This window comes from Candidatus Nitrospira allomarina (assembly GCF_032050975.1).
GTDB classification, from domain to species: domain Bacteria; phylum Nitrospirota; class Nitrospiria; order Nitrospirales; family UBA8639; genus Nitrospira_E; species Nitrospira_E allomarina.
This window is the reverse complement of the sequence record NZ_CP116967.1, coordinates 634387-749729: the sequence shown is the minus strand read 5'-3', so window position 1 is coordinate 749729 and position 115343 is coordinate 634387. Positions and strand designations below refer to the sequence as shown.

The following is a 115343-nucleotide window of genomic DNA, read 5'->3' as shown; positions in this document are numbered from 1 at the left end:
AGGGCTTGGGTGGTATTAAGGGTATCTAATTCTTTCTCAGGCTCGGATTTAAAATTATTGGCTGAATAGTTATACCAGGTATGGGGCTTCCACTCTTTGTTTTTAATTTCCTCAAGAACGTCTTGGCAAATATGTTGAGGAATCACGTTGGTCACAAAAATATAATCCGATACCTTATCCATTGCCCATCTCCTTAAAATTCAAATTACTGACGCCGCCGGCGAAAGTTTGAAATAGCAAGCAGTATTTCCAATCTCTCTTGCCCAATGAACCGTATACGATTGTAATCCCCAAGTGGACTGTGTGGCCAGTCCTCAGATTCCCATGCTTATATATGTGGTCCTTCCGGCCTTGCTAGACGTGCCTTTTTGAACATCCAGCTTCCCTCAGGGGTTCGTACAATTTTTGATCCAGACAAGCTCTCAGAAGAATTTTGAGTTTCTCAACGCCCGCTAGGATACGGCAACGTTTCACCCATCTGAGGCACTTTGTGAGCCTTCACGGTAGGAACTCCAAGCTTGGAAGGCTCTGCTGCATCACAGCCTAAGGAAGTGGGATCTCTTCCGGAGTAGAAGTGATAGGACTGAACAATGTTTAGGTGGTGTGAGGTATTTCAATGTTCTGTCATGAACCATCCGGCGATAGAAAGGCGTTTATGGTTTCCGGCAAGAACGTCCACCCGGCAGACCCGATGTTGGCGAGGCACGACGAAAATGACCAGAGATCCCGGCAATGGAGGGATGCAATGTGTCACCTGTAATGACGTATTCTTTTTAGAGTTCGTGGGAGGACCATACAAGATAAGTTCCCCTCCCCAGTCCGGATGCCACTCCTCGTGGAAATAGGTGACCAAGGCGAGACGCCGAGTTGGCGGTCGACGGCCCTCGGCATAGGAATAGAGGTCGTCGGTATCGTCATGGGTGGGGAGACAGTCACCCGCGCCATACGAATAATAGTTAAAATTAACATGCCGCTTTTTGATGTTTGGGAAGGATTCAACATAGGCGGCAATGCAGGACATTCCGACCCGTTGGATGAAGTGAGTAGCATCAGAAGGGCCAATGTCTGATTTCTGCCAATTTCCGCAATTGGGAAAGGCTTGAGCCACTGGTGGCATATCGGCCAGGGCAATCCATTTTGATTGTGCCATGGCTTCCCGAACAACCTTCCGTTCTTCCTGACTCCAAAAATCTTCCAGGATCAACACCGGATCTTCGGAAAACGAAAATTGGTCAGAATGAAATTGAGAAAATTTGACTTTCATGCTTCAAGGGCAATCAAAAATAAGGATTGTATGCAGAGAACTTGGAGACTTCTTTTAGCAATTTTCTCATAGGGTATCAAATGAGAAATGAGAGGCATGTTCGGCATAAGAACCCCTTTAAAGTTTCTTTGGGCGAAGAGATTGTGCCCCCGTCTCATTGTTGATAGACACGTCCTCTCCTTTCCTGAAAAAACCTATGAAGTACAGGGAGCATGAAAAATATTTCCTTAGGAGAGCATCTTCTAAATGCGTTGTTCTACAAGCATCACAAGGGATACGCCCCTTATCCATTTAGATAACTGAATTGGGAATTTGCTCACTCCTCATGGGTAACGGGCAGAGCGCTAAGAAAATTTTGCTTTTAATTTCAAGGTGTTACTCCAAATAATTTACTGATTGCTATGCAGGAAAAGCTTGGCAATACTTTTGCTTATATAGGAAGTTGGGCGGAGCAGGGACTAATTGATTGATAACCTCTTTATCAGCTAGCAATTCATGAACCTGGGAACAATAGACGAGGTCGCAGGCCAAGGAGCGCTCCCCAACACCTATGTGGCTATTCCATGGGCGTATCATATGAAAAAACCAATTCTATTAATTGAAGACGACCGGCCTTACAGGCAGGCCATGCGTCTGTATTTGGAGAGTCACGGCTTTACAGCTAAGGAAGCCGAGGATGGTCGGGAGGCCCTGGTCTTGTTGGATGGAGGCCTTGATGTGGATATCATCATATCAGATTATCATATGCCCGTTATCAATGGGCTCGATTTTCTCAAAGCCTTGTCCTACCGGGTGAAGGGACAGGATGTGCGAGTCATACTCGTGAGTGGTAATATGACAAAGGAAATTGAAAAGGAAGCAAAGCAAGCAGGGGCTTTTGCTCTTCTGTCAAAACCGTTCGATTTTCAGGAGCTTCTGACGTTGGTGTCCCGGGCAGGCAAACAATAGGCTTCTCAAGCCCTTTTTTGAGGAAATAAATGCTTGACCGTGAAATCCGACAACACCCACGAAAAATATGCAAAGTTGTGTCGGGAGGAACGGTATCGAGATCCTGGTGAGGTGGATATGTGAAAGCGACAATTTTACTCTTAGACGATGACCCCGGATTATGTTCAGCATTGCGAGATCGGTTGGTGATGGAGGGCTATGATGTTCGGACTGCCTCCGATGGCCGACTGGGATTAAGGCTCTATCATGAGAGTCCCGTTGATCTGGTCATAACGGATGTGCTCATGCCCGAAATGGATGGTCTGGAAGTGATACGTGTACTTGCTGGGACGCCTTCTCCTCCATTAATGATTGCCATGTCGGGAGGTGAGAGCCGTGATTTGGGATTTTTGGTGGAGGCGGCTGAGTTTGGTGCAACCCGCACACTCTCTAAACCCTTTCTCCCGAATGATCTGCTGAGCCTTGTGAAAGAACTGCTGAGTACCCTGCCCCATTCATCGACATGAATATTTTGTTCAACTCCGCCGGGCGAGATGTGCAAAGATCCCGTGAATCCGCAAAAGATGATCTGACGTACGGTGGGAAGGAGACCAGAGCCAGGAATGGCCTCTTCCTGAGATAAACAGGGCAATGAGTCTAGTGTGCGATTGCTGAATTTGTGTAACTGGTGAGGTAGGTAATCGCAGTCCTATCGCGGGATTTTTCCCAGGATGGCTCTGTGGAATCCTGCGGACAGAAGGGCTTTCCGCATGATTGACACCCCTCGTCCATTGCAATGTTGATGAGATGAAGTAAAAAAGGCCCCTGTAAACTTTTATTTCTAGGATGCCGAAAAGGAAAAGTGACGGCTATAGAGCTGACGACCAAGTTTTGTGGAAAGGACTGATTTCAGTCACCCTATACCATGAGGACCTCGTAAGGTGGAGTCAGAGACGAGAACCAGGGTAATCGGCAGAATTATGACGACCAGGGTTGTGACCGTTGAGATGGATGATTCACTTGAGGTGGTCAAGGATATTTTCAAGAAAGTCCCATTTCATCATCTACTCGTCGTGGACAATGACAGACTAGTGGGCATTATTTCCGACCGGGATATGTTGAAAGCCGTCAGTCCGTTTGTCGGAACGATGTCGGAAACCACCCGTGATCGGGCGACCCTCAATAAACGTGTCCATCAAATTATGTCGCATCATCCGGTGACGGTTCGTTCATCCTGCTCTTTGCAGGAAGCGGCCGAACTGATGTTAGCCCGAGGGGTCTCTTGCCTCCCCATCACGACTGTTGGTGGTGAGGTTCTGGGGATTGTCACGTGGAAAGATGTGTTGAGAGCAATTCTGGATTCCCTTGGTTTCATTGGTGATTCATAAGTATCTTCGCGCCGGTTCCGTTCGGTGTCGGGGATGCTTCTTGTTCCTCATTTCACCGGGTTCTTTAGCCTCAGGATTCCCTTCGGTATACTGACTCTGGAATTTCCCACATCATGCATGTCGGTGACGAGGCAGGCGAGCCTGGTGAATTACAGGTATGCTATGCCTAGAGTCTACAGAAAGGGAGGACAGGGATGGTCGATAAAAGCTTTATTCTTGAACTTGGTAAACTTTTGATCGGTGCCGCATGGGCTGACGGGAAGCTGTCGTCCACCGAAGTGAACGGGTTAAAAGAACTCTTGTTTCAATTGCCGGAGATTTCCGGAGAGGAATGGATGGAATTAGAGCTGTATATGGTTTCGCCGGTGAGCGAGGAAGAACGGCAACGTCTTTTACATCGTGTGCTAGGACGTATGGGATCAGCAGAGGATAAAGCCCTGGCTGTAACGACGATTGGAAAGCTTCTGACCTCAGAAACCTCAGGTGGAGATCAACAGACAGAAGTGGTCCAACAACTTAAAGCCGATCTTGAGGAGGGGAGTAGCGGATTTTTAGAACATCTTCGACGACCATTTCGGCAAATACTGAATCTGCGGGGGCAGCGTTATACCGACGAGCATGATCGTGAAAGTCGATTGGAAGATTTCATTAAAAACACCATTTATTTCCAGGTCACTATGGAATTACGAGATCGGGGCATCACCTTTGATCTCCCTGATGCCGAGATTCGCAAGCTGTGCCTTGCGGCAGGATTGATGGCACGAGTAGCCGGCGTTGATCATGTGGTGGATTCAGTAGAAACCACGGCCATGAGTGCCGTACTTAAACGTCACTGGGCATTAACAGACGAACAGGCACAACTGGTGGCGGAAATCAGTCATCACCGGATTTTTCGAGGGTTGGATAGCGTACGATTGGTGAAACGTTTTAAGGAATTAACGACGAGGACTGAGCGGAAAGAATTTCTCCATTGTTTATTTGAAGTGGCCAATGCGGCCGATCAGACCTCGTTTGAGGAAATTGAGGAAATTCGAATTATTGCGAAAGGCATGGATCTTAGTCACCAGGATTTTCTAGATGCCAAGTTGGCTATTCCACGAGAAGATCGCAAGGGCCTCTAGAAATTATTTTCTGTACTTCATCATTCCCGGTTGTTTTCGGGAATCCTTCTTGTGTATTCACAACCATAATGTCCAATCAATAATTGGTGGTGCCGGATTTCGCCCCGGCAGGCGACCTACTTTTGTTTTGGCAAAAGTAGGGAAAACCATTGACGCCCCGTCCGGCCACATTGGAGTGGTCTGACGCAGAATTGAAGAGCGGACCAACTCGCTCCGCTCAAACAAGGCCCGCCAACCTAAAGAGCGTCCGACCCGAAGGCCGAACGGAAGGCGTCACGGAGGGAGATACTGGATGCCGTTTAAGGGGTTCGAAAAATTATTCTTTTAAAAAATCTAAGTGAAATTTTGGGTTTCATAAATTAATTCAAACTTGGTTTCATGAATTTTTGCATGACGAATTTTAATGTGCGCAAAATCATTTCCTTTCATCAAATCCATGATGCCTCATCAGTTTGCATGAGACCCGTCTGAACATTTTGCCTAACACTGCCTTCCCATTTCTCCAGAAATTCCTCCTTGGTTATCCCAAATTGGCGATGTGCAAAAATGTAATATTCCTCAATAGTTGAATCTTGCTTAAGATAATATTCCCATTCTTTCTCTTCAGGTTTTCTGAAATATGCAGAGTTTTCGAAGGGATCATTTAGTTCGCTTGGATTGGATACTTTAAATAAAAGGTTTCGGAGTGTTTCGACAGGGTAAACATTGGAAAAATATCTGCATACAATCATTGCCATGGCCTTTAAAAAATTTACTAGATTTGTCGTTAAACCCAATTCAAAATATTCACATTATAGAGGGATAAAATAAAGGTAGCTTAGACCCAATAGAAATACCTGCGGATATTGTTCTGAAGGGAAGTCATCTTGAGTAAGGATGGCCAAATTTTGATGATATAGTGCAGGGTAAGCTTTATATTATGATTGGCCATCTTCTGCGGTTCTGGTTTGCCTCCTGCTCTGCAAGCCAAGGACTTTTGTCGTTCTTGCTAAACAAGCCGACGCATTAGTGTCATATATCCTTATATGACTCACTCTTCCAAAAGTTCGACGCCTTCAGTCAGGTCTTAGGGACGGACGCTCTTGCTCATCTTGCGGGCCTTGTTTGAGCGGAGCGAGTTGGTCCGCTCTCCCTCTGGCGTCCGTCCCATCTGATGTGGCCTGACTGGGCGTCAATGGTTTTGTCTACTTTTCCCGAAAGAAAAGTAGATCGTCTGCCGGGGCGAAACCCGGCAAACATCAAATGAGAAAAGTTGATCAAGCTATTTCATGATCCCTAGAGTGGGCATTCCTTTGGGGTAGTTACGGGAACGAAAAGGATGGTAGACGAAGAGAAGCTTTATGTCTTGTTAGCAGATTCCCACCGATCAATCACCGCCGCGCCGACTGCGTCGCCCCAGACGTTGACGGTGGTCCTGCAACGATCTAAAAACCAATCCACCACCAAGATTAGGGAAATACCTTCAATTGGCAGGTCCACGGCTTTGAGCACAATGACCATTGTGACGAGCCCAGCCTCCGGAATACCTGCAGCGCCTATTGCAGAGAGGGTGGCGGTGAGCAAGACCACAATGGTTTCGCCTAACCCCATTTCAATCCCATAGGTTTGGGCAATAAACATCGCCGCCACGGCTTCATAGAGCGCGGTTCCATTCATATTGATGGTGGCTCCTAAGGGGACCACGAAACTCACGACCCGTCGAGAAACCTTTGCTTCTTCAATCAGGCCTTCCATCGTGAGGGGGAGGGTGGCCGAACTGGAGCTGGTTGAGAAGGCGGTCATCAGTGGGGTACTCATGGCTTTGGCATAAGCTGGGACGGAACGTTGACCGATAAATCGTAAAGATAAAGGAAGCATGACTAAGCCATGAATGGCTAAGGCAAGGAGCACGGTACCTACATAGGTTCCTAAGCTCACCAACTGGGGCAAAAATCCTGTGAACCCCCCGGCTTCGCCTAACCGTCCGGCTAACAAGGCGCCAATGCCTACCGGGGCGACCCACATGAGTAGGTGGACGATGGCCATCATAGCCTCGTTGATGCCTTCAAAGACTCGAATGACCAACGTGCCTCTTTCGCCTATGGTGGTGAGGACTCCACCAAAGACCAAGGCAAAGACGATCAACGGCAAGATTTGTGTTTCGGCCATGGCCGCAAATAAATTTTTGGGGACTAAACTCGTAAGGATGGATTTAAACAAATCACCTAGGGTGGTGGGTTTGTCTTCCATTCGTTCTGACAGGTTTGTGGTCTGTAACGCTGGTGTATCAGGGCTGGCTTGTTCGTTCGGGGTTCCAGGGTGAATGACGATGACCAAGATCAAGCCGACCAACACAGCCAGTCCAGTCGTCGTCATGAAAAATAGGATGGTGCGAAGGCCGATAGATCCGAGTTGCCGCACGTCCCCCAAACTGGCAATGCCGACAATCATTGAGCTCATAACCAAGGGGACGACGAGCGCGAACAAGGCTTGTAAAAACAGGTCACCGATAAATGCGAGGCTCAATCCGATGGATGGTGCAAGCCCACCCAGGAGAATGCCGACGACAATGCCCGAAAGCATGGCAATGAGCAGATGATGCGGGCTGGAGGCTTTCATGTGGTTGGATGCTGTTTCCCCATCAAGAATAGGAACGGGCTATCCAATGGTCGATGAAAAGCCTAGAGGAAGTCTAGGATGAATAGGTGTCCATGGGTGGACAGGTACAGACCAAATTCCGATCTCCATAGACATTATCGATCCTGGAGACGGATGGCCAAAATTTATGCTGCCGTAACCAGGGAGCTGGAAATGCCGCAGTTTCACGGGAATAGGGATGCGGCCATTCAGATTGCGTGAGGATCTCAATGGTATGAGGCGCATGTTTTAAAGGATTATTGTCGCGAGGGAGGCGACCTGCTTCAATTTCGGCAATTTCCTGGCGGATCAGAATGAGCGCATCGCAATATCGGTCTAATTCCGCCTTGGATTCACTTTCGGTTGGCTCGATCATCATGGTGCCGGGGACGGGCCATGAAATCGTGGGAGCATGGAATCCGAAATCCATGAGCCGTTTGGCCACATCTTCCACTTCGATGTCCGCTGATTTTTTGAAAGGACGAAGATCTAAAATAAATTCGTGGGCCGCCATACCGTTTTTACCCGCAAAGAGCATCGAATAATGTTTATCTAATTTGTTGGCCATATAGTTGGCATTGAGGATGGCCACTTGAGAGGCTTTTGTGAGTCCCTCTCCGCCCATGAGCTTAATGAAGACCCAAGAGATAGGAAGAATATTCGGGCTGCCATACGGGGCAGCGGCGATGGGCCCGATACCTTTTGGTCCTCCTACCTGTACCAAGGGATGACCTGGTAGAAAGGGGGCCAAGTGAGAGGCGACGGCAATGGGGCCCATCCCTGGGCCCCCGCCACCGTGGGGGATACAAAAGGTTTTGTGCAGGTTGAGATGGCACACATCGGCCCCGAATGCACCTGGATGCACCAAGCCAACCATGGCATTCATATTGGCGCCATCCAAATAGACTTGGCCTCCATGTGTGTGCACGATTTCACAGACCTTGCGAATGCCTTCTTCGAATACGCCATGGGTAGATGGGTATGTCACCATTAAACAGGAGAGGGTGTCATGGTATTGTGCTGACTTGGCTTCTAAATCCTGAATGTCGATGTTTCCATGGTTATCACAGGCGACAGGAACGACCTTCAATCCGGCGATGACCGCACTCGCCGGGTTGGTCCCGTGCGCGGATACCGGAATAAGACAGATATTCCGTCTTTTCTGCCCTTGCTCCTCTTGGTAGGCCCGAATAACCATCAATCCGGTATATTCTCCTTGAGAGCCGGCGTTGGGTTGAAGTGAAACAGCCTCAAATCCGGTGATTTCGGCGAGCCATGCCTCCAATTGCCGAAACAACAACTGATATCCTTGCGCCTGCTCACTGGGGGCAAAGGGGTGAATCCGACTGAATTCCGGCCATGTCACGGGAACCATCTCCGCCGTCGCATTGAGCTTCATGGTGCATGATCCCAAGGGAATCATGGAATGGACGAGGGAGAGGTCCTTCGATTGGAGCCGATACATATACCTGAGCAATTCGTGCTCGGAATGATAGTCGTGAAAAACAGGATGTGTGAGGAAAGGAGAATGTCGCTGAAAGGTGTTTGGGATGGAGGAACCGAGTTGTTCCGCCAGATCGTGTAAGGAGAAGGGAAGTGATGTATTGTCGGTGAAAAGGGTCAAGAGCTGACTCACGTCTGTGATGGTGGTCGCTTCGTCCAACGCGATGCCAAAGGACCCGTCTGGATATTGTCGAAGATTGATGAAACTCTGCTGACTATTCTTAATGATTTGGGCCGGGCTCAGGTGCGGGCACCGAACCCGGAGGGTATCAAAGAAGGCAGTGGAGTCGAGTTGACATCCCAAGCGACGAAGTCCCTCGGCTGTGAGCGCCGTAAGGTGATGAACTTTGGTGGCGATGTTTTTTAATCCTTCCGGGCCATGGTAGACCGCATACATGCCGGCCATATTTGCCAGCAGCACCTGTGCGGTACAAATGTTACTCGTGGCTCGATCGCGCCGGATATGTTGCTCTCGGGTTTGGAGGGCCAGGCGGTATGCCGTTTGGCCGTGAGCGTCTTTGGATACTCCCACCATCCTGCCTGGAATGTGTCGTTTGAAGGCCTCTTTTGTGGCCAGAAATGCCGCGTGGGGACCGCCATAGCCCAGCGGGACCCCAAATCGTTGCGATGACCCCACCGCAATATCCGCTCCCCATTCTCCGGGTGGCACTAAGAGGGTTAGGGCGAGGAGATCCGTACTGACCACGACGAGTGCCCCCGCTTCATGTGCCTTCCGGACCAGGGCTTCATAGGAGCGGAGCGTGCCGTCAGTGGACGGATAGGAGAGGAGAATGCCGAAGAAGGTCTCATCGTTTGAAAAATGTAATGTATCCGGATTCCCTATGGTAATTGAGATATTCAATGGCTTGGCCCGAGTCTGTAGGACGCCAATGATTTGCGGGTGACAATCCTCCGCGACGAAAAAGGTACGTCCCTGCAGGGTGCTGAGTGCCTGACACATGCTCATGGCTTCCGCCGCTGCCGTGGCTTCGTCTAGCAGTGAGGCATTAGCCAGGGGAAGCGCAGTCAGATCGGCGACCATGGTTTGAAAATTGAGTAACGCCTCTAATCGTCCCTGGGCAATTTCCGCTTGATAGGGCGTATATTGGGTATACCAGGCGGGATTTTCCAGAATGTTCCGTCCAATCACCGGTGGGGTCAGACAATCGTAATAACCCATGCCGAGAAATGATCGATAGACTTGATTGCGTGCGCTGAGGTGGCGGAGTTCAGCAAGCACCGCTTCTTCCGATTGTGCCGGGGGCAAATCCAAGGATCGGGCGAGGCGAATTTCCTGCGGAACCGTGGCTTGCATAAGGGCATTGAGTGAAGAGAGCCCCAGCGCTCCTAACATTTCTTGAATTTGGCTCTCATTGCTTCCAATATGCCGGTGGGCGAACGTGGTCATGCCTGGCTACACCTCATGTGATGTGATGGTTATCCCTCAAGCAGATGGGAAATTCGTTGCGATAACCGTATTGAGGAAATGATGATTTCTAGTTTTAGACCAATGATGAAAAACTTCGAGAGGTATTCCGAAATAAAACATAATTGACAAATGCATCTCGTATGAATGGAGAAAAGAGATGAGTCAACATTTTCGAAGATTATCATGTTTATTATGAATCCGCAAAATTTCAATGCCAACAATGTTATTGATGTGATTTATTACCAGGTGTTAAAAAGTGAACGCCTCCGGATTAAGGGACGCTCAGAGGGGAGGCCGAACATCCCCTGCTTGTCCGGAGGAGTCTTCCGGGAATGAGCGTGATCGAATGTGTTGCAGATATTGACGAATATACGGTAAAGAAAAAGTGGAGGGTTCATAAGATTTATATCTTGAAAAGAGGAATGTGATGATTGTTCTCTCAAATATACACAAACTCTATGATGGGACGTCGGCCACAGCCAGGTCTATTCACGAACGAGTTGATGTGTGGATAGATGATGGAACCATCCAGGCCGTTACTCCTCATAACCCCGCTCGTCCTCAGGGATCTGATGTTCATCGGATCGACTGCGCAACCTATACCGTCACCCCAGGACTTATCGACTGTCATGGGCATGTGACACTTTGGGGAGTGGGAAATGCTGAACTGGACCGAATGAATTCACCGGAGGCCCCGTTTTGGGCTGAACGTATCTTATATCGCACCTTAGTTCAGGGAGGCGTGACGACCCTGCGGGATGTGGGTGGAGCCACCTCTGTTCTGAAACGACTGGTGGATCAGGGGGTGGTGTTAGGTCCACGTCTCAAGTTGGCCATATGCATGCTCTCCACTACCGGAGGGCATGCGGATTTTCGAGGGCCGGATCGGTGCTGCGGGGAGCTTTCCCGTTTGTGGCCTGCTGGCCCCGGTCGTCCTTCTAGTATCGTCGATGGGCCGTGGGAATGCCGAAAGCGGGTAAGAGAGATTGCGGCCTGCGGGGGCGATCTTGTGAAAATTTGTGCCAGCCCGGGTGTAGTGTCTCCTACCGACCATCTGGAGCATCGGGATTTTACTCTTGAAGAAATGGAAGCGATCTGTGACGAAGCGGCTGGGCGGGGGATGTATGTGGCCGCCCATGCCCATAGTCGAAATGGCATCAAGTTGGCCATTCAGGCTGGAGTTAAGGATATCCAACACATTTCATTTATGAATGAGGACCTGGCCGAATTGGCCTATGCGAAGGGGTGTGTGGTGACTCCGACTGCATGGGTGGGGCAAAAATTGGCTCAGTCAGAGGGGTTCAATGCCTTCATTCGCGCCAAAGTTCAACAGGTGGCAGAGAGCCATGCTCAGGCAGTCAAAACTGCGCAAGCTAGCGGGCTCAAACTGTTGGCTGGCACTGATCCGGTATTACCCGATATGCATGGCCGGAATTACATGGAGTTGGTGGCATTGATCGCAGAGGGCATACCGCCTCTGGCAGCATGGTTCGGAGCGACGGGGTTGGCGGCAGATCAACTTGGACAAACCGATACAGGAACACTATTGGAGGGCAAACGCGCCGATATCCTGGTCTGCAGGGAAGATGTGGTTGAGGACCCGTCGCGATTTGAAAACGGAGCCCTTTTGGAGGTGTTGAAAGATGGCTGGGCCTATCGCAATGGACTTCCGGGGATGAGGCAACGGACCTTTCCGCATTGCGTGGACTTGGCCCTCGGATCAAGCTCTTCGTGAGCCTCTTCTTCAGAGCAGGATTGAAATACAATGTGTCTTATGCCAATGATTGGGTATCAGTCTTGGGTGTAGGCGCTATATCATCCCCAGTTTCAGCGACTTCTTCCAAATCCACAATGAGTTCGCCCTTCGGTGAATAAAATCCCTGCCCATCGATTTGCACAATGCCATTGCAGTTTTCTTGAAAAAATTCCAGGATCCATCCGTTAAAATCATACCCCTCATCAGTCATATCTTTTTTCACCATTTGCGTGGTGGCAATGAAGCGGGCTTTTGAAATACATTCTCGGGCAATCTCGGCTTCGACATCATCAAACACAGATATGCGGTTGAAAAATGAGGTTTTTTCTCCCTCAAACACGTCCTGATAGGTACCCCGGTCACGCAAGCAAAATAAACGGATGGGCTTTCTCTCCCGGCTATACCCAAGGGATACATGGACCCAGTCCCAATCTTCCAGGGCGGCCGGATCCATTTTGGGAATTAGTGGAACCTGATTTTTGGATTTGAGAAAGTCCAGAAGCAGCTTCAAAGGGGGGCTATCCTCCCGCGTGCAAAACACTCTGGAATATATCAGTTCTTCTTGTTCTGAGGATTCTGATTGTTTGGGGAATGGGATAACAGGTAATTCTTTTGCCATATCGATGCCTCGTGTGTGTTGTGCCAATTGCACGAATGACTAAAGTAAGTAAAATGTGTATTTTAGCTACTTTACCGTGACAAAAGCCGAGGCAGCAAGACAGAAAAGTCATTGGGAAACTTATGACAAAAGAATATTCGCCGCACTGGGCTTGTTTTTTGTTGACAGTTTTTGAGGCATTCGGTAGACTCTGCCGCCGTTGTGACAGAAGGGAGAGGTGTTCCCGCGTTAAACCCTTCTTCCAAAATGACAGACAAGGCAACCCTTCCTTGGACTTTTAGAATCAACAAATGGTGTCTCTCACTAAAACAATTCAAATGAGGAGGAAATGTGTATGGGAAAGGCCATGACAAAATCGCAGATTGCCGATCACCTGGCTAAAAAAGCGGATGTTACCAAGAAGATTGCCACGCAAATTCTTGATGATTTTGCCGCGTTGGCTTACAAGGAAGCCAAAAATGCGTTTGTGGTACCTGGAATTGGCAAGTTGGTCCTTGCACACCGAAAAGCCAGAATGGGCAGAAATCCCCAAACTGGAGCTGCGATTAAAATCCCAGCCAAACGTGTCGTGAAGTTCCGCGTAGCCAAGGCGGCTAAAGATGCGATCTTGGGGGTTAAAAAATAACTGTACCCTTCTCAAGGCATTATCCTGTCGGCTTTCCCCTCTCTAAGCCGGTTGGTTTGAATGAATGAAAAGGCTGGGCCCTGCCTTTTTATTTTGAGTGTCTTTCAACAGCCGAGTCCAGATGTCTGGACTCGGCTGTTGTGTTTTTAGGCTGAGTGGGCTCTGGACAGAACAACGTAGATGGGACGCTTTTCAGACTAAAAGTCGCAACAGCCCTTTGATCCGCTGAGGTTTCTCTGATCCTTTTCAGAGAAAAGGTGTAATCTTGCTAAGGCGCTTACGTGTCATAGGTTTTCATGCAGGTACAAGGCTAGAGAGTCGGTCAGGAAATATGTTTTACCGGCTCTTGTTTGAGAACTGAACAATTGTTACAGGATTTTTATTGTTATCATGGCCAGCTCTGCTTCTCGTCTCGGCGAAATTTTCCTTCATCGTGGCGATCTGTCAAAAGCGCGTGAGTGCTATGAACAGGCTACCGCAGAGGCAAGACAGCTGGGATTACCCAAGGCCTTGTCAGATGCTTTGGGCAATCTGGGAAATGTCAGCGCCTTGTTAGGACAGTATGAACAAGCCGAGGCCTGTTATCGAGAAGTCCTGGAAATTCAACGAACCTTGCAAGAAGGGCAGGCCATCGGGGAAACCCTTGTGAATTTAGGAAGTCTCAAAGCCGACAGGGGTGAACCGGAAACGGCTCACGCGTTCTATTTGGAAGCTATAGATTATTTGGCCCCGTTAGGCCATGACCGGGCTTTGGGGATTTTATACAGCAATCTGGCCCTGCAAGAATTAAAGTTACATCGGTCCGAACCTGCCATTCAAGCCTTTCACACGGCTTTAGACTATCACCGCAAAGTCGGAAATGAAGACGGCCTGGCTACCACCTATGGGCAACTTGGAAAAACATTTTTTCATCTGGGCAATCTTACACGGGCCGAGGCCTGTCTCAATAATGCGACTGAACATTTCATCAAACTGGGACATGGTACGGGAGAGGCAGGAGCCTTGCGTCTACTGGCTGACGTCTATATCGAGCGAAATGATCATATCTCGGCGCTTCGCTGTTTGGAGCGTGTCGTGCAAATCGATCGAACCTATCGGCTCCCACAATTTGAGGATGATCGCCAACGATTAGCCTGGTTGCGTAGGCCCTAAGCGGACTTACAAAAAAAGGTCTTCATGTTGTGGGAAAGTGTATCCCGGAGCTGAACGTGGGCCGCCATAAGCGTGTGATTCAAAGACATGCTACGATTCTGATAACCCGATCTATTTTTAACTTTTTCCATTCAACAATATAGGATCGCAGATTGCCGATTTTGGCCGTCACCTCATCATGTTCCCGTTCAGGAATTTTAGATTTCTTGAGTGTCGCAGCCAAATGGTTAACCACAATGTCGAACTTTGTGTCGGTGATCCCCCAAACCCTCATGGGTCAGCTCTAGTGGTCGATTAATCTTCTAGCAGGGACCCCCTGTATTGAAGCCCAAGAGGTTTTTATTTTTTTGGCGCAATTTATCCCGGGTGTCAGTTCCCATTCCCACAAAAAACCGACCCACGACCGGGTCGTCCCAACCTTTGTTAAAAAGACATCCACGACGACAGAGTTGGCATCATAGCCTCCCAGACGGTCATTTAGGGATTTTGAGGGAGGAAACGCAAAAACCGAAGAGAATACTGGTAAAGAGATGTTGAATTTCAATCTCCCCCTCGTGATCATATCGAATGGGGACCTTCGCCTGCCTACCCTCAACGGATTTTCCAGATTCTTTACATAATCGTAGCACGGTATATTCTGCCGGATGTGTTCCTGCGCAATAGGTTGTGTTCTGACACCGCCCATAGAGCCTGAACAGGTTGGTGTGATAAATTGACCTCTTGCTCGTGGCCGGCATTGGGCCACGTTCACACAAAAAGGGCTCTCATTTGATTAGGAGCTAGGGCGTAAGAATGGAAAACAATCGAGAGTACATAACATCGAAACGCACATCTTCCGGTCAGGGAGTGAGTGTGAGCATCACCCCGGATACCTCAATGCACATGCTGTCGCAGCATGAAGTTGAGAAGCTCAGGGAGACCAGTGAGGGCGGCCTTCATGAAATTTTCAGGAGCAGTGCCTTAGCGGTTCTGACGAGTGGCAATGATACGGACGACACGAAAGCCTTTTTCGCCCGGTATGCAGATTTCGACGTTGCCTTGGAGCAACGGGATCGCGGAGTGAAACTTGAACTCATCAACGCTCCGGCCAGTGCGTTTGTGGACGGGAAGATAATTCAAGGTATTAAAGAACATCTCTTTTCGGTGCTACGTGACATCATCTATGTCCATAACGAAATACACCACAATAAAAAATTTGATTTAACGACATCCAATGGAATCACCAACGCCATTTTCCATATCTTACGAAACGCCGAGATCATTCATTCTGTTGATGATCCGCATTTAGTGGTGTGCTGGGGAGGCCATTCGATCAGCGAGGTCGAATATCGGTACACGAAAGAAGTGGGGCATCAACTCGGCTTGCGTTCCATGGATATTTGCACGGGCTGTGGGCCAGGGGCGATGAAGGGTCCGATGAAAGGGGCCACGATTGCTCACGCGAAACAACGTATTAAAAACGGGCGGTATTTGGGCATCACGGAACCAGGCATCATTACGGCTGAAGCTCCGAATCCCATTGTGAATGAACTGGTTATCATGCCGGATATTGAAAAACGCCTTGAAGCATTTGTTCGTGTCGGACATGGGTTTATCGTATTTCCCGGCGGGGCGGGGACCCTGGAAGAGATTCTTTACCTGCTCGGCGTCCTGTTGCACCCAAATAATAATGAGGTGCCCTTTCCGCTTATCTTTACGGGCCCCAAAGGCAGTGCCAGCTATTTTGGAACGATTGATACCTTTATCAAGCAAACGCTCGGCCCTCAAGCCGCGCAACGATATCAAATCATCATTGACGATCCTCAACGTGGGGCCTATGAAATGACAACAGGCATACAACGTGTACGGGAATTTCGAAAGCGGACCCATGACGCTTTCTATTTCAACTGGCATCTAACCATTGACCATGAATTTCAGAAGCCATTTGAGCCCACACATGAGTCGATGGCGCAATTGGATCTCCATGTCGACCAACCCATCCATATGTTGGCCGCCAATCTGCGTCGGGCATTTTCAGGAATTGTCGCCGGTCATGTGAAGTCCCAAGTGCTCAATGCCATTGAAAAAAATGGGCCATTCACCATACACGGGGATTCAACAATTATGAAGCTCATGGATGAACTCCTGCAATCCTTCGTTAATCAGCACCGCATGAAAATTGATCAACAGAATTTCAAGCCGTGTTATGAAATTATCGCCTAGTCGACGTGTGGCATGCTTCCTGTTTCTTCCACTTATCCCCCTCATCATGCCAGATATTTCCCCAAAGCTTGCAGTCGTGATTTTCTTGAGTAAAGAAATAATGGGTAATCAAATGGCCTGCCCTTCCCATACTTTCTGCGATGGCTCTATTGATCAAATAAACTGAGCATAGGTGCCGAGAGATTTGAGACGAAATACCTATGTTTCGAGACCATCTGGGCCCTTTATTAAGAAATGGTTATAGAGCATATGGTTCAATCCATCTCATATCATCTGAAATTCTGCCTAGCGTCATTGATCGAGCATGGTCCCTCCTTTCTCGTATTCCCTTTGTGAATAGGACGAAAATTCTTTCTCAACCAATGGAATTCACGCGAAGCGATCTCTGTACGAAAGCAAAAAGACCAAGTCAATGGATAAGATATGGATTCTTAATTCGGACAATCTCAAGGACTGTTCAAGTTTTCCTAATTTACTTTCGCTTGAAACTGTAGGGATTTCATGTGCATTCGTAGGCTCTTCCCTACGCTACATGCGAAAAACACAGGATCACCCCAAAAGAGGCCCTAGAGGAGGATTTTGCGCCCCTGCCTTAAGTTATGCCTTTCAAAAGGGTACTTCCGCACTTCGGCCGCTGATTTTGGCCTGGCTTTTGCCTTATGTACAAAAGAATGGGATGAAAATTAAGTTTATGAAGGTTATGAGGTTATGAATGGGTTTCACGTTTCTCTGACTCAATCCACTGTTCTAAAAGAAGAAATGATTGTTGGGAGACCCCCTACTTGAGTTTGCGGCGTAACTGTTTTGAAAAGATAAAAAGACGTATTTGATCTCAGCTTGCTGGGGAATAATTATTCAAACTAACAAAGGAGAGCTGGTATGAATTCCATGGCAACGAGTTTACAGAAATTGAGTGTGCTGCTAGTGATTCCAAGTCTATGTGGCTTGGGACTTTTTTCTGTGGTACAGGCGCAAAATGTTAATTCCCAACCACAGAAAGTTGAATCCCAACTGATTGGTCCGAACCTTGAACCCTTTGCTGAAGCCTACAAGGAAATTTCCGAGATCCATACGACGTACAAGGAGCGTATCATCCAGGCAGGTGACCCAACCAAAAGTGAAGCTCTTCAAGAAGAGGCTAATCGGAAGATGAGTCAGGCCGTGACGGATCATGGATTGACCATCAAGGACTACAATACAATTTTTCAATCAATTCAAAATGACCCGGCCCTCAAGGAAGAATTCATGACGGTACTGAATCGCACGCAGTAAAAAATGTCATAATACCCGCTCTACTCGATTTTTTTTAATAAAGAATAACGTCTCAAACGACAAAAACCCGGTTTCTCAGAGTGGGAGAGGCAAAAGGGAACGGAGGGAGCAAGTACCAGCAATGTATCAGATTCTTGGACAAACAGCGGCCTTGATTATGTTGCTTGTCAGCATTGGATGTTCGGACTCATCCACTGACCCTGCTTCCCAAGAGCCTAAGGTGGATCAGTCGGGATTTACCGCAAGCCTATCCGGATCTGTGAGTGGTGAAGTGTCGGGGGCAGGTGTGGTGACCTACCTGCCCCCCAAGGAAGGGGACCCCGTGACTGGAGTGCGTCCCGGTTACTTTCTGGTTGCGAATCTCAATTCAGCTAGGAATGACAAAAGAGAGTTTCTCATTATTTTTCGAGTCCCTGGTGAGGCACAACCTGGCGATCATAATTTGGTGGCACCCGATCCTTTGAGGGTGGGTGAAAATTTTGAGGTGCAGGTTGAAATGGTAGAAGAAGGAAGATCCATTTCATACCAATCCAATACCGAAGGGACCATTACTCTAGAGGATTTCGCTCCTAACAGTGCTGGTTCCGGTAATAGTAATATTACCGGAACTTTTCAATTTGTGACGGAAAACAGCGAAGGGGGACAGATCTCAGCCACGGGCACGTTTGATTTGCCTTTGGGGAGGAGAGTCGTATTTCAGGATTCAGCCTATTCCGGAAAAGATGTACCGAAGGGCTGATCGCCATTCCGATTAGCCACTCAACCCTTCGTGACCGACCCCATTCCTTGTCCTCTTGATGAATGATATATCCGCGTTGTGCTGGAATCTTTGATCCGGGATTCCTACCCGTTTCATTTCTAGCAGGGTGTTGAAAGTTAGCCGGCTGCGCTCCCTGTCTTCGCCGGAGCGGCTACGCCAAAGCCGGTCGGCCCTGTGTCGTGCTCACGTATTCCTTTGTACCCTCCGCCCCCCAAAACGCCTGCGGTTTTGTTGGATGGATCTATTTGGAAGTCCTGCCGTGGGTGCCTAAAGTTCCTAAAGTGTGAGTCAATATAGACCTTTTTCATGTTTTTGAATTTCAGCAGGCTGCTAGCTTTTAATTGATAATATTGGCACAGTTCAAATAAAAGATTCCCGCCACAAGCAGCAGGGAAAAGAAGTGATTCAAAATTTTCTATTTCCCATTAGAATCCAGCAATCGCGATTTCTGTGGTCCAAATTCAAAGAGCGTTCCTTCTCCTTGGTAAAGGATGCACTGTAGGGTTCGACTTCCTCTTCATCAACGCCTTTTGCAGGCAAATTGTAAACGTCACTGTTTGGAATTACTTTGTGGCAATGGACCTGATTCCAGTTACATTGGAATATAAGTTCAATCCATAACAAGCTCAGCCCATGCCAAAGATTATTCCTAGTCCAAAACTAGAGGTAGTGTTACCTCCAAATTTGAACCATAAATATTTCGCCGAGGCCAGCCACCATCCATTCCGGTTTAGGTCCCAAAGCTTTCAATTGGTGAATGCCTGGTGGTTGGCGGAAGCCGCCTTACTGGCGTATGCCGAAAATGAATTTGCAATTCCTCAATACACTAAGGCCGGCTTGATCGTGGAAGGCCATCAGCCTTTTAGCAATGGTGGAAGTACGCAATGCTATGTGGCCCATACTCAGGATGTTGTGATTGTGGCCTTTCGCGGCACGCAGGTGCTGAAGCCGGTAGGAGGTCAGCTCCCTGGTGAGATCTGGCGTCAGGTAGTCAAGGATTTGTGGACGGACGGAAAATTTCGGTTGATCGTATCTGGTCAAGGTGGGTCTGTGCATGAGGGCTTTAAAAAGGCCTTGGACGAAGTGTGGGAACCCCTCAATGCGTATTTAAATGGATTGAAAGAGGAAGAGCCAAATCGAACTTTTTGGTTTACCGGCCATAGTCTTGGCGCGGCTCTGGCGACATTAGCTGCCGACCGCTATGGAGATGTGCAAGGGCTCTACACCTTTGGGTCTCCGCTGGTCGGGGATGAGAGTTTTGCGAGGGATTTCTATGTCAGTGGGTATCGATTTGTGAACAATAATGATGTGGTTGCTCGAATACCACCCTGGGGTCCCAATGCGTTGAACCTGATGAAGTGGGGTCGTTATGAACATGTCGGTCTCCTTAAATACAACGATGAAACCGGTAAACTTTTCGACAATCCCTCCATGTTGGATAGAGTACAGCGTGGTGTGGGAGGCCAGGTTCAGCTTCTTCGTGAGATGATGAATCAATGGTCCAATGCCGAGTTTAGTGATATACCCATTGATTGCTTCAATGATCACGCTCCCCTGTATTATGCCCTTCGTATATGGAATTGTTATGAGCAGGAACTCCAAGGTGTCTAGGAGTAAATTTCCCCCAGGTTTCCTGAATGGGCCAGTCACTCCTGTTGTATATGTATACCTCTCGTTTCGTTAAAAAATGAAATATATGCCTCTCTCTTCACGACGACAAAACGGCTATCCAAGCCAAGGGTAGCTGAGGGGAAATCCGTTCATTTGGCCAGGAACAGCCTGACCGTTTGGGAATTCCGCGAAAAATAAGGGTGGAAGCCGATGGGAAATCCGGATTTGAACACTGTATTTCCGGCGTGTTTCCACACTGTCTTTTTGTACCAAGAAGGGATGGCTTTTTCGTAGAACCCTGAAAATGTTAAAGAAAAAGGCTTTCTCGCCTCAATTGCTCAGAGCCACGTCCATATTTCAGTCAAAATTTTCCGTTCCCTTCTACTGAAATTGGCTATCTTCTTCCCTTCTCTTGTGCTAGTTTGAATGAACTTAACGCCTAGGGCTTGGCGATGAGCAATCAAATTACCAAAGCCCGTAACCGGTGTTGTTTTGCCCGAGAGATTACTCGAAAAGTGTCTGTCCACTGTCGCATGAATGCAGCGTCCGCGGCCTACTCCTTCTCCAGGTTTTACCCTTTCTCGAGCCTAAGACAATATCATTTTTCAAAAGGAGGACCCCCATGGGTTCAAAATTGTATGTAGGTGGTTTGCCGTATTCCGCGACTCAAGCAGAATTAACCGACTTGTTTTCGGCACATGGCACCGTCGAGTCAGCCAATGTTATTAGCGATAAATTCACCGGCCAATCGCGCGGGTTCGGATTTGTCGAAATGTCTTCGGGAGAGGAAGCGCAAGCGGCGATTTCAGCCCTGAACTCTACCGAGTTTGGTGGCCGCACATTGACGGTCAACGAAGCTAAACCCCAAGCTCCACGCACGGGTGGTGGAGGGTATGGTGGCGGCGGTGGAGATTTTGGCGGCGATAAACGTCGCAGCCGGTTCTAACCAGAACACCAATACGTTTCAGAAAAGGGAGAGATCAATACGATCTCTCCCTTTTTTTGTCAAAATTCAGCAGTTGGAATGTTTGGTCTAATCCAAATGTGCCACATTGGCGCTGTGGAGCGTGGATCGTCTAGAAAAAGGATAGTATGATGCCCGACATTTAGGCCCTGTGTTTTATAGGATAGGGCTTGGCGGAGCACCCAAATAGAATATTGGTTCCGGTCTTACAGGGCACAATGGTTCGATGCTCAACGCTAAATATTGGATTGAGTGCATGGAATTAAATTGAATGAAGAGCTGATACCTGGCAATGTGAGATCAAGGCTAGTACTAATCCAGCAATGACCAAGCAAAATTGGTTGCATGTATGAACAATGCCCCATCGCCACCGTCTGTCAACCTAAAGGTCATGACCTCCCTTCCACCAAAAATGCCCCAGGTGTCTGTCCTCCCGTATGCCCTTGCGATCTTTCTCAGTGCCTTTCTGCTGTTTCAAGTAGAGCCCATCATCGCCCGGTATATTCTTCCCTGGTTTGGAGGCACCCCGGCGGTCTGGACGACGTGCATGCTCTTCTTTCAGGTCTGTCTTTTGGTCGGGTATGCCTATGCCCATCTTCTCGCAAGCCACCTCTCCCCTCGGTATCAGGCGCTGGTTCATCTGGGTTTGGTGGTGTGTTCTCTGGTTTTTCTTCCTATCACCCCAGGGGACGGATGGAAGCCGGATGGCACACAAAATCCGATGCTGGCGATTCTTATCCTTCTCATGGTGACCATTGGGGTGCCGTTTCTCCTCATCTCGGCTTCTGGCCCTCTCCTGCAACATTGGTTTAATCGAGTCCATCCCACTGTGTCACCGTATCGGCTTTTCGCCCTATCGAATCTTGGCTCACTCTTGGGATTGGTCTCCTATCCTTTTTTTATCGAGCCGCAACTGGGGTTGCGTACGCAGACCCTCTTCTGGTCGGGCGGGTACGCCCTATATGCGGTCATGTGTGCGTGGGGTGCCAGGCCGCTGTTTCGATTAGTCACGAAGAGCGGATTCTCAGAAAATCCTGAGTATGGACCAGACAAGAAGCCGGGGCAGCCTGAGAGTCTTCTGACACTTGCCCTCGCAGCTTGCGGATCAGTGGTTCTCCTCGCAGGCACGAATCAGATTTGCCGGGATATTGCGGTCATCCCTTTTCTTTGGGTCCTTCCGCTGGGTCTCTACCTTATCTCCTTCATTCTGTGTTTCGATCACCCGAGATGGTACGACCGACGGATCTGGGTACCCGGATTGCTGGTATTGCTCTCCGCGGTTGTTTACCTGCTGCATCAGGAATATGCGGAGACGGAGATCAATATCTACCTCCAGATTTTCATCTATTCGGGGGTCCTATTTGCCTGCTGCATGGTGTGCCATGGCGAACTGGTTCGCTTGAAGCCTCCCGCCAGGTTTCTCACATCTTTCTATCTCATGGTCGCGTTGGGGGGAGCGTTGGGTGGAGTGTTTGTCAACCTGGTCGCACCCGTTCTTTTTCAAGGATACTGGGAATTTCATTTTGGGCTGGTGGCCACAATGATGCTCCTGGGAATATGCCTGTTTCGGACAAGAAATCCACGCAGACCGCCACTCATGTTCTGGTCAGAAAGGGTTGTGTTTGTTGGGGCAATTGCCACTCTTGCAGGTTTTCTGGCACTGCATATTCACGACCAGCAAGCGAGTACTATTCTGACATCGCGTAGTTTTTATGGTGTCCTGCGAATAAAGGAGACGGACAAAGAGACAAAGTCCGCCAGCCGTTTCCTCTATCACGGTCGCATCAACCATGGCCGGCAATTTCTGAATCCCCCCCGGCACTCATACCCGACCGCCTATTATGGGCCGTTCAGTGGAATCAGCTTGGCTATCAGCCGTCATCCTCAACAACTGAGGTTCAACACGCTCGAGGACAGGAAACGGCAAGGGGGCTTGCGGGTTGGGAACATCGGATTGGGGGTTGGCACCACCGCCGTGTATGCCCGGGCCGGCGATACGTATCGATTTTATGAAATCAATCCTGAGGTGGATCGAATGGCCAGGGAGTACTTCACGTTTCTCAAAGATGCTAAGGGATCCCTGCAGGTGGTCCTTGGAGATGGACGAATTTCCCTCGAGCGGGAATTGGATAACGGGCATCGACAGCAGTTCGATATTTTAGCGGTGGATGCCTTCAGTGGGGACGGCATTCCGGTGCACCTGCTGACGAGGGAGGCCTTTGCTCTCTACTGGGAGCATTTACAACCCGACGGGATCCTCGCCCTCCATGTCTCGAATCGTCACTTTGACTTCAGCCCCGTGGTCCGGGCCCTGGCTCGAGAGTTTGGCAAACAGGCGCTCTGGATCAAGGACGTGGCTGACCCTAAAAAAGGGAATAGCTATAGTGATTGGATTCTGGTCACGAACAACCAGGCGTTTTTAAAAGACCCCTTCGTCAACTTCCGGATTGCACCCTGGCGATCACTCGAAGAAATCCTCTGGACAGACGACTACAGCAATCTTTTTCAAGTGGTGGCGCCCTGACCTTTCCTCTGGCGTGATTTTCCTTGTGCAGCATGATTGCGGGTGATTGACCATGTCTCGGAGCATGGTTCATCCCTATACTTCAAAAGAGTCCGGTCCCAGGCTGGTCTATGCTTCTCCGTGCAACCTGTGACCTCACGGACAAGCTGAACTATCACAATATTTTGGAGATGAAGAACCCCGGGAGCGCCCTCTCGACGATTTACGGCGTTTTGAGAGCTTTATTAACCATCCCGACAAAATCTGAAAAGTTGTACGGTTTGTTGAGTACGGCCAGAGCTCCCGCGTCATTCGCCTGTTGGTACATCTCGTCGGTGATGTTTCCCGAATACAGAATGAAAGGGATGGAGCGGAAATGAGGGTTGGCTTTCACCTGGAGGAGTAAGGCCATGCCGGTCATGACCGGCATCTGGTTATCGGAAACGATGAGATCTATGCTCGGCTCTTGCTCCAACTTAGCCAGGGCAACGGCTCCGTGTCCGGCTTCCTCGCAGGCATATCCATGGTGCTCAAGAAAATGCTTCATGGCTTTCCGGGCCATCTCATGATCATCAACAAGGAGAATGCGTTTCATGATGGACGACCTGTTCCAGAAAGGTTAAGACCTTTCAATCCTTAATGAAGCAAAGACCGAATCCCTTCTATCAGAGCGAGCTTTACCGGAACGGGTTTACTGTATTCTCTTTTTTTAATAATTTCAAAGGCGGTGTAAAGTAAAAGGAATATGGCAATTTTGCCCTAGGGGGACTTTCCACGAAGGAGAAAGCTGTTCTAAGCTGGCCCTCAAAGCATGTTGAAATTATGGTGACTTTAGCCCAACCTTTTAACGTCTGTTTTAAAAGATGAGGGAGACATCTCGGTTTACTTATTCTCACTTTTTCTTTTGGAGAAGATATTGATTATCAAGCTGGAAAAAAAGAGTATTCATTCCTTTTCTTGGTTGAACGCAGTTGAGGAGATTTTTGTTTTCGAAGGATTTGTTTGCCAAAAATGCATTGCATGATCTCAACCCCAACATAAGGGTTAAACTCACAACTGTATGGGAATGCGGCCTCATGATGTTCGGTGAACCATGTCTGTTCGAGGCTGGATTCACGGGGATCAGCAAAGCCGGGTCTAAGTCTCGTTCGTTCCGGTGACAATACGTCCGGTGTTGAGGTTGGCTTCCTCCCATGAATGCTGGTGTCATGGATTCTGTATTGCTGGCCCGGAGTCTTGCTCAATCCCTTGTAGTCGAGCCAACGCATCATATGCGCGGTCACCTGCTAAGCAGCCCCACGCAATTGGAATCGTATCCAAGAAATCCTTTCCTTTCCGCCATTGTTCGCGACCGGTAATGAGTGAGGCATATCTGCACCCCATGGCCCGAGCGAGTCGACTGTAGGAATCCTTGTGGGACAGATGTCGTACGCCGACTTTCGCGTAACTAAGGTCAAATGTCCCAACAGAATCGACCTATTGCCACTCATCAATTTTCTTCTCAGGGTCCAACCGGAGGTTTGCACCACCGCGACGCGATGACATTCGGGACTGTAACGCGCAGGATATGATTTTGAGGATATGATTATATTCCGGCAACTTCCTGAAAAGAGTTTCGTAAAGGGGCCAAACGAACCTAAGTCGTCATATTGTCCTCTTTTTACCGTGTCTCCCTGAAATCGGGCATCGATCCCACCTTCCATCCAGCCGCCGTTGGCTTTAAAACATTAGGTTCATAGCCTATACTATCGCGTCGTTGACTGGTGTAAGGGGACACACATGCCCAGAGGGCTTTGGACGGGGTGCAAACCCAAGGCATAGGAGTCGGGCTGAAGCTCTGACCGGGTGATCGCTATTTTCCTATGACATACGCCGCGCAGGAATCACAATATAATTTTCTTCATATCAAGGGAGATGTTCTCGGCGGTTTGACCGCTGGAGTGGTGACCTTACCCTTGGCACTGGCCTTTGGCCTTCAATCAGGACTGGGAGCGGTTTCCGGGCTGTATTGTGCAATCCTGCTGGGAGCCATTGCCATTCTTTTTGGCGGCACGCGCACGCTCATCAGTACTCCAACCGGCCCCATGACGGTGGTGGCCGCGTTGACTGTTTCTCAAGCCATCAGTTTCGCCGGGAGCTTGGAATTGGCCCTGGGGACGATCATTGGAATATTCATCTTAGCGGGTGTGGTGCAAATCGTTTTCGGACTCATAAAAATTGGCGGAAATATCAAATATATTCCCTATCCGGTGCTTTCCGGGTTTATGACCGGCATTGGCATTATTCTGATCTTATTTGAAGTGTTTCCGTTAATGGGCTTGTCGGCTCCCTCCACCATCTATGGAGTGTTCACCGGGGGGGCGCAGGCTTTTCGTGACATGAATATACACGCGCTGGCGCTGGGGGGGGTGACCCTGGTGATTCTGTATGCGGCCCCTAAGGTCAGTACCACAATTCCGGCTGCACTAATGGCCTTGTTGTTTGGAACCTTCCTCGCACTGGCGACCGGTTTGTCTGTTCCTCTAATTGGGGAGGTGTCCCAGGGCTTGCCTTCCTTACAACTTGAACGTTTATTAAATGTGGACGTATCTCGACCGTCCTTTATCATCACCGCCGCATTGACCCTTGGAGCCTTGGGATGCATTGACACCCTCTTGACTGCAGTCATTGTCGACAAAATTACCGAAACCAAGCATCAGAGTAATCGGGAATTAATTGGTCAGGGTATGGGCAATGTGGCATCGGCACTCTTTGGTGGATTACCCGGTGCGGGAACGACCATGTCGTCGATTGTCAATGTGAAGGCTGGAGGTCGTACACGGCTCGCCGGGGTTGTTTCCAGTCTTTTTCTGCTGGCTGTGTTGTTAGGCTTGGGTACCTATGTTCAATACGTGCCCATTCCCGTTCTGGCGGCCATACTCATAACTGTCGGTTTGGACATTATCGACTATAAGGGCCTCAAGGAAGTGGTGAAAGTGGACCGGGCTGAAAGCGCCATCCTCTTCATCGTGTTGTTCCTGACTGTATTTGTCGATTTGATCACAGCCGTCGGAGCAGGGATGACCCTCTCAGTCTTTGTGTTCATGAAAAAAATGGGGGACATCGGAGAAGAAAAAATTGTCCTGTTTCCCCTTCGGTCGCTAAAAATCCGAAAACCCTGCGACCTGAGGGAAGAATTCGTTTTACCACAGGATTATTTAGATACCGTGTATATCAAAACATTTACCGGTCCGGTTTTCTTCGGCTTTTCTCATTTTTTAATCGATAATATTAAACAGTTACCCGCAGTCAAAATTCTTATTTTTGAGATGAATCGTGTGCCGTATCTCGACCAATCAGCCGCTCATGCTCTGGAATTAGTTTTTGAATACATGCAAAAGCGGGGTATTCGAGTCCTGTTGGCCAACGTGAATCCACAGCCTCTGGAGATGCTCCGCGCGGTGAATCTGACGCCAAGACTCATTCCGGAACATCATATTTTTGGTGATATTTTCGATTGCGTGCGATGCCTGGAGGAAGAGTTTGTGTCGGGCGAATCTCCCCTGAAGCCACGAGTGCTTGAACTCTAGGACGTCGATTGCCAAAAACGGTGCCGGAAAAAATGATAACGCTCACGAACCTCAATCACACTTCGGCACTAATGCAGGAATCTTATGATTAAACCCCTTTCAGCCATTCCCGTTTTTTCGATCACGACTATTGGCTATGTGGTCCTAATGGGCAGTGTTGCCCTGGTCATCTCCGTGGTTGATGGCATGTTCCCGTTGGGCGTGTCCATTAGTGAAGCCTATGCTGTTTTGGTGTTATTGGGTTTCACGGCGAAAGATAAGCGGTTGATCTATGGCGGGGCCATTGCCGGGACGATTCTCACATTAGAAGGGGCGTTTATTTCCGACCCCGGCGTGCCGTTATGGATGGGAGAAATCAATCGGGCACTTTCCATTTTTATCATATGGCTGGTCGCCGTGTTTGCCTTGGGACAACTCCGATTTATCGAAGAGCAGAAAGAATCGGAAAAAATGAAAATGGCATATAATCTGTTGAAGCAGGAAACAACCTTTCTGAAACTGAATCAGGAAATTGCCGTGTTATCCAATACCAATGATCCGGTGGAGGATGCGTTAAAACAGGCGATGAAAGTGATCTGCGACTATACGGGGTGGCCGGTCGCCCATCTCTATATTCGTGACGGCGATAATGATCTGTTGAGTCCCGGAAAAATTTGGATTCTGAGGGACTGGAGTAAGTTCGATACGTTTCGACAGGTGACGGAATCAACGAAGTTCGTTCCCGGAGAAGGGCTGCCTGGTCGAGTGTTGGCCAGTGGAAAGGCAGCTTGGATCAAAAATGTGACCAAGGATCCCAATTTCCCTCGCGCCCGTCTTGCCAAGGAAATAGGCGTAAAGGCCGGCTTTGCCTTTCCTATTTTAATTGGACCGAAAGTGGTGGCGGTGATGGAGTTTTTCTCTGAAGAAGCGATGGAGCCGGATGGCAAGCTCCTGGACGTGATGGAAATCATCGGCTATCTGCTGGGTCGCATCTTTGAACGAGATCACGCCGGTCTCAAACGGGGCGAATATGAGGACCACTTGAGACGCCTTTACGGCCGAATCAAAGCGGTGCGGGAACTAGAAGACGTGCCGGGTGGTCACAAGAGAACCGCCGAAGGCATTCATGACGAATTACGATAAATAGATAGCCTGAGCAGTCGGAAAGTGTTCCGTTTGTGCTGCCCTTCAAACGCAAGAAGCTGTCTAGTCCGTTCAGCCAGGAAGTCTCTATAACAGTTGCCTTGATGACATCACGGCCTCGCGAATATCAATCTCCCCAACCACGAAATAAGTGAATCCCCCATGACAAGGTGTTGATTCTCTATACATCAGGACGTCGGATGTCTGTGGAAAACGGGGTCATTATTTTCATTGACAATTTATGTCCGTACTTTAGAATGGCGCATTGAAAAATTACCACATGGGTAATGAGCAATAGCCATTAACCTGAAACAGGGGTTCCATCTGTTTTCAATAGGGGGTATGTATGCCTGATAAACCGGTTCGTGCCATTGATCCCCTCGGTATCATTGCTCTTGCTGACGTCCTCGTAAATCATGGTCCCCTATACTGTTCATGTGAAGGCAAGCCGGGACCCGGCTGTTCCTGTCAGGACAAGCCTCCTGGCTGTTCATGCGAAGATAAGCCGGGGCCTGGCTGTTCCTGTCAATTGAAGCCGGTTAAAACAGATATTCTTGAGGTGGTGTCCAATCCAATTTTTCGTGAAGTTGTGGCAGGAATGGATATCAAAAAACTCAAGAGCATAGAAGATTTCCTGTCTATTGTGGACGAAATCCGTACAAAAATGAATTCGTCCAGGCTTCCGACTCGCTCCACGGACAAGAAAAAATCCTAATGTCTAAAAGGAGAGTCTCCTATGCCAACAACCTTACTTATGCCGCAGAAACGTAGCAACAGTCGCAGTCATCCTTCAGAGAACTTCATTGAAGAGCGAATAGAAGGAGCAGGAGATATCTTTCTTGTTTCATTTCTCAACGGATACTTGTTTTACAGTCCCCTTTCAAATTTCAGCATGATTCTGGACGAATTTGGCGCTTCGACCGTCAGAAAATATTTTCGTCATGAGACGCTCCTACCAAATGAGCAATCTCTGATCGATGGCCTCGTCAAACGCAACGTGTTCAAGATTCCCGAGACGCCACAGCGGTCCCTGGTCAAGCCCAGCACACGATGGGCCCCAACCAGCGCGACCTTCTCCAACACTCAGAAGTGCACCTTGCGGTGCACGTATTGTTATGCGGAAGGTGGGAGGCTGGAAGATCTAGATATACCCTTGCCCATAGCGAAAGGGGCAATTGATTTAATTGTTCAGAATGCACACGTGCAAAATGTGGATCCGTCCATCAGGTTTTTAGGAGAAGGGGAAGCCACGGCTAGTTGGGGTATATTTCGGGAAATTATTGAATACTACAAAGAACAGTGCAGGGTCCATCATTTCAAGCCCTCCGTATCGTTGAGCACGAATGGTGTGTTTGCCCAATCCCGGCTGGATTACATTGCAGTGAACTGCACTCATCTGACCTTTTCCTTGGACGGTGTGCGAGAAGTGCATGATGAGCATCGGGTCCTGCCGAATGGCGGGGGTTCGTTCGATCGAATTATTGCCATCATGAAGGGGCTTGAGATGCGTGGGAGGACCTACGATATCCGATCGACGGTGACAGTCGCAGGGAGTTCGACATTGTCGGAATTTGTTGCGTTTGTCGGGGAGAACCTCCAATGCAAAAGTCTCCACTTCGAACCGGTGTTCGATGCCACAAAAGTGACAAACCTGAAGGACCAGATTGGACATCTTGATGGGCAGATATTCGTTGAGAACTTCCGCACCGCAAGACAAGTGGCTGCCGGATTTGGTATTCAACTGCACTATTCAGCGGCTTCTCTGAAGCACCGGGAGACTTTTTGTGGTGCCAGTGATGCGAGCAACTTCCTGGTCACCTCGCGTGGAATTGTGACTTCATGTAACGAAGTTCTTCAACCTACGGATCCTCGATCCAGGTTGTTCCAATATGGAGCGTGGAATCAGAAGGATGGTGAATTCGTTCTGGATCATGAAGCGATTGATCGTTTAGGGAAACTTAATGTTCATGACATGCCGAAGTGCCAGGGGTGTATCGCAAAATATAATTGTGCAGGAGACTGCTATGCCAAGAGTGCCTCCTCGACCGGCGACCCGGCTTCGGCAGGATACACGGAACGGTGTCATATAACCCGGGAATTGCTCAAAGATAACCTGCTCCTTGCGCTCATTTTTAAAATGGCTGGTGTTAATGCGGGTGGGTCAGTCCAACATGCTTGTCCCATGTAATTTTTAAAACGCGGATATTATGTTCCAGAGGTGTTATTTGGGGACAGACAGGCCTAACCGGAATGCGGCAGGATAAAGTAATAGTATACAGCAAATTCTGATTCCCCCCGTTACAATACCCTGCCGTGATCAGAGATTGGAGTTTCAGCTGCAGAATGGCCAGAATTGATACCAGTGTCGACACCTGAACCGATGTTCGCATTGGCGTAACTGAGCGCCGTATTGCCTGGCTTGGCGATCCACACGATTCGCGATGCGCACGACCTTCGGTTTACGCTCGTAGCTCCCACGCCGATAGCCGCCGCGACCTTCATGGTAAGCCAAATAGAGGCGCTTGGGGTCCCATTTGGATATGCCAAGCTCTCTGCTGGTTTTGTGGTTGTACCAGCCGATGAAGTCCAGGGCGTCCTCCATGGATGAACGGCTATTGAAGAACCCACCGGCCTCATCCTCATACTCCTCCCATGTTTCATCTTTAGCTTGGGCATAGCCTTCCGCCGACGATTGGGGTCCGAGTGGAATGAACAAGAACCAATCCCATGGGGGCGTCGCGTCGTGGCGAAACGCCGACTCCTGTTTGACGAAAGCCATGAGAATGTGGGGTGGGGTGCCCCATTTTTCCTGGGAATCTTTGGCCGCATCGTACCATTCGGGGTATTGGTCGAAAATTGTGCACAGATTCTCCTGATGTCTGGGGGGCATTGATGCGCATCCCGCTAACAGTACGATGGCCATCGCCAAAAATTTTATGCACTGGATAGAATATCTTTCAGTAACTGTTCTGTTCAAAACCATCAGCCATCCATCCATGTTTCTTTATTTCACGGGATCTTTTTCCTCTTTGGCGAGGCTGATTGCACCCAGATTCCAGTAAGCAAGGCCGATTCCAAGATACAGAATTAACATCATGGATTCCATCCAAGAGTACCGCCGGGTACGGACGACATTGCGAAATACCTGCAGCCGTTCCTTATTACTTAACGGTTCTTGCTCCACAATAAGTCTATGGCTTCTTCTGCTACGCCCATAAATAAAAAATTTTTGGTACAGATTCCTTGGAGTTTCAATTTCCAAATGCCGGACTCGAATCTGTGGGCAATACCGGACGACCTCACAAGAATACTTATTGACAGATTGTCGAACAAAAACCGTGTCGCTTCCCCTGGCTCGCTCTACGAAGGGACCCAGGTCGTCAAACAAGTGTTTTTTTACGGCCATATTGTTCGTATGCCCGTAATAGAGTTCTTTTTTTCTGCTATTGAACACGTAATGATGCTTTTCATCCTCGTAAGCTGCAAACATCGATAGCACATGAGAGTCCCCGCCATATTCTCTCTGACCGAGAACAATGCTGAGGTTTGGTTGCTCCATTGCCATCATGATTTGGTGCAGCCAATCGTGAGCGGGGACACAATCCGCATCGATAAAGGCCAGGACTTCGCCCTTCGCTTCCTGTAGCCCTCGATTCCTGGCCGCATACGCGCCTTGTTTCGGTTCTGTCAGCAACCGAATGCCGGGATATTGTCTCGCCGTTTCCGCAGAGGAATCCGTAGAGTTATTATCGATCAGGATCAGTTCGTAGGCCTCTCGTGGTAAGCTTTGCTGAAGTAATCCTTCGACACATCTCTGGATATACCGTTCCGAATTATAAAAGGGTACGATGACGGAAACCTGGATCATAATTGGACCATGCGCGACAGTCTTTGCACGGGACATGACCCTGTCGCTACTCGCATTCTCCCTCCTGTTGCCCGCATTTGTGAGGCTGGTTCATATGACGAAGCATCAAGGTTACCGTCGTCTGTATGTCATGGTGTTTTTCGACCAAGGCGCGAGCCTGTTGGACCAGGCGATTTCGAAGAGCCGGGTCTTCCCCAAGCCGCATAATTGCTGCAGCCAATGCATGTGGATCATTGGAACCCACCAATAAACCTGTTTCTCCATCCCGCACGAGCTCTGGTATTCCTCCAATGGGGCAACTGATCACGGGGCGCCCGACGGCCATGGCCTCCATAAAAACAGTCGGGATCCCATCCATATTCCCTGTGCCATCTTTGCGGCATGGCATGACAACAAGATGACTCTTCGTCATTTGCTCCAACACTTCGTCCTGTGTGATGGGACCTCCAAGCGAAACCTTGTCAAGTAAGTCCAATTCGGAAATTTGCTGCTCCAACACTGGTTGTAACGGGCCATTGCCATATAAGCGCAAATAGAATCTGAAGTTATTCTCACACAGAATCTTGCAGGCATCCAGGAGCGTATCCAAGCCTTTCTTTTCAACATAACTGGCCACGCATAACAGCTGAAGAACTCCATGGTGAGGAGGAGCAGGTCTCCGCGTAAACAATGTCAACGGGATACCCACATGAACAAGGTGTATGTGGGAACAATCAGGTGCCATCCGGCGGAGGAGGCGAATCCCATCTTCGCTAATGGCAAACACCTGGGTTGCATGGCGAATCTTCCATCTGAGGGTGTCGTTACGCAGTTTAAGTGAGGTACAGTAAATATCGTAGGCATGGGCGGTGAATGAGAAAGGAATCTCACTGACACGTCCCGCAATACCGGCGCAGGTGGCTGACCGGGTGGCAAACGGTGCATGGATCCGATCTACGTTCATCTTTTTCAGGCGCCAGGCCGTGGCCAGCGCTTTGGGCGTCCATATAATATTACTGATATGCGCATAAGGATTTAGCCCTGCAGCCCAATGAAGGGCAGCAAGAGTTTTCAAGACGCGCCAGGGACGCCTCAGGAGCATTAGAAGGGCTAAGCCTGCGACTTGGAGGTCAAACGGAGGGTCAGGCAGGACGGCTTCGGGTTTCACATGCTCAGCTCTTCCATAATGAGTAAGAGAGGGCCCGCCTGAATAAAGAGGCGCCAGAATTATTTGATGGCCTGCACGCTGAATCTCTACCATTTCATTGATCGTAAAGGTCGTGACCCATGAGCAGGAATCAATAACATATGCCATTCGCATCGCAACCCTACCTGACTTTCTTTGGCTAATAGAGAAATCCGTTTAAGCTGCCATTACGAGAGACTACCACCGTCTTCCTGGTATCCCAATACTTCACGGTCCATTCCCAACGCAGCCTTCTGCCATTAGCGAGGTGTGGTTTGATATTCCACTTTTTTTCAATTAAGGTCTGTAGGTTAGCTCGGTCATACGAGCCGGATCTGAACCATCGTATTGAAAAATTCGTGACAACTTCAAACCTCTTCTCGTTGCATGGTGTAGAAATACCGCGGTTGGATTTCTGAGGAGTATTCAGTTGGAAAAACCCCAAAAAGTTGTGTTGCTGGGTATTGATGCGGGATCGAGAGATTTATTCAAACGATGGGCGCAGGATGGAACTCTGCCGACCATGCAAGCCCTGTTCGCAAAAAGTATGGTGGGAGCCACCATGAGCACTCCAGGGCTTTTTGTCGGTTCGACGTGGCCCACATGGTATACCGGCGTCAACCCGGGTAAGCACGGGATTCATTCCCTACATCAGCTTCAGTCGGGAACGTATGAGCTGCATCCAACGTATGCAGGAGAAAGTGTTAAACGTGAACCCTTTTGGAACCATCTAAGCCGGGCAGGGCGAAGGGTCGCCATCCTTGATATTCCTCTGACTGCCCCTGTCGCACAATCTCAACGGGATTCAATTGGTTGAATATGGCGCACACGATGCGCATTCCGGTTTTATGACATGGCCACCCTCGCTGGCTGCTGAGGTGGAACAACGCTTTGGTTCACCGTGCTCTCATCCTATCCAGGGAGACTGTGATGCAAAACGGGATGCGGCGGGGGTCGCGGCCTTTCGTGATACTCTTATAAACGGGGTCGACAGAAAGACTGCGGTCACGAAACATTTTCTGCAACAAAATAATTGGGATTTGTTTGCCCAGGTTTTCACCGAAAGTCACTGTATCGGTCATCAGTGCTGGCATGTACACGATCCCACCCATCAATGGCATGATGCAGATCTTGCCAGGAACGTTGGGGATCCGATCAAGGATGTCTATAAAGCCATCGACACGGCCATTGGAGAAATTCTCAAGGATATTGACGAAGAAACCACGGTGATCGTTTTTGTCAGCCATGGAATGGGGCAAACGAACATCCCATATGGCTTCTTGGAAAAATTCCTGCTTCAGTTAAAGGTGGCTGTGCCGCCAAAAATCCCGGCGAACAATGTCACAGGCCCTCTTCTTCAACGAAGATCACTCGCCTTCCTGTACCGAATGTGGCAGAAGATTCCGTCGGACGTTCAGAAATTCCTTGCGCCCATAATATATCCTCTTTCTCATAAACTGTCCTCAGACTCTGGCCCACTGGTGGATCGAGCGGGGAGTAAGTGCTTTTCTATTCATGACACGCCTTCCCATGCCGGGATCAGAGTGAATCTGGTTGGCCGGGAACCAGAAGGCAAGGTCCAGCCGGGGCTGGAATTTCAACAATTTTGTATGGAGCTCGAAAAGGATTTGTTAGGGATCATCAACGTCAAGACAGGAAAGCCGGTGATCCAGCGAATTGTTCGTACAGCCGATTATTATTCCGGTGAGAACCTTGCTCATCTGCCCGATCTCCTGGTGGAATGGTATGAAGAAGATCCTATTCCAGCCGTCTTTTCAGAAAAATTCGGGAAAATCTCGACAAATTTCTGGCATCCTCGTACAGGGCATCATCGAGCGGGCGGCATGTTCCTGGCCTTCGGACCATCAATTCAACCGGGAACTGTAGATCGGACGGTGTCGCTTATGGATTATGCCCCCACGATTGCACAGTTGCTTAATGTCTCCCTTCCTGATGTTGATGGCCGGCCGATTGATGAACTTCTTATGCCCCTTCACGCTCCCCAAGCATCTTCCCGCCGAGATACTTGAATACAACGCCATAAAGCCAAGGAATGTTCTTTCATCTCGCAGTCTCCTCTTGTTTCGGACCTTCTTGAGTTAGCCATGGGTCCGTCTGTCGGAGTGGCTCGATTAGGTGGTTAAAAGGTAGATTTTTCCTCTTCTGTGCTTGCGGTGGCTATGTAGAATAGTCAAGAATTTCATGACACAGGAATTGATAGAAGGGACTTTGTGCTTCCTCATTCTGTCCTGATTGATGAAAAGACCATTGAGACGCGGGTTGGCGAATTAGCCAAACTGATCGCAACCGATTTGCCGACCCGAAAGCCCATCCTGCTTGGATTGTTGACAGGAAGCTTTGTCTTCCTGGCTGATCTCGTGCGACACCTTTCACACCATGGCATCGAGTCACAAGTCGAATTTTTAAAAGTTTCACACTATGGTGGCACCAGTGAGGCCAGCGGGTCAGTCAGCTTTCTGAGGGAGGAACTCCCTCATATCACAGATGAAGTGGTAGTGGTCGTCGATGATATTTTCGATTCAGGGTTCTCGTTGCACGCGGTGCATGAACATCTGAAACAACAGCAGCCGGCCTGGGTCCGTTTCTGTACCCTCTTGGATAAGCCAAGCCGTCATCAGGTGGGTCTCAGGGTAGATTACGTCGGATTTGAGATCCCGGATGTGTGGGTAATCGGGTATGGCTTGGACCTAGGGGGTGAGGGTCGGGCTTTACCTTACTTAGCGGCAGTTGAGCGGGAAGGCCGGGAAGACCCCAAATAGGGTGTTGAAAAGGATCATACGAAAATTACGGTTCGAGCCCTTTTCCGGTCCTCTCCTTGTCATCCTGAGAGAAACGAAGGATCTGAGCCCAGCCTAACCACGGCATGTCTCAGGCAAATGCTTGTGTCTGCCCTGAACGGAATCGAGCGGCTCAGCATGACCATTTTGTTGAGGGTGTCTCCCACCTAATTTTTGGTCATCATCAGACGTTCAATGGACCTCCATCAGGATTCATCTTCTCAGAATGATGAGCGCTGTAGGACGGAGACCCTATATTCTGTATGATCTCAAAACTGCCAATGCTACAGGTTTGCGGCATGGTCCTGAATTTCACCAATGAGCTTTTCCTTTTCTGTGTCTGACAGGAAGCTAGCCTTCACGCCATTTTTTGCCAATTGAAGGATATCGGTTGGCTGGAGATTGAGCGCCCGCTGAGCGGCAAGATAATTATCGGTAATGTACCCTCCAAAGTAGGCAGGGTCATCGGAATGGATCGACACGCATAAACCTCGTTGGAGAAGCACCTTTAAGTTATGATGACCCAGTGAGGGGAACACTTTGAGTTTCACATTCGAGAGAGGGCAAACCGTGAGAGGAATTTGAGTGTGAACCAGATGATGAACGAGGGATTCATCCTCAATACAACGAATGCCGTGGTCGATGCGGACGACTTTGAGTAGCTCGAGGGCCTGCCAAATATATTCCGGAGGACCTTCTTCTCCGGCGTGAGCCACGGTCAGCAATCCTTCAGTCCGTGCGCGATCGAAGACGTCCTGAAAAAGCTCCGGAGGACGCCCCTTCTCGGAAGAATCCAGCCCCACAGCCGATACCCAGTCTCGATAATCCAGGATCTTTTCCATCGTCTGTCTGGCAGAATCGGGAGGGAGATCGCGAAGGAAACAGGGAATCAGTTTGGAGGAGACTTGCAACTCGGTGCGAGCTTGCTCAAGGGCGGTGTGAATACCTGAAATGACGTTGTGAAGGTCTACCCCCCGATTCATATGCGCCTGGGGGTCAAAAAAGATTTCCACGTGGCGGACATGTTCCTTCACCACGCGTCTGAGGTAGGCCCAGGTCAGATCAAAAAAATCACGTTCCTGTCGTAAGACCTGCGAGCCTTCATAGTAAATATTTAAGAAGGACTGCAGATCTTGAAAGTTGTAAGCCCGCTTCAGCTCCTCACTTGTCGCAAAGGGAAGAGAGAGGCTGTTACGCCTCGCGAGATCGAACATCAAATCCGGTTCGAGGGTCCCTTCGATATGAAGGTGAAGTTCGACTTTGGGAAGATCAAGAATCCATTGTTCGAGTTCGTTCTGGTTCATGGATTAACCTGAAATTGGGGTTTGTCCATTCTGAAAAAATGATATTCCCAAATTACCACACAACATGGGAATTCATACGGTCGCTTGAGATGGGTGGTTTAAAAAGGCCCCGGATCGGTCGGTATCTCTTATGGATTTTTCCCTTCACTATTGGGCCGTTGTTCAATGTCTCCCTTCCTGATTTTAATGGCCAAAAGATTATGGAATTTCTTATGCCCGATCCTTCTCCATCCGCATTTTTTCGCAGAGACACCTAAATTACAGGTCTTTGAGGGGTGTCTCCTGGCCATGAGATCAGGAATTTATTAAAAAAGGGGTTGAAGATGTGGCACGACTGAATGGGTTTTTGACCCTCATTCCGAGTGTTCGACTAAACCTCCCCGGTCATTGTCCCTTCCCTTGAGTGGGAGGAGCTATCTGACTGTTGTACCCGGAGCCGGGTTGGTAATGGATTTCTCCGCGGTCTAATGCTCCCTGGTAGCCCCCGGAATACTGCCATTCCTCCAGAACGGGTTCCCCATATTCCGTCACGTAGGGAGCTTGAGCTTTCCGTTGAATGTAGGTCGGCCCTCCGTAATCATAGTCAAAGGTACTATAGCCATTATACTGGGGGTTGGGAACGTATTCGTACCCTGGCTGTGGCGGATTATAGCCGGGAGGGGAATAGCCCTGTTTGGGAACCACGGGGGATTGTTGCGTTGCGGGAGAGGCCGCGTCTTCCGCTTGTCCACTGCCCCAAAAGAGCATCGAGGCACAGGCCATTATGAGAGAAACTACCTTCGGCAAGGAAAAAGAATGCAGAAATCTTTTCACCATCATGATGTTCCTTAATCCATAAGGTTAATAAATGGTTCCTCCGAAACAAATTGAACATGCGGCCTGCTAAAAAAAATCGCATACTGAAAGAGGTGAAGTCAACGACAGGGAAAGACGGGATGCTGGATGTTGTCCCCGTCATTTCCGCATCATGTCTTATAGATCTGTGGGATTCACAATGTGCTGCCCATCCATACAATAGTTGGAGCCAAGTCTGTTATTGACGAATACCTCAGCTTCGCGGGAAATCGCTTTAGCCTATGCTGATGAGAATGCGATTGGGGCCGTCAGTCAGGAGGGGGTACACGTCGGGGCGTGGGATCCGGACCCCACCAGGGCGATAGGGATTGTGATCGCGTGTAAATCCCATTTCGGTTCCATTGATGGTGACGGATTGGACCGAAGCCGGGGCATCACCGGCAATGGTGTAGATCACAGTGATGGGTTTTTCATTCATGGCAAAGGTAAATTGTAATCCATCCAGTTGTTTGGGCAGGATGGGATCGATGATGACATCGTCATACGACAGTCTCAGGCCCAAAAAATTGCTGACGATTTGATTGATCAGGATACCGGGCCCGCTGGAGTAGATGCGCCAACCGCCTTTCACCCGCACCTGACCCGCCCGTAGTGCATCCCATAGCTGTTCGGCCTCATACCGATCCCGCACATCCGCATCAGAGCTACTGAAGTAGGTATTGCTTTGCCGTGTCACCGCATTGGATACCTGATCCTGAATGGTGATTGGTAGAATCTGCAAGATCGCGTCATAGGCGTTCCGGGCTTGGCCGATTTTGCACATGGCTTCGATATAGCGGATGTGGGCGTGGACATATTGCAACCCGATCTCACGTCCGAAATGGGCCGACTCTTCGGCCCGACGGAATAACACTCGTACCCCGCCTTGATACGATACGGGTTTGTTCATGAGGCGGACACCGTCCGGAAAGCGTAAATGGGACTCGATGAGCCGCAGGTGATTCTGCACTTGCTCAGGGGCAAATAACTCGCCGATCATGCTGCGGGTCATCGGCAGCAGCCGGTAGTGAATCTTTGTGCGCGTATCGCTCGGATGAATGATGGGTTCGACCCGCCCATCCGGGTGCCGATAGCCAAATCCGCTCACGACCTTATCCGGTATCAGATGCTGGTGAAAATCCGCTTTGATGCGCCGGGCTAACTGCAGCAGCCGTTGTTCGTCGGTATAGAGCCCGGCCTTGCTAAAGGCGATGGCCAATTGTTGGAACACTTGATAGGTTAAGGCGACCGTCCAGGTGCTGACCATATGCTCGCGCATGGCGGATTGAGCAGGTTGAAGGGTATCGTCCCAATCCCCGGCTCCATAGGCCGATAACGCCGTACCCGGAATAAAGCGGGATTCGATAGCGTCAATCGTGCGCTGAACATGGCGTAGCAGAGTTGATTGGGTTGGGGTACGGCCGAAGTTTGGCAGCTCAGTATAGGGAAGCTCGATGTCCAGGATGCTGAAATCATTGCTGGCTTCGAGGTACATCGCCAGGGCTTTTAACGGCCAAATGATGATGTCACCATGGCTCTCCGGGTGCTGGATATTGGCGAACCGGTCAAACATAAACCATTGCGGCCAATCAGCCGTCTTCTCATATTGCTGGGCAAAGACCGTTAACAAGATCTGTTTCGCTTCAGGATGGTGTTGGGTGGCCAACAGGAGTTCGAGCGGGCCCTGGCAGACATCGCGGACACCCCATGCGGCACCGGAAAATTGTTCGAGACCATGGGGGATCGTGAGGTGCACCATGGCATTGTGGACGTACCAGTAAAAGATATCATTGAGTTTGTCACACAGCGGATTCGTCTTGGGGAGTGAGAGGTAAAATTGTCTTCCGAGTGATTGCCAAAATGACCAGCCGGCCTGTTGGTCCTGTTGCAAATGAGCTGGCTGCGCTTGATATTTCTGGCATAATGTCTTTGCCTGCTCGGCGTCGATAATTGAACCCGTGATCACTAAAGAAAACGTCTCTACCGGTTTGGTACGAAATGTCAGATAGGGGAGTCCACGGGACTGGTGATCGGTAAATAATTCGTCATCTGTTCCGATGTGCTCGACCTTGGCCGGTTCTGACGTGGTGATGTAGAAAACTGTATCCGGATAGCGTTGGGTCATCTCCGTAGTGGCATGTGGTCTCAAGGTCGCCGTTGCGGTTTGGACATCAATATCGATATGGCCTTGATGGTCCAGCTCATGGTTGCCTAAAACCAGATTGCCGAGGATGACAAAAGTCTCGGCCTGATCGGACTCGATACTCACAAACGCGGCGGCGTCTTCTGAGCTGACCCAGGCATTGACCACAATCCATCCTTGATCGGTCTTGTACCGCCATCGGCAGGAGTGCAGGCCGATCTCATAACACGACGGCATCCCGAGAAGATGATATGTGGCGCCTCGCTTGATCAAAATGCGCAGGCCGCTCGTTTTGAAGATGTTGAAGGGAGTTCTCGTAATGGAGAACAGTTTGTTGAACGACGTGTTGCCAATGGTGAGATGGGAGTGAAAGACGCCGGCCATATGCGTGGTGGAACTCAGTCCATCGTCCTGCGGCATTCGGGCGCTCCCGCTACGTAAGATATGGCCGTGGGGGCGTTCGACGAGGAGCTCTTTGGCTTGTAACACCACATGGGTGGCATCTGCATAGAAAAACGACAACAACCTTCCGTTCTGGACTTCCTCATGGCGTCTTCGGTCCGGGTAGAGGTTTTGGACCTCGTCGTCGGTTACATCCTGTCCGGTCAGCATCGTCAGGTTGTGCAAGATGGTGTCGGCGGCCGGTTGCGGGGTGAACACGCGATTGGGTGATTGAGCTTGCAATCGTTCGATACGAGTTATCGTGGACTGAATACGGTCGGCGTCAGCGGCCTGGGTGGGCTCCGGATGGTGCGGGACATATTCGGCATAAAACGTGACCGATCGGGACTCACCGGGAGCAATCCGGAGGATATCGGATTGCAGACCGCAAAATGCCATTTCATATTGCTGTTTGACACTCACGAGGCAATCCTGGGTCAGTCCAACCGGGATATTGGTGTGTTTATGCGACAAACCAAAAAAGGCCAGACCATCTGTCACGAGGCCTCTGGCATGGGTGGTACATCCCTGCATCAACCAGGGATGCTGATCTCCGCAGGCCTGATTCTGGCGTGAACAGACGACAGGTCCGTAGAGGTTGTGAGTCAGAACATGATGATCAATGTAGTGGCTGCAATACGCTTCATTGTTCCGGACCGCCCCTTCGTGGGCCAGGCCGATATCCTGGGTATAAATCACATCGCAGAGACGATCCGTTGAGGCGGTGTTACGAATATCGATAGTCCAAAGCCACATCGTGGCCTCCGGGTGGAGCGTCAATGAACAGGTATACGCCAGATCCTGCCAGTGCCCTTGCCATCTAGCTTGGTTGGGAGCATGCGCGAATGAGCTGGGTGATGAGGGTCCGATCAGCGGGAGGAACGTGATTGAATCAGCTGTGCGGAGACGTAAATAGATATTGTTCAATGATCCTTCAAGCGGGTTGCCCAGTATTTGATTAATCATCACCTCATCACACATCACACGGAATAACCCGCCATTCGGAAAAAATTCAAAGACAAGGCCGCTTGAGTTGGCTAACTCAATTGTTTCAAGCTCATACCGTGATCGAAATGTCGACATAGTGTCTCCCGATGGTTCTGTCGCAAAAAGTTGAGTACCGCATAACAACATAATCAACACGGACTGACAAACTCGCAGCACCAGTTTGTCAGTCCGTTATCGTTGGCGCTAGGCTATATAGCCTAACTTATTTAGGGAGTTCCTTCCCATCCAAGGAGGAAAGTCACTATATGATTTCAATGCCCAAGATACTCAGAGTGCGAACCCCTTTACAGCGAAGATTTATTTGGTTTCCGACTCTCGGAACAATGCTCCTGATTGGTGGGGCATGTCTGGCAACGGCATTGCTCGTGATGATGGCCGGCTTCGGTCAAACGGTTTATGCCGCAGGCGAAGGTCAGCCGAAGTTTCAGCGCATTTCAACGCAGTACATCGCAGCCTTGGGTGATCCGGATGCAACCTCCGGGAACGGTGCGGAGTCGTGGGGTCTCTGGCCGCTGGATCCAGGTCCTCGGGGAGTGCGGTTGAGCAGCTTGAAGCAGTTGGAGGAGGCGGGTGGCGTCGCCCCGGCACGCTGGAAATTCGATCCCACAGACTGGTGGCTGGAGGAACACGGTCTCATCATGGAACAGCCGACATTTCCAATCCCTCCCGGCAAATACCTGGTCACGGGTGACCGCGAGGTCACGACCGTGCTGACCATTCACCCCCCTGATAAGAATGGAAATAGCCGCTGGAAGCTTGATGACCAGGCGACGCTCTATGACGTGACGCACCTGAGGTGCCGCTCCGCGCGCTATACACCGACGACCGGTGAGGGTTCGTGTTCTCCGGCAAACGTGCAGAAGACGGCGTTTCCGGTCACTCCAGGCGGGACGATGCCTCCAGTCGTGGGCTGCAAGAAGCAAGACTATGCGGTTCTCATCGTGATCGCTCTAGCCGTGGAAGACGAAGGTCGGTGACGCCGGCAAGATTATTCGTTGCGTAGAGCGAGGGGTCGCCCAACAAATGTATGCGGGAAATTAAGCCATTCATTACGCTTGCGTATGCACGCTTGTGCGTTGCGTGACGTGGCACTCCAAACCCAAAGCGTCAGGAGTTGTAGGTCGTGGGAGCTAGTTTACCTTGCCTACTCTTACCTACTTGGAAGGATGTTAAACCACAGAAACTGTAGGTTTCCTTCCCTATCCCCTCCCTTCTGCTTGCACACCCGCGTGTAAAAAAACTACCCGATTTATGAACGCCATTTTCACTCGATCCTAGTCTCTGTAAATTAAGCACTTTAGGCTGAATTTTTTAAGAGGAGTTTGGGGAAAGGGTATTAAAACGTTTTTTTTATTAATAGTATGTCACGCTCGGATTAAGAAACGGAGGTGGTTTTTGGTAATTGATGAAAAGTAAGGTGGGTCGTGTAAGTACTGAAATTTGGCACCTCTGAATTAAGGATTGAAATTAAAAAACATGCTTTGAGGCTTTTTATGGATTATTCTACAATTTGTCAAAAATAAGAATTGATCTTAAATCAAATAACGGGAAGAATTGTATTCTCGATGAATTCCTTGTACTCACGAACACATTTAATCTTGCCCATAATTTCTTCTAATTTATTTTTGGGCTTTTTAAGTGCTCCCCACTCTTGATCAAGGGTAAAGTTAGGGGGAACTGCTCTATTGTTAAAAAGGCAATCAAATCTTTGAATGTGTCTTCTTAATTTCCGCACCTTTACATTCTTATAATCATCTCCCCAAAAGTACCATGCTATCTTCATTCCAGCCAAATAGCCACAAATTGCTATTTCTTTTCTTTTTAATGCATCTGCCGATACGAAAACCATAGAAACCCAAGTCCCATTACCTTTTAGCCAAATTCCGTATTTGGCAATATGGCCCGCCAATTCTGAGCCCAACCATTTCTCTGAGAGTACATATTCGTGGCTGACCCACTTAATTTCAATCTTTTTTTTTCTGCAATTTTTCCCAGAACCGACACAAAGAAAATCCCAATCTGAAGATTCTCGTTCTACTCCAGCGGCACGAGATCCGTACAGAATAATCTCTTCAGATACTTCACTGAGATCGGCCCAGGAAAAATCAGCTTTCTCTAGGGCTTCAATGGCTCGGTGTTTTAATCCAACGATTGTTTCTGAAGCAGGCATGGCATCTGTTCTCGAAGGACGGTGACCATTTGCACTTTAGTATCTTCAACTGCCTCAATGTAATCAGGGCTATAATCTGATTCATACTCAATGTCAGAAAATATGTCATCGAGGCTGCCAATATCTCCGGCAACATCTTTGAGGTGAGAGTTCTTTAATTTTCCAGAAAGGGTCTCTAGTACTTCAGAAAGGGAAGGGGGATTTTCCTCGTCACTATTAAAAAGAATGTCATGAAATTTAGATAATTGTGATGCTAAGGCGTCCATGTAATTTTGAAACTCGTAAAGGCCTTTAACACTATCAACTCCTAATTCCTCAATTTCCGCAATAATTTCCTCTATATACTTTTGGTGAGAACCCTTCTTAGACATTTTTCCTGTATCCTATTGGGCAAATTGCAAATCTTCTGGATGCATTTTCTCTTTTTCTTTTAGTATATCTTTATCATTTGGCTGAGGCGACTGTTTTTGGGAATTCAAAGGATTTGCGGTTGCATTTGAATTGGTAAAGCTATTTTCTTTTTTGGGTGGTGATACCTGATGGATAGTAGCCGACAGTGGTTTGATTACCGGTGTTTTAACAACCGTATTAGGTTGAGGTTGTGATAGGAAAAGCTTCAAAAGGAGAACTAATATTATTAAAAAATACATGCCTATAAAAAAATTCGGATAGGCATAAAGGGCGAGTTTATCAAACCATCCTCCATGTTTTACTTCTGAGTGCCTTTCTCTTATTGATCGTGCAATTCTAGGAGATTCGTTAGGTTTTCTGGAAATTTGTCTTTCCAGTCTGAAAACTCGCTTGGAAAAAGCTTCTTGCCAAATGTCCTGATTTTTCTCTAAAAGTTGAAAAATGAAAACTAACAATAGGGGAAGAATTAAAAAAAATGGAGTCATGTTCCCAATAAATCCGCCTGTCACCACCGCAGATATTACAGTAATAGTCCATCCCCTTACTTTGAATCGAAAGTCACCAATTTTGTCGAGCTTGTCTTGAAGGATTTTATACTCTTCCCACTCTTTATTGATTTGGTTCATATAAGTCCTATCCCATAAATTCGCATGGGCCATTTTGTTTAAGGATAGAAAGAAACGGTCGTAATATTGAAAATTCTGCCTGGTAAAAGTTTGAAATTTTTGTAAAAACTACCTTTCCTTGGAGATATTATCAAGTTCGAATTTTTTGCGGACCTTAAAACTTAAATCAGTCCATGGTCTTCCACTGGTTTTATGGACAACTAGTTAAGCCGCGATAGCCAGGCTGATACAATCGATTGGTATCAGATAGCCTGGAGCCGACTGGGCTATTCCCCATTCGGTTGGCACATCTAAAAAGCGCCATACGAGGCGAGGAGGCGTGAGATCGAGGAACGCAGAAATTCTACTCAAATACTTGGGCGAACTTTTGTGGTCTAACTCCCATTTCTAGGATGGTCGGGAATGGGTCACCAAACAGTCTCTGCGCCAGATGACGTAAGCCGTAAAGGCCAAGACTGAGATGAAGAACACGGTGCGAATGCGTCCGAATCCAAAGCATACGAAGTTGCTGGTGGCATTGAGAATGCCAAAGCCGGCATAGGCCAGGAAGACAAATAAGGCCCAACGACGAAGTGTGAGAAAGCCATACCCGATGGCGATATGCAGCACTGGTGATTGCACTTTGAACAAGAGACCTAAGATGCCGGTAGGTTTGGTGCAAAAGACGGACAGGTGGTATTCAGGGTTTGCCAAAATAATGTACAGGTCCATGAGGGCTGTCCACAGAAATAATCCGCCAAGAAATCGGATGTCGTGACCACGTTTCCAGGCAAGGCGTAACGTGGCCAGTTGGCCTTGTGGAGCTGGGAGATAGGCTTGGTAGGCTTGCAGGCACCACCACGGCAAGATTATTAACATGCCAAAGAACAAACCTGCTCCCGGCCCCCCGACGGCTCCGAGCCCCCAGGTGGCGACGCCGAGCAGCCCTCCCACTATTAGCACCCAGGCCATCTGAATGGGATACCTTCGGACCAGTAGCCCAAGTCCTGGAAGGATAGCCGAGAGAATCCCGCCAAGTGGAGACGTGCTCGAATGTTCGGATGCAGGCAAACTTAATTCAGATTCCATGGGAAGGACAAGAATAAATGGCTTAGATTCTGAGGGCAAGCTGGGCAAAAGGGATTGAGAGGGTGCCATCGAAAAAAAATCTGGCCTGCTGGAATTGAGATTTCAACGCCTTATTCGCCGGAACTTTTACTCGATTAGCAGGCTTGTGGTGGAAGGCAAGAGCGCCGTGCTGATCTGTCCTTCTCTCTGATCAAGGTCGGTGAAGCCGGTGATGACCATGACCGGCAGACGAGAAAGGAAGTAGGTTAGGCTGCTGAGGACGTTGCTATGGCCAAAACATTCATCGAGCCTAGGGAAACCAAAATCACATGTATTTCCATGCGGAGGAATGAATAGAAGGGATAGGCGATATTTTACTTCAGCGGACCATACCGCCTGCGACCACGGTGGCGCATTCGCGCGTTACCGAAAACGTGGAACGGTTTTTTTTCTTCAGAAGAACCGATGCCGATTTCTATGAGCACCAATCCCTTTTCCCTTCCCTAACGGGAATGGCAAGTCCTTGGCTGATTAAGAGCTCGGAAAGATCTTGGTCATCAGCAACCAACCGTCCCACGATTTCTCTCCGGTCTATCGAGGAGGAAATGAGCTCAATGTGAACGGCGGAGGAAAGATATCCATGGATGAGTTCCTGGGCCTGTCGGCCCAACAGCGTTTCTTGTTCACAGGACGCCTTGATGTGCGGAGTTCGGATGCCTGCAAGTCGGATAACTAGGCGTTTTGCAGCGGGCTCGTTCGTCTGTTGGAAATAAAATTCGCACTGGTTACTATCGGAGCAGCCCTCGTACACAAGTGCAGAAAAGGTAGATGTCTCCGGCTGTTGGGAGGTTTCCGGGAACGGGAGAATGCGATTGGGATCCACATAAGCGGGTAGTCCCGGGAGCGAGTTCTGCGAAGGGGTAAGAATCGACCATTTATAGCGACCCGGGTTAAACTCTCCGTCGATACCGAACACACCGACAATCCCTTGTTTATAAAAGTAGCGCCGCTCAAGGACTACACCCTCGGTCTGGGCAAACAATTCTTCGCTCAACAGCGAAAACAGACCAATTATGAGTAGGAGGACGCGGGGAATCATGATAAGAAATCCTATCACTTCTGATGTCCTGGACAAAGTAGGACTATGCGATGGTATACCGCTTATGTTTGATAAAAGTGTATATTTCTTCCATTCTCTTGAAGGTGGACTTTGCCATTGACGGTATGCCCTAATTCACCGGCGTGTTTCTTCACCACACTTAACGATCCCATGCTTTGCGATTGATCAGTTGTTGTAGTAATCAGAAGGAGCGTTTTCATGAAAAAACTTCAGATGCTGCTTTTCGTCTTACTTCCTGTACTCTTGCACACAACGGTCTCCGCCCAGGAAGTGCTTCCCCGACCGGAAGGCCCCTTTGAGGGAAAGATTGGATTGACGTATAAAGATTCCCAGCCTGTGAAACCCCGGCTGAAGGTTCCTGAGACGTTTGGTTTGACCGATCCACCCAATATTCTCATTGTTCTGCTTGATGACGTGGGTTATGGGCAGATGGGCACCTTCGGTGGCGCCATTCCGACTCCCACCCTAGACCGCATTGCCAATAATGGGTTGCGTTACACCCGTTTTCACACCACAGCGCTCTGCAGCCCGACTCGGGCGGCACTCCTGACCGGGCGCAACCACCACTCCGTTGGAACGGGGGTCATTGGCGAGGCCGGGACTGGCTTCCCTGGGTATACCGGCATTATCCCGGCATCCGCCGCGACCTTTGCGGAGGTGCTGCGGGAGTACGGATACGCCAATGCCTGGTTTGGCAAAAACCACAATGTTCCAGACTGGGAGACCAGCCTTGTGGGACCCTTCGATCGTTGGGCGGGTGGATTGGGATTTGATTACTTTTACGGCTTCGTCGGTGGTGATACCGATCAGTTTCATCCGGCCTTGGTCGAAAATAAGAAACGTATTGAACCCCCTGATACCAATGAAGATGGCTCGCCGTATCACTTGACGACCGATCTGGCTGACCACGCCATCCGGATGATCCGGGCAACTAAAGCCGTGGCCCCCCAACGACCGTTCTTTGTGTACTTCTCCACCGGCGCCACCCATGCTCCGCACCAGGTGCCACAGGAATGGATCGACAAATTCAAGGGGCAGTTTGACATGGGGTGGGACCAATATCGAGAGGAGACCTTTGCGCGTCAACAGCGTCTCGGGGTGGTTCCTAAGCACGCACAACTCACCACGCGCCCTGCCTCATTACCAGCCTGGGATTCATTGCCTGAAGATGAACGGAGAGTGTATGCCAGGATGATGGAGGTCTTTGCCGCCTTCACCGCTCATACGGACCATGAGGTAGGACGGCTCATCGATGCGATCGAGCATTTGGGGCAACTGGATAATACCCTCGTGATCTACATGGCCGGGGACAACGGATCGAGTGCCGAAGGAGGCATACATGGGCTACTCAATGAAATGACGTTCTTTAACGGGCTTCCCGAATCGTTGGAGGCTAAGGTCGCTTCCCTCGACACCCTAGGGGGAGAGAAACATTACAATCATTTTCCTGCGGCTTGGGCTTGGGCCATGGACACGCCGTTCCAGTGGACGAAGCAGATTGCCAGCCATTTTGGTGGAACGCGCAATGGGCTCGCCATTTCATGGCCGCAGCGCATCAAGGCGCGGGGGGAAATCCGAAATCAGTTCCACCATGTCATCGATATCGCCCCGACTATCCTGGAAGCCGTCGGCGTGCAAGCTCCGGCTCAATTCAATGGAGTTGCCCAAAAGCCCATTGAGGGGATCAGCATGGCCTACACCTTTGATAATCCGGATATTCCCGGTCGGCGAACTACCCAGTATTTCGAGATGCTCGGGAACCAAGGCATCTACCATGACGGATGGATGGCCAGTGCGATACGTGGGATACCCTGGCTCAGCGAGAACACCCCTGCCGACCTGCTGGACATGTCCTGGGAGCTCTACCATGTGGAGGAGGACTTCAGCCAAGCGTTGAATCTTGCAGATAAGAATCCGGAGAAGCTCAACAGCCTCGTCAAACTCTTCTTTGCCGAAGCTGCGAAATATAACGTTTTGCCTCTCGATGATCGGAAAACCGAGCGGTTGAATGTGGCAAACCGCCCAAGCCTCACAGAAGGTCGTACATCTTTCACCTATCCGAACTTGCTTCGGCTTCCTGAAGGGGCCTCCCCTAATCTCAAGCACAAGGACCATACGATTACCGCCAAGGTGGTGATACCTGAGAGTAAGGCTGAGGGCATGCTCCTCACTCAGGGAGGTCGCTTCGGGGGATACGGGCTGTACGTGCAGAAAGAACGGCTCATCTATCACTACAACCTCGTTGGTGTCGCACGGTATACCATCATGTCAACGGAGCCCATTCCGGTAGGAGACGTGACGCTCAAAGCCGTGTATAAATCGGACACGGACAAACCGTTTGCCGGAGCCACCGTGACCCTTTATGCGAACGAGAAACAAATCGGGGAAGGCCGAGTGGAGAAAAGTATTCCGAACCGTGTGACGCTTGACGAAACGCTCGACATTGGTTTTGACACGGGTACGCCGTTGACGGAAGGATATGAGATACCATTCAAATTCACGGGCCAATTGGCGGCAGTGACCATTGAATTGAACTGAGTCATCAGTTTACCTCGGTCACGGAATGGTTGACTCTAGCTCTTATCGCCTCGAGCTAAAGTGGTCAAAGTCTTCTCTGATCGCCTGTGGTCAAACAACGCAAAGCCTGCCGTTAAATCCAGGGGAACGCGCTCGCCAGATTTCCAGAAACAGATTTAAAGCAGGTTTTTGGGAAACGGGTTAGTAGCGGGAACAGGCAATGGGGTGATTGAAATGGTGGGCCGCCAGAGGTTGACGGCCCGCTGATTGAGAGTCAGCTGCTCTACCAACTGAGCTAACGGCCACACCAACACGGCGAATATTGGGAAAATCAACCAGTTGCGATCTTCTTACTCTTACCGCACTTCCTCCAGATAGAAATCTGATTCCCCGTTCGTCGACTCAATCTTTCCCGCTGCTGCGACGAGAAAGCTCCCAAGTTCTATTTCCTTCTTAAAGGTTCCCGAAAAGGACAAATTGACCATCCGTTGGGTACCGGCCTCCCCATGAGGTGAAATCGACCGAAGGTTTCCTTTGGCCTCAAATGTGATGTCTTGCGGGGGATTACCTGTCCCAACAGGTTCGTTAAGTGTCACGTATCCGGTGATCGGCAAGGTTCCTTCCCACCCGATTCCAACCTCGGGAATTTCTGCTCCACCCAAATTAGTCACTCGGCTAACTTGGCCCTCGACAATCGGAACTTCGACCGTGCCTGGCCCGCCTGTCCTGGTTTCATCCCTTTCGCTAAAGTCGATGACCAAATCGATCTGGCCCAGTTGAGTCAAACCCGCAGTCGTTGAATCTTGAAGCGAATACATGCCGGTCATTTTCACGCGACCGCGACCCATGTGAAATTCACCATACCCGGGGTTGAATTGATAGCTGGATATCCGCTGGTAGTTGTTCCGATAGGAAGGGAGATCCTCCGCAGAAAAAAATCCGGTGTTTGTCGGTTCAAAATCAAGGCGTTCAATAACTGAGCAAGACGCAATGAATGCAGAGAGGACTGTAAGTAGGATAAATTTGTGGTTCTGTCGTGTCAAAATTACCTCCTTTATCTCATTATTGAATAATTATTTTGGAAGAAAAAAAGGATAAATGATTGGCCATACTCTTTCAACCTTACAAAAAAATGGATTGGTTTCCCGCTATAGAAGCGTGTTTTTGAAGGACACTCAATAATTCTGGCCTGATGTTTTCCATGAATCGAGTTGATTCTGCTGAGCAGGCATACCTCGTCTGCCAGCAATGTATGAATGGTGAAATGGTCTAATTGGTTGAAGGGGAGAGCAAAGATGTAGTTCTCCCCTGAAGAGGTGAAGGGACTTAGAAATTATCGAGAGAAATCTTATATTGGCTTTTCGAGGACAATTCATCCTAATTCTTGATCTTTGATAGGAAATTTCTTGAGGACCTCACACTATCGGATGTGAAGACTTTGGATCGCAGCGGAATCTCCCAAAGGGAAAATCTCTAGCTTATTGAGAGTGAGTTAGGATCATGCGGCCTTGAAACACTGCCTGGGTCTTGGAGTCCCACGAAACTTCGTGTCGACCAATGCGTCTAGGAATGTCACATGGCCTTCACCAGATAACCAACGTGATCAAGTGCGGATACCTGTGAAATGGGAACTCAAGAGACTAGATGAATGAGAAGGGTTGTGGCCAGAAGGATGTGCAAAAGATGTGCAGAAATTGGGGGGCGCTCTTTTTATTTCTGCGCTCTCCTAAGAGTATTTGGTTTTGTCGTGGATTGGTGTAGGTTTGGATGTTGGGATAAATATGGTGGGCCGTGTAGGGGTCGAACCTACGGCCCGCTGATTAAGAGTCAGCTGCTCTACCAACTGAGCTAACGGCCCCACCGAGATGAAGATATCTAAAATGTGTCTAGCGGTTTGTCGTTCGTCTTATTCTTAGTTTTTCTGATCGTTTTCCTTTGTGAGTGATCAAGAAGGGGAATTCTATCTCCCTTTGGCCTTCATGACAAATAGGGGAACTTTCAAAGTATTCACCTGCATGGTGCGCCTGACAGGATTTGAACCTGTGGCCCCTTGCTCCGGAGGCAAGTGCTCTATCCACTGAGCTACAGGCGCAAGATTGTGTTCATGTGCGATTACATCCGGCCTCTAGTTCTTGTGGCCTCTCCGCCATGCGAGAGGAAAAACAGAGGGCAACCGCCCCGGAAAAGTTCTGAAGCTAGCATGGATGTTCAGGTGATGTCTACCTGCCGGAGGCCCTCAATTTATTCGCAAGAGGGAGCCGGTTCCATCGTGGTTTGGTACTGCTTAAACACCGCGGTGGAAGCTTGGACCAGTTCGGGTGGTTCCCCTAGGACGGTGGTTAACAACAGTTCGACATCCTGCGGGGTGAGGCCATTGGAAGGGGCGATGAAGCGTTTACGGGCGATCTGGCGTTCCTCCGGATCATCGGGTTCGTAGTAGCCCAATAATTCACCGGAGTTCACCGCATCCGTTAACCGTTGGGTCCATTGCTCGATGAGTGCGGGTGTCCAGCTTTTTGTGGTCAGGTGGTCCTGGAAGAGTTCCAATTTGGTCCATAGCACCCAGCCGACAAAGACCGCCCAGGTTTCATTCATGACTTCCCACGTATCCTGATCCGAGAGAAACCGGAGTTCGGTGGCGCCTTTGAGCTGGCGAATAGGATTGATCCGGACAAAGCGGTAGTGACAGGCCATCTGGTTGTTGGCGGCCTCCAATACCTGCTGGTCTTCCGCGGTCAGCGCTTGTCCATGGTCGGTGGCGTAGAGGTAGTCCAGATAGGCATGCAGGAGTTCATGATAGAGCAGGGCGACATCATGGTGGGTCATCCGGGCCAGATCGGCCAACGCGCCGCCGGCTTCATTGAAGGACAGCCGCAGGTTGAGAATCATGGTGTGATCGTGTGGATGGTATTCTGCGGCGTACGTGCGGAGGTCTTCAAAGTGTACGGTGACAAATGTGGGGTCGATGTGTTTGAGGAACCCCGTTGGCAGCCCCAGGGTGTCGGCTTGCTGCAGGAGGGCAGGCCAGGGATGACGGGGGTTGGGACGACTTGAGGTGGCGTCCTCAGCCGACCAGGCTTGGCTTGGCATGTTCACACTTATCAGACTGACCAGAAAGGCCAGGCCCAACATCCGACCGAAATATGTCAATAGCAGAGTGTTGAAAAAGTTCGCCAACTGCGTTCTCGGCCTTTTGTCGTGCTCACGTACTCCCCCGTACGCTGCGCTCGCCAAAATGCCTGCGGCCTTGCTGGACGAGCCTTTTTGAACACTCTGCCGCCGCTGATGAGATAATGTGAAGTACTGAATAAAGTTGAGCATTTTAATGTTCTTTAGGCTTTTCGGCATACTACTAAAAATTACCTCCAGGAATAGGTTTGATCTTCTTCAACTAAACTCCAGGTGTCGAAATAGGATGGCGGGATGTGATCCAGATACCGTGAGGGTTTCGTGAGGACCGACCCGGTCATTTTATCGTACACATTGATGGGGTAGGTGAGGAAGAGGTGATGTTTGGCTCTGGTAACCGCGACGTAAAGCAGTCGGCGCTCTTCTTCCAGTTCTTCTGGGCCCATGAAGGAGTAGGCGGAGGGAAACCGTCCGTCCACCAGCCAGATGACAAAGACGCATTGCCATTCTAATCCCTTGGCCGAGTGAATGGTGGAAAGAATCAGCCGCTCATCGTCCCGATCGGGGGCTTCGACGTCCACCACACTTTCATTGGGGGGCTCAAGCGTGAGATCGGCCAGGAAGTCGTTAAGACTTTCGTATCGTTCCGCCATGACGGATAAATGTTCCAGGTCTCGAATCCGTTTGGGGTAATCGTCATACTGATCTTTGAGGAGAGGGACATAGTATTCCATCATTTCCCCGAGCAGTACGGCAGGAGTGAGGGGATGTTCCATTAATTGGTCCAGTGTGGCGGCCAGGTGTCGCAATCCCGAGGCGGAGCGGCCGGTACTGTGTTTCAAGATCTCATATTGGCCATGGGCCTGGAGGATTGACGCGATCAGATCTTTGGCTTTTTTGGGGCCGACCCCTTCGAGGAGCAAGAGGAGCCGGTTCCAACTGACCGTGTCCAAAGGATTGTGAATGATCCGCAAATGGGCCATGAGGTCTTTGACATGAGCGGTTTCGATGAATTTGAACCCGCCTCGTTTGATGAAGGGGAGGTTTCGCCGGGTGAGTTCCAATTCAAGGTCAAAGGCATGAAAGCTGGATCGGAACAGGACGGCGATCTCATGTAAGGGGATACCTTCTTCCCTTAATTCCAGAATTTTTTGCGCGATGAATCGCGATTGGGCGTTTTCTCCCATGGCCTCCACGACGGTGGGTAATGGTCCCTCTGCTTTTCGTGTGAAGAGCGTTTTGCTGTATTTTTCGGGCGCCGCTTCGATAAGTTTGTTCGCCAGTTGGAGAATCGGTTGCGTGCTCCGGTAGTTTTCCTCCAATTTGTATATAGTGGCTCCCGGGAAGAGGTCGGGAAATTCCATGATATTGCGGAAGGTGGCACCACGAAAGGCATAGATGGATTGGGAATCGTCGCCCACCACCATGACATTGTCATGGGTGGCCGCCAGATTGCGGACCAGTGAGGCTTGCAGGGGATTGGTGTCTTGATATTCATCCACCAGAATATAGCGAAAAATTTGGCTAATGGTTTCTCGGGCCTGTTGGTCGATGACCAGGAGTTCAAGGAGTTTGACTAAGAGGTCGTCGTAATCGACCAGTTGCCGTTGGCGCTTGGCGGCCTCATAGGCGGCCTGGAGTTTCTGGAGTTCTCCCAGATACTCCCCGAAGTGGCTGTATTCGTTGATGACAATGTCTTCCAGGCTTTCCAGCGTGTTGGCTGTTTTGCCGAATATTTCGGCCAGGGTATGTTTGCGGGGGAACCGTTTGCCGGTATCGTTCAGCCCCAATTGACCACGGAGGAGGCTCAAAAGATCTTCGGAATCTCCCCGATCGAGTATGGTAAACCCTGGTTCCAGTCCGACGGGGCGGCCATATCGCCGCAGGAGGATATTGGCCATTGAGTGAAAAGTTCCACCGCCGACCTGCTGGGCGCGGAGTCCGATGAGGAGTCCGACCCGGCTGAGCATTTCCTGTGAGGCTTTTCGGGTAAAGGTCAGGAGTAAAATGGAGCTGGGGACAATGCCCAGGTCGATGAGCCTGGCGACCCGATATACGAGCGTGCGTGTTTTCCCGCTGCCCGCTCCGGCGATGACAAGGGCCGGGCCTTGCACGGCCTCCACGGCGGCGAGTTGTTGGGGATTCAATTCTTCCGCGTAATTACGCGATAATTTTGGCGGAGTGGACTCCTCCAGGGGACGTTTCAGGACATAAACTTTAGATGATGGTGACGTGGAATCCATGAATCCATGGGCAGGAATTAACGGGAGATATGAACCCGAGTTTCGTCTTTCGAAGACCTTTGGCCGTGTATAGCATACGTGGTGGTGGGTTGCAACGCGGGCGAAATTCGGTCTGTTGAAATTTTGAATATGTTCTCCTTTTCCCGAGCAGAGGAGTGGCCAAAAGCAAATGAAAACAATAGGGGAGTGTGAAAAAAAGGCTCGTCCAGTAGGGGCGCAGCTACTTGGACGAGGGGAGCGTACAAGAAGTACGTGAGCACGGCCAAGTGGGGAGAACGCCACTGGCGGCTTTTTTCAACACTTCCATATTAGGCTTGGACAGGTCGTGGGCCCTCGGTTATACTTTACACAATTACGGAGTTGAAAATGGCCAAACAATCTGCTGAAAATTACGAGAGTGTGCTGAAGGATCTTGCTCATACCATGATGAGTGTGGCTCGGGAATCGGTCGGCCTGATCAAACGGTCTGATCAAAAGCTAGCCATGAAGCTGCAGCGGAAGCAGGAATGGGAAATTTATTTGGAATTTCTGCGTATGCTGTTTAACCTGGTGGATCGCCTGTCTGGATTTTATATCCCGATTCAAGGCCAAAAAGACTTTATGAATAGTTTGGAAGATTCCGTGGCCCACCAATTAAAAACGGTCCTGGCCCCGTCGTTGAGTTCAAGTGAAGTAGATGACATGGAAGTGACGCTGTCCGTTGGCCAGGTAGTGGCGGATAGTCGAAAAACCTATGAAAAATTTAAGTTTGTGGTCACAGACCAAACCAAAGAGCGGGATCAATATTTCCAGTTTTTTTCGGAACGCATTGCCTCTAAAGCCGGAGCTCCGGGCAAGCAGGAAATAACCGCTGCGGCATTTTTGTGTGGAAGCGCGGTCGTCCCGGCCCTCAAAAGCCTATTTGAAGATGCGACTAAACCCAACGTTCAACCGGCGGCGGCTGCGTCTCACTCCGTGGCGGAAGGGATCGGTTCGTCCGGGGCTGCTGAAAAAGGCAGTTCTTCGACCCAATCAGGTGGCCCGGAGACAGCAGGGAAAAACCTGATCAAATTGATTAGCGTGGTGTCTCGCGCACAGGGAGAGGAAGTCGAATCCTGGTGGGGGCTTCATCCACAGTTTCGCCGCGACCTTCCCCCTGATGAAGCCAAGGAATTGGCCAAGCACATGAACCGGGCGACCCGGATCGTGGGCGAGCGGTTTGCGGTTGTGGCTTCGTTGGCGCAAGCGGGGACGAATCCAAATCAGCCTGTTGGGAATGCCTAACCCTCTCTAACTGACTCTTCTGCGTGTTCTCTTTGACCACTTCAACATGTGTCCATGTTTGGTGAAGATCCTTCGCCTTTGGATGATGCCATTTTTTTTGTGAGTATACCCTATGAATCAAACTCGTACATTGACGGATGAATTTCGGAATCTTTCTGAGTTAGCTCAAAATGTGTGGTGGAGTTGGTCTCCTGAGGGCCGGGCCGTTTTTTCTTATATTGATCCCACGCTTTGGCGACTAACGTATCACGATCCCATTAAGCAGTTGCAGAAGATTTCCTCTGATCGATTGGAGACTCTCAGACAAGATGTGGTGTTTCTTTCCCTGTATCGCGAGGCGATGAAGGCGTTTCTTGTTTATATGGAGGCCAAGGACCACTGGTTTGGGCGAACCTATCCTCAGTGGCAGGATCGCACCATTGCCTATTTTTCTGCAGAATTTGGGTTGCATCGTTCCGTTCCCCTGTATAGCGGGGGATTGGGGATTCTGGCTGGTGATCATCTCAAAGAAGCCAGCGATCTGGGAGTGCCCCTGGTGGCTGTCGGATTTATGTATAGCCAGGCGTATTTTCGTCAGGTCGTGGATACCAACGGTTGGCAGGAAGCCGTGTATGATTCCGTCGATCCGATGATGATGCCGATTGAGTTGGCACGGACACCTGCCGGGGATTTGGCGAAGGTTCAAGTCCAATTGGGTTCCCGAATGGTCGCATGTGTGATCTGGCAGATCCAGGTTGGCCGGGTTTCGCTGTATCTTTTGGATACCGATACACCGGAAAATTCACCAGAAGATCGTCATCTGAGTGCCCGGCTCTATGGAGGGGATCATCGCACACGGCTTTGTCAGGAGTTGCTGTTGGGCATCGGCGGTGTACGGGCCCTTCGTGCCGTGGGGCGGGATCCCGATGTGTGGCATGCCAATGAAGGACATCCGGCCTTTTTTCTAGTCGAACGGATGCGGGAACAACTTCAACAAGGGCTGTCCCTGTCGGAGGCGGCCGCTCAAATTCGCCAGAGCACCGTATTTACCACCCATACGCCCGTCCCGGCCGGGCATGATGTCTTTTCGGGAGACCTTATTCGTGAGCATTGTCAATGGTGGTGGGAGGAGGTAGGGCTCACGCAGGAAGATTTTATGGCGTTGGGTCGTCATCCGGAATTATCAGCGGACCAATTCCATATGACGACATTGCCTATCCGCCTGGCCTCGTTCATTAATGGGGTGAGCAAGGAACACGAACAGGTTTCAAAAAAAATGTTTCACATTCTGTGGCCGGAACGACCGCTGCAGGAGGTCCCTATTCATAGCGTCACGAATGGGGTGCATGTTCCCACCTGGATTGCCCAGGAAATGGATGTGTTGTATCAAAAATATCTTGGCTCTGATTGGCGTGAAAAGTGTGACGATCCGAACATGTGGCAGCGCATGCAAGAGGTGCCGGATGGGGAAATTTGGGAGGTCCGGCAATTTTTGAAACGAAAGCTGTTGACCTTTATCCGTCAGCGCGCGCGTATGGGATGGATGGATGGGACGATGGAGCCTATCCAGGTGTTGGCGAGCGGGGCATTTCTTGAACCGCATTCGATGACGCTGGGCTTTGCCAGGCGATTTGCCTCCTATAAGCGGGCCACGTTGTTATTTTCAGATCTGGACCGGCTGAAACAAATTCTGTTGAATCCATGGCGGCCTGTTCAAATTATCTTTGCCGGAAAATCACATCCCGCCGATCAGGCAGGGCGCGAACTCATCCATCGTATTTATCAATTTGCCAAAGCGCATCATTTGGGTGGCCATATTGCCTTTGTCGAAGATTACGATATGCATGTGGCCAAATTTTTAGTGCAAGGGGTCGATGTGTGGCTCAATAATCCTCGCCCGCCATTGGAGGCGAGCGGGACAAGTGGCCAGAAAGCCGCCTTAAATGGCGTGCCTAATTTGAGTGTGTTAGATGGGTGGTGGAAAGAAGGCTATGATGGAAGCAATGGCTGGGCAGTGCCTCTCCCTGAAGAGCCACTTGGTGATTGGGCCCAGGATGACCTGGATATGGTCGGCCTCTACACCAAACTTGAAAACGAGGTGATTCCGTTGTATTACGATCGTGGTGTTGATGGCGTTCCACATGGGTGGTGCACTGTCGTCAAAAATTCCATTCGGACTTCGGCTCCACGGTTTAGTGCCCGTCGCATGCTCAAAGAATACGTGCAGCGTGCCTATACGCCGTTGTTTTCGGAGGCAGGGAAGGCACGAGACGAAAAGTTGGCCTGAATCTCTTAGCGGGTTCCATAAACTTTCGGCTCATGTGCGGTAGCCTGACTCTTTGCCCAGAAGGTCATCGAGTATCCTGTGTCAGAGTTGTACCTTCTGCAATGCAGTGATACCATCGGCTTACGTATGGTGCATCATTCCCTGTCTCATCGGTTGCTCCTCGATCGATATGAATTTCCCTTCCAGTCTTATTCATGGAGTGAACTGGGGTCGATGTCTATTCAGCGAAGAGCGGGAGGCATTCTGAGCCGGCGAGGTCCACTATGAAGGTGTTACGAATATTGATCCTGCTGGGTATTGTATTTGGATTGGGTTATTACACGGGGCAAAAACCGGACGAGGTGAAGCAACGATTGCGAGACTTGTCGGGACAAGTCCTGGAGAACACGATTGGATATGATCAGAAGATTAATTTGCAGAGACAAATGCTGGCAGCAAAAGATGGCTTTTTGGAAGGGCGAGCGTATCTGTTAGATCATCATTTCAAGGAAGCGTCAGAGGAGTTTGAGCGTGCACTTCACCATTTAGATCAGGCGGTTGAGTTGGACCCTCAAGGACCCATGGCTCAAAAAATCAAAAACGTTAAACAGAAAATTCGAGAGGCTCAGCTAAGTCTGGCTCAAGGGCATAGCCTTCCTCCTCACATGCTGGACGATCTTCGTCAAGAATTGCAATCCGTTATGCCTTGATTAAGTTGTTCAAATAGCCCGCCGCTGCACGCGTTTTTTGTTGTTGTCAGTCGCATCGTAGTATTCCGGATTCGTCCATTTTTGCCCATAAAAAAGAGCCCTCAATTGTCCGGACAATTGAGGGCTCAGGTTTGTTCGCAACCCTGAGGGTTTGAATAGGATTAAGCCGTGACAGCCTGCTTTTTCCATGCTGCCAACATGCGTTCGATCCGTAAGCGCACAACCAGATCAGGATCTTTTGCCAAAGGCTTGATCGCCTCACGGCCACGAGGATCTCCGATTTTTTCTAACGCGGCAGCTGACGAGAGTCGGATGAACCAGTCAGGGTCTTGCAAGCGTTCGATCAATAAATCCACGCAACTGGCATCCTTAATCTCTCCGAGAGCCAGGATGGCCTGTTTTCTAATCACTTCATCTTGATTCTTTAGACATTCGAGTAACCGTCCAACAGCGGGTTGTCCAAGTTCTGCAAGCGCCCAGGTCGCATCGTCCTTAAATTCATCATTGTGAAGCATCGAAATTAACGGATCAAGGACTCGTTCATCGTTGATCTTCCCCAACGCTTTGATCACTGATTTCCGAGCATCGTAGTCTCGTATATAGCGGAGGAGCAGGTCCACGGCCGGTGACCCAATCATGGCAATGGCCTCAACGGCGGCATCCCGAACCTGCCAATCCCCGTCTCGAAGGCACCGAACGAGAGGCTCGACACAGCGTTCATCGCCCATTTCGCCAAGGGTAATGACTGCTTCACGTCGGACGACCCATTCGGAGTCATTCAAGAGATCGATCTGAATATCGATTTCATCTTTAACCTGCTCTTCGACCAACTCTTCTTCCGGTTCTACGCCTTCTTCGGATTCAGCAGAGGCGACGGTGTCGGTTGTTTCTTCATCTGCTTCTGCCGTGATGGCTTCTGAGACTTCATCCACTAGTTCGTCTTGAGGCAGGGTTGTCTTGCCTTCCAGCGATACAAACTCCTCCGTTTGATCTGAAAATGCATCATCGATATTGTTTTGGTCGTCTCGCATCACTTAATTCCTCCACATTACTCTTCAGGGTCGATCTGCAGAATTTTAGGCCTCTGCCACGACTTTCTTTGATTTTCGGTGTTCCTCGCGCCGCTTGGCGGTTCGGACCTTCCGTTGCACCCGTCGTAATCGTTTTCGTAATGACCGAATGGCTGAATCTCCCTCAGGATTGTCGCTACTGGCTAGAGATTTCGTGACCTTGGCTTTTAGAGAGGATGCGTCCTCCTGAAGTGATCGTCGTTTGGCCATATGATTTTGATCTCCTTACACTAAAAATTTGATTGACGAATAGTGGTATGGGTTGCCTTCTCCCACGTTGAGTCTAGTCAAGGGATTTGAATGGTGTCAACGGGGAACCGTCATTATTGGCAGGGGTTAGGTTCTTCTCAAAAAAAAACCCCCGCCGGGACAAGCCCAGCGGGGGTTATCGTGAAAATACCTACTATTAACCCTTGCAGAAACTTCTTTCGTACGCAATGATCTTCCAGGCTTCTTCTTCATTGATAGTGGCTGGGACTAAGGGAACCATGCCTGTGCCCGGGCTACCGTTCTTGATGACCCACATGAGTTCGCCATCTTTCCGTTTCTTGTGAAATTTGCAATTGGTGAAATCGCGGGGACCCGGATTTAAGACGGCTCCTGCCGGACCTTGGCCATTGCCTTCTTTGCCGTGGCAGTTAATGCAAGTCCCTTTTCCCTCATACAAAGCTTTTCCTTCCGCTACGATCTCAGGCGAAGCATCTTCGGCTTTGTCGTATAGAGGGGATTTGTCTTTTTTGGCTTCACTACGTTTATCAGCTGGAACACGGGAGGGTAAGGGATCTTTTTCGGGTCCGGCAATGGCCAAGCCCGTGGTCAAAAACATGGCAGCGGTTAAGGTTCCAAGCACTTTCATCGAAAACGTCATGTAAGCCTCCTAGGTTAAACAGAGTTGATGAGACCGTAAAAAGCACGGGTGCATTATCGCTTCCCCTTTTTTCCTCTTTGGATGGTGTCGTTTGAGTGCACCTAACTTATTCATAATCATACCATATTTATAAGATAGGTTGACCTTAAGCCACCCAAACTCCGTCATCATATCAATCACTTTTTTAGACTGTCAAGAAGGTGAATATGAGGTGTTGTGGACATAGATTGACGAGTCACTTCATTTGAACTTTTGAGATGGGTGCAATTGCCAGGATTAAGGTTTTTTAACCTTTATCAAGTAAATTTTGGAAGGCAAGAGGGAGGAAGAAGTGGAGCCCTTGGCATTCGTTTTGTGATTTCAGGGCTTCAAGCGAATGTCTCTGACCACCTGACCCGGTTTTCCAAATGGACCTTGTGGTTCTCCATTAAGACGGATGACCACACCGGCAGCGTTCCCTAACGTGAGCATATATTGTGTGTTTGCCTTCCAGGTGCTTTTTTGTCCAGGTTGTAGCAGGGCCTCATGCGGAGCCTGATCGTCGGACTGCACCACCACCCAGGTCAGCTGGGTGGCTTCAATTTCCAGGACCAGCGTTCCATCTGTCCCTGTGGTTTTCTCAGGAACGGGGGAAACAGGCACGGGCGGGGATATCGGTCGAGGCTCAGGGGGTAGTGGTGAAGGTGTGATGCCGGATGGGGGAGGAGAAGTGAGCGGCAACTCGGTATCGACAGGGATTTCTGATGTAACACTGGCGGGAAATTCTTCAATGGGGGGTGCGGGCTCATCTACGACTTCCTTCTGGATCTCATTGATAGGTAAAGGGGTTACGGATTCAGAGGCGGGTGGAAGGGGTTCCTGCTGTTCGGGTAGCAGATAAAAGAGGATTCCACCGAGGGCGAGAAAAAGTATGACAACAAAATTCCAATTGAAACGTTTTCGATGAGCTGCTTGTAAAGTGACTTGAACGTGTTGTTCCTCTTCTTGGGTGCGGTCATAGAAATTGCTAGAGGAGGTTAGGAAAAGCTGAATAGCATTTTCTTCATCCAGTCCCAACGCACGTGCATATGACCGAACGAATCCTTTGACGAACACTTTAGCCGGCAGGCTTGCAAAATTCTCTTCTTCAAGTGCTTGAAGGTGGTGCTGTTGAATGCGAGTTCTGGAAGCGATCTGCTCCAACGATAAACGTTGTCGTTCCCGGGTCTGTCGGAATAATCCCCCAAGAGTTTCCATGGCGTTATCCTGAATGGGAAAGGCCTTTCCGGTATTCATGTAATTGACTTGTCATGAGAAGGCACACGTCATGTAATAGGTGTGCCTTCCGAAATCCTGAGTCCTATGACAAATCCTCAAAATGAGTCAGATGTTTGAACGATGTAAATCGTTGGTCAATTTCTTCGCGGGTTAAATGCCTGAGTCGGTCCAGGCTGAATTCCTCCACATTGAAGGACGCCATGACACTTCCAAAAATGATGGCCTGTCGAAGCCCAGCTTGGGAGTAATTTTCCGTAGCAGAAAGGTACCCCATAAAGCCGCCGGCAAAAGTGTCGCCTGCGCCGGTTGGATCTTTTACCGCTTCCAGCGGATAGGCTGGAGCCCCGAAAATTTCCTGCTGATGAAACATCAAGACCCCATATTCTCCCCGTTTAATAATCAGGGTTTTGGGGCCGCGCGATAAGATCCGTTTCGCCACTTGTACGAGATTTGCATCACTGCCCAATGCACGGGCCTCTCCGTCATTAATGACGAGGATATCGATATGTTCAAGGACTTTCCATAATGCTTCCCTTTTCCCCTCAATCCAAAAATTCATGGTATCGCAGGCCACGATAGAGGGCCGCTTCACTTGATTCAGGACATCCAGTTGTAATTCCGGATCGATGTTGCCCAGAAACAGGGCGGATGGCGTGGTGTAGCTGTCGGGAATTTTCGGTCGAAACGTTTCGAGAACATTGAGATGGGTTTCCAGGGTTTGAGCTTCGTTGAGTTGATAGGAATATTCTCCTCGCCAGCGAAAAGTTTTTCCAGGTCGGTGCTCTAATCCGTCCAGATTGATGCCGCGACTGTGCAGGAAATCGAGATGTTCTTTTGGAAAGTCTTCACCAACGACCGCAATGAGATTCACATCTGTAAAAAAACTGGCTGAGGTTGAAAAATACGTGGCGGATCCTCCCAGCACATTCGAGGCTTCCCCAAACGGCGTTCGTACAGAATCAAAGGCAACGGATCCAACGACTAATAAATTACCCATAATGATTAGGCCCTTTTTTTGGAGTGTAGGGTGGTCGATAATAAATGACGCCGTAACAGAAGCTGATACCGCTTTCGCAAGGCCGGACTGATGCGATTGAGCGGGGTGATGACGGCGTGTTCCAATGCGGTCTGACAGGAGCAAGGCCCGAGGTCTTTTGCAAGTTCTAGCGCGTGCCGCAGAACGATTTTAGCGGTTTCGACATTTTGATGCATGATAGATAGGATGGCCCCAACGGAAACCGCATCTTCCGTCTCGTGCCAGCAATCATAATCCGTGACCAGCGCAAGTGTGGCATAGCAAATTTCGGCTTCACGAGCCAATTTGGCTTCAGGAATATTTGTCATCCCGATGACATCAACGCCCCATTGTCGGTAGAGAAACGATTCTGCTCGACTGGAGAATTGTGGGCCTTCTATGCAGAGGTATGTTCCCGGACGGTGCACCCTGACGGGGGCTCCCAGACTAGCTTTTTCTAACACACTCGATAAGGTCCCACACAGGGGATCTGCAAAAGCCACATGCGCGACAATCCCCTGGTCGAAAAACGTATTGGCACGTTGAGTGGTTCGGTCAATGAATTGATCAGGCAGGACAAAATCCCCCGGTCGAATGGATTCCTTCATGCTTCCCACCGCACTGATGGAAAATATCCGCGTCACACCCAGGGCTTTGAGGGCATGAATATTTGCGCGATAATTTATGGCGGAAGGTAGCGTGCGGTGTCCTCGTCCGTGACGAGCCAAAAAGGCGACTCGCATGCCATGCAAGGTTCCCACAATAATGGCGTCCGAGGGCTTTCCAAACGGGGTGGCCATCCTGACCTCTTTGAGGTTGGTAAACCCCTCCATTTCATAGAGTCCACTGCCTCCGATAATCCCGATTTGGGCCTTTTGGGTGCGTAAAGAGGGCCGTTTAGTCTTCGCTTCCTCATTCTCCGTCATGTGAAAAGGTCTCTCTGATTAAAGGGGAAAGGCATGTAGTTTTGGTGGCATGCTGATTCAGCCCGAACTATCGGGGAGTCTCTCATGTCTCATCGGACCAAAATTTCCCGCATTGTACCATGAACGGTCCTGTATGGTTAACCCGACGATTGAGTGGAATTGAAATGGGACCTTTCTTTTGCAGGAAATGGTAAATTTACGAAGGTTGAGAGAAACTGATTGATATGGTCCACGATTTTGGCGGCCGCTCGATCAGGGATGTCTGACTCTTCCACTGTCATCCACTGGATCTCGGATTCCTTCTGGAACCAGGTCATTTGTCGTTTGGCGAAGTGACGGGTATCGCGTTTTAATAATCGCACAGCCTCTTCATAAGAATAATCCCCCGCTAAAAATCCTGAAAATTGTCGATAGCCCAGCCCTTTCATGGAACCGAGTTCTCGAGTAAATCCTTGACTCATGAGGGATTGCGTTTCTTCCACAAGCCCTTTTTGAATTTCCCAATCGACGCGGGTTTCTATTCGTTGATAGAGGGTCTGGCGTTTCATGGTGAGCCCAATCAATAAAAAGGGATATGGCGCTTCGTCAAATCGGTGTTGTTGCTGGATGACTGATAGGGGCGTGCCAAGAATGCGATACACTTCAAGTGCGCGCTGGACCTTGGGCTGGTCATTGGGATGTAGCCGTTGTGCGAGTTCGGGATCCACTTGTTGAAGCTTTTCATAAAGAAAAGCGGGTCCTTGCATTTTGGCTTCTTGGGCTAATTCACTCCGAATCAGCCAATTAGCCGGTGGGCCAGGGCAAAGACCTCGTAAAAGGGCTCGGATATAGAACCCCGTACCTCCGATGACAAGAGGCAGGAGACCCAGGCGATGCAGGCGGGCAATGTCTTGGATGGCGTGACGCCTGAAGTCACCGGCGTTAAAGGATTGGTCTGGATCGACGAGATCGATTAAGCGATGCGGGATATTCCGTTGCTCGGCTATTGAGGGTTTGTCGGTGCCGATGTCCATCCCACGATAAACCTGTCGGGAGTCTGCGGTTAAAATTTCCGTGTTGAGCATTTTAGCGACTTCAATCCCGATACGGCTTTTTCCGATTGCGGTGGGTCCCGCAATGGCGACGACGGGTTTCCATGCTGAGATGATGTCGGCTTGTTTCATGAACCATCAACGAATAAAAATTATTTTAATGGACGGGCAAATAGGGTGTGCAATTCTTCCAAGGAATGTCGAACAGCCACTCTCCTTCCGTGAGGACAAGTCATGGGAAAATTTTCCTGTGCCCAGTCCTGTAAAAGGATGGTGATTTCAGGTTGCGTCATGGGTCGTCCGGCTTGAACGGCACTTTGACAGGCCATGGTAGCCAGAATGGGTTTAATCGTGTTGTCCAGCGAATCTGTTGATTGCCATTCAGAGAGTTCATCCAATAATTCCAGGACCAAGGGACCAACGGATATATTTCCTAATATGGCTGGAATGGCTCGCACAACATACGATGTGGTACCAAATCGTTCCACCTCCAATCCCGCTTGAGCCAGGAGGGGCAGCCATTCTTCCAATAATTCTCCCTGGTGTGGAAGGAGTTCAACCGGCTCAGGAATGAGTAAGGGTTGTTGAAGAACTTCTTTTTTCTTCCATGACCGAAGCAGTCTCTCAAAACGAACCCGTTCATGGGCCGTGTGTTGATCGACAATGAATAGGTTTTGATCGATTTGTCCGAGAAGATACGTGTGATGAATCTGCCCAAGAGGATATACCTCGTAGGGCTGCTCCGTGTCCGTATAGATAGCAGGCGGCTCCTGGACAAATAGAGAAAGAGCGGGATGTCGATTGGTGCTGTCTCCAGGGATTACAGAAGCATGCTGGAATGGAGCCGGGGCGACGGTGAGTGACCCAGATGGTGGCCTGGCAGAATGAGGAACTGGGCCAGTCTTTTTCTTGTGTTCATCGGATGGGATATCGGATGAGGGTTGCGTGAAAAAAAGAGCTTTGATGCCACGAAGAACGCCCGTATGAATGAATTCCGGATGAGAGAAGCGAATCTCCCGTTTCGTCGGGTGGACATTGATATCGATGGACTGGGGGTCAAGATGGATAAATATAGTAAATTGTGGATGTTTCCCTTTTGGTAAAAAAGATCCGTAGGCTTCAACCACCGCATGGGATATGGTCGAATTCTTTATAGGGCGTCCATTGACAAAAATTTCCTGTGGCGCACGAGACCCTCGTGCATGGTGAGGACTGACCGTATACCCCGTGAGTTGAAATGAACCGGCGTTATAGGTGACGGGAAGAAAGCGCTCAAGGAAGTCTGGTCCGTAGATCTGTAATAATCGATCTTGCAGCGAGGACACGGCAGGGTACTCCAGCACCTTATGGTTCTGGTGGCGTAATCGGAAGTGGATCTCTGGATGCACGGCTGCCGCCTGTTGGACGACATAACAGATTTTAGAAAATTCAGTGGGAACGGTCTTGAGAAATTTCAGCCGTCCTGGAGTATTAAAAAAGAGATCACGCACCTCCACTTGAGTGCCTTGAGGTCCGGTATAGTCTTGAACCTCCCATGTCACACCTCCCGTGGACTGTGTTTGGGTGCCAAGCGTGCTCTCGCGAGGAACGGTCTTCAAGCAAAAACGAGAAATGGAAGCAATACTGGGAAGAGCTTCCCCTCGGAATCCCATCGTCATGAGTGTCAAGAGATCGTCTTCGGATCGTAGTTTGCTGGTTGCAAAACGTTGATAGGCCAGTTGGGCATCCATTCGCGTCATGCCCGTCCCATTATCGATGACGCGAATGACCCGGCGGCCACCCTCTTCGACCTCCACGGTGATCAACGTGCTGCCAGCATCCAGGCTGTTATCGACCAGTTCCTTTACCACGGAGGCTGGTCGTTCAACCACTTCTCCTGCGGCAATACGACATGACACGCTGTCTGGAAGGATTTGAACTTTTCCAGTTACGGTCGAAAGCATGGGATTCCAAGCACGGGGTGATTAGGGTGAACAATAGAATGTGAAGACTTGCAGAGAATCAGGACAGCCCAGATTTTTTTAATTGTTCCTTCGCTTGGGTGGATTCTGGTGAATCTGGGTAATCTTGGATGATGGAGTTCCACAGTTCCTGAGCTTTTGATCGTTGATCGATTTCAAGCATAATCTGTCCGAGCTTGTACAAAGCGTGACTCCGATATTTGCTGCTTGGATAGCGGCTGATGACTTGCTCTAGGGCTTGCTTGGCAGGGTCATACTGTTTTTGCACGTAGAACGATTCCCCAAGATAGTAGTAGGCCTGAGGGGTTAAGGTCGTTGAAGGATAATTTGTGACAAATCGTTGGAATTCCACCGAGGCCCGGTCATAATTTCCGTTAAGGTAAACTTTATAGGCTGACCGGAAGGCCGATGCCTCGTTTTCCGCTCCCGCGCTTTCTTTAGAGGAGCTAGGTGATGCGGGGATTCCTGTCTGGGTTACTTTCGGGTCGGAAGAAGGGCCTGTGGGGTTAGGAGTCGTGACTTCAGGGGATTCTGACACAGATCGAGGTTGATGAATCACATTGTCTATTCGGCTTTCCAGAGCCTTTACCCGAATGGACAGGTCCTGATCACGGCGTTGGGTGGTGGAGCGGGTTTGTTCGATTTGTTCTCGAAGCAGAGTACTAGTCCGTTCGAGCTTTTCCAGAAGGTGTCGAGTATCCAGGCTGGCTTCTTCTTCTGTTTTAATGAGTTCACCCACTAAGAAATCATGTTCGTCCAATTGCGATTCAACCGTCTCCATCCGGTCGAGAATTTGTTGTTCCTGTTTGTGGGATGCTTCCTGTTGGATGATGAGGGTTTGGACTTGTTTTTGGATGTCAGTTAGGTTGGGTTCCGTTGCGCAACCCCACCCCCCTGTGAGGGCTAACCCAATAAAGATGGCCATATTGGAAAATTTGGGAGTCATAAAATTCCGGCTTCGGCAACAAATAATGTTTGAAATTAGGAAGTCAGGTAACCCCCCAACTCGTATCTTATCAATTGCCAGGGAGTTTAGACAAAGGGGTCCTTGACAGTATAGAGGTATAGTCGGCCTTTCTTTGGGAATATTAAGTGATGATGTATCCTATTTTTGCGTTTTGGGGCTTTGCAAGCGATTGACTCTCTGGGCCAATTGGCCTAGACGATCTTCATGCTGGTCCACCCGCTCGCCTAATTTGGTCCCAATGGTATTAATCACATCGCGCAACTTATTGACAGTTTCTGTTAACTGATTTAGGTGATTCAGATTATTTTGTGAGGTATCAGCGGTACCCTGAACCTGTTGGAAAGAGGTCATGGCTCGATTCAGCCGCTGTTCCTGGCTTTCAATGCGAGCATTCAACTTCGTACTGACATTTTCCAGTGCTTGGGCGACCGATTGAATTCCGCTGTTGACTTCTTGGAGGTGGGTGTTAGTCATCTGGGTGTCAGAATCAATTTTCCCCACAAGTCCAGATTGATGATTCTCCAGGTCTTTTAAGCGTGTGCCAATGCGCTCGACCGTCTGGTTAAGCTGATCGGCAACCTGGCTGACCGCCTGCGCTTGTTGCTTTTGGTCCTGGACCTCTCGTTTTAACTGTTGGATTTGTTGAACCGACTGATTGAGTGTTTTTCCTGTTTCTTCTTGTTTGGCCAAGCGACTGGAGAGTGATTGCCTGGTTTGATCAAGTGCCTGAGTAATGGAGGTGAGGCTGGCATTGACCTCGGCTAGATGGGCTGACGTTTTTTCGGTATTGGATTGAAGTTGTTCGGTCAGGGCGGTTTGGTGTGATTCAATCATATTCATGCGTTCCGAAATTCGTCCCGCTTGTTGAATAATTTCATCTCCGCGTTTCCCGAGTAGACTTCCCATGACTTCCTGGGCTTCGCGAAGCTTGAGAACTGATTGGGACAGATCCTGCACGTGAGAGGCATCCGCTTGCACGTGCGTTCCCAGAGCTTCCATATCTTTTTGTAAGGAATCAATCTGCGCTAAAATGGGGGCTTGGTGTGCGTCTATCTCGGCAACTAACCCGGCCATAGAGGCTTTCACGTCTTGTTCCAGATAGGAACGAAGGGCTTGGGTATCGGCGGTAAGTTTCTCTTGCAGGGTAGTGACCTGATTTTCCAGTTGAGCGATTTGTGTTGATTGCTCTTCAAATCTGGCATTGAACACCCTAGGCAGTTCCTCCGTGCGGGATTGCACGGTTACCAGGTCTTGCCGTTGTCCTGACAAATCTGTTTGGACCTGTCCAAGGGTCCCTCCGAGCCTGGTCAGCGTTTCCTTGAATTGGGTAAGGGAATTCTGAAATTCGCCCATGTTTGTGGTTAACGCTGCATTGTTTTCATCCACCTGCTGGGCGAGGTTTGTATTGTGGGTTTTTACCGTTTGGAGGTCTTCCCCATGTGTTTGAATTGTTGTTTGAATCGATTGGACGTCAGATTTCAAAGCGCCTGTTTGATTCGTAAAATCCTTTTTGAGGTCCTGGATGCTTTTTTCAGTTTCTTCAAATTTTCCGTATAAACTCGCCACATCCTTTTCTTGGAGGAGTGTGGCTTTTTGATTAATGGAAGCCAGATTGCCCCGTGTTTTTTGCGCTTCCTCATTCATCTTGATGAGTTGTGCCTTGGTTTCATCAACTTGTGCACCAAGGGTCTTTTTTTCTTCTTTAATTTTGGCGATTTGTTGTTCTAAATCCTTTTGAATTCGGGCAAGATCAGCTTGTTGAGCCACACAACCCGTACCCAATAAACTACAGACGCCATAGACCACTATCCAATTGAGAGAAAAAGTCGATGTCCACAATCTTGAAACATGTTGCAAGGTCCGCCCTATGTTCACTCTGGAATTATCCCTCCATGCTTTCCGAAAACTGGTCGGTTGAAAGGAGTTGCTAATTTTGAACAAGCAAATGTCCCCGTCGGTTCAATTGGTAGCACACTTCTGTAGTGTCCTGGCAAAAGGGCTTGTCTTTGCCATAAGAAATGACGGTCAATCGCGAAGGATCGACCCCCAATTGAGAAAGGAAATCCCGAACAGCCATGGCTCGTTTTTTCCCGAGCACCATGTTATAGGCCTGCGTTCCGCGCTGGTCGGCATGTCCTTCAATTATTAACTGGGAGGAGGGATCGTTGGTGAGCCATGCCATGTCTCGTTCGAGGGAATCCTTGGCTTCTGCGGTAAGAGACCAACTGTCAAAATGAAAAAATACATCCTCTAAGCCAGCAGATACTGTGGCCAATTCTTCCTCTTGAATTTTATCCAACTGCTCTCGAATGATTTCTGACGGCTCAGCTTTTGCTACCTGAAACGTTTCGGGAATTGGTTCTGTGTCCTTTGGCAAATTTGAAAGATCATTTTGGAATTCTGTCTGGGAGGTAAATGGGGACGTCTCTGTTTGATCGTGAGGTGAGCCGTTCATACTTGAAGAACTGGATTGAGTTGAGATGTCATTTCCCTCGTTGAACGGCGTCGATGCGCTGGCACCGCTTTCAATTTCGGAGTCTTTCCCAGAAGGAACCCCAGCTTGGAGATTCTGTTTGAACGATTCATCCATGTGGTTGGGGTCGTAGCCAAAATTGGAAGGTTCAACGGGAGCGGGCGGTTCAACCGGAGCGGGTAGTTGAACCGCCTCGGCCCGAATTTCATCGGTGGAAGGGCCTTGCCCTGGCAGGGGGGATTCATCAATTGAGGTCCCGGTTAACCCTGCCGTATCAGTGCCTGATGCTGATTCCCCGGTTTCTTCGCCTGGGGAGCCGGAAGCGGTCGAGACGTGGATCCGTTTTTCTCCACATCCCGACAAACTGATGAGTGAAAGACTGAGAATGCCAAGTAGTGAAATCATATGAATGGCTGGGCGCATGGAACGACTCCTTTTTTGGACTATCACGGTTGGTATCTCGTTATGGTTGAAACGGCGACCAGGAGGGAGAGCTGAGATGTTCTCCTGCCAAGGAAATTTTCTCCAAGCCTGCCCCCTCGCTAGTGATAATATATAATTGACTCTCTCCTCTTCGAATCGAACTAAAAACGATATGGCGTCCATTTGGAGCCCAAGAAGGCGAGTCATCAATACTTTGCCCGTTGGTGATTTGTTTCCGCTGTTCCCCATTCGGACTGATGCGGCATAATTTAAATCCCTCGTTTGGTATCCGACACACATAAACGATCCAATCTCCTTTTGGAGACCAAGCTGGCGCCGCGTTATAGTCTCCATCATAGGTTAATCGACGGGCGTTCAAGCCATCGGCATCCATGATGTAAATTTGGGGGCGGCCTCCCCGGTCTGAGGTGAAGGCCAGATGTCGCCCGTCGGGAGACCATGACGGGGACAAATCTGCGCTATTATGGGAGGTTAACTGCTTCACGCTTCTACTGTCCAATTCTATCTCATAAATGTCCGAGTTGCCATCTTGGGCCGCGGAATAGGCGATAGATTTCCCATTAGGAGCAAAGGTGGCGGTAATGTTCAGACTGGCTGGCGAGACCAAAACTTCCTCCCGGCCGGTAGCCAGCTCCCTTTTTATAATCAGTTGTTTCCGGTCCCGATATGCAGTGTAAATAAGGGATTTCCGGTCCGGGGCCCAGGTAGGCATGAGGTTTAAATACCCATCAGCGGTAACCTGTTGTGGATTATATCCATCGTAATCCATGACGAAAAGCTCACGTCCATTCTCCTTTTGACCCACAAATGCGATTTTTGTTCTGGCAATGCCCTGCTCGCCGGTATACCGATAAACCAATTCGTCCGCCCACCGGTGAGCCATTAAGCGAGTGAGGGTTTCTGTCGTTTTAAGGGAAAAGTACCGTTTCCCGGTCAGCACATCCTGTTGTCCGGGATCAAATGCGCAGGCATCAAGGATGAGTCCCTGAACTCCGCTTGAGGTCCCTCCTACTCCTATTCTCCCCCAGGTAGAGACTGTCACCTTTTGAAAGTGCGGAGCCAGGTTTGAAGAAAGACTCATGCATTTATTGTCAGAAAAATCACCTTTGGCAGGAGGTAATTCAGCAATCGAAAATATTTGTGAGCGTTTGAGATCGGCCTTTAGAACCGATGCGACTTGGGACTCGAGGTCTGCTGAAAGCCCCGTATCATGTTGGACGGGCGAGAACCCCATTACCCAAATCGGGATTTTTTGAAACTCTGAACGTGTGGCTTTGAGATCTGCTTCCTCCCCATGAAGAAAGGCCGGTGAGACGGAAATAACAGAAAAGGCGAGAAGAGCCAAAATGGCATACAAAGGGTTGAGTGCTTTCTTCATAATATAGCTGGTGTCCTTCTAATCTTTTTTGATGAATCGAAATCGTACTTCGAAGAATGGTTCGGAAATGTCTGGTGGAAAAGGTGGTAATGGGTTCACGGCAGATACCGCCCGTTTGGCTGCGGAGTCGTAGTTCCCGTTTCCTGAACTTTCATCAATGTGAATATGAGAAATTTCTCCAAATCGGGAAATGCGGAATTTGAGGACCACGACCGGAGGGTTTGTGACCAGTGGAAGGGCTCTCCACTCGTGGTCAATTCTGTCCTCGACCATTGCCAAATATTTGTTTTTTCCAGGAGAAGCCGGAGACGACGACTGGCCTGGTTTTGAGTTGGGCTGCACCTCGAGCCGTTGGAGTCGTTCCTTAATCGATTCGACGGGCGTGACATTGGGAATAGATAATTTTGCAATTTGTTGATCAATTTCAGACTGGACCGGCTCGGTTGATGTGGAAGAGGAGGGCAATGGTTGTTGAGAGGATGGTGTGGGTGGAGACGATTGTAAATTTGGAACTCTAGCCTCTTCCAGTAATTGCTTCATCATATCTGACATTTTCTCACGTTGGGGAACTTTTTCCAGTGGTGTGGAGGGAGAGATTTGGGCTAATTGAGGAGGAGAGACTTCAGGGACGAAAGGCTTTTCCTGTTTTGGTGTAATGGCTTTGTGCTGTTTTTTTATTTTTGGAGTTTGCGCAGGTATCGGAACTGTTGGAATGGTTCGTTTGAGAGATTCCTCAAGATTGTTTATTGGAGAAGCGTCGTTGGGTTTTATTTCTTTTTTGGATGTCCTGAATGGGGTCACCGAACTCAATTCCGGTAGCACAGGAGCTAGCTTGACAGTTGGTTCAATTTTAGAAACCTGAGGTTGTGATTCCGAACCTTGAGGCTCGGGAGGAACCGTTGTGGGGGGCGCAGCCTCTTTAGAAGATGGTGCTGGAGTTGGAGCAGGTTTGGGAATGACTAAGGGTTGTGAGGGATGTAAGCGTTCCGGGCGTGAAATTTGCGGAGCACTAGGAGGCATTCGAAGGTTTTCAAACAACGGTAACTGGTCATTCGAGGGAGGTTGTTCGTTTATAGGGGGCGGGGGTGTCGGTGAAGTCATTTCTTGTTTGTGAGGCATCACGATTGAGCCAACAGCCCCCTCCATGAATTCCGATAATCGCTCGGAGGCTTTTGGCACGGGTAAAGGAGGAAGGGGGGGGGCTATGGGTTGCGTTTTTGTTGGTTCTATTTTTTTTGTTGGTTGGGATTTATGTTGGGATGGCGGTGGGGGAGAAGATTTTTTTTGGCTTGGAGCCGGAGCTTGGGTTTCGGGTATAGAAATAAGAGTGACATCGATGGCTCGAAGAGGTTCCTCAACTGTCGATTGAAAGCGTAGGAACAGGGCCATCATGATGACGACAGCATGGAAAAAACCTGATGTGGCGATTCCCCAACGGAATGAGGCATCTTTTTGAGAAACGTCAGTAGCGAGCCCCAGGGAAATTAGACTGGGGGATTCAGCATGTCCCATTGGTCAAACGCTTAGCGGGAAATCCCGATGGTCTCATCCTCGATTAGTGTTTCAGTCTTCGGGCCGGTAATCATTCCGAGACGTTCAATTTTGGCCCCTTTTACCTCATCCATGACCTGTACAACAGTTCCATATGGAACCGTCTGGTCCGCACGAAGATACACTGAAATCAATGGATTTAAGGTTTTGGCTTCTTGAAGCTTGGCTCGTAAGTTGACCAAACTAATCGTGTCGTTGCCGAGGGATAGCGTGTGATCTCGCTGAATTGTCACAATCAATCGTTCTTCGGCTTTGATATTGTTGGCAGTTGTTGTCGGGAGGTTAATGTCTAAACCCCGATGCAGCATCGGGGCGGTAACCATGAAAATTACCAAAAGAACTAGGACGACATCGACGAGAGGAATGACATTAATTTCAGAGAGAAATTGCCGAGGCTTTGATCCACTAGTCATCGGGTTACTTCCACCTCATAGGCTTTTTCCGCTTCTTCTATCGTATTGAGAAATTCAATTGTAAACGCCTCGACTCTGAAGGACATTTTTCGAATTCTTGAGAGAAAATAGTTGTAGGCCATCACAGCAGGAATTGCGGCAAATAGTCCAGCAGCAGTGGCCACTAGTGCTTCAGAAACTCCAGGAGCAACTGCGGCAATGCTCGCTGAACCTTGAAGGCCGATTTCATGGAAGGCATTGATAATGCCCAAGACGGTTCCAAGGAGACCAATAAATGGAGTCAGATTTCCTGTGGTCGCCAAAAAAGGTAAATAGGCTTCCTGTTGACCGATTTGGTTCTGGATAATGTATTGAGCGACCTTTTCCAAATACTGTCGGTTAGGGGAGCGCTCTGCCTGTTTGCCTTCTATGGAAGGTCTCGAGGTGAAGAGATCGGAAGATTCTGGCAAGCGGTCCGTAATGCCCAAATATACTACTGAGCTTGGGCTGTAAGTTAAGGTTTGAGCCTGGCTTCTTAAGGTGTGCTGGTCGATGGGATTTTGTTCATACAATTGTAGAAATTGTGATTCTTCCTGTCGGATGCGACTAAATCGCCTGAATCTATTCACGATGATTCCCCATGAAATCACGGAAAAAATTGACAGGATAAAAAGAATGACAATTGATAGCAGGCCCAAAGATCCAAAGAACTCAGAGGGATTGGCAGCAAAGGTCATAGATTGTTTTTCGACCTCCTCTAGGCTGATCAGAATCTAAACAGGGGATAATTGATACAGAAATAAACCACTGCGAGATGAGGTATGGCGGGGCCGACGGGATTTGAACCCGCGACCTCCAGATTGACAATCTGGCGTCCTAAACCTAGCTGAACGACGGCCCCGAAAATTTTTTTGATCTTGGGCAAATAGCCCACGCATTCATTCAAAGAGGAAATGGAGTCGATGAAGAATTTCGTAATATATCAGATCAAGAAGACCATAAGCCAAAAAAATATATTTGGTAGGCGGAACAGGGATCGAACCTGCGACATCTGCCGTGTAAAGGCAGCGCTCTGCCAGCTGAGCTATCCGCCTAAAAATAGAACACTGCAATTATTCTATTATAACAGTGAGTTAGACCTTGTCAACTCAAATGGAATAGTGTGGAATACTGTTTGACATGATCAGGGCACGTGGGTATAAGGCATCACGCCTAGATCAATGCGTCATGCAAAAAAAATATGGGGTCGTCCTGTGACGAGAGGGAAAAATAATTATGGGATATAAAATTAAGGACCTTGGCAATAAATCTCCGATGGGGGAACCAGCCCAGTTTCTGTCTAGTAAAGAACGGTTTTTGTTTTTTGTCGAAGAGCACCGGGCATTGGTATGGGGAGGAATTTTTCTTAGTCTGGCAGTGATTGTGGCGGTAGTGACATTGATTTGGCTCAATCAAAACAATCAAGAACAAGCCTGGGAATTGGAAGGCCAGGCGCAAACAGTCTATTTGGATCGTCCTATGGATGATGTCAAAAAGGGTCAAGAGAATATTCAAAAGGCTTCAGGCATGTTCAAAGACATCCTTGATCAATTTCCCGGTACGCCTAGCGCGGGAGTCTCCTCATTTTTATTGGGAAACAGCATGATTGAGGAGAAAAATTACCAGGGGGCGATAGATGTCTATACTTCATGGGTCAAGGAATATGGGCAAAATCAGATCCTCCTTGGATTAGTTCAGCAACGATTGGGGTTTGCCTATTTACTTAATGGCAATCGAGAGGCCGCCCTAAAAGCTTTTGAGGCAGTGCTTTCCAATCCACATGCGTTAAATAAAGACCAGGTAGTTTTTGAGCTGGCGAAGATTGCAGAGTCAGATGATAATATTAGTGAAGCGGTGGAGCAGTATAAAAAGGTTATCCAGGAATTTCCTTTATCTCCGTTTGCCTCGGAAGCCGCTCTTCGGGTGGAGGTATTAGCGCCCGAAGAAGCCAAAGATTCTCCTTCCTCGGAAACAAACGACCTGGATGGAACCGAGAAGAGCAGTCCTGAAAATCCACAAGTTCAGGATAAAGGAGAGGGAAAATAGTATGGGTTCAGTCGTTTAACCCGATTAGGTGGGTTATTGGCTGACCATTAACATGTGGCCAGCTTGGATAATGCTGGAAGAGAGGTTGTTGAGTGCTCGCAAATCGTTCACACTCATACTAAATTGTCTGGCAATCGTCCATAAACTATCTCCCCGTCTGACCTTATACCATTTAGAGTTGTTATTGTTCGAAGGGCTGACCGAAGGTTCCCCTTTTACGCGTAACCGATCTCCTGGATGAATAATATGGCTAGAGAGATTGTTCAGTCTCATCAGTGAGTTGACGGATTTTCTAAATCGAGTGGCAATGCTTCCCAGGGAATCCCCGGATCGAACGCGATACCAGGTAATTTCCGAGTCAGCATCATCGTCACTACCCTCGCCACGAACCCGGAGTTTGGTTCCGACTCGTATTATATTGCTCCGCAAGTTATTCATTTCTTTCAGTTGACTCACTTTCATTCTATATCGTTTGGCTACAACCGATAAACTCTCTCCCCGTCTGACCGTATGCCATTCGGTTGGTGGGGGAGGAGGTTGTGTCCAGACAGCGAGCGTCGGATGGAGTTCCTCAACAAGCGAGGCCATTCCAAGGGGTACCTTTAAATAATAACCAGGAGTCGAAAGGCTGGGCACGATACTGCGTCGAAGTTCAGGGTTCAGCCGTTGGAGTTCCTCAACGGGAATACCAGTTTGTTGGGTGACGGCTGAAAGATGAACGCGTTTCGTAATCAGAACTTCTTCAAATTCATGCCGATCACCGTCCGGAGTCGTGAATCCATAGGCTGTAGGATTTTGGGCAATAAGGGTTGCTGCAATAAATCGAGGCACATAGTCTTTGGTTTCACGTCTTATATAGCGTGACCGTCGAATCTTCCAAAAGTCACGGGTGCCCGTTTTTTTGATGGCCCGCGAAATTTTTCCGCTTCCCGCATTATACGCCCCCAGGGCCAAAGGCCAGGAGCCAAATTGGTCATATAAATCTCGAAGATGATGAGCGGCAGCAACTGTGGATTTAATCGGATCCCGCCGTTCATCCAAATACCAGTCGACATCGAGGCCATACACACGCCCAGTCCCTTTCATAAATTGCCAGGGGCCGGAAGCACGTGATCGAGAAAATGCACGTGGGTTGAACCCACTCTCAACGAGTGAGAGATACATGAGTTCCGGCGGGAGGCCCAGTTCACGAAAAACGGGTTCTACAAGATCTTGGTAATGATGAAAGCGGTCAAGATACGATTGAAATCGTTCATGAATTCCATACTGAAAATATTCAAGATTTTTCTCTACGGCATCGTTCAGAACAAGGGGAATGGTGCCATAAGTCCCAGGCTTTCTCTGGTGGGGCGCTTCCCATGTTTGATCGAAAACTTTGGCAAATCGAGCTAGGGCAACTTGCGACCGTTGCTCAGATGAGTCAGCAGGGTAAAAACGTAATTTTGTGGAGGCGTTAATTGAAAATTGAGGTTGAGTGTCGAGGGCTTCAAATTTGTTCTCGTCAGATAAAAATATCCGTTGATCTTGGGAAGCGTTAGATTCCTGAGAAACATCAACTGATAAGGGAACAACGGGTTTTACAGGATTCGATGATTGAATCTGGTTTTCTGGGGTTCGAGCTAGGGCTTCTGCAGATGACTGATTCGGGTCATCCTTGGTAGGTAACCCTGGCATGCCTGGAGTTTCCCCAGTTTGTTTTATGAGGATAGACGATTGTTGATTGGTCTGGTTTGTGCTCGTCTCAAACGGTTGAGCCTCAATTGGGGTTGCTGGGCGAGAGTAGCTATTCGCAATTGCATAATTAAACGTAAGGGTCTCAGTGGAATCATTGGGAGGTAAAAAAGAGGTTTCTCCCCGTGTTGGTTGAGGACAGAGAGTTAACGTGATCAAAGTCACACTGAAGCCAACCAGTACGTTGCGGGCAAAACCAGCAGCTCGCAAAGGCATGAAGGAGCGGTGAACTTGTAATGTTTTATCTAAGTGGCTCATTTTATAAGAGTTTTCGGCAAATCTGTGCACAACTTAATAGGCTACCCTCGTAAGAAAAAATTGTCAAACAAATTCATGATTTTTTGACATTGTTCGATGGGTAGAAATCCTGCACGAACCGCACCAAAAAGTAAGTGTATGAAAAGAAGAAAAAAATACGGTGGCTTGTGAATGCGAGTGGCGTTTTTATTCCAGTTGTTAGGCAAAAATGTCAACGATGAGGATTGACCGGCAGGGCCAGAGTAAAATACCGGCCCCTTTCCTCATGCATTAGTCTTTTCCCCTGCAATGTCGTGAGGATATCGGTAATGGGCACGATAATGTCTTCCTCCGATCCTGGAAAGGAGCAACTCTGCAAGGCTTTACGAATCTGTTCGACGGACTTGGGTTGCTCATTGCAAAATTCTAAGATGAAGGCCTGTGGTCCTTCAAATCGTTCGCTCGTCGGAGTTAAGCCTCTCCCATCATAAACGGTCAGATAGCTCAAGGCTTTTGCAAAGAAGAGAAAGGGCCGATTAGAAGAGTGATATCGCTGTTTCCACTCTTCCACAAGTCTGACGAGTTCCTTATAGAGATGTGGATCGACTTTCCAATCGATTGTGTACTCAAAATCATAAGCGATTTTGTTGAGATCAACCTGCCGTTCGTCATACACATAGGCATAGGCTAACCCCGGTCCTGTTCGGCAAATACCATAGCGTTCAGGCCATTTAAAATATGGACTAAACCGTTCGAGCCAGAGTTTGGCCGTGGATTCTGGAGGTTGCAGGTGGATCAATGAGGGAATGAGCTCGATTTGGTGTTGGTAATCGGTATCTGTTTCCTGTGGAAAGCCCAATAAAATATTCCAGGAAAGGTCAATATTGTAATATCGGCTCCATTTTAAGCATTCAATGTTTTGTAGTGGGCTGACACCCTTATCCATTTCCTTTAGTTGCGCCGGACTCAAGCTTTCGATGCCCGGTTGCATGCATTTAACCCCACCCTTCGCCAGTGTCTGAATTTGGCGTTTATTGAGATTGCTTTTCGTCTCCATAAACACGTCCAGGTCCACATGTTCTTGGGCCAGTTGCCCAAAGACACCGTCCACATATTTCATATCAATAATATTATCGACCAAGCGAAAACGGGTGGTGTCATAGCGGCTGGAAAGATAGTCCAATTCTGAGGCGACCTGAGCAGGATTTTTTGCGCGGAATTCCATCGCTTGAGCATTTAATCCGCAAAAGGTGCAATGATGTTTTTCTCCCCACCAGCACCCGCGAGATCCTTCATAGAGCAGAATCCGGTTCAATCCGGTGGATCCCTGCTTGGCTAATTCCTGGAGCTCTGCAAAATAATCGTCGTAATCGGGTGGGGGCGTTTCTGAAAACTTGGTGAATAAGGATTCCTGGGGGGTAAAGTTGATCTGTCCTTCACATCGAAAGGCCACTCCGGGAGGAATATCCGTTTCATCATCCAGGAGGATGCGTTGCACCAATGGAGGAAAGGCTTGTTCACCTTCTCCGATCACGACGTAATCAATCCAGGGAAATGCCCGAAAATGTTCCAGCCCCATTTCTCCGTCGAAATTTGCCCCCCCAAAAACAATCCGAACATCGGGATAGACGTCTTTGATCAATTTGGCCAGACTCAGGCTGGCGACATTTTGATCGAATGTGGAGGTGAAGCCCACCACGTCGAATTGACTCCAATTCACTGATGTCAGGCACCAGGTTAAAAATTGAGGAGCAATCGACCGGGCAATTTCTTCTAAATGACTGATTGAACAGCCGGCTTCCCGAGCCGTGTCTTCGAAGATGGGTTTGAACACCATAGGATATTCCCTGTGTTTCGGATTATTCCGAAACAGGAGTGCAGAGAACAGCCATTCGCCAAATAGGCCACGTTTTTCGCATAAGATTTCATATAACGGTACCCCGATTTTATGGGCGAATTGGAGATTGAAATGATAGGTTTGGGCACCAATCCCCTGCGCTTTTAGTAAGGACGAGAGGGTCCCTAATTGGATCGAGGGAAATTTCGAATAACTAAATGGCATGGTTACCAGTGCGACCTTCGTACCGAAAGTTCGGAAATCGATGGTGCCCTGAGAGGCCGCAGTCTGGGTTCGTTTTGCTTCTGAAGCGACCGGGTGAATTAAAATCGGGCTGGTGGCCATAAGAGCCTTCAATAGGCAGCAGGAAGGTGAAAGGCGCGATCAGCTTTGGCGGCTAAATAAAAATCACTTTCGGTGAGGCCTTGAATCTTGTGAGTCCAGATTTCTACCTTGCATTTTCCCCAGGCCAAATATATATCAGGATGGTGACCCTCAAGTTCCGCCACATTTCCTACTCGATTAGTAAATGCCAAGGCATCTGCAAAGTTGTCAAAAGTATAGGTTTTCTCAATATGACCTTGAGCATTGAGCACCCATCCCGTTTCTAATTGACCAAGGAGGTCCTGGATTTTTTGAGGTTCCAACGGAGGTACGCCCCCACGGCAAGGTACGCATTTGTTATCTGCTAGACTCATTAGTTTCCTCCTTACCTTCTGAACATTTCTGGTGGATTGCCTTTTTCACCCTGAATGGTGCCAGGGAAAATCGGTTTCTTCCCATCTTCTTCGTATGAATTAGGTTGGATGGTATGGGGAACTCCACACAATCGTGAGGTCATACCATACCCCCAGTCAAGCCACTCATTATAGACACCACCAAGATTGGTACACAATTCCAGAGCGGAAATTGGAATAAGCCAATGTGCAATATGGGAGAGTTAGATTATTTGGGCTGACCTGGTTTACCGTACCATTGTAAATTGACCCCATAAAAACTTTCAGAGAACCAGGGCTCAATCCACATTGGTTTCTATAGGCAAAGAAAAAATCCCATTTCCATTATATTCAGAAGAGCATGTTTGCTGATCAATCGAGGTCAATCAAGATCTTCGGTGGCTTCAGGCCAGCACCAAATTCATCCCTTCGCGATGTTGGATGATCAGCCCCTGGGTAGGAAGACCCCAGGGGAAGTGAACAGCGTATGGAGCCTTTCTTACCTTGCCAAAAGATCATTTGACAACTTGAATCCTGGACAGGTAGAAAAACACTCCAAAAGCTGAGGTCGTCTGCTATTGGGCATGCTCGTCGTCATTCAGGACTTAAAGTTACCTCAAATGACCGATTTCCTTTTTCTTGAAAAGAGCGTCGGAAGGTCTATGCTACACGATCATGGAGTTGTGCAATGCCAGTGAATGCCCTGCGAAAACCTGGGGCGAGAATGAGTCTCCAAGAAGCCCTTGCACGAGTGGAGAAACTCAAACGGTTATCAGAAAGCAGTAATCCCCACGAGGCGGCCTTGGCGGCCATGCGACTGAAAGATTTTGATGTGGAGGTGGCCCGATTTCCACGCCCGGAACCTGTTGCTGAAGATGTCCCCACCCCCGATGACCATGCTTTTCTCAATAAAGTTGTTGAAATACTTGAGGAAGTGCCTATTGTTCCCTATGAAACGTTGGATGAAATAGAGGTAGAACAATCTTCTGATAAATCGAAAGTCAATTGGGATGAACTCCATTTTGCCCTTGTGAAGAAGGCGCAGCGTATGGGGGCAGATGCCTTGATTCATATTCAATTAAAGGGCACTGCTGAGCAAAAGGTGCTTGGAGCGACGGCATTAAAATATCTCACTCCCAAAGAGGTCTTGGAAATTCAACGGTCCACGGCGTTAGAGGATGCCGAGAAGGCCTATAACGAGTCTCAAAAGGAGCGGCTTGATGAAGATCTAGCCCCTGGCATTGGCTAACCAACAAAATTTTTGTCAGAGTGAAGAAGACCTGGTAGGCTTTTATAAAAGAAAAGGGAATATGCAACCACACTCTTACTCTGGATGGACCGCCTTAAAAGAATTCGGAAGGTTCATTGAGAGCGATTGCTGCCAAAAAAAAATATCAGGGGACGACAGACTCATGAGAATATGATATATTGCCGTCAGTGTTTACCCTCTCACCGTACCCTTGGCATTCTTTTCTCAATCCCCTCTTGTAATTTTTTTTCATAAGATTTCGGCTGCAAGCAGAGAGGTCACGTGTGGAAAGACCGTGAAAGCCGTCGCTATGGTCTCAAGTCCTAAGTTTGAAGGAAAAGACCATGCAGTCTCAAACCAGGGGGCATGCAAGATATTGTCAAGTGGTGGCATGACTTGCCGTTGTTATAACCCAACAAAAGGACCAACTGTGGAGAGATGTAAAACTGTGTCAAAATTCCCAACTACCATACTCGGCATTCTTGGGATAATAGTGTGGCTCACGGTAATTTTTTCGGGCTTAGGCCATACAAAAGAGATTGAATTGCTCTCTGTTGGGGTACGGGGAGGATTAAATTCTGACACGTTAGGTATTCCGCCGTCTGAAAAGGAAGATTTTCAGCAATACGACGTATTTGCGGTTATTGGAGCTCCTTGGAGTTGGGAATTTTCTTCTGGGTGGGATATTCGTTTTAGGCTTAATGTTGCCGCAGGGACGTTGAGGGCTGCCGGAGATGCCGGGTTCATCGGGGAGGTCAGTCCCGGGTTGGCCTTTACGCAGACAGATTGGAGACTCACCTTCGACATTGGCGGTGGTGGGGCATATTTAAGTAGGGAAAAATATGGTCGGCAGGATATTGGCGGACCGGTTCAAATTGTGGCGCATGCCGGTATTACCTATCATCTTCCCTGGAATATATCACTGGGATGGCGATTTCATCATATTTCTGATGCGGCACTCTACGGGTCTAATAATCGGGGAGTGGATCTGCACTTGTACGAGCTCAGCTATCGGTTCTGAGGGCATTTGAGAAAATTCCTGCCATCATGGGGATAGCGCTCCGCCGTTAAGGTCTTCCCGCTTCATCTTGTTTTTCTTTCAACGGCCGAATTGTTCATCATTACACTGATGACGGCTTCTACACTGGGAGAGTTGAATACTACTATTTTTCAAGGGCATACTGACCCACGGGCACCTTGCATATCAGAGGCCTCGGGCTCTTCAAAAAAGTCCGTCCAGCAAGGCCGCAAATTGCCTGCCGTGTCCTGAAGGGCACAACTTTTGTTTTGCGCGCAGAGCGTACATCCAGTACGTGAGCACGAAAAAATGGCGAGTACCCCGCTGGCGGCTTTTTTCAACACTGCGAAAATAAAATACAAATTCAAGAAGCCAGCTGTTAGCGCTGACGTTGTTTGGCGATATCGAGGGCGGCGACGCGGTAGGTTTCGGCGAGAGTCGGGAAGTTGAAAATGTTATCAATGAATCGGTCGATAGGCATATGGTGAAGCAATCCCAATTGGCCAATATGAATCAGTTCGGTTGCCCCTTCCCCGACAATATGAATACCTAACAGGTGTTCGCCTTTTGGGTCGGCGACCATTTTGAGCAATCCATTGGTCATGCCGGAGATCTGTCCTCGTGCAATTTCATGAAACCTCGCTCTTCCCACTGTGGCTCCACCATACTTAGCCGTGGCTTCCTGCTCGCTTAATCCTACGCTCGACATTTCAGGAATAGTATAGATTCCCATGGGTATATGCTCCGGAGCGCCGCCGGGGTTGAGGCCCAGGGCATGACAGACGGCGCGTCTGCCCTGTTCCATGGAACAGGATGCCAGCGATGGGGGGCCAATGACGTCACCGACGGCATAGATATGGGGAACCGTAGTTTGACAGTGGTTATTAACCGAAATGAGCCCACGAGTCGTCGGGTCAATGCCGGTGGCCTGTAAGTTTAAATGTTCCAGATTGGCCACTCGTCCAAGAGCTACCAGCACTTTTTCACTTTCCAGCGATTCACCGTTTTCTAAAATGGTGGTCACCTTAGAACATCCGTCCCACTGGACTGTGTCGATTTTTTGTCCACCCCGATAATGCCCTCCGGTTTTCTCAAACGCTTCGCAAAATTCATCGGTGAGTTCTTGATCCAAAAATTTGAGCGGGCGGTCTGCCGTATCCACCATGGTGACCTGCACTCCCAGCAAGGCAAAAATTGAGGCGTATTCACTTGCGATGACGCCACCTCCCAACACGGTCAGGGATTTCGGCAAATACACCAGGGAGAGAACGGAGTCACTATCCAGAATATGTTCATGGTCGATGGGAATATTGTCAGGGACGCGTGGGCGCGAGCCGGTGGCGATGATGATAATCGGAGCCGTGATGAGGGCGGCAGTGCCGTCAATTTTTTGGATTCGTATTTCATGGTCGGATGTAAAGCCAGCGCGACCATGAAAGCAGTGGATCCCATTTCGAGTGAGTTGGTCCTTCATGAACTTCCCATGCGCGCGCACCACCCGGTCCAAGCGGGTCATCAAGTTGGTGATTTTGATATCGTCGCGCATGCGGAATTCAAAGACCTCAGTCGCCTGGAGAAATCTCACCATTTGAAGGGCGCTTTCCCGTAACGTTTTGCTGGGAATGGTGCCCTGATAGACGCAAGCCCCTCCCACCTCTCGGGTTTGCTCGATGAGGGCTACCTGCTTTCCTGCTTTGGCGCCTTGAATGGCGGCTTTTTGGCCTGCCGGGCCGCTTCCGATCACCATAAGATCAAATGAAGTAGGTAACGTCATGGCAAAAAACACTCCACGCTTGCCTTGAGGGGGTCACGCAATTCCAGAAGGGCCGCCATGTCTTCAGGGTAAAAATTCAGATCCTGTACGACGGGAAGTGAGAGCAAGGTATCTTCGTTATGCGTTGAATCGCCAAGCATGACAGAGGCCAAATGATGAGCAAGGCAGGTGATCATGGCTCCCTTTGTCGGAGATAGATCTTGATGGTAGTGGTCGTCCTGGCAGTAACGGATCGTTTCCTGAACCGGATCGGGCAGCTGCCAGACAGCAGCTAATTTAGAGCCGGCCATGACGTGAAACTCTTCGAAGAGGGATTCAACGGTGGTCCAGGAAACCGGTTCCGCTGATTTGTCTGGGGATTGGGAGAGCAGATGAAGAATGGCGGGTTTTCCGATTCCATGCAGGAGTCCGCACAAAAATGCGTTTTCCACATTATGACGGATTCGTCTGGCGATTTCCTTTCCAAAAAGCCCTGTTGCTAAGGCGTGCCGCCAGAGGTTCCGTACTTCTTTCTCATAGCCGGTCGTATGAAATACGCCGCTCTGAACCGACACCGAAAACGCTAACCCGGCCAACATTGTCAACCCTAACCATGTTATGGCTTGTTGAAGCGAGACGATCGGGGTGCGAGTCGCATAGGCAGGGGAATTGGCAATGCGAAGGATTTGTCCCGCAAGGGCCTGGTCCTGTTGAATCAAGGAAGACAGCTTTGAGGCGTCCGCATCGGGATCGTTTGAAAGCAGAAGAACTCGATTGGCCACTACGGGCAAGAGAGGAAGATCCAGATTTCCTCGTTCCAATTGACCGGCGAGGAAGGAACGGAGGGTTTCCCTCTCTTCTTGTGCAATTGGCGTGATCGTAGAGTGAGCCATGTCTCGACTTGTCGGTTTTCCAGAAACAACCTTGAGAATTCTCCAGTTATGCGGGTTATCGGGTTTTGAAAAATGAAAAAGCAATCGGGTGGGGAAGGGCTCCAGCTCAACGTGTCGGGGTCTGGACAATGGGCGACAGGCATAACGCCTCTCTTTGTTGGCCGAAGGAGCCCTCTCTACTCCCTGTCCGCTTATGGTGGGGTTGCGCTCAATTCATTCAGTAAAATCGTTTCTCTGAAATGAAGCCCAGCCTTTCGAGAAGGTTTTTGTATGTCTGTCGTCTCAGCATGGTTGGCCTGGACTGACGGGGTGGTCTACAGTCAATGGAAGCGTCCGGTTCGGCAAAGAGGCTGAAACAGTATGGTGAGAGAGGCCTAAAAAAGGAGATAGCTATGAAACGGTTGGAAGGGAAAATCGCGGTGGTCACGGGAAGCAGCAGCGGGATAGGAAAGGCCATTGCCCTTCGATTCGGAGAAGATGGAGCAACGGTGGTGGTGGCCGCCAGACGATTCGATTTATGTCAGAAGACTGTTGCACAGATACAAGAGGGTGGCGGAACAGCCCATGCTCAAAAAACGGATATTTCGCAGGAAGAACAAGTCGATGCGCTCATGCAGGAGACCGTTAGGCGCTTTGGGCGCCTCGATATTCTTGTCAATAATGCCGGGGTGGTTGGAGGAGGACGGGTGGCTGACACATCCACAAAAATGTTTGATGAGGTGGTGGGTACCAATTTGCGGGGAACCTTTTTCTGTTGTCGAGCCGGGTTCCAACATATGAAAAAGCAGGGTGGCGGGCTTATCATCAATATCTCCAGTGTAGCCGGCGTTCAGGCCTGGGCAGGAACAGGCGTCTACAGCGCTTCAAAGCATGGCATCCTGGCCTTGACCAAATCACTGGCCGATGAAGGACGTGCCTTTCATATCAAGGTAAGTGCGATCTGCCCGGGTGGTGTGGCAGATGAATTAGTGGATGCGACGCCTGAAGAAATCTTTAATAGTGAAAAAATCAGTCCCTATGATGTAGCCGAAACCGCCGTGTTTTTGGCCACATTGGGATACTATACGGTTGTGCATCAGGTTGTGCTGGATCGGCTAGGGGCTGATTGGTAAAGACCGGCTAGATTTGAATTACGAAAACATGTCCCATAAAAAAACGACCTTCCAGGATAAGCCCTGGAAGGTCGTTCTTCAATCAGACTAAAAGAAAATTTATGTAGACCAGGCAAAAAAACTACTTCTCGCCTTTTTCTCCATCCTTTTCATCGTCTTTTTTGTCGTCCATCTTTTTGTCGTCACCTTTATCGCCATGGTCATCCTTATCCCCATCCGCGCCCAAGGGGAAAGTGTTCTGAATGGACGAATTGTCAGCCAAGGACCCGGCGAAGGTCATTCCGCCGAAGGACAAGGCAACAAGTAAGGTCAGTAAAACAGTGAATAATTTAACCATGATTCAGCCCTCCAAAATTAATAAAAGGTTAACCACGCTCTCCCTCGAATCATCTTGGGAGAATAACTCTAACTACCCACAGGACCGCCTAAATGAGCAAAAATCATTCCCCATATTATGTAAAACTCACTCGCCTAACATATTGTTTTTATTGACTAAAAGTAACCGTTCTGCCTGGTGAATTTATGAAGAATTTCTAATAATTTCACCAAAATTAAAATTACGTTCAGAAAATAATAAAAAAATGCACTAAAAAACATTAAAATACAATGGCTTGCGTGAAACTATAATTCCAAAAATTCTTTTGAATGCTCATGCCTCACTACTGTATGGGTTACCCTCCATCGAGTATGGTTTTCACTTCATCTGTTTTCAGATAAAGCCACGGGGAAGGAGCAAAAAATTGAACAAAATACGTCTAAAGGACTAGAGAGAGGGGATCACAAAAAAGGAAAAAACTTTCAGTTGATCTGACTGGTAGCAAAGGTGAGAAAGATGAGAGCCGGGTGCCGGATGTGCAGGACATGGCAACGAAAAAATAGGGGAATGGCTAATGTCGATGGAAGGAGCCCTGAGAAAAACGAATCACGAGTCATCTTTTTCTTTGTTCTTTTAAGAAAAGACCCCAATCATTTTAAACCGGAACAGGTTTCCGGGAAGAAAAGCCTTTGGATTATTAATTGAATTTAATTGTGAATGCTCATTTCCGTACTACTGACAGTTACGACCAAACCTCGCTGTTTATTTTTATTTCTTTGCGTGAGGGTGATGGTGCCTCTTCCATCGATTATTCCCGCGAGATAGCCTGCATCCAGGGGTGACAGTGATTTTACAGCTAGGTAGGTCATGAAATTCCCTGTGCCATTGTAGGAGGTGGGCTGGACAAACAAAGGCTTCTGGATCGTGTGATCCAGAGGCCGATTGGTGGAGGGGACGGGACGGGTGTTCCATGCTTTTCAGTGTGGTCAGACTATGCCTTTCCACGTGGGATGCGTGGTGGCTAGCATCGAATGCGGCTCCGAGTGCCCCATCATCTGACGACTAGCGGGTCTTCTGGATCTCTATTAGGCTGGAGTAGTTGGCCTCTTCCGCATCCCAGGTGCGACGTCTGAAACTTGAACGGCGGCCACAGGAGGAGAAACGTTTTACTCACTTGATCGTGAAAACGGGGGAGGCCGATATGATTGAGTGAAGAAGGTGGTCACACTCCAACGGTTTCCAAAGTCCTACGGCTTACGGTTTCTCTAGCATCTCGCGGGTCCGGGCTTCGGATTTCATCAGCATTTTCTCAATAAGATCCGTTTCTGGCATATTCTTCCAGTATTTTTTCGGCATTTGTGCCAACATTGCGTTCTTCTTCGGACGCGCCGGATTAAAAATACTTGCGTAATATGTCAGCCAATATTTCTCAATATTGTCCTCTCGGGGGTAGACAGACGGATCGGGATTGTCCTCCAACGTGAGACATTTTGTGTCCCAATGCGCGGCACGATAGGGTGTCAAGATTGACCAACGCATATTTTTAAAACGCGTTTTGAAAAAATCAAGTTTCAGCTCAAGTGCATAATGTTCAGGTTCATACCAGGCTATAAAATGCTCGGTGCCATTATGGGTAATTTGACGAAAACGTAGAAAGGCCGTCATTTTATAAGCGTCCCGTTGCACCGCCTTGAAGAGGACGTTCAAACGTAAAAGATCGTTATCGGTTTTGAAATTTAGAAGGTGTTTGTTTTCATTCGCTAAGCGCCAAAGGACGCGATAACAGAGAGAGAATCTTTCCGGGCTCTGATGGCAAAGTGTCATCTCACAAAGCTTTAAAAACGTTTGTGGAACATGCACGGGCCTAGGCGGCCTCTTGGTGAGGAACCGATCAAATGAATCTTTCTCAGTCGCATCGGCTTGTTTTTCGTCACCGGGACGGGTGGCGTTAAACAGATCTACTTGTCGGTCCTGTCCTGTCGTCCACAAAATTTGTTCAGGCGCGATGTCGTGTATCAACGCGTTTCTCGCTGCCTCGCGCCATTCTTGGTATCCTGGAATATTAAGAATGGAAATGTGTTTCATCGTGTGCTGGGTCTGTACCGTAAGAACCAAACAGCTGCATCTGTTGTGGTTTTGTCAAGATCAACCCCAGATTCTCTGCATCCAGAAGATGTATGGCAGGTTTATAATCTGTTACGGTGATAAAGGGTTTAAGCTTGTCCAGCGGCAGACGCATTTTGGTCAAATCCGCCCACGAAATATTGGCGTGAGGTCGGATAGAGAGAATTTTTTCCACTGTTCGCACTCCAAGTCCTGGCACGCGGAGCAAAAGATGTTTATCGGCTCTGTTCAAATCTACGGGAAATATTTGACGATTGTGTAATGCCCAGGCCAGTTTTGGATCATAGGCCAAGTCCAACATTCCATCATGCGTGGTTTGCAAAATTTCATCAACTTTAAACTCGTAAAACCGCAATAGCCAATCGGCCTGATACAGCCGATGCTCCCGGATGAGCGGTGCAGGTTTAACCGGGAGGATTTTCGATGGATCCGGAATAGGCGAAAAGGCGGTATAATACACCCGCCGCAAATTCTGGCCTTTGTAAAGCTTAACGCTGCAGTCAAGAATAGTTTTATCGTTCGATCCGTCCGCTCCGATGATCATTTGCGTTGATTGTCCGGCAGGAGCAAACCGCGGAAGTTTTTTTCCGCTCAGTGTCCTGGAAGATCGATGTTCGGAAATTTTATTTTTTAGTGTATTCATCGCGCCTGTAATCGCCATTAAGTCTTTTTCAGGCGCATATTTATTAAGGCTCGATTGGGTGGGCATTTCAACATTGATGCTCAGACGATCTGCGTATAGCCCGGCTTCTGTCTGAAGCTCCGGTGAAGCATTAGGTATTGTTTTGAGATGAATGTATCCCCTGAACTCATAATCTACGCGCAAAGTTTTGGCAATCCGAACCATGCTTTCCATCGTATAATCGGGCGTATGAATGATGCCGGAGCTTAAAAACAGCCCTTCAATATAATTGCGTTTATAAAAGTTTAAAGTGAGGTCGACAACTTCCTGCACCGAAAAGCGGGCCCGGCGAACGTTGCTGGAAACTCGATTGATGCAATAATGGCAATCATAAATGCAATAATTGGTCATCAAAATCTTTAGTAAGGAAACGCAACGCCCATCGGGTGTAAAGCTGTGACAGATTCCTGAGCCGCCGGTAAGCGAACCAACGCCCTTCTCGCCTTTTTTCGCTTGTCGTTTTCCCGCAGACCCTGAAGCACACGATGCATCATATTTTGCCGCATCGGAGAGAATTTCAAGCTTTGTCAGTAATTTGTCCGTCATACAGAGATTGCGTGTTCTATTTGGATATGTACATGATTACGGAAAATAGGCATATTATTTGAGTTTCGAAATCGAAAGTCGGAAGATGCCTTGTCTGATAATCACAAATTATCATCCCCCTGCAGTCCCAGTCTTGAAGTGTGTGCGGGCATATGCTGATTTCTTCCAAATGCTTAGACAATCCTGAGATTTGATGCAAAGGGTAATGGTTCCCTCACCATCGATGAGCCTCGCGGTATATCTTACCCCATACGCTCATAGGGTTTTTAGGGTTTGATAAACCATTGCAACATGTGCGGCATTGTAAGCCAGGTCTTCAAAAAAAAGGTCCCTGGATCGTATGATCCAGGGACCGATTGGTGGAGGTGAGGGGAATTGAACCCCTGTCCGAGAACATTCAGCGCAACAGCCCTACGTGTGTAGCCGATGATTTGTTATTCGCAGTTGCCCACGCCCACCGACCGGCTTAGAGCACCCGCTAGCCCAGAATGTTCTCGTCCGCCGCCGCTGAGCACCGGCATTGGACCAGCCTGCAGTGTGACGCCCCTTCCTCACCCGCAGGCAAAGAGAGGAGGGACGTCGCGGTCAATTAAGCCGCGAGAGCCAAGTTATCGTTGGCACTTAATGTTTTCCCGAAGGTTTTACGAGACTCCGAGAGCTCGACACGCTCTGTTGACCTCTTGATTCCCGTCGAAGCCAGTCACCCCCTTGTTAACGTTCAACCTTTTCTCCCTGAAAATCAGGGAGTTTCTTTATTATACACTGATTCTCCCTTTAAATTCACAAACATTTTCTTTTGGAAGTTTGTTCTTTTTATAGAATAGCCACAAAAGAAGAAAGATCAACCGACTTTGTGCCAAGGGGGACAAAACCTTCAACTCCGTCCTTATTGTTCTGGTAAACCTGGAGGCCTTTGAAGTCTGAAGCACTCTCAGTTTTCTTTCATTCCAGGCTAAGTTTTTTTAAGTGTTCCCGGCTTCTTCTTTTTGGGATAATCTCTTTCGGTTGTGAATGATTTTTAGAATGGGTGATGACATTCAATGTAAAAGGCAGAGAAGAGGAAGGAGTAGAGGTCTATGGCGTGGACGTTGTTGGTGGTAGCAGGAATTTTTGAGATTATCTGGGCCACGGGATTGAAATATACGGATGGGTTTACCCGGTTATGGCCGAGTATTGGCACCGTGGTGGCCATGGCCGTGAGTATGATGTGCCTGTCGTTGGCTTTCCGGGTAATTCCGATGGGAACCGCTTACACGGTGTGGACGGGTATTGGTGCCGTGGGCACGGTTCTCCTGGGTATTCTCCTATTTGATGAGCCGAAAAATGCGGTCAGATTATTCTGTATTACTCTCATTATTGTGGGCATTGCGGGATTAAAGTTGTCTGATCCTTCCTGATGGAAACGGGTTTGTTTTGAAATTTGAGGTTCTCTAGAAGGATCGCTGTTTAAAAGGAGGCTTGTAGATGTTCATCGACAAACTCACAAAGTGAGCTATCACCTCTACGAGAGAGTATGGAATGACATCAAATACGGCACCATCTGCTGAAACTTGATGAACCTCGAAAGGATTGACGCTGACCGTACCACCATCAAGTTTGCGCCCTCACGCCTACCGTCCTTTTTCAAGCTCCTTGCAGGCATCTATTCGTGACGAATAATGTCCAAAATTGATTGATTCTGTTTGTTTTTTTCGTTATTTTTTGCCGGGGTACGTGTTCGATCAAGTGTTTGAAAATTGCGTCAATCAGTTTTTGATGCCCACGTGCGCGAAAAAAATATACCGATTCACGAGTTCTGTTAGGTAGCGGAGGATAATGTGAAAAATCGTCGGTTGTACCTTTACGTCATGTGTTTCTGCCTTCTGCTGCAGGCATGTACCAGAAGCTCAATTTCGCTGGCGGAATCCAGTACCGATACATCGCAGAGAAAATCTATCATGATCATGTCCCCAATGAATGCCTCGGCGCATACCACGACACCCATTACCATCCAGGTACGCGTGGCACCTCATGCGGTAAAGGCCATGCAGGTATTGCTGGATGGCGTTGACATTACTTCGCGGTTTGGTGAGACCGACCGCGAAGGTGTTCGCCGGGCCGAGGTCGACCGGCCCTTGGTCAATTGGGGCAAAAATCAGATTGTCGTAAAATCAGGAGCGCACCGGGAAAGCAGTCATTTTTTTCTTGATGAGCATCAGAGTGACAGTTCCGCTGCGGCCAATCTGCCGCTGCTGGTCCCCATTAAGACCCGTGTGGTCACCGGCTCAGGCGACAAGGCTACGGATTACCGTATCGCGCTCTACAAGGATCCGGACGATCCCACGGCAGCTACGCTGATACCGGCGTCCGTCCCTAGCGACGGTTCGAATGCCGGTTTCCAGGTCGTCTTTATGAGGCGCTGGGATTTGTCGGTAATATCCAATGTTTCGGTAGTTAATCAGCGGCCTTCCAGTGATGGCCGGTGGCACGATTCACCGCTGTATAAATCAGTAGTCTATACGCCTGAACACTGTCTTTCTGCCGGGTGCATTCTACTTATCCAAAGTCTTGGAACCATTGGCTTTACTCCGTGCTCTAAGGCTTATCGTCATGATTTTCCAAAGGATTGCGAATCCTTTAAAAATATGCTGAATGGGCTAGGTCTTTCCGCGAGACTTGCCTACGCCAACGGGAGTTCAGCGCAAATCGCGTTCTCTTCCGTATCAAATAAAGTACCCTTCGGACCCACGTCCTCGCCACCGTCACCACCCCCAGGTACTTTTTTTGAAAGCTTAACGTGCAGTGGCACCAACTATGGCGGCGGTAGTCCGGCATGTGACAGTCTCGGCTTTCCCAATACGTCCTTCACCGCACCCAAGGGAGCGAGGCCGTCACAACTCGGCAACATCGCCGGCGCTCTGATTGCTGACAACCACCATAATTATACCTTCACACGAAATGACCGACTGATCAGCTTTTCTACCGCAACGGACGCCGATGGGCCCAATGGGCAGACTCATACCATCATCGTGGACGGTATTCCGTATGCCTCGCGTTCATTAAACGGGGCCAAGGGCGGTTTCCATCTCCTGATTTTGAATAGCAAGGATTTAAGCGAGGTCCAAAACCAGACCTATCCCAGCACGAGTGACGCGAGTGAAGTCAATATGCTGTATGACACGATCACCGGTTACAAATCCTATGGCTATCTCTTCTTCGTCGCCGCGTTTGGCGATACGAGTTATTTTTGCCAGCCCGTTACCCACGAGCCCTGTGCGGCGCGTGCCAATTGGTACAAAGCTTCGCAGTTGATCAGAAATCTGGGGGGAACACAGCAGGTCTTCTATCTCGCCAACAACCCCCAGGTCCAGCCATTCCAGTATGACGACTACACCCTGGTCGGGTCGTTTGTTGACGGTGTCGGAGGAGAAAGCACGGACACGGGTCTAGCTCAGGTGGGCGCCGAGATGAGCTCCATCATCGCGCGTGAAACGGAGGCATTTCCGCCTCCAACCGGGGCGGGCCATGGCGCAGATATGGAAGGGTTCCTGCGTATGAACAATCAGGGGTTCTACAGTCCGGCATCGTTCGGACACCGCCTCAACCTGAGCAAGACGACGATCTCGGATATCTTGTCGGCGTCGTTGCTGAATCCTACGCCCTGGCCGTTCCCCGGACCCGATCCGGCGGGATCGAAGGCCGTCTACGATTGGATCAGCCGTCAGCTGTGTTGCGCCGATATTCGCGCAGTCTATGTCAACCTTAACATCTCGCCCGATATCTGGCTGGCGAAACTGCCACAACTGACCTACGACCCCTCGAAAATCCCCAATTCCAGTCCCGCAGATTTCGGGGCTATGGTGCAGCAGCTCACAACCGAGTTTCAATACGTCACGCTGGCGCGCCTCTTCCAAAGCAATATTGTTGGCCTGTACCAAGATCAGCAGGCCAACGTGTCGCTGCTATTGCAAGACGATGGCGACATGGTTTTAGAGAATCTGCAAGTCGGTCTCACCACCCCGGCGCATGCCGCCTCATGGACAGGCATATTGAGTGATGTCTTCGGTATTGGGTCCAGCTTGCTCAATGCGATTCCCGGAGGCGGGATTGTGGCGGCCGGCACCGAGGTCGCGCTGACCGTCGGCACCGCAATTGCCAATCAAGCCGCGTCTCATACCAATTCGCCGGCCGGCACGCCCCTGCAGGCACAGGAGAACCAGGAAATAGCGGCTGGGGATTTGGCGAATCAATTGGCGGATCAATTCTCGGCCACCCTGGTCTCTCTTGGAGGTGAATTCGATCGCCTCGTGACCGACTGGGGACGGCTCAAGACCCTGGCCGCGCCACTGCTTGCCGGCCAGATTCCATGGGACGACAATGTCACCGGGTTGCTTTTGGAAGGCTATGATCGGGCGGTCCAGCGCGAACTGTACGCGAAGCTCCTCCCCACCAACTTCGTTGTTCAACACCTTCCGTACACGGGCCATGACAGGGTGGTGAAAAATACGGCCTATGATCATGGTGACGAGATCTGCGAGTGGGAAACTTACGCCAAAAATAACGCGGTGCTCTACTACCCGAACGGCCGCATCAACGATGACCGCCATGATAGTGATGCCGGTAAATACCCCTGGAACTACCAATGGGGCATCTGGGCGTTAACGCTTGCCAAGTATCAAAGTGATCCATGTCCCGGCCACGATCAGAATTATAAAACCACCTATCACTATCCTGGCACGTTTGGCATCTTCCATCCGCTGGATCCCAGCAATCCTGATGCCTTGGGTGCCTATCGCTACTGGTTCTACACGCGCGGCAGCTTCCAAATTATTGAACAGAATGATAATAGGCCGTGCTATGATACAGGTTGCTGATTCGCACTTGTCATCATGACTTGAAGCCTTCACAACCCGTTGCACACTTGCATGTGCTCATTGGGCCGAAATAATAATGGCAATTCCTCGTCTTTCACACTCGTGATATCTGAGTTTTCAGTCAGACGGTGCCTACAAAGGAAGAAAACGGATGGATTCTTGTCTTACCAAAAGGATACGTCTGGATACACGGGCGAGTTTCGCCCCTGAGCAACCGTGGGTCCCACGAGTGGAAATGATTTTTTCAGTCAGATCCTTATGCGAACTGACTGATTGACTTAAATGGAGTACTGGAAGTCGGCACGGCCCCTGGGAGGTTCAGTGAGGATCTCCCTGGATTTGAGCAAGTCAATGATTTGGTGGGTGCAGTCGTCGAAATTTTCCGGCCCAGCGAAAATCAGATCGGTATCCGGTTGAGGCCCTTGTAAATCTTTGGCCATGTGGATGGTGATGACCGGGATCGGGTTCACCAACGTTTGCACGGTTTGCACGATGTGTTTCATCGGTTCTTTGAGGGCATTGGTTGTGGAAATCACCAGTGAGCCTGTATCGGTCAGCAAACGCACAACTTCGCCAAACCGTCGGATGATTTCATCTGGTTTTGTGTCAACGAGATCAGCATCAAGTCCGCGTTGCAGATTCTCCGGCGCGAGAAGATAGGCATGCCGGCCTTCCGCGACGAGCACGGTTTCCAGTTTCCGAGCCAGAAATCCTTTCGCGGTCACATCGGGCCCGGTAAGTAAGACTACAGCCGCTCGATGTCCATAGTATTGGGCCCGGTCTTCGGCTCCCACATCTCCCTTGACCCATGCGGAATCCCGTTCGCGTGCCTCCGTTCGAAAATCTTCCTGGTCATCTTGGACCAGTTCCGTGATGATTCCCCCTCCTGCCACATCGTACTCATCCACCAACACAAAGCGGCCGGTAGTCTCGAACTGCGCATAGAGATCAAAAGCGATGGGAGATTTGGTCCGAAGCGTGATATCGGCCACTTCATTCCGTTTCACGGTGGTTTGCGTCTGTCGGTCGTCTAAGTTGGTGGCGTCCACAATGCGATGAATGGTGGCCACTTCGCAGGAGACTTCTCTGGTGGCCAGTCGTAGGACATACGGCCGACGGGTTTCTAAGGGTCGCCCTCCTAACCAGAACAAGTTGGCACGAATTCGGGTAGAGACCAACGGCCTGGCATTATCGTGTGTCGCAATTTCCCCTCGCTCTACAAAAATTTGTTCATCCAGGGTAATGCCGACGGATTGGCCGGCTTCGGCTTGAGTTGGCGGTGGATCGATATTAAACGCTTCAATTGTTTCGATATTGGCCGACTTGTTGGAGGGGGAAAAGACCAGCCGGTCCCCAATCTTGAGTTTTCCTGCCGTGATCCGGCCAACTAAAATCCGGCGGGCGTCGAACTTATACACATCCTGGATGGGAAGACGAAGCGTTTGTTCGGCACGCTTGGATTCCAGATGAAAATGTGCCAGGGAATCCAATACGGATGGTCCGGTGTACCACGGGGTTTCCGGGCTTGATTTGATGATGTTGATGCCCTGTTTGGCGCTCGCGGGGATGACGTATTGGGGAATGACGTTCAATTGGGTGAGAAATTCCCGGTATTCTTTTTCGATGGCGTGGAAGGTGTCTTCCCGGTAATTGACCAGATCCATTTTATTGACCACCACGGTCACCTGTTTGACTCCTAACATGGAGAGCAACAGCCCATGGCGTTTTGATTGGTCGCGCACCCCTTCCAGGGCATCGATGACCAGGAGCGCCGCTTCGGCGCGAGCGGCACCTGACACCATGTTTTTCAAGAATTCCTTATGTCCCGGTGCGTCAATAATAATGTATTGTCGTCCGCCCCAGGAGAAAAAGGTACGGGCGGTGTCGATGGTGATCCCCTGTTGTTGCTCTTCTAAAAACGCATCAAAAAGAAAGGCGTATTCAAATTCTTTGCCTTGTTGCTTGCAAATGGCCTGGATTTTTTCAATCTTGCCGGTTGGTAAGGTTCCGGTGTCGGCATACAGACGACCCAATAATGTGGATTTGCCGTGGTCGACGTGACCCACGATCACGATATTCATTCTCTCCTGGATGGAATTGTCCTGGGGAGTGTCGTGAGATTGGCCTTTGGCTGGTGTGACCGTCATATTCACATGTACCCATCTTTACGTAATTGTTCCATCCCTCGTCCTTCGTCTTGTGCGCGTCCTGCCCGTTCCGCCACCTTGGTGTTGCGTAATTCAATGATAACTTCATCCACATTTTTCGAGGTGGAATCAATTGGTGTCGTACAGGGGGCGCATCCCAGACTGCGATAGCGTTTGCCGGTGCCTTGATCCAGGTAGAGATTATCCAGAAAGGGAATATTTTCTAATTTGATGTACTCCCAAATATTGATCTCTGTCCAATCCAAAAGTGGATGGATCCGGATATGGGTGCCCGGAGGAAACGAAAGTTTATATTGATCCCAAAGTTCGGGGGGCTGATCGCGGAAATCCCATTCATTGTTTTTGTCCCGCGGGGAGAAATACCGTTCCTTCGCCCTGGTACTATCCTCGTCCGATCGCACACCCAAAATGACCCCTGTGTAGCCCTTTTCCTCCAGCAGTTGTTTTAACCCTAGGGTTTTTAAGGCGGTGCAACATTCCACTCGTCCCCTTGTGTGGTTCATCCCTTCGGCCAGGGCTTTTTTGTTTTGGCCCACGATCAGATTTAATCGCCATTCGCGTGCGAGGCGATCCCGATATTCAATCATTTCAGGAATTTTATAGCTGGTGTCGACATGGAGTAACGGAAAGGGAACATGGCCAAAAAATGCTTTTCTGGCCAGCCACAACAACACCGTAGAATCTTTGCCCATGGACCACAGCATGGCCAGGTTGTCAAAGTTTTTGTAGGCCTCACGCAGGATATAGACGCTTTGATCTTCTAACTGGCGGATATGCTTCATGCGGGCACCACCGCCGGTGAAGGGGGGACAACGAATGTGGACTGTGGAGGGCGCCCTTGGGCCAAGGCGGTAAGAAACGCTCCGGCCTTTCCGGAATCCAGTGTATCCTGGGCAAGCGGTGTGGCTTGTGCGAGAGAGGAGGCCAACCCTGCGGCATACATCAGTAAGGCTGCATTCATGATCACCCAGTTCCGTCGGTCGCCTTTCTGGCGATCGACGAGTAATTGCGTGATCAATTGGGCTTCATGTTGGGGGTTCCCGGATCCCGGCCCATTGATGGTGGAACTCATGGCTTGAAATGGTCCGGATCGGAACCCGGCATCATCGGGACGAAAGACCAACGATGAAATATGCCCGCTTCGTAATTCGCGCGCTAAGGAGGGAGTGGAAAGGGACAGTTCGGGAAATCCTTCGACTCCTTGAATTATCAATGCCCGTTTCGCGCCCAGCATGTCCAAAGCTTCCACCATTTTATCCAGGTATGGAGGATGGGAAATTCCGATGACTTGTGAGCCGACCCTGGCAGGGTTCAGGAGTCTGGACACCTGATGGGACAAATTTTGCAATCCGAACGACTGACGCAGGTCCAGTAATTTGGTTAATGGTGCATGATATCCGGCTAAATCCATATACACCCAGGGCGATTGAGCGCCATGTTCAATTGCTTCAGCCGCAGTATTGGCGATAGGAAGCTGTAAGTGACGGAGGACTTGAGGGAGATCGTAAAGGAGGTCGGGGTTTTCTACGCCATGCATGAAGAGACCTGCGCCGGCTGCAGCCGCGACAAGACTTGCGGCGAGGACCACATGGATGGTGTTGTGTTTTTCTCCATAGAGTGGAAGGTCCACAATGTTTTCGGCATGCGGGAGTGGAATCGGTGGCGCCCACCTGCGGACCGTGGTGGTGAAGGCGGCGAGTTCGCTGATGGATTCGGTTTTGATACGCATGGCCATCAAAAACGCTCCCACCTGAACGTCAGTGGCTTGCCCTTCAATAATGGCGTTCAGAGCAAGCTTGGCCTCATCCCAGGTCAAATCCTTGGCCCCCTTTAGCCCTTTTCCAATTTTTGCAATTAGATGATCCATGCCATGATTCCGGGTTAAAAGGTCAAAACCTGGTCAGCGGGAAGAACAGCTTCTTTCCAGAAAGCCTCGGCGGTTTGCACTTCATCTAATTCCGGAATGAGCTCTTCGACTTTCACCCCGAAATATTTCAGAGAATCCGTACACACCGCAAATTTGACGTTTCCTTTTTCTTTAGAGGTTTGCATGAGTTTCGAGAGGTCCGCTTTATCTTCCTTTTTCAAGAGTTCACGAACAAAGCCTTCTCGCCCTTTAAACTCCGAGGACATGGTGAGTTCTTTGATCTTGGTTTTGGTCATTCGACCTGCGGCTTCGTCTCGAAAATAGCCACTCACCTCGATGCCACTGGCCGCTGCAAAGGCGATCCACTCACAGGCTTGGAAAAGGTTGTTCCATCCCCCTCTGGTAATAATGACGGCAATTTTTTTCACTGGCGCTCTCCAATAGCTACTTGATTGAGGAAAATAAAAGTCAAATCATGAATGACGATATGTGTCTGTGGCTCGATTATCATCGATGAAGCCCACATTCGGTTTTTCCCGAACTTTTCCATCGTCCGGAGCGTGGGTCTTCTCCTGGCATGACAGGTGCGGTGCAATGGGTACATCCAATGCTGGGATAGTGTTGATCATGCAATGCATTATAGGGAACGGCATTCGTGCGAATGTATTCCCAGACCTGTTCCCATGACCAGGCGGCTAAGGGGTTAAATTTCACAAGGCCAAACTTTGTATCCCAGTCCACAATACCGGCATTGGCACGCGTGGGTGATTGATCACGCCGAATCCCCGTTATCCACGCTGCATACTTTGCCAGGATGCGCGTGAGAGGCTCAACCTTTCGCAGTGAGCAACAGTGATCGGGATCCCGCAGCCATAAGGCTTCCCCAAACTCTGCGGCTTGTTCGGAAGGACTGAGCGTAGATTTGACCTGAATAATCTGATCATCCTTTAGCTGATAGTGTTGAATCATCCGATCCCGAACGGCATGGGTTTCAGGAAATAAAAAATCGGTATCCAAATAAAAGAGTGTGCTGCCTGGATTTGAGCGGAACATCATATCGGCTAGAACAACATCCTCGGCCCCAAAACTACAGGCCAGAATAATCGTTCCCCCATATTCCGCAATCGCGGTCTCGACAATCTTCCGAGGAGTTTGGCCCTCCATGGATCGATTGACCGCGATGAGTTCTTCTGGAGTTGGGTTGGTACTGAGGAAATGAGCCATGGGGTTTTACGATTCCACTTTCTCCACTACCACTCGGAAATGCTGCTCTTCAGGGTCTATGGGCTCCTGTTTGAGCACATTGTGTCCATCGTTTCGAAGACTTACTGGGACGTTGCGAATCGGATCGCCGCCGTCCAACCATACTTCCAACTGTTCACCGTGGTCCATCATTTCTAATTTTAACTTGGTTTTCACGTAATTCATGGGACAGGCCACGCCCCGCAGGTCGTAGACGGGCACGCCTGATGGGGAGGGTTCCTTGTCAGGTGACGTAGGTACCGTCCTGGTTGATTCAGTTGATTTATGTCCCAATTCAGCAGGAGCCAACTTGAGGTCCTGGCCGATTTGGTCCGAAACGGTCCGGCAGAGATCCACGAAACCTTTTGTGAATGCGATTTTCCCTTGCGTCAGATCAGCCGAGGCGTCTTTGTTCCCCAGATCTCCCACTGTCAGGGCCAGATTGTGGTATTCCGCCGGCATGAGCCCTTTGGCCACAATCAACTTGTCAAATTCCGCTAAGGTGTCGGCATCCGTATTCGGATCAATCCCTTCTGTGACAAGGATGGCTTTTGCTCCTGCCACCACCGCTCGATAGGCTTTGTTAATGGCAAACGCGTATTGGTGCTTTTCAGCCAACAGACGCGCTTGATACAGTTCCTGTTCCGCTTCAAGGATCCGATTGTCGATCATCTCCAACGCGCCGCCGGCGCATTCGCCGGGTCCGAGGTCCTCAACCGAAAATTCCTCATCGCCTTCCCAGTCAATATAGAATTGTGGATCCTCTTGATATGTGGGAAGAATGGTGTAGGGGATTAGTTCATCTTTTAGTTGGATTTTTCCGGTGCGATCAATGAACGCCAGGAGGGACTCCCCATTTTTTCTATCCCGGCGATAGAGATCCAGCAGATGCTGGACGGCAGCGGGGACGTTTTTCGCAGGGACCTTCACAATGAGTTGGGCAATTTTGGCAGTGCCGTTGACCCGTCCCCCAAGGTGCAATTCATACACTGGCGCCACATGGTCTCCAATGCGTTTGCCGACTCCATGCAATCCGATTGTGGCGATATGATGTTGAGCGCAGGAATTGTGGCAGCCACTGATTTTCACGTTCACCCCTTCCAGGTCCTCTGCGATCTTTCCGGCAGGGAACACTTCTGCCAGCGCTCGAGCCAGTCCCTTAGAAGAGGTGATTCCCAGTCCGCAGGTGTCGGTCCCTGGGCAGGAGACGATATCTGCGACGCCTTCGGCTCCAGGGTCGCCCAACCCATGAGCGACTAGTTCGTCATAGAAGTGCCGGAGACGCAGTTCGGGAAGCCATCGCACCATGATGTTCTGATTGATGGTGGTACGAAGGTTTCCGTTGGCCCACCGTTCGGCGAGATCGGCCAGTCCAAACATTTGCTCAGACGTGATATCACCGGAGGGAAGTCTCACCACCGCTGTTCTATAGCCTGACTGGCGTTGCGTAATCACATTGGTTGCACACCAATGATCGAACGCCTCTTGAGATGAGGGATCTTCATGTTGTGCTGAGCTATGAGGGTGGCTGTTTCCATTGCCTGAGGTGGAAGTGCCGTTCCCGGATTTCGTCGGCATCACCAAGGGAGGATCATCAGGATACGGGGTCGTTTTCAATCCAAGTTTGGTGGCGCCGGATTGCAACATGGCATCGTAGGTCTCTTTCCATCGTTGAGAAAATTCATCAAACCCCAATTTGTCAATGACAAATTTCATCCGGGCTTTGCTTCGATTTTTTCGGTTGCCTAAATTATCAAATACCTTGAGCATGGCTTCGATGGCGGGAATCAATTCTTCCATGGGAACGAATTCATGAAGCACTTTGGCGAGACGCGGAGTGGACCCCAATCCGCCTCCAACGACCATTTTGAACCCCGGAACCCCTTCAGTATTGCGGGCAGCCAGAAGCCCGACATCGTGGATGGGGGTGAGGGCACAGTCCTGCTTACAGCCGGAAAACGCAATCTTAAATTTGCGAGGGAGACTTTGGTTGAGAGGATTCCGTAATAAATGATAAGCCACGGTTTTCGCGTAGGGTGTCACGTCAAACACCTCGCCGGGGCACACTCCTGCCAACGCACAGGCTGTGACATTCCGGACGGTATTGGCGCAGGCTTCCCGAGTGGTGAGTCCAACTTCCGCCAGTTTTCGCATGATAGTGCCAACATGGCGGAGGGGAACAAAGTGCAGTTGAATATCCTGCCGCGTCGTGACATGTCCCACGCCGGTCGCAAAGGTATCTGCAATGTCTGCCACTTGGCGTAGTTGATTGGCGTTCAGACCACCAAAGGGAATCTTGATCCGGACCATTTGGACATCGGCCTGGCGTTGACCATAAATACCGTATTGGAGTCGAAACGGTTTGAACACGTCGGCTGGAGTGTCCCCGGATTGCAGGCGATTGACCTCATCTTCGAAAGTTTCTATTTCTTCAAGAATCTCCTGGGGTATCGGAACCGTGTGAATAGGAGGGTGGCTGGTGACCGGTGAGGTGCTCATGATAATTCTCCAAATCCCGAATAGAGGGGTAAATTTCTAGGGTTGGCTTAAAAATGCCCTAATTTCTGTTTGACCCTGGAATGGTCCATCCTTTGCCAAAGCTAAATATGATACATCAGGCAGCGCTGGGTTTCGAGCGTTTGATATTGTTCGACCAATTTTTGTAAGGAAATGCCCCGCAGAACTGCCTGCTCCGCCTCTTGAACCTGTTGCCAAATATTTGAAAGTAAGACGTTCGGAACCTGTCGGCTTTCCGAATGACCGTTGGTGTGCCCATGTTGGAGCAATGGTTCTGTCGCCCACCCATTCATTGAATTGACTAAATCCGCAAGGGAAATCTGACTGGGGTGTTGTGCCAGGGTATACCCTCCTTGTGCTCCTCGAAGGCTCCTAATAATCCCGGCTTGTTTCAAGTGCTGAAGGATTTGTTCAATAAAGCGAGAGGGTATCCCCTGTCGCTGAGCGATGATTTTGGCTTGAAGCGGTATGGATCTGTCCTGCTTTGCTAGCTCGATTGTGGCCATAATTCCATAGGTGACTTTGATAGGAAACTTGTTCATGTCTTAATTCATACTAAAACGATAGGAATAATGTGCAATATAAAATTTGCAGAAAACATTTGTCAAGAAATATGAGTCGTACTTTTACTCAAAAAAAGATGTGCCGAGCAAAAAAGGGTGCCAAAACCATTGCCTCCTGAAGAGATTTATTAGCAGGGAGCCAATGATTTAAACAAAAAATTGAATAACAATCGTAGGGCTACTAAATATTGGGGAAAAATAGGCCGATACCATGACTGGGGAAAGCCTCAAATAATGTCACCGGTTGCAAAGTTTGTGAGCTGTGAGGATCAATGAGATGAAAGACCTTGCTGATCTGCTTGAAGAAGTCCATACCATCGTTCAGTCTATCCGGGAAGAGAAGATGATGCTTGAAGATCGGCTGAAAATGTTGGAGAACGACTTATCGACCATGGAAAAAACGAAAAAGTCCATTGCTTGTGATCTACAGGAAACGAAGGAAAGACTCGGACGGGAATTACAAGCTACCAAGGAAAAATTGGATCAGGTGCATCCGGCCATACAAAGTTTGCAAAATGAGCTGCAGAATGTCGAAGTACAGAATAATCTTCTGGTTATGGATCTCAAACAGAAAGACGAAGAAATACAAGCATTAGAATTGCGCCTTCGTGAATACACTTCCTTGACTTCTTCATCTTTCCTAGCTGACAAGCCTATCCGCTAAGCTCGGGGAATGCCTTTCAACTCAAATCCTTCGACTGTGGAGAAATGTCTTAAAACCCCGATCGAGCGTTAATTCCTTCCTGAGTCGAATTGATAACCCCAGTCAGCATTTTTCTTCCTGGTATGATGGCGCCTTTATAAGGACCAAGAAGGGGAGAATCCCTCCACTTTGCCAATGCCAGATATGGACAGGTGAACGATATGTAGGAACACACGTAGGGTTGAAATTCCAGGTCTGAGCATTCGTTTGGGCATTGTGGTGTGAGCCAGATGGGAAATGCATGTGGTGGTTAGGCCACTCAGAATGTGTTCTGGCGTTGCTCATCAGAATTAAGCGTCTGAAGAGATCAAATGAGGTGGCGATACAAAGGATGGTCTGCCAAAAGAATTCGAGGGCATCAATGCTATACGCGATTCGTTCCTTCCCAAGAATGGGGGCCATGTGGCCCGCTTCCTTGAAAAAAAGGGAGGAATGAACCCTCTTCTTCATTGTACAATGGGCCATCTTTAGGGAGATGAGAAGTTTCCTGTATTGAGTCAGGGTACTTTCATTCAGCAAACGAGTTATCACGGCACGTTTTACCCACTTGCCATGAGAGGAGGATCCTATGGCATCCAAAGAAAAAAAAACCCAGCCTAAGAAGAAGGGACCATTACAATTAAAAACAAAGGTAGCTGCAAAAAAGAAAGCAGCACCAAAGCGTTCCTCATCAAAGAGTCAGGGCCTGGCTTCAGGGTCTCGAAACCCCTCAACGAAAATCAAAACGGCATCTACCCCTAAAACGAAAAAACCGGCTCAACAGAGTCCACGCACAGCGGGGACGGCTGAGTTGCAGGTTGGGGATCCTGCTCCTGCTTTTTCTCTTCCCGATGATACGGGACGCATCGTGAATTCATCGGAGCTTCGAGGGAAAAAAGTAGTTGTGTACTTCTACCCGAAAGATGACACGCCCGGCTGTACGACAGAAGCCTGCTGCTTTCGGGATGGTATTCAGGAATTGAGAAAGAGCGGAGCGGTCGTGTTCGGAGTGAGTGCGGATTCGGTCTCCTCTCACCGGAAGTTTTCCGATAAGTTTCAACTCAATTTTCCCTTGTTAAGTGATGAGTCTAAGGCCATGATTCAGGCCTATGGAGTTTGGAAAGAAAAGTCAATGTATGGTCGGAAATATATGGGGATTGAACGAACAACAGTGGTGATTAATGAGGATGGGACCATAAGGAGTATATTTCCCAAGGTCAAAGTGAACGGGCATTTTACGGAAGTGCTTCAAGCCCTCAGATAGCGTTGCCCTGACAAATGATGACAGGTGAGGGAAAACCTCCTACCCATTCCGTTCATGGGCGTCGCCAATTTGAGAAAAAGTCTCCTCCCCGAAGATGGCATTCGCATTGAGGTAATATTTGAATTCAAGCAGATTATGCGACGGATCTTCCAGGAAAAACGTTAAGTGTTCGAGAGGAGTCCCAGGAAAACGTCGACTGGGCTCCCGAAAAAATATGAGGCTATTCGTTTGGGCCCGATTTCGAAGTTCATTCCATTCCTCTTCTGTCCGGCAGATTAACCCGAAATGTCGGGGGTAGATGCTTGTTTGTTGGGGGCCAAGGTCCTTGGTCACATGGCCCACAATTTGGTGGCCATGGAAATTTAATGTGATGGCGACGGAAGACTGGCGGCCCGAGCCGCATCCCAGTCCTTGAACATAAAATTCTTTCGTGGATTCGATATCCTTAACCGGAATGGAGAGATGAAAGGTGGAAGAGGACATAAAAACACTCCTTCAGGAATTATCGCATGTTTGGATGATCAATGAAAATATGGTGCGATTTGGCGATGAACAGGATGAACGGCTAAGGTTGAGCGTTTCAATAAAAAATGGGCATTAAACACCTTTCAGGGAAAACGGTTTTTGACGACAGGCTTACCACGGCCGTTCCAATACCCGGCGCTCATCCATGGGGTGGTATGCCGAATCGCAAACTTGCCAGAGCGATCAAGGATGAGGCATCCGGCCTCCCCCTGTATTCGACTGACGAGTGCCTTGAGTGCATAGTTGGCAGCTCTTGCGGGTGTCCAGCCTAGCTCCAGCAGGATAGCCAGATGTTTGGCCATGCCGGTTCGTATGATGGATTCTCCTAAGCCCGTCATGGAAATGGCACCGGCGGTATCATCGGCATACACTCCCGCGCCGATTAAGGGGGTATCTCCTACACGGCCAGGTAACATGACCGCAACTCCCCCTGTTGAGGCCCCTGCGGCAAGATGGCCGGCACAGTCCAAGGCGACGGCACCGACGGTGTCATACAATCCTAACTGACGGTAAAGTGCTTGGGATTTAGGATTAATCGTGTTTCGTGAACTTCCTTTGTTTTTCAATGGAGTCGAACCCTTCAAATGGACCAATCGAGCTAAACCAAAATGCCCGGCCAATCGATTGGCATGTGAGCCGACTATCAATACATGGTCGGTGTCGGTCATGATCCGTCGCGCGGCGCAGATTGGATGAAGATATCCTTCCAGCCCTGCTACACCGCCAGCCGATATGGTCTGCCCGTCCATGATCGATGCGTCCATCCGTTGAATCCCGTCGAGTTGTCGAAGCGATCCTCGCCCGGCATTAAACAATCCCGATTCCTCCAGGTAACGGATCATGGTTTCTACCGCATCTAATGATGAATGCCCTGTCTTGAGGCATTCATATCCCTTCATGAGTGCCTCTGTCAGACAAACTGACTGATTGTGGGTTGGTTGTCGGGAGCCTGCTCCCCCATGGATCAGGACTTTGGGTGTGGGGATAGGTGTTGATTTAAGCAAAGGGCGAAGGATTTTACAAATCTTGGTGGCGAGTCGTGCTTTCTTCCTGATTCAATCAAACTGATTGTTCAGTTTGTATTTTGTCATAGGAGGTGTGTCTGTTGCCACCGTGTATTTTTGAATAATAGACGGCTTCATCTGCATCATGGAGTAAATTGGTGATAGTCGGATAGGGGTGATCAGGCGTGTGGGTTGCGATTCCAAGAGAAATGGTAACGTTGATGCGTCTGTCTTCGGCTATTTCATGAGTGGTGTCTCGAAACGCTGAGAGGATTCTCTCGCAAACCATAATGGCGGTGGTTGATGAAGCTTTTGGCAGTATGAGCACGAACTCTTCTCCACCGTAGCGTCCGACCGAATCGGTCGTGCGAAGGTTCGATCGTAAGAGATGGGCGGTAGATTGAAGAACCATATCCCCTGCCTGGTGACCATAGGTATCATTGACGGATTTAAATTTATCTAAGTCCCCAAATACCAGCGTCAAACATTCATTGCTGGCGAGAGCGTGTTTAAAAGAGGTTTCTAAGTATTTATCCAGGGAGGCTCTTGTCAATGCCCCGGTGAGGGGGTCGTGACGGTGGATTTCTTCCAAATTGTGAAACTTGGCTTCCATGGCGGCGTTATTCTGTTGAAGCTCCTGAACTTCCTTGATAGTTTGAAGGCTTCTGAGAAGAAGTGCCTCCCTGGCTTTCTCCAGAATGGCTTGAGGGTCGGTCCAGGTTTCTAAGTCAGTCCGGAATATTTTCTCTGTTTCCGGAAGAAGCCCTTGTGTTGTTTCCAAAACTTCCATGAGCCCCGCTGAAGTGAGATTCAGCGAAGTATGGGCATCCTCCCTGACCGCTTGGAGGTAGGTGCCGTGAGAGTCGCGTAAAAAGATTTCCGCAATTTTCCCTGCCAGCGACACACAGTAAACAAATTTTGCGCGTTCATCTCCTTGTGGAATGCGAGAGGGGTCATCGCTTCCAGCCACGGCCAATCGGAGCCGATCAGGAAAATTCCACTGCGTCAAGAGCCAACTTCCCACGGCAGCATGATTGACTCCTAGGAGTTGGAATTCATGGGAGATGATACTGGCATGGGAGGTTTGATCCAGGTCAGGGGGATTGTACAGGTCAGGGAATACCTGATCGAGGGCGAGCATTCCCAAATCTTGCATCAGACTCGAAAGATATAACTCTTCAATTTCAGCCAACCCACAGGCCGTTCCAAGGACACGGCTAGCCGTTCCTGCCAAAAGTGCACGTTTCCAATACAACCCATAGTCCAGGCCGGTTCCCCGACTGGTTTGTAGGGATTCCATTAATGAAAAGGAGAGGGCCAGAGAAATAGTCGCGTTGAGACCAAGGACCAACACTGCTTGGTGAAGACTTTCAACTTTTTTGCAATATGGGTATATCGGAGAATTGGCGATTCGTAGGATTTTACTAGCCAGAGCCGGGTCGCAATTGAGAATTCTGATGAAACTGTAGAGGTCGATTTCCGGTTCATTGGCTAAGTTGATGATTTGTATGGCGACGTTTGTCGGGCTTGGAAGGCTTGGGCAGGATTGTAGTTTCTTTTCAAGTTCTGGTGTCATAAAGCACTCTTGGTCAGAAGATCTTCGCGAGTGTCTCGAAAGACTCTGCATCCGAAGATCCACAAATCCTCATACTAACGGGGTCCATGAATACGAGGATATATCGGTGATGTTTTCCGATCATAGGCATTTCGGCATATTTGTATGTCATCTGAATAGGCATGTGAGGAAAATTGGTTTCTCTCTTTTTGATTCGGAAGCGATCCTCCTGATCGACCGGCTCGGAGCGAGAAGGCGGGATAAGGGAAAATGCAAGTGAAAAACATTGGGCCTCGAGAGAATAGGGATGTTCTGTCACATTGCTGTTGACTAAGCTGTTTTTGTCGGGTTTGCAAATTCTGTGGATGATGGGACTTGCCATCCCGGAAAATCCAGTGAGGCAGCGAAGAGGGCTGGGCAGGTGGGTCACCATATTGAGGAACGAGCGAAGGAAACGGCCATGAAGACCAGCGCTTAGTGGAAAAGCTGGCTTTGCGCTTGGTTCAGGCTAGAATCCTGAAAACGATCCAGGTCTAATCGGACAAAACCAAGGCCCGCGACGCAGAGTTCAAAATTCGTTGAAAGAGTTTGAAAGAGTGCGGGTGGATTTTTGCCCTGAGGATCTTGATGGGTAGCGACAATACTGTAGGAGCGTTTGCCGGCTTTGACGTAATCCACCAAAAAATCTTTGTGGTGAATAAGTCCGGAGCATTTTATCCGTTTGCAATATTCGGGGAAGAGTCCGGCCAGGAACAGGGTCAAATCCCCAATATGACGATGAATATCCCGCTCTTTTTCAGCAGAAGACTGTTGGCTATGGGATTCGGCCGCGTACAGGAGTTCCACCACTGTTTCGACGGGTTCTCCCTCATGGTCTTTGATACGGGAGAGTTGATCGATATGGATAAATTCGAGAAGCAGGTTTGAAACATATTCCGTCACTTGAAAATCTGGCCATCCCAATGCTTCGGAAAAGTTTCGTTCTGTCAACCGGCCAAATAACTGCCTTAGAGGATGTTGCTCAGGGATTTGTGTCATCAATGCCCTTCCCTCTCTTTCCACCGAATGTCCCTTCGTGAGGGTGTGTCGGTTTCTATGTATGTCTATCGGCCTGATGTAAGAGGTTCTTAACCTTATTTACTCCTTTGCCTGCCCTGCTGTCCAGGATGAGGGTCATTGGACCGTCATTGTCCAGTGACACGACCATTGTCTTACCAAACATTCCTGCTTGTACAGACAGATCGAGGGCTCGGAATTGTTCCAGTAATTCCTGATATCGCAACCGGGCTTGTTCCGGAGGCGCTGCCGATTCAAAGCTTGGGCGTCGTCCTTTTTCGGTATTAGCCAGTAAGGTAAATTGAGAGATCAGGAGGAGTTCGCCATTGATGTCTTGAAGGGCATCAGTGATTTTCCCTTGTGGGTCCGGGAAAATTCGTAGGCGAGGAATTTTCTGGACCATGAAGGACACGTCTTGTTCGGTATCGCCTTGGGCCACACCTAACAGAATGACGAGCCCCCGGTTGATGCGGGCGATAACTTGGCTTTCCACTGTGACTGAAGCCTGTCTGACGCGTTGAATAACGGCAATCATGAGCCCTTTCGTGATATCGCTTATCTAAGGACAGCCGGGCATGATGAAGGTATGCCTGTCAGTCCGTATGCTTACGTTGTAGAAGTTGGTTTGCGTATCTTTCGTCGCAACATGAGCGTCAGGTGGATGAGCTCCTCTGACTTGAATACATGGTGAACGGAAAAATATCCAATCGTGCTTGCAACAAGCGCCAGAGTCAACCAGGCAAATTTTTCGAGGCTCTGTCCTGTTGTCTGCCATAGCGGGAATCCTGCAATCCAGAGAGAAACGGCAATGAGAGGGAGAAGGGCTATTCCTGTGCGGACCAGGGATAGGCCGAGTGTTTTCCACAGTAACCCCTGAAGCCGGTTCCCCAAAATGGTCAGTAAGATAAGGGTGTTCCCCATTGCGGCACATGCGGTCGCCAGGGCTAACCCGGTGTATTGAAGCCATTGCATAAGCCATAATGACAGCCCAATGTTGAGGCCAACCGAAGCTACAGCCACGATGGCGGGTGTTTTCGTATCTTGAAGGGAATAAAACGCGGTTGCCAGAATTCGATAACTGGCGAATGCCCACAATCCGATTGAAAAGCCGAGAAGGGCCGAAGCGGTTCCCAGTGTGTCCATGGCCGAAAAGGCGCCATGCTCGAAAAACACATGAATAATGGGTATGCGTAATAGGATCAGCCCAACCATTGATGGAAGGATGATAAAAAGCACCATGCGTAACCCGAAATTTACCGTTTCCCGTAGTTCATGAAGGGCTCCACGGGCTGCTTGGCCGGATAAGGTTGGCAAAATGGCCGTGGCCATTGCCACACCAAATATCCCTAACGGGAATTGAATGAGGCGCATGCCATAAAACAGATACGTGGGGCCTCCTTGAAAATACGAAGCTAAAATTGTGCTGATGGTGAGATTGATTTGGGTCACAGCTAAGCCTAACAGAGAAGGAATGAGCAGAAAGCCCATTCGTTTCACTCCGGGATGGCCCGGATGAAAATTCCAGGACAATGGGAAATTATGCTTGTGCAAACTGGGCAATTGCATGAGGAATTGAGCGAGGCCTCCCACCACAATGCCAATGGCTACAGCCAGAATCGCCTGATCAAATAACGGCGAAACGGCTACTGCAAAGAAAATGACACACAGATTGAAAAAGACAGGAGCCAAGGCAGGAACCGCAAATGAATGGAGGGAATTGAGTATTCCCATGGCCAGAGCCGCAAGACTCACGAAGAGTAAATAGGGAAACATGATCTGCGTGAGGAGCGTGGTCGTGGCGAGTTGATTCGCTTGCCCATGGAGGCCTGGCGCAAGAAGCCAGACGAGACTCGGAGCGGCAACGATGCCCATTAAGGTGACAAGGGTCACGAGCGTCAGGAGCGTGGTGAATGCTGCGCTGGCTAATTCCCAGGTTTCCTGCTTGGAGCGGGTCGAATGATATTCGGTGAATACCGGGATAAAGGCGGAAGACATGGACCCTTCCGCAAAAAGTTCTCGCAACAGATTGGGAATTCGATAGGCGATATAAAAGGCGTCTGCTGAAGCGTTGGCGCCAAACAAATTGGCGAGAGTGACATCTCGAATAAATCCGAGAATCCGACTGCAGAAAGTGGCTCCGCCGATCAGGCCGGCCGCACGGCTAATATGATGAGCCTCTCCTTGAGGAGATGACGGAGCTGGTGGAGGTTGAGCTGATTGGGACATCCGAATGGGAATGTTACCGGAAAGGGTTGAGTTGTTTCACCTGTCAGATGTCAGGTGGCGATTGTCTTCCCTAGTATTATAAGGGTGACCGGTTACGCATGTAGAACCTAAATGCGGGCGCTTTCGCTTCGTCTTGAATTGACACCCTCTAAATCATGCTTTAGCATCAATTCCCTTTTGTCCATCCAATTCTCCATCTTATGACAAGATCTTCGTTGACTCAATCCAGTCTGCCACGATGGTGGTGCTTTGCGACTGCCTTTTCTACGGGTGCGGTGGTGATGGCGCTGGAAATTTTAGGAAGTCGACTTCTCGCCCCGGTTTTTGGCAGTTCACTATTTGTCTGGGGCGCGCTGATCGGGGTGGTCCTGGCTGCCATGAGCAGTGGGTATGCGGCCGGAGGGTGGCTGGCTGATCGGTATGCTCCGCAGAGGGTTCTGGCTGGGCTGTTGTTGTTGTCCGGCACTTGGACCTTATTATTGGCATGGGCAGGGCAGCCCGTAGTTTTTGGAGTGGCCCGATGGATTCAGGATCCTCGCTGGGGGCCATGTTTTGCAGCCAGTGTGCTATTGGCGGTTCCGGCATTTGGATTGAGCGGCGTTCTCCCGGCCCTCTTGCGTTTGGCTATTGGGGATATGGGGCATCTTGGACGTCATACCGGTGGCATGATTGCGGTTTCAACTATTGGAAGCCTCATCGGAACGTGGGGGACGTCCTTTTATCTTTTAACCTGGCTGGGTAGTGCTACATTGGTCGCTATCCTTGGCGTGGTTCAGGTATGTCTTGGTCTATGGTGGATATTCAGAGTTGGAATACTCCAGCCGAGTCTACAGGCCCTGCTTCTTGCGGGAGTAGCCGGAATGACCTGGATGGGTTTTCATCCGGTCAGCATTTTGCCACCGGCCATTTATCAGGAGGATAGCCCGTACCAACAGGTTAGAGTGAGTGAAAATGATTTATTCCGTTATCTCATTTTGGACAATACCTTTCACGCGGTGATGTGGAAAGCGACCCCGGAATCTCTTGCCTTGCCCTATAGCCAAGTCATGATGGGTGTATTGCCGGTTGTCGAGAATCCTAAGCGAGGATTGATTTTAGGTCATGGCGGAGGATCCTTGGCAAAGTGGTTAGGGAGGAACTGGCCGGATTTGGAATTAGATGTGGTCGAAATGGATCCGTCTGTTGTTCGAGCTGCTGAACGGTATTTTGGTTATACGCCACCGCTCAACCATCATGTTTATGTGGAGGATGCCCGCACGTTTTTACGAAATAATCCTCTCCAATATGATGTGGTGTGGGTCGATGTATTTGCCAGGCATCTCATTCCGTTCCATGTCACGACTCAGGAATTCTTTGAGGAATTACGAAAGCATGTGCATCCAGAAGGCGCGGTTGCTGTTAATCTGGCGTCTTCCGATTCGCCCGCAAATGTTCGTCGTGCACAAGCGGTGTTGACCACGATGCAACTGGCATTTCCTGAAGTGGTGTCCTACGGTGTCGCAGGCCCTGAATGGTTAGATACAAAAAAAGGTTCCGTGAACCTGATTTTTTTTGGTGGGAAACCTGTCTCCGTCATGCGTGGTCCGCAGTTTTTGGATGTTCTAGTCCGCCAGATGAATCGTGATCGATTTCCGCCAGAAGGGATTGCATTTTTCATGTCGCAGGAGCCGGTCCTTCTGGCTCCTGGGCAGATTCTGACTGATGATTTCTCTCCGCTAGATTTACTTCAAGGAGAAGGGTAAGCATCCCTTTTGCTTTGAGTCAGCAGGGTTCCTCCCCTCATTCCTAAAAACGACGTAGGATACCTCTCCGCTTGCTTTATTTTGGCCGTCGGAAAGCGTTGTTGCGACCATTCTAGCCTGAAGACAGAGATTGTCGGGACACAGGCAATCGAAGGAGTTAACAATATGTTCAGGAGGTATGGGGCCTGATGTCATCCTATTTTGAACAGACCGCCTCTGGCCAAAACTTGTATCGAATTTGTGGTAGTTGAGCGCCGTCAAAATTCGGGAGATCATAAAGACATCGATCAACCACGGCTACCTCATCTCTGGTAAATTCAAAGACCTTCCGTGTTTTCCAAAATTGATCCAGCGTAAAATAATCGCCTGTGGTTGGCTTCTCCGCCAGTGCAGCCTGAAGTGCTTTAAAGACGGCGGTATCAGTTCCTGGAATACGTCCGTTGTTGCGGGTAATGCACCATTTTATGATTTCGGCTACCCCATACATGCTTAGATCAATTTTCTGCTTTTCTTCGGCCATGATTTCCTCCTTACAAACAGACAAAAAGACAAGGGACCTCTATAACATAAAGAGAGTCGAGTCATCCAGTGTGCGAAGGTCATACCTTTACAAAATTGCCTCTGGCAAAATCTGTGGCCCGGTAGAAAAAGAGGATTTCTCGGGCTACTAGCAGGTTTTACATCATTTGGAAAAATCCGTATACTCGAGGCGCTGGGCATGGCTTATCCTGCATCTATAATTGCACCCTCTCAACCCCCACATTCTGGAGAAAGGCAAGAAGAATTGTATTCCAGTCAATCTTTGTGGGCTCGACTTGTCATTCCTCTGGGCCTTTTGGGCCTACTGTCTTTGGTCGGTTGTCCTACGCGTGAAGAGTACAATCCTCCTGATCTGATTTATCATTATTTAGATATTCCGGTCGGTAAAAACCCTACGTCAATCCGGGCCAGTGATTTTAACGGTGATGGGTTTACGGATTTGATTACCAGCAATATTCAGGG

The 115343-nt window shown here is 49.3% G+C and carries 95 protein-coding genes, 4 tRNA genes and 1 other RNA gene (2 of these 100 only partly in view); 35 read left to right on the top strand and 65 right to left on the bottom strand.

The genetic code is table 11. The features are described from left to right. Positions 1–182 carry the beginning of a 2OG-Fe(II) oxygenase gene (locus tag PP769_RS03200; protein ID WP_312645057.1) on the bottom strand. 388 nt of this gene lie to the left of the window's left edge, so 182 of the gene's 570 nt are visible here — the first part of the coding sequence; the start codon lies at positions 180–182; its stop codon lies beyond the left edge, outside the window. A 431-nt stretch (positions 183–613) separates the two neighbouring features. Then, positions 614–1264 (bottom strand): 2OG-Fe(II) oxygenase, encoded by a 651-nt coding sequence (locus tag PP769_RS03195; protein ID WP_312645055.1) that lies wholly within the window; start codon positions 1262–1264, stop codon positions 614–616. Between the two features lie 576 nt (positions 1265–1840). Here PP769_RS03195 and PP769_RS03190 point away from each other — a divergent pair. From PP769_RS03190 to PP769_RS03175, 4 genes are all read left to right on the top strand, one after another. Continuing rightward, complete coding sequence (locus tag PP769_RS03190) at positions 1841–2212, top strand: response regulator (protein WP_312645053.1); 372 nt, start codon at positions 1841–1843, stop codon at positions 2210–2212. Between the two features lie 119 nt (positions 2213–2331). Next, on the top strand, positions 2332–2718 hold the full coding sequence (locus PP769_RS03185; protein ID WP_312645051.1) for a response regulator: 387 nt from the start codon (positions 2332–2334) through the stop codon (positions 2716–2718). Positions 2719–3171: 453 nt separating this feature from the next. Next, positions 3172–3579, top strand: a complete 408-nt coding sequence (locus tag PP769_RS03180; protein WP_312645049.1) for a CBS domain-containing protein — start codon at positions 3172–3174, stop codon at positions 3577–3579. 194 nt (positions 3580–3773) lie between these two features. Continuing rightward, the gene (locus PP769_RS03175) at positions 3774–4700 is read left to right on the top strand and encodes a tellurite resistance TerB family protein (RefSeq protein WP_312645047.1); all 927 of its coding nucleotides are present in this window, start codon (positions 3774–3776) and stop codon (positions 4698–4700) included. 428 nt (positions 4701–5128) lie between these two features. Here the strand turns inward: PP769_RS03175 and PP769_RS03170 are convergent, their stop codons facing one another. The 3 genes from PP769_RS03170 to gcvP form a co-directional block, all read right to left on the bottom strand. Then, positions 5129–5437 (bottom strand): hypothetical protein, encoded by a 309-nt coding sequence (locus tag PP769_RS03170; RefSeq protein ID WP_312645045.1) that lies wholly within the window; start codon positions 5435–5437, stop codon positions 5129–5131. Between the two features lie 601 nt (positions 5438–6038). Next, entirely contained in the window at positions 6039–7298 is a 1260-nt protein-coding gene (locus PP769_RS03165) for a dicarboxylate/amino acid:cation symporter (RefSeq protein ID WP_312645043.1), read from the bottom strand. 73 nt (positions 7299–7371) lie between these two features. Continuing rightward, a complete protein-coding gene (gene gcvP / locus PP769_RS03160) occupies positions 7372–10227 on the bottom strand; it encodes an aminomethyl-transferring glycine dehydrogenase (RefSeq protein WP_312645041.1) in 2856 nt (951 codons plus the stop codon). Between the two features lie 448 nt (positions 10228–10675). Here gcvP and PP769_RS03155 point away from each other — a divergent pair, with 448 nt between their 5' ends. Then, positions 10676–11983, top strand: coding sequence for a metal-dependent hydrolase family protein (locus PP769_RS03155; protein WP_312645039.1), 1308 nt, complete (start codon positions 10676–10678; stop codon positions 11981–11983). Between the two features lie 37 nt (positions 11984–12020). On the opposite strand, the gene PP769_RS03150 is transcribed toward PP769_RS03155, so the two are convergent. Next, positions 12021–12623, bottom strand: coding sequence for a hypothetical protein (locus tag PP769_RS03150; RefSeq protein ID WP_312645037.1), 603 nt, complete (start codon positions 12621–12623; stop codon positions 12021–12023). A 334-nt stretch (positions 12624–12957) separates the two neighbouring features. Between PP769_RS03150 and PP769_RS03145 the strand changes: the two genes are divergently transcribed. Then, positions 12958–13248 (top strand): HU family DNA-binding protein, encoded by a 291-nt coding sequence (locus PP769_RS03145; protein WP_312645035.1) that lies wholly within the window; start codon positions 12958–12960, stop codon positions 13246–13248. A 390-nt stretch (positions 13249–13638) separates the two neighbouring features. Next, positions 13639–14400 carry a tetratricopeptide repeat protein gene (locus PP769_RS03140; protein WP_312645033.1) on the top strand — a complete coding sequence of 254 codons (762 nt, stop codon included), beginning with the start codon at positions 13639–13641 and terminating at the stop codon, positions 14398–14400. Between the two features lie 79 nt (positions 14401–14479). Here PP769_RS03140 and PP769_RS03135 read toward each other — a convergent pair whose 3' ends face one another. Beyond that, entirely contained in the window at positions 14480–14674 is a 195-nt protein-coding gene (locus PP769_RS03135; RefSeq protein WP_312645031.1) for a globin family protein, read from the bottom strand. A gap of 518 nt (positions 14675–15192) precedes the next feature. Here PP769_RS03135 and ppnN point away from each other — a divergent pair. The 6 genes from ppnN to PP769_RS03105 all read left to right on the top strand — a co-directional run bounded on the left by ppnN (position 15193) and on the right by PP769_RS03105 (position 23733). Continuing rightward, entirely contained in the window at positions 15193–16602 is a 1410-nt protein-coding gene (gene ppnN / locus PP769_RS03130; protein WP_312645029.1) for a nucleotide 5'-monophosphate nucleosidase PpnN, read from the top strand. Between the two features lie 879 nt (positions 16603–17481). Further along, entirely contained in the window at positions 17482–17874 is a 393-nt protein-coding gene (locus PP769_RS03125; RefSeq protein WP_312645027.1) for a DUF4168 domain-containing protein, read from the top strand. Positions 17875–17995: 121 nt separating this feature from the next. Beyond that, positions 17996–18613 (top strand): hypothetical protein, encoded by a 618-nt coding sequence (locus tag PP769_RS03120; RefSeq protein WP_312645025.1) that lies wholly within the window; start codon positions 17996–17998, stop codon positions 18611–18613. 654 nt (positions 18614–19267) lie between these two features. Further along, complete coding sequence (locus tag PP769_RS03115) at positions 19268–20245, top strand: lipase family protein (protein ID WP_312645023.1); 978 nt, start codon at positions 19268–19270, stop codon at positions 20243–20245. A gap of 622 nt (positions 20246–20867) precedes the next feature. Next, positions 20868–21191, top strand: a complete 324-nt coding sequence (gene rbp / locus PP769_RS03110) for an RNA-binding regulator (protein WP_312645020.1) — start codon at positions 20868–20870, stop codon at positions 21189–21191. Positions 21192–21558: 367 nt separating this feature from the next. Beyond that, positions 21559–23733, top strand: coding sequence for a fused MFS/spermidine synthase (locus PP769_RS03105; protein WP_312645018.1), 2175 nt, complete (start codon positions 21559–21561; stop codon positions 23731–23733). 202 nt (positions 23734–23935) lie between these two features. On the opposite strand, the gene PP769_RS03100 is transcribed toward PP769_RS03105, so the two are convergent. After that, positions 23936–24307 carry a response regulator gene (locus tag PP769_RS03100; RefSeq protein ID WP_312645016.1) on the bottom strand — a complete coding sequence of 124 codons (372 nt, stop codon included), beginning with the start codon at positions 24305–24307 and terminating at the stop codon, positions 23936–23938. Positions 24308–25574: 1267 nt separating this feature from the next. On the opposite strand from PP769_RS03100, the gene PP769_RS03095 reads away from it, so the two are divergent. The 4 genes from PP769_RS03095 (at position 25575) to PP769_RS03080 (ending at position 30591) form a co-directional block, all read left to right on the top strand. Next, positions 25575–27281, top strand: a complete 1707-nt coding sequence (locus PP769_RS03095; RefSeq protein ID WP_312645014.1) for a SulP family inorganic anion transporter — start codon at positions 25575–25577, stop codon at positions 27279–27281. An 84-nt stretch (positions 27282–27365) separates the two neighbouring features. Beyond that, on the top strand, positions 27366–28403 hold the full coding sequence (locus tag PP769_RS03090) for a GAF domain-containing protein (protein WP_312645012.1): 1038 nt from the start codon (positions 27366–27368) through the stop codon (positions 28401–28403). 346 nt (positions 28404–28749) lie between these two features. Beyond that, entirely contained in the window at positions 28750–29118 is a 369-nt protein-coding gene (locus PP769_RS03085) for a hypothetical protein (protein ID WP_312645009.1), read from the top strand. A 21-nt stretch (positions 29119–29139) separates the two neighbouring features. After that, positions 29140–30591 carry a radical SAM/SPASM domain-containing protein gene (locus PP769_RS03080; RefSeq protein ID WP_312645007.1) on the top strand — a complete coding sequence of 484 codons (1452 nt, stop codon included), beginning with the start codon at positions 29140–29142 and terminating at the stop codon, positions 30589–30591. Positions 30592–30735: 144 nt separating this feature from the next. Here the strand turns inward: PP769_RS03080 and PP769_RS03075 are convergent, their stop codons facing one another. From PP769_RS03075 to PP769_RS03065, 3 genes are all read right to left on the bottom strand, one after another. After that, complete coding sequence (locus PP769_RS03075) at positions 30736–31326, bottom strand: transglycosylase SLT domain-containing protein (protein ID WP_312645004.1); 591 nt, start codon at positions 31324–31326, stop codon at positions 30736–30738. Positions 31327–31407: 81 nt separating this feature from the next. Beyond that, positions 31408–32307 carry a glycosyltransferase family 2 protein gene (locus PP769_RS03070; protein WP_312645001.1) on the bottom strand — a complete coding sequence of 300 codons (900 nt, stop codon included), beginning with the start codon at positions 32305–32307 and terminating at the stop codon, positions 31408–31410. A 10-nt stretch (positions 32308–32317) separates the two neighbouring features. Next, positions 32318–33565 (bottom strand): glycosyltransferase family 4 protein, encoded by a 1248-nt coding sequence (locus tag PP769_RS03065; protein WP_312644999.1) that lies wholly within the window; start codon positions 33563–33565, stop codon positions 32318–32320. A gap of 301 nt (positions 33566–33866) precedes the next feature. Here PP769_RS03065 and PP769_RS03060 point away from each other — a divergent pair, with 301 nt between their 5' ends. The 3 genes from PP769_RS03060 to hpt all read left to right on the top strand — a co-directional run bounded on the left by PP769_RS03060 (position 33867) and on the right by hpt (position 36216). After that, on the top strand, positions 33867–34253 hold the full coding sequence (locus PP769_RS03060; RefSeq protein WP_312644996.1) for an alkaline phosphatase family protein: 387 nt from the start codon (positions 33867–33869) through the stop codon (positions 34251–34253). A gap of 31 nt (positions 34254–34284) precedes the next feature. Next, entirely contained in the window at positions 34285–35466 is a 1182-nt protein-coding gene (locus tag PP769_RS03055) for an alkaline phosphatase family protein (protein WP_312644993.1), read from the top strand. A 201-nt stretch (positions 35467–35667) separates the two neighbouring features. After that, positions 35668–36216, top strand: coding sequence for a hypoxanthine phosphoribosyltransferase (gene hpt / locus PP769_RS03050; RefSeq protein WP_312644989.1), 549 nt, complete (start codon positions 35668–35670; stop codon positions 36214–36216). A 302-nt stretch (positions 36217–36518) separates the two neighbouring features. On the opposite strand, the gene PP769_RS03045 is transcribed toward hpt, so the two are convergent. From PP769_RS03045 to PP769_RS03035, 3 genes are all read right to left on the bottom strand, one after another. Then, positions 36519–37538: an adenosine deaminase gene (locus PP769_RS03045; protein WP_312644987.1), complete on the bottom strand. Its 1020-nt coding sequence runs from the start codon at positions 37536–37538 to the stop codon at positions 36519–36521. 384 nt (positions 37539–37922) lie between these two features. Continuing rightward, the gene (locus tag PP769_RS03040) at positions 37923–38300 is read right to left on the bottom strand and encodes a hypothetical protein (RefSeq protein WP_312644985.1); all 378 of its coding nucleotides are present in this window, start codon (positions 38298–38300) and stop codon (positions 37923–37925) included. Between the two features lie 307 nt (positions 38301–38607). Then, positions 38608–42039: a GH36-type glycosyl hydrolase domain-containing protein gene (locus PP769_RS03035; protein WP_312644983.1), complete on the bottom strand. Its 3432-nt coding sequence runs from the start codon at positions 42037–42039 to the stop codon at positions 38608–38610. A gap of 170 nt (positions 42040–42209) precedes the next feature. Here PP769_RS03035 and PP769_RS03030 point away from each other — a divergent pair, with 170 nt between their 5' ends. Next, positions 42210–42941, top strand: coding sequence for a hypothetical protein (locus PP769_RS03030; RefSeq protein ID WP_312644981.1), 732 nt, complete (start codon positions 42210–42212; stop codon positions 42939–42941). Between the two features lie 560 nt (positions 42942–43501). Here the strand turns inward: PP769_RS03030 and PP769_RS03025 are convergent. From PP769_RS03025 to PP769_RS03000, 6 genes are all read right to left on the bottom strand, one after another. Then, entirely contained in the window at positions 43502–44134 is a 633-nt protein-coding gene (locus PP769_RS03025) for a nucleotidyltransferase domain-containing protein (RefSeq protein ID WP_312644979.1), read from the bottom strand. Further along, entirely contained in the window at positions 44104–44505 is a 402-nt protein-coding gene (locus PP769_RS03020; protein WP_312644977.1) for a hypothetical protein, read from the bottom strand. The genes PP769_RS03025 and PP769_RS03020 overlap by 31 nt, the downstream gene beginning before the upstream one ends. A gap of 12 nt (positions 44506–44517) precedes the next feature. Continuing rightward, positions 44518–45171, bottom strand: coding sequence for a hypothetical protein (locus tag PP769_RS03015; protein WP_312644975.1), 654 nt, complete (start codon positions 45169–45171; stop codon positions 44518–44520). Between the two features lie 387 nt (positions 45172–45558). Then, complete coding sequence (locus PP769_RS03010; RefSeq protein WP_312644973.1) at positions 45559–46308, bottom strand: hypothetical protein; 750 nt, start codon at positions 46306–46308, stop codon at positions 45559–45561. Positions 46309–46693: 385 nt separating this feature from the next. Beyond that, positions 46694–47317 carry a thermonuclease family protein gene (locus tag PP769_RS03005; RefSeq protein WP_312644971.1) on the bottom strand — a complete coding sequence of 208 codons (624 nt, stop codon included), beginning with the start codon at positions 47315–47317 and terminating at the stop codon, positions 46694–46696. Between the two features lie 62 nt (positions 47318–47379). Beyond that, positions 47380–47538 carry a hypothetical protein gene (locus tag PP769_RS03000; protein ID WP_312644969.1) on the bottom strand — a complete coding sequence of 53 codons (159 nt, stop codon included), beginning with the start codon at positions 47536–47538 and terminating at the stop codon, positions 47380–47382. On the opposite strand from PP769_RS03000, the gene PP769_RS02995 reads away from it, so the two are divergent. Beyond that, positions 47537–49876, top strand: a complete 2340-nt coding sequence (locus PP769_RS02995) for an arylsulfatase (RefSeq protein WP_312644967.1) — start codon at positions 47537–47539, stop codon at positions 49874–49876. The two genes, PP769_RS03000 and PP769_RS02995, sit on opposite strands and share 2 nt — an antisense overlap. Positions 49877–50211: 335 nt before the next feature. Here the strand turns inward: PP769_RS02995 and PP769_RS02990 are convergent, their stop codons facing one another. The 5 genes from PP769_RS02990 to PP769_RS02970 form a co-directional block, all read right to left on the bottom strand. Beyond that, positions 50212–50898, bottom strand: coding sequence for a hypothetical protein (locus PP769_RS02990; protein ID WP_312644965.1), 687 nt, complete (start codon positions 50896–50898; stop codon positions 50212–50214). A 739-nt stretch (positions 50899–51637) separates the two neighbouring features. Continuing rightward, a tRNA-Lys gene (locus tag PP769_RS02985) sits at positions 51638–51713 on the bottom strand. A gap of 158 nt (positions 51714–51871) precedes the next feature. Next, a tRNA-Arg gene (locus PP769_RS02980) sits at positions 51872–51947 on the bottom strand. Positions 51948–52096: 149 nt separating this feature from the next. Beyond that, on the bottom strand, positions 52097–53203 hold the full coding sequence (locus tag PP769_RS02975) for a hypothetical protein (RefSeq protein WP_312644963.1): 1107 nt from the start codon (positions 53201–53203) through the stop codon (positions 52097–52099). Between the two features lie 11 nt (positions 53204–53214). Beyond that, positions 53215–55227 (bottom strand): ATP-dependent helicase, encoded by a 2013-nt coding sequence (locus PP769_RS02970; protein ID WP_312644960.1) that lies wholly within the window; start codon positions 55225–55227, stop codon positions 53215–53217. A 366-nt stretch (positions 55228–55593) separates the two neighbouring features. Here PP769_RS02970 and PP769_RS02965 point away from each other — a divergent pair, with 366 nt between their 5' ends. From PP769_RS02965 to PP769_RS02955, 3 genes are all read left to right on the top strand, one after another. Next, entirely contained in the window at positions 55594–56490 is an 897-nt protein-coding gene (locus tag PP769_RS02965) for a hypothetical protein (RefSeq protein ID WP_312644958.1), read from the top strand. 112 nt (positions 56491–56602) lie between these two features. Then, complete coding sequence (glgP, locus tag PP769_RS02960; RefSeq protein ID WP_312644956.1) at positions 56603–58756, top strand: alpha-glucan family phosphorylase; 2154 nt, start codon at positions 56603–56605, stop codon at positions 58754–58756. Positions 58757–59019: 263 nt separating this feature from the next. Then, positions 59020–59445, top strand: a complete 426-nt coding sequence (locus PP769_RS02955; protein ID WP_312644954.1) for a hypothetical protein — start codon at positions 59020–59022, stop codon at positions 59443–59445. Between the two features lie 161 nt (positions 59446–59606). Here PP769_RS02955 and PP769_RS02950 read toward each other — a convergent pair whose 3' ends face one another. The 17 genes from PP769_RS02950 to PP769_RS02870 form a co-directional block, all read right to left on the bottom strand. Further along, the gene (locus PP769_RS02950; RefSeq protein ID WP_312644952.1) at positions 59607–60476 is read right to left on the bottom strand and encodes a HEAT repeat domain-containing protein; all 870 of its coding nucleotides are present in this window, start codon (positions 60474–60476) and stop codon (positions 59607–59609) included. Between the two features lie 45 nt (positions 60477–60521). Then, positions 60522–60725 carry a hypothetical protein gene (locus PP769_RS02945; protein ID WP_312644950.1) on the bottom strand — a complete coding sequence of 68 codons (204 nt, stop codon included), beginning with the start codon at positions 60723–60725 and terminating at the stop codon, positions 60522–60524. A gap of 196 nt (positions 60726–60921) precedes the next feature. After that, positions 60922–61383 carry a c-type cytochrome gene (locus tag PP769_RS02940; RefSeq protein WP_312644948.1) on the bottom strand — a complete coding sequence of 154 codons (462 nt, stop codon included), beginning with the start codon at positions 61381–61383 and terminating at the stop codon, positions 60922–60924. 360 nt (positions 61384–61743) lie between these two features. Then, entirely contained in the window at positions 61744–62658 is a 915-nt protein-coding gene (locus tag PP769_RS02935) for a RodZ domain-containing protein (protein ID WP_312644947.1), read from the bottom strand. A 64-nt stretch (positions 62659–62722) separates the two neighbouring features. Beyond that, positions 62723–63637, bottom strand: a complete 915-nt coding sequence (locus tag PP769_RS02930; RefSeq protein ID WP_312644945.1) for a PfkB family carbohydrate kinase — start codon at positions 63635–63637, stop codon at positions 62723–62725. A 5-nt stretch (positions 63638–63642) separates the two neighbouring features. Beyond that, positions 63643–64581 (bottom strand): S-methyl-5'-thioadenosine phosphorylase, encoded by a 939-nt coding sequence (gene mtnP, locus PP769_RS02925; protein ID WP_312644943.1) that lies wholly within the window; start codon positions 64579–64581, stop codon positions 63643–63645. A 137-nt stretch (positions 64582–64718) separates the two neighbouring features. Then, positions 64719–65744, bottom strand: coding sequence for a tRNA (adenosine(37)-N6)-dimethylallyltransferase MiaA (gene miaA / locus PP769_RS02920; protein WP_312644941.1), 1026 nt, complete (start codon positions 65742–65744; stop codon positions 64719–64721). 20 nt (positions 65745–65764) lie between these two features. Then, positions 65765–67555: a DNA mismatch repair endonuclease MutL gene (mutL, locus tag PP769_RS02915; protein WP_312644939.1), complete on the bottom strand. Its 1791-nt coding sequence runs from the start codon at positions 67553–67555 to the stop codon at positions 65765–65767. A 58-nt stretch (positions 67556–67613) separates the two neighbouring features. Then, positions 67614–68519, bottom strand: a complete 906-nt coding sequence (ybgF, locus tag PP769_RS02910; protein ID WP_312644936.1) for a tol-pal system protein YbgF — start codon at positions 68517–68519, stop codon at positions 67614–67616. 159 nt (positions 68520–68678) lie between these two features. Next, the gene (locus PP769_RS02905; protein WP_312644934.1) at positions 68679–70415 is read right to left on the bottom strand and encodes a coiled-coil domain-containing protein; all 1737 of its coding nucleotides are present in this window, start codon (positions 70413–70415) and stop codon (positions 68679–68681) included. A 52-nt stretch (positions 70416–70467) separates the two neighbouring features. Further along, positions 70468–71436 (bottom strand): OmpA family protein, encoded by a 969-nt coding sequence (locus PP769_RS02900; protein WP_312644931.1) that lies wholly within the window; start codon positions 71434–71436, stop codon positions 70468–70470. 40 nt (positions 71437–71476) lie between these two features. After that, positions 71477–72835, bottom strand: coding sequence for a beta-propeller domain-containing protein (locus tag PP769_RS02895; protein WP_312644929.1), 1359 nt, complete (start codon positions 72833–72835; stop codon positions 71477–71479). Between the two features lie 18 nt (positions 72836–72853). Next, positions 72854–74227, bottom strand: coding sequence for an energy transducer TonB (locus tag PP769_RS02890; protein WP_312644927.1), 1374 nt, complete (start codon positions 74225–74227; stop codon positions 72854–72856). A gap of 131 nt (positions 74228–74358) precedes the next feature. Next, complete coding sequence (locus PP769_RS02885) at positions 74359–74799, bottom strand: biopolymer transporter ExbD (RefSeq protein ID WP_312644926.1); 441 nt, start codon at positions 74797–74799, stop codon at positions 74359–74361. Further along, entirely contained in the window at positions 74796–75515 is a 720-nt protein-coding gene (locus PP769_RS02880; RefSeq protein WP_312644925.1) for a MotA/TolQ/ExbB proton channel family protein, read from the bottom strand. The genes PP769_RS02885 and PP769_RS02880 overlap by 4 nt, the downstream gene beginning before the upstream one ends. 85 nt (positions 75516–75600) lie before the next feature. Beyond that, positions 75601–75679: transfer RNA gene (locus PP769_RS02875), tRNA-Asp, on the bottom strand. A gap of 117 nt (positions 75680–75796) precedes the next feature. Continuing rightward, a tRNA-Val gene (locus PP769_RS02870) sits at positions 75797–75872 on the bottom strand. Positions 75873–76053: 181 nt separating this feature from the next. Here PP769_RS02870 and PP769_RS02865 point away from each other — a divergent pair. Beyond that, entirely contained in the window at positions 76054–76863 is an 810-nt protein-coding gene (locus tag PP769_RS02865) for a tetratricopeptide repeat protein (RefSeq protein WP_312644923.1), read from the top strand. 33 nt (positions 76864–76896) lie between these two features. Here the strand turns inward: PP769_RS02865 and PP769_RS02860 are convergent, their stop codons facing one another. The 3 genes from PP769_RS02860 to PP769_RS02850 all read right to left on the bottom strand — a co-directional run bounded on the left by PP769_RS02860 (position 76897) and on the right by PP769_RS02850 (position 81366). Further along, positions 76897–78537 (bottom strand): lytic transglycosylase domain-containing protein, encoded by a 1641-nt coding sequence (locus PP769_RS02860; RefSeq protein ID WP_312644921.1) that lies wholly within the window; start codon positions 78535–78537, stop codon positions 76897–76899. Between the two features lie 526 nt (positions 78538–79063). Continuing rightward, on the bottom strand, positions 79064–81013 hold the full coding sequence (locus tag PP769_RS02855) for a RiPP maturation radical SAM C-methyltransferase (RefSeq protein ID WP_312644920.1): 1950 nt from the start codon (positions 81011–81013) through the stop codon (positions 79064–79066). An 8-nt stretch (positions 81014–81021) separates the two neighbouring features. After that, entirely contained in the window at positions 81022–81366 is a 345-nt protein-coding gene (locus PP769_RS02850; RefSeq protein WP_312644916.1) for a 4a-hydroxytetrahydrobiopterin dehydratase, read from the bottom strand. Positions 81367–82072: 706 nt separating this feature from the next. Between PP769_RS02850 and PP769_RS02845 the strand changes: the two genes are divergently transcribed. Then, positions 82073–82633: a hypothetical protein gene (locus tag PP769_RS02845; protein WP_312644914.1), complete on the top strand. Its 561-nt coding sequence runs from the start codon at positions 82073–82075 to the stop codon at positions 82631–82633. Positions 82634–83081: 448 nt separating this feature from the next. Then, complete coding sequence (locus PP769_RS02840) at positions 83082–83654, top strand: acyloxyacyl hydrolase (protein WP_312644913.1); 573 nt, start codon at positions 83082–83084, stop codon at positions 83652–83654. A 376-nt stretch (positions 83655–84030) separates the two neighbouring features. On the opposite strand, the gene sthA is transcribed toward PP769_RS02840, so the two are convergent. Both sthA and PP769_RS02830 read right to left on the bottom strand, forming a co-directional pair. Beyond that, positions 84031–85425: a Si-specific NAD(P)(+) transhydrogenase gene (gene sthA / locus PP769_RS02835; RefSeq protein WP_312644912.1), complete on the bottom strand. Its 1395-nt coding sequence runs from the start codon at positions 85423–85425 to the stop codon at positions 84031–84033. Beyond that, positions 85422–86297, bottom strand: coding sequence for an HDOD domain-containing protein (locus PP769_RS02830; RefSeq protein WP_312644910.1), 876 nt, complete (start codon positions 86295–86297; stop codon positions 85422–85424). Before PP769_RS02830 ends, sthA begins: the two co-directional genes overlap by 4 nt. A gap of 392 nt (positions 86298–86689) precedes the next feature. On the opposite strand from PP769_RS02830, the gene PP769_RS02825 reads away from it, so the two are divergent. Next, a complete protein-coding gene (locus PP769_RS02825; RefSeq protein WP_312644909.1) occupies positions 86690–87409 on the top strand; it encodes an SDR family NAD(P)-dependent oxidoreductase in 720 nt (239 codons plus the stop codon). A gap of 121 nt (positions 87410–87530) precedes the next feature. Here the strand turns inward: PP769_RS02825 and PP769_RS02820 are convergent, their stop codons facing one another. From PP769_RS02820 to ssrA, 4 genes are all read right to left on the bottom strand, one after another. After that, the gene (locus PP769_RS02820) at positions 87531–87746 is read right to left on the bottom strand and encodes a hypothetical protein (protein ID WP_312644907.1); all 216 of its coding nucleotides are present in this window, start codon (positions 87744–87746) and stop codon (positions 87531–87533) included. Positions 87747–88979: 1233 nt separating this feature from the next. After that, positions 88980–89810 carry a TIGR03915 family putative DNA repair protein gene (locus tag PP769_RS02815; RefSeq protein WP_312644905.1) on the bottom strand — a complete coding sequence of 277 codons (831 nt, stop codon included), beginning with the start codon at positions 89808–89810 and terminating at the stop codon, positions 88980–88982. Further along, positions 89788–91077 (bottom strand): putative DNA modification/repair radical SAM protein, encoded by a 1290-nt coding sequence (locus PP769_RS02810; protein WP_312644903.1) that lies wholly within the window; start codon positions 91075–91077, stop codon positions 89788–89790. The genes PP769_RS02815 and PP769_RS02810 overlap by 23 nt, the downstream gene beginning before the upstream one ends. Before the next feature lie 357 nt (positions 91078–91434). Beyond that, positions 91435–91785: a transfer-messenger RNA gene (gene ssrA, locus PP769_RS02805) on the bottom strand. A 368-nt stretch (positions 91786–92153) separates the two neighbouring features. On the opposite strand from ssrA, the gene sugE reads away from it, so the two are divergent. Beyond that, positions 92154–92474 carry a quaternary ammonium compound efflux SMR transporter SugE gene (sugE, locus tag PP769_RS02800; RefSeq protein ID WP_312644900.1) on the top strand — a complete coding sequence of 107 codons (321 nt, stop codon included), beginning with the start codon at positions 92154–92156 and terminating at the stop codon, positions 92472–92474. A gap of 420 nt (positions 92475–92894) precedes the next feature. Beyond that, positions 92895–95930 carry a hypothetical protein gene (locus PP769_RS02795; RefSeq protein ID WP_312644898.1) on the top strand — a complete coding sequence of 1012 codons (3036 nt, stop codon included), beginning with the start codon at positions 92895–92897 and terminating at the stop codon, positions 95928–95930. Positions 95931–96208: 278 nt separating this feature from the next. On the opposite strand, the gene PP769_RS02790 is transcribed toward PP769_RS02795, so the two are convergent. From PP769_RS02790 to PP769_RS02760, 7 genes are all read right to left on the bottom strand, one after another. Continuing rightward, a complete protein-coding gene (locus tag PP769_RS02790) occupies positions 96209–98077 on the bottom strand; it encodes a GTP-binding protein (protein WP_312644896.1) in 1869 nt (622 codons plus the stop codon). 2 nt (positions 98078–98079) lie between these two features. Next, on the bottom strand, positions 98080–98880 hold the full coding sequence (gene cysD / locus PP769_RS02785; protein ID WP_312644894.1) for a sulfate adenylyltransferase subunit CysD: 801 nt from the start codon (positions 98878–98880) through the stop codon (positions 98080–98082). Further along, positions 98877–99965: an anthranilate phosphoribosyltransferase gene (locus PP769_RS02780; protein ID WP_312644892.1), complete on the bottom strand. Its 1089-nt coding sequence runs from the start codon at positions 99963–99965 to the stop codon at positions 98877–98879. The genes cysD and PP769_RS02780 overlap by 4 nt, the downstream gene beginning before the upstream one ends. A gap of 14 nt (positions 99966–99979) precedes the next feature. Further along, the gene (locus tag PP769_RS02775; protein WP_312644889.1) at positions 99980–100393 is read right to left on the bottom strand and encodes a DsrE/DsrF/DrsH-like family protein; all 414 of its coding nucleotides are present in this window, start codon (positions 100391–100393) and stop codon (positions 99980–99982) included. 79 nt (positions 100394–100472) lie between these two features. Next, positions 100473–101189, bottom strand: coding sequence for a phosphoadenylyl-sulfate reductase (locus PP769_RS02770; RefSeq protein ID WP_312644887.1), 717 nt, complete (start codon positions 101187–101189; stop codon positions 100473–100475). A gap of 6 nt (positions 101190–101195) precedes the next feature. Beyond that, a complete protein-coding gene (locus PP769_RS02765) occupies positions 101196–103706 on the bottom strand; it encodes a ferredoxin-like domain-containing protein (protein ID WP_312644885.1) in 2511 nt (836 codons plus the stop codon). Positions 103707–103807: 101 nt separating this feature from the next. Continuing rightward, the gene (locus tag PP769_RS02760) at positions 103808–104266 is read right to left on the bottom strand and encodes an RrF2 family transcriptional regulator (RefSeq protein ID WP_312644883.1); all 459 of its coding nucleotides are present in this window, start codon (positions 104264–104266) and stop codon (positions 103808–103810) included. A gap of 298 nt (positions 104267–104564) precedes the next feature. Between PP769_RS02760 and PP769_RS02755 the strand changes: the two genes are divergently transcribed. Together PP769_RS02755 and bcp are read left to right on the top strand one after the other, a co-directional pair. Further along, positions 104565–104951, top strand: coding sequence for a hypothetical protein (locus PP769_RS02755; protein WP_312644880.1), 387 nt, complete (start codon positions 104565–104567; stop codon positions 104949–104951). A 607-nt stretch (positions 104952–105558) separates the two neighbouring features. Then, on the top strand, positions 105559–106233 hold the full coding sequence (bcp, locus tag PP769_RS02750) for a thioredoxin-dependent thiol peroxidase (RefSeq protein ID WP_312644877.1): 675 nt from the start codon (positions 105559–105561) through the stop codon (positions 106231–106233). A 39-nt stretch (positions 106234–106272) separates the two neighbouring features. Here the strand turns inward: bcp and PP769_RS02745 are convergent, their stop codons facing one another. The 6 genes from PP769_RS02745 to murJ all read right to left on the bottom strand — a co-directional run bounded on the left by PP769_RS02745 (position 106273) and on the right by murJ (position 112599). Beyond that, the gene (locus PP769_RS02745; protein ID WP_312644875.1) at positions 106273–106716 is read right to left on the bottom strand and encodes a VOC family protein; all 444 of its coding nucleotides are present in this window, start codon (positions 106714–106716) and stop codon (positions 106273–106275) included. 125 nt (positions 106717–106841) lie between these two features. Then, positions 106842–107762 carry an isoaspartyl peptidase/L-asparaginase family protein gene (locus tag PP769_RS02740; protein ID WP_312644873.1) on the bottom strand — a complete coding sequence of 307 codons (921 nt, stop codon included), beginning with the start codon at positions 107760–107762 and terminating at the stop codon, positions 106842–106844. Positions 107763–107817: 55 nt separating this feature from the next. Next, positions 107818–109338: a diguanylate cyclase gene (locus PP769_RS02735; RefSeq protein WP_312644871.1), complete on the bottom strand. Its 1521-nt coding sequence runs from the start codon at positions 109336–109338 to the stop codon at positions 107818–107820. A 453-nt stretch (positions 109339–109791) separates the two neighbouring features. Then, on the bottom strand, positions 109792–110355 hold the full coding sequence (locus tag PP769_RS02730; protein ID WP_312644869.1) for a hypothetical protein: 564 nt from the start codon (positions 110353–110355) through the stop codon (positions 109792–109794). A gap of 55 nt (positions 110356–110410) precedes the next feature. Further along, positions 110411–110908, bottom strand: coding sequence for a D-aminoacyl-tRNA deacylase (gene dtd, locus PP769_RS02725; protein WP_312644867.1), 498 nt, complete (start codon positions 110906–110908; stop codon positions 110411–110413). Positions 110909–110979: 71 nt separating this feature from the next. After that, on the bottom strand, positions 110980–112599 hold the full coding sequence (gene murJ / locus PP769_RS02720; protein ID WP_312644864.1) for a murein biosynthesis integral membrane protein MurJ: 1620 nt from the start codon (positions 112597–112599) through the stop codon (positions 110980–110982). Positions 112600–112814: 215 nt separating this feature from the next. Here murJ and PP769_RS02715 point away from each other — a divergent pair, with 215 nt between their 5' ends. Beyond that, positions 112815–114341: a spermidine synthase gene (locus PP769_RS02715; RefSeq protein ID WP_312644862.1), complete on the top strand. Its 1527-nt coding sequence runs from the start codon at positions 112815–112817 to the stop codon at positions 114339–114341. 196 nt (positions 114342–114537) lie between these two features. On the opposite strand, the gene PP769_RS02710 is transcribed toward PP769_RS02715, so the two are convergent. Then, positions 114538–114861, bottom strand: coding sequence for a hypothetical protein (locus PP769_RS02710; protein ID WP_312644859.1), 324 nt, complete (start codon positions 114859–114861; stop codon positions 114538–114540). A gap of 198 nt (positions 114862–115059) precedes the next feature. On the opposite strand from PP769_RS02710, the gene PP769_RS02705 reads away from it, so the two are divergent. Further along, positions 115060–115343 carry the 5' portion of an FG-GAP repeat domain-containing protein gene (locus PP769_RS02705; protein ID WP_312644857.1) on the top strand. Its footprint extends 967 nt past the window's final position, so 284 of the gene's 1251 nt are visible here — the first part of the coding sequence; it begins with the start codon at positions 115060–115062; the stop codon falls past the right edge of the window.

What these genes read in the sequence shown, in the direction of transcription:
- PP769_RS03195 (WP_312645055.1), bottom strand. Translation starts at nt 1,264, where the DNA reads ATGAAAGTCAAATTTTCTCAATTTCATTCTGACCAATTTTCGTTTTCC.
- PP769_RS03190 (WP_312645053.1), top strand. Translation starts at nt 1,841, where the DNA reads ATGAAAAAACCAATTCTATTAATTGAAGACGACCGGCCTTACAGGCAG.
- PP769_RS03180 (WP_312645049.1), top strand. Translation starts at nt 3,172, where the DNA reads ATGACGACCAGGGTTGTGACCGTTGAGATGGATGATTCACTTGAGGTG.
- PP769_RS03175 (WP_312645047.1), top strand. Translation starts at nt 3,774, where the DNA reads ATGGTCGATAAAAGCTTTATTCTTGAACTTGGTAAACTTTTGATCGGT.
- PP769_RS03170 (WP_312645045.1), bottom strand. Translation starts at nt 5,437, where the DNA reads ATGGCAATGATTGTATGCAGATATTTTTCCAATGTTTACCCTGTCGAA.
- PP769_RS03165 (WP_312645043.1), bottom strand. Translation starts at nt 7,298, where the DNA reads ATGAAAGCCTCCAGCCCGCATCATCTGCTCATTGCCATGCTTTCGGGC.
- gcvP (WP_312645041.1), bottom strand. Translation starts at nt 10,227, where the DNA reads ATGACCACGTTCGCCCACCGGCATATTGGAAGCAATGAGAGCCAAATT.
- PP769_RS03155 (WP_312645039.1), top strand. Translation starts at nt 10,676, where the DNA reads ATGATTGTTCTCTCAAATATACACAAACTCTATGATGGGACGTCGGCC.
- PP769_RS03150 (WP_312645037.1), bottom strand. Translation starts at nt 12,623, where the DNA reads ATGGCAAAAGAATTACCTGTTATCCCATTCCCCAAACAATCAGAATCC.
- PP769_RS03145 (WP_312645035.1), top strand. Translation starts at nt 12,958, where the DNA reads ATGGGAAAGGCCATGACAAAATCGCAGATTGCCGATCACCTGGCTAAA.
- PP769_RS03140 (WP_312645033.1), top strand. Translation starts at nt 13,639, where the DNA reads ATGGCCAGCTCTGCTTCTCGTCTCGGCGAAATTTTCCTTCATCGTGGC.
- PP769_RS03135 (WP_312645031.1), bottom strand. Translation starts at nt 14,674, where the DNA reads ATGAGGGTTTGGGGGATCACCGACACAAAGTTCGACATTGTGGTTAAC.
- ppnN (WP_312645029.1), top strand. Translation starts at nt 15,193, where the DNA reads ATGGAAAACAATCGAGAGTACATAACATCGAAACGCACATCTTCCGGT.
- PP769_RS03125 (WP_312645027.1), top strand. Translation starts at nt 17,482, where the DNA reads ATGAATTCCATGGCAACGAGTTTACAGAAATTGAGTGTGCTGCTAGTG.
- PP769_RS03120 (WP_312645025.1), top strand. Translation starts at nt 17,996, where the DNA reads ATGTATCAGATTCTTGGACAAACAGCGGCCTTGATTATGTTGCTTGTC.
- PP769_RS03115 (WP_312645023.1), top strand. Translation starts at nt 19,268, where the DNA reads ATGCCAAAGATTATTCCTAGTCCAAAACTAGAGGTAGTGTTACCTCCA.
- rbp (WP_312645020.1), top strand. Translation starts at nt 20,868, where the DNA reads ATGGGTTCAAAATTGTATGTAGGTGGTTTGCCGTATTCCGCGACTCAA.
- PP769_RS03105 (WP_312645018.1), top strand. Translation starts at nt 21,559, where the DNA reads ATGAACAATGCCCCATCGCCACCGTCTGTCAACCTAAAGGTCATGACC.
- PP769_RS03100 (WP_312645016.1), bottom strand. Translation starts at nt 24,307, where the DNA reads ATGAAACGCATTCTCCTTGTTGATGATCATGAGATGGCCCGGAAAGCC.
- PP769_RS03095 (WP_312645014.1), top strand. Translation starts at nt 25,575, where the DNA reads ATGACATACGCCGCGCAGGAATCACAATATAATTTTCTTCATATCAAG.
- PP769_RS03090 (WP_312645012.1), top strand. Translation starts at nt 27,366, where the DNA reads ATGATTAAACCCCTTTCAGCCATTCCCGTTTTTTCGATCACGACTATT.
- PP769_RS03085 (WP_312645009.1), top strand. Translation starts at nt 28,750, where the DNA reads ATGCCTGATAAACCGGTTCGTGCCATTGATCCCCTCGGTATCATTGCT.
- PP769_RS03080 (WP_312645007.1), top strand. Translation starts at nt 29,140, where the DNA reads ATGCCAACAACCTTACTTATGCCGCAGAAACGTAGCAACAGTCGCAGT.
- PP769_RS03075 (WP_312645004.1), bottom strand. Translation starts at nt 31,326, where the DNA reads ATGGCCATCGTACTGTTAGCGGGATGCGCATCAATGCCCCCCAGACAT.
- PP769_RS03070 (WP_312645001.1), bottom strand. Translation starts at nt 32,307, where the DNA reads ATGTCCCGTGCAAAGACTGTCGCGCATGGTCCAATTATGATCCAGGTT.
- PP769_RS03065 (WP_312644999.1), bottom strand. Translation starts at nt 33,565, where the DNA reads ATGGCATATGTTATTGATTCCTGCTCATGGGTCACGACCTTTACGATC.
- PP769_RS03055 (WP_312644993.1), top strand. Translation starts at nt 34,285, where the DNA reads ATGACATGGCCACCCTCGCTGGCTGCTGAGGTGGAACAACGCTTTGGT.
- PP769_RS03045 (WP_312644987.1), bottom strand. Translation starts at nt 37,538, where the DNA reads ATGAACCAGAACGAACTCGAACAATGGATTCTTGATCTTCCCAAAGTC.
- PP769_RS03040 (WP_312644985.1), bottom strand. Translation starts at nt 38,300, where the DNA reads ATGGCCTGTGCCTCGATGCTCTTTTGGGGCAGTGGACAAGCGGAAGAC.
- PP769_RS03035 (WP_312644983.1), bottom strand. Translation starts at nt 42,039, where the DNA reads ATGTCGACATTTCGATCACGGTATGAGCTTGAAACAATTGAGTTAGCC.
- PP769_RS03030 (WP_312644981.1), top strand. Translation starts at nt 42,210, where the DNA reads ATGATTTCAATGCCCAAGATACTCAGAGTGCGAACCCCTTTACAGCGA.
- PP769_RS03025 (WP_312644979.1), bottom strand. Translation starts at nt 44,134, where the DNA reads ATGCCTGCTTCAGAAACAATCGTTGGATTAAAACACCGAGCCATTGAA.
- PP769_RS03020 (WP_312644977.1), bottom strand. Translation starts at nt 44,505, where the DNA reads ATGTCTAAGAAGGGTTCTCACCAAAAGTATATAGAGGAAATTATTGCG.
- PP769_RS03015 (WP_312644975.1), bottom strand. Translation starts at nt 45,171, where the DNA reads ATGAACCAAATCAATAAAGAGTGGGAAGAGTATAAAATCCTTCAAGAC.
- PP769_RS03010 (WP_312644973.1), bottom strand. Translation starts at nt 46,308, where the DNA reads ATGGCACCCTCTCAATCCCTTTTGCCCAGCTTGCCCTCAGAATCTAAG.
- PP769_RS03005 (WP_312644971.1), bottom strand. Translation starts at nt 47,317, where the DNA reads ATGATTCCCCGCGTCCTCCTACTCATAATTGGTCTGTTTTCGCTGTTG.
- PP769_RS02995 (WP_312644967.1), top strand. Translation starts at nt 47,537, where the DNA reads ATGAAAAAACTTCAGATGCTGCTTTTCGTCTTACTTCCTGTACTCTTG.
- PP769_RS03000 (WP_312644969.1), bottom strand. Translation starts at nt 47,538, where the DNA reads ATGAAAACGCTCCTTCTGATTACTACAACAACTGATCAATCGCAAAGC.
- PP769_RS02975 (WP_312644963.1), bottom strand. Translation starts at nt 53,203, where the DNA reads ATGCCGAAAAGCCTAAAGAACATTAAAATGCTCAACTTTATTCAGTAC.
- PP769_RS02970 (WP_312644960.1), bottom strand. Translation starts at nt 55,227, where the DNA reads ATGGATTCCACGTCACCATCATCTAAAGTTTATGTCCTGAAACGTCCC.
- PP769_RS02965 (WP_312644958.1), top strand. Translation starts at nt 55,594, where the DNA reads ATGGCCAAACAATCTGCTGAAAATTACGAGAGTGTGCTGAAGGATCTT.
- glgP (WP_312644956.1), top strand. Translation starts at nt 56,603, where the DNA reads ATGAATCAAACTCGTACATTGACGGATGAATTTCGGAATCTTTCTGAG.
- PP769_RS02955 (WP_312644954.1), top strand. Translation starts at nt 59,020, where the DNA reads ATGAAGGTGTTACGAATATTGATCCTGCTGGGTATTGTATTTGGATTG.
- PP769_RS02950 (WP_312644952.1), bottom strand. Translation starts at nt 60,476, where the DNA reads ATGCGAGACGACCAAAACAATATCGATGATGCATTTTCAGATCAAACG.
- PP769_RS02945 (WP_312644950.1), bottom strand. Translation starts at nt 60,725, where the DNA reads ATGGCCAAACGACGATCACTTCAGGAGGACGCATCCTCTCTAAAAGCC.
- PP769_RS02940 (WP_312644948.1), bottom strand. Translation starts at nt 61,383, where the DNA reads ATGACGTTTTCGATGAAAGTGCTTGGAACCTTAACCGCTGCCATGTTT.
- PP769_RS02935 (WP_312644947.1), bottom strand. Translation starts at nt 62,658, where the DNA reads ATGAATACCGGAAAGGCCTTTCCCATTCAGGATAACGCCATGGAAACT.
- PP769_RS02930 (WP_312644945.1), bottom strand. Translation starts at nt 63,637, where the DNA reads ATGGGTAATTTATTAGTCGTTGGATCCGTTGCCTTTGATTCTGTACGA.
- mtnP (WP_312644943.1), bottom strand. Translation starts at nt 64,581, where the DNA reads ATGACGGAGAATGAGGAAGCGAAGACTAAACGGCCCTCTTTACGCACC.
- miaA (WP_312644941.1), bottom strand. Translation starts at nt 65,744, where the DNA reads ATGAAACAAGCCGACATCATCTCAGCATGGAAACCCGTCGTCGCCATT.
- mutL (WP_312644939.1), bottom strand. Translation starts at nt 67,555, where the DNA reads ATGCTTTCGACCGTAACTGGAAAAGTTCAAATCCTTCCAGACAGCGTG.
- ybgF (WP_312644936.1), bottom strand. Translation starts at nt 68,519, where the DNA reads ATGACTCCCAAATTTTCCAATATGGCCATCTTTATTGGGTTAGCCCTC.
- PP769_RS02900 (WP_312644931.1), bottom strand. Translation starts at nt 71,436, where the DNA reads ATGCGCCCAGCCATTCATATGATTTCACTACTTGGCATTCTCAGTCTT.
- PP769_RS02895 (WP_312644929.1), bottom strand. Translation starts at nt 72,835, where the DNA reads ATGAAGAAAGCACTCAACCCTTTGTATGCCATTTTGGCTCTTCTCGCC.
- PP769_RS02890 (WP_312644927.1), bottom strand. Translation starts at nt 74,227, where the DNA reads ATGATGGCCCTGTTCCTACGCTTTCAATCGACAGTTGAGGAACCTCTT.
- PP769_RS02885 (WP_312644926.1), bottom strand. Translation starts at nt 74,799, where the DNA reads ATGACTAGTGGATCAAAGCCTCGGCAATTTCTCTCTGAAATTAATGTC.
- PP769_RS02880 (WP_312644925.1), bottom strand. Translation starts at nt 75,515, where the DNA reads ATGACCTTTGCTGCCAATCCCTCTGAGTTCTTTGGATCTTTGGGCCTG.
- PP769_RS02865 (WP_312644923.1), top strand. Translation starts at nt 76,054, where the DNA reads ATGGGATATAAAATTAAGGACCTTGGCAATAAATCTCCGATGGGGGAA.
- PP769_RS02860 (WP_312644921.1), bottom strand. Translation starts at nt 78,537, where the DNA reads ATGCCAGGGTTACCTACCAAGGATGACCCGAATCAGTCATCTGCAGAA.
- PP769_RS02855 (WP_312644920.1), bottom strand. Translation starts at nt 81,013, where the DNA reads ATGGCCACCAGCCCGATTTTAATTCACCCGGTCGCTTCAGAAGCAAAA.
- PP769_RS02850 (WP_312644916.1), bottom strand. Translation starts at nt 81,366, where the DNA reads ATGAGTCTAGCAGATAACAAATGCGTACCTTGCCGTGGGGGCGTACCT.
- PP769_RS02845 (WP_312644914.1), top strand. Translation starts at nt 82,073, where the DNA reads ATGCCAGTGAATGCCCTGCGAAAACCTGGGGCGAGAATGAGTCTCCAA.
- sthA (WP_312644912.1), bottom strand. Translation starts at nt 85,425, where the DNA reads ATGACGTTACCTACTTCATTTGATCTTATGGTGATCGGAAGCGGCCCG.
- PP769_RS02830 (WP_312644910.1), bottom strand. Translation starts at nt 86,297, where the DNA reads ATGGCTCACTCTACGATCACGCCAATTGCACAAGAAGAGAGGGAAACC.
- PP769_RS02825 (WP_312644909.1), top strand. Translation starts at nt 86,690, where the DNA reads ATGAAACGGTTGGAAGGGAAAATCGCGGTGGTCACGGGAAGCAGCAGC.
- PP769_RS02820 (WP_312644907.1), bottom strand. Translation starts at nt 87,746, where the DNA reads ATGGTTAAATTATTCACTGTTTTACTGACCTTACTTGTTGCCTTGTCC.
- PP769_RS02815 (WP_312644905.1), bottom strand. Translation starts at nt 89,810, where the DNA reads ATGAAACACATTTCCATTCTTAATATTCCAGGATACCAAGAATGGCGC.
- PP769_RS02810 (WP_312644903.1), bottom strand. Translation starts at nt 91,077, where the DNA reads ATGACGGACAAATTACTGACAAAGCTTGAAATTCTCTCCGATGCGGCA.
- sugE (WP_312644900.1), top strand. Translation starts at nt 92,154, where the DNA reads ATGGCGTGGACGTTGTTGGTGGTAGCAGGAATTTTTGAGATTATCTGG.
- PP769_RS02790 (WP_312644896.1), bottom strand. Translation starts at nt 98,077, where the DNA reads ATGACGGTCACACCAGCCAAAGGCCAATCTCACGACACTCCCCAGGAC.
- cysD (WP_312644894.1), bottom strand. Translation starts at nt 98,880, where the DNA reads ATGAAGCATATCCGCCAGTTAGAAGATCAAAGCGTCTATATCCTGCGT.
- PP769_RS02780 (WP_312644892.1), bottom strand. Translation starts at nt 99,965, where the DNA reads ATGGATCATCTAATTGCAAAAATTGGAAAAGGGCTAAAGGGGGCCAAG.
- PP769_RS02770 (WP_312644887.1), bottom strand. Translation starts at nt 101,189, where the DNA reads ATGGCTCATTTCCTCAGTACCAACCCAACTCCAGAAGAACTCATCGCG.
- PP769_RS02765 (WP_312644885.1), bottom strand. Translation starts at nt 103,706, where the DNA reads ATGAGCACCTCACCGGTCACCAGCCACCCTCCTATTCACACGGTTCCG.
- PP769_RS02760 (WP_312644883.1), bottom strand. Translation starts at nt 104,266, where the DNA reads ATGAACAAGTTTCCTATCAAAGTCACCTATGGAATTATGGCCACAATC.
- PP769_RS02755 (WP_312644880.1), top strand. Translation starts at nt 104,565, where the DNA reads ATGAAAGACCTTGCTGATCTGCTTGAAGAAGTCCATACCATCGTTCAG.
- bcp (WP_312644877.1), top strand. Translation starts at nt 105,559, where the DNA reads ATGGCATCCAAAGAAAAAAAAACCCAGCCTAAGAAGAAGGGACCATTA.
- PP769_RS02745 (WP_312644875.1), bottom strand. Translation starts at nt 106,716, where the DNA reads ATGTCCTCTTCCACCTTTCATCTCTCCATTCCGGTTAAGGATATCGAA.
- PP769_RS02735 (WP_312644871.1), bottom strand. Translation starts at nt 109,338, where the DNA reads ATGACACCAGAACTTGAAAAGAAACTACAATCCTGCCCAAGCCTTCCA.
- PP769_RS02730 (WP_312644869.1), bottom strand. Translation starts at nt 110,355, where the DNA reads ATGACACAAATCCCTGAGCAACATCCTCTAAGGCAGTTATTTGGCCGG.
- dtd (WP_312644867.1), bottom strand. Translation starts at nt 110,908, where the DNA reads ATGATTGCCGTTATTCAACGCGTCAGACAGGCTTCAGTCACAGTGGAA.
- murJ (WP_312644864.1), bottom strand. Translation starts at nt 112,599, where the DNA reads ATGTCCCAATCAGCTCAACCTCCACCAGCTCCGTCATCTCCTCAAGGA.
- PP769_RS02710 (WP_312644859.1), bottom strand. Translation starts at nt 114,861, where the DNA reads ATGGCCGAAGAAAAGCAGAAAATTGATCTAAGCATGTATGGGGTAGCC.